At 60.9% G+C, this 112,866-nt stretch carries 107 protein-coding genes and 3 pseudogenes; 52 read left to right on the plus strand and 58 right to left on the minus strand.

Going from position 1 to position 112,866, the window contains the following annotated elements; genetic code table 11:
- On the minus strand, nt 1-162 hold a 162-nt coding region (locus IB248_RS22260; protein ID WP_192241685.1), incomplete at its 3' end, for a ubiquinol-cytochrome c reductase iron-sulfur subunit N-terminal domain-containing protein.
- Between the two features lie 323 nt (nt 163-485).
- Entirely contained in the window at nt 486-2,405 is a 1,920-nt protein-coding gene (locus tag IB248_RS22265; protein WP_113471832.1) for an ABC transporter ATP-binding protein, read from the minus strand.
- Nucleotides 2,406-2,587: 182 nt separating this feature from the next.
- Here IB248_RS22265 and IB248_RS22270 point away from each other — a divergent pair, with 182 nt between their 5' ends.
- Nucleotides 2,588-2,797 (plus strand): ribbon-helix-helix protein, CopG family, encoded by a 210-nt coding sequence (locus tag IB248_RS22270; RefSeq protein ID WP_018857615.1) that lies wholly within the window; start codon nt 2,588-2,590, stop codon nt 2,795-2,797.
- 60 nt (nt 2,798-2,857) lie between these two features.
- Here the strand turns inward: IB248_RS22270 and IB248_RS22275 are convergent, their stop codons facing one another.
- Complete coding sequence (locus IB248_RS22275; RefSeq protein WP_062370252.1) at nt 2,858-4,714, minus strand: ABC transporter ATP-binding protein; 1,857 nt, start codon at nt 4,712-4,714, stop codon at nt 2,858-2,860.
- 388 nt (nt 4,715-5,102) lie between these two features.
- Between IB248_RS22275 and IB248_RS22280 the strand changes: the two genes are divergently transcribed.
- Complete coding sequence (locus tag IB248_RS22280) at nt 5,103-5,564, plus strand: tRNA (cytidine(34)-2'-O)-methyltransferase (RefSeq protein WP_018857613.1); 462 nt, start codon at nt 5,103-5,105, stop codon at nt 5,562-5,564.
- A gap of 193 nt (nt 5,565-5,757) precedes the next feature.
- Entirely contained in the window at nt 5,758-7,404 is a 1,647-nt protein-coding gene (locus tag IB248_RS22285) for a Na/Pi cotransporter family protein (RefSeq protein ID WP_018857612.1), read from the plus strand.
- A gap of 5 nt (nt 7,405-7,409) precedes the next feature.
- On the opposite strand, the gene IB248_RS22290 is transcribed toward IB248_RS22285, so the two are convergent.
- Nucleotides 7,410-7,670 carry a hypothetical protein gene (locus IB248_RS22290; RefSeq protein ID WP_026371829.1) on the minus strand — a complete coding sequence of 87 codons (261 nt, stop codon included), beginning with the start codon at nt 7,668-7,670 and terminating at the stop codon, nt 7,410-7,412.
- Nucleotides 7,671-7,836: 166 nt separating this feature from the next.
- Between IB248_RS22290 and hemF the strand changes: the two genes are divergently transcribed.
- The 3 genes from hemF (at nt 7,837) to IB248_RS22305 (ending at nt 9,399) form a co-directional block, all read left to right on the plus strand.
- Nucleotides 7,837-8,751, plus strand: a complete 915-nt coding sequence (gene hemF / locus IB248_RS22295; protein WP_018857610.1) for an oxygen-dependent coproporphyrinogen oxidase — start codon at nt 7,837-7,839, stop codon at nt 8,749-8,751.
- A gap of 90 nt (nt 8,752-8,841) precedes the next feature.
- Nucleotides 8,842-9,102, plus strand: a complete 261-nt coding sequence (locus IB248_RS22300; RefSeq protein ID WP_025660392.1) for a hypothetical protein — start codon at nt 8,842-8,844, stop codon at nt 9,100-9,102.
- Between the two features lie 111 nt (nt 9,103-9,213).
- The gene (locus tag IB248_RS22305; protein WP_018857608.1) at nt 9,214-9,399 is read left to right on the plus strand and encodes a DUF1059 domain-containing protein; all 186 of its coding nucleotides are present in this window, start codon (nt 9,214-9,216) and stop codon (nt 9,397-9,399) included.
- A 1-nt stretch (nt 9,400) separates the two neighbouring features.
- Here IB248_RS22305 and IB248_RS22310 read toward each other — a convergent pair whose 3' ends face one another.
- The 3 genes from IB248_RS22310 to IB248_RS22320 are packed head-to-tail and all read right to left on the minus strand — an operon-like array spanning nt 9,401 to nt 11,918.
- Entirely contained in the window at nt 9,401-10,651 is a 1,251-nt protein-coding gene (locus IB248_RS22310; RefSeq protein WP_192241686.1) for a CCA tRNA nucleotidyltransferase, read from the minus strand.
- On the minus strand, nt 10,648-11,298 hold the full coding sequence (locus tag IB248_RS22315) for a CoA pyrophosphatase (protein ID WP_018857606.1): 651 nt from the start codon (nt 11,296-11,298) through the stop codon (nt 10,648-10,650). Before IB248_RS22315 ends, IB248_RS22310 begins: the two co-directional genes overlap by 4 nt.
- Nucleotides 11,295-11,918, minus strand: coding sequence for a DUF1285 domain-containing protein (locus IB248_RS22320; protein WP_018857605.1), 624 nt, complete (start codon nt 11,916-11,918; stop codon nt 11,295-11,297). The genes IB248_RS22315 and IB248_RS22320 overlap by 4 nt, the downstream gene beginning before the upstream one ends.
- A gap of 158 nt (nt 11,919-12,076) precedes the next feature.
- Here IB248_RS22320 and IB248_RS22325 point away from each other — a divergent pair, with 158 nt between their 5' ends.
- The 5 genes from IB248_RS22325 to IB248_RS22345 are packed head-to-tail and all read left to right on the plus strand — an operon-like array spanning nt 12,077 to nt 19,322.
- Complete coding sequence (locus IB248_RS22325) at nt 12,077-13,087, plus strand: MoxR family ATPase (protein ID WP_018857604.1); 1,011 nt, start codon at nt 12,077-12,079, stop codon at nt 13,085-13,087.
- A gap of 12 nt (nt 13,088-13,099) precedes the next feature.
- Complete coding sequence (locus tag IB248_RS22330; RefSeq protein WP_018857603.1) at nt 13,100-14,020, plus strand: DUF58 domain-containing protein; 921 nt, start codon at nt 13,100-13,102, stop codon at nt 14,018-14,020.
- On the plus strand, nt 14,017-16,830 hold the full coding sequence (locus IB248_RS22335; RefSeq protein WP_018857602.1) for a DUF4159 domain-containing protein: 2,814 nt from the start codon (nt 14,017-14,019) through the stop codon (nt 16,828-16,830). Before IB248_RS22330 ends, IB248_RS22335 begins: the two co-directional genes overlap by 4 nt.
- Before the next feature lies 1 nt (nt 16,831).
- Nucleotides 16,832-18,901, plus strand: coding sequence for a hypothetical protein (locus tag IB248_RS22340; RefSeq protein WP_169682751.1), 2,070 nt, complete (start codon nt 16,832-16,834; stop codon nt 18,899-18,901).
- Nucleotides 18,902-18,905: 4 nt separating this feature from the next.
- Nucleotides 18,906-19,322 (plus strand): GNAT family N-acetyltransferase, encoded by a 417-nt coding sequence (locus tag IB248_RS22345; protein WP_018857600.1) that lies wholly within the window; start codon nt 18,906-18,908, stop codon nt 19,320-19,322.
- Here the strand turns inward: IB248_RS22345 and IB248_RS22350 are convergent.
- Both IB248_RS22350 and IB248_RS22355 read right to left on the minus strand, forming a co-directional pair.
- Entirely contained in the window at nt 19,319-20,629 is a 1,311-nt protein-coding gene (locus tag IB248_RS22350) for an MFS transporter (protein WP_169682754.1), read from the minus strand. The genes IB248_RS22345 and IB248_RS22350 overlap by 4 nt on opposite strands.
- 72 nt (nt 20,630-20,701) lie before the next feature.
- Nucleotides 20,702-21,202: an N-acetyltransferase gene (locus IB248_RS22355; RefSeq protein ID WP_025660399.1), complete on the minus strand. Its 501-nt coding sequence runs from the start codon at nt 21,200-21,202 to the stop codon at nt 20,702-20,704.
- Between the two features lie 270 nt (nt 21,203-21,472).
- Here IB248_RS22355 and IB248_RS22360 point away from each other — a divergent pair, with 270 nt between their 5' ends.
- Entirely contained in the window at nt 21,473-22,459 is a 987-nt protein-coding gene (locus IB248_RS22360; protein ID WP_026371828.1) for a glutathione S-transferase family protein, read from the plus strand.
- A gap of 9 nt (nt 22,460-22,468) precedes the next feature.
- Here the strand turns inward: IB248_RS22360 and IB248_RS22365 are convergent, their stop codons facing one another.
- The gene (locus IB248_RS22365; RefSeq protein WP_051085592.1) at nt 22,469-22,906 is read right to left on the minus strand and encodes an NUDIX domain-containing protein; all 438 of its coding nucleotides are present in this window, start codon (nt 22,904-22,906) and stop codon (nt 22,469-22,471) included.
- A gap of 83 nt (nt 22,907-22,989) precedes the next feature.
- Between IB248_RS22365 and IB248_RS22370 the strand changes: the two genes are divergently transcribed.
- The 4 genes from IB248_RS22370 to IB248_RS22385 all read left to right on the plus strand — a co-directional run bounded on the left by IB248_RS22370 (nt 22,990) and on the right by IB248_RS22385 (nt 26,159).
- Nucleotides 22,990-23,928, plus strand: a complete 939-nt coding sequence (locus tag IB248_RS22370; protein WP_169682756.1) for a metallophosphoesterase — start codon at nt 22,990-22,992, stop codon at nt 23,926-23,928.
- A 150-nt stretch (nt 23,929-24,078) separates the two neighbouring features.
- Complete coding sequence (locus tag IB248_RS22375) at nt 24,079-24,639, plus strand: hypothetical protein (RefSeq protein ID WP_169682758.1); 561 nt, start codon at nt 24,079-24,081, stop codon at nt 24,637-24,639.
- Nucleotides 24,640-24,808: 169 nt separating this feature from the next.
- The gene (locus IB248_RS22380; protein ID WP_018857593.1) at nt 24,809-25,315 is read left to right on the plus strand and encodes an RNA polymerase sigma factor; all 507 of its coding nucleotides are present in this window, start codon (nt 24,809-24,811) and stop codon (nt 25,313-25,315) included.
- A gap of 1 nt (nt 25,316) precedes the next feature.
- Nucleotides 25,317-26,159 (plus strand): anti-sigma factor, encoded by an 843-nt coding sequence (locus tag IB248_RS22385; RefSeq protein WP_169682808.1) that lies wholly within the window; start codon nt 25,317-25,319, stop codon nt 26,157-26,159.
- A gap of 26 nt (nt 26,160-26,185) precedes the next feature.
- On the opposite strand, the pseudogene IB248_RS22390 reads toward IB248_RS22385, so the two are convergent.
- Nucleotides 26,186-27,148, minus strand: a pseudogene (locus IB248_RS22390) (zinc-binding dehydrogenase).
- Nucleotides 27,149-27,247: 99 nt separating this feature from the next.
- Here IB248_RS22390 and IB248_RS22395 point away from each other — a divergent pair.
- The gene (locus IB248_RS22395; RefSeq protein ID WP_169682760.1) at nt 27,248-27,622 is read left to right on the plus strand and encodes a helix-turn-helix domain-containing protein; all 375 of its coding nucleotides are present in this window, start codon (nt 27,248-27,250) and stop codon (nt 27,620-27,622) included.
- Nucleotides 27,623-27,666: 44 nt separating this feature from the next.
- Here IB248_RS22395 and leuA read toward each other — a convergent pair whose 3' ends face one another.
- From leuA to IB248_RS22410, 3 genes are all read right to left on the minus strand, one after another.
- Entirely contained in the window at nt 27,667-29,382 is a 1,716-nt protein-coding gene (gene leuA / locus IB248_RS22400; RefSeq protein ID WP_169682762.1) for a 2-isopropylmalate synthase, read from the minus strand.
- Between the two features lie 331 nt (nt 29,383-29,713).
- On the minus strand, nt 29,714-30,898 hold the full coding sequence (locus IB248_RS22405; protein WP_018857589.1) for a benzoate/H(+) symporter BenE family transporter: 1,185 nt from the start codon (nt 30,896-30,898) through the stop codon (nt 29,714-29,716).
- A gap of 229 nt (nt 30,899-31,127) precedes the next feature.
- Entirely contained in the window at nt 31,128-31,715 is a 588-nt protein-coding gene (locus tag IB248_RS22410) for an ATP-dependent Clp protease proteolytic subunit (RefSeq protein WP_018857588.1), read from the minus strand.
- Between the two features lie 214 nt (nt 31,716-31,929).
- On the opposite strand from IB248_RS22410, the gene IB248_RS22415 reads away from it, so the two are divergent.
- Nucleotides 31,930-32,733, plus strand: coding sequence for a DUF2076 domain-containing protein (locus IB248_RS22415; protein WP_025660408.1), 804 nt, complete (start codon nt 31,930-31,932; stop codon nt 32,731-32,733).
- A 126-nt stretch (nt 32,734-32,859) separates the two neighbouring features.
- Nucleotides 32,860-33,654 (plus strand): glycosyltransferase family 25 protein, encoded by a 795-nt coding sequence (locus IB248_RS22420; RefSeq protein WP_018857586.1) that lies wholly within the window; start codon nt 32,860-32,862, stop codon nt 33,652-33,654.
- Between the two features lie 45 nt (nt 33,655-33,699).
- Here IB248_RS22420 and queF read toward each other — a convergent pair whose 3' ends face one another.
- The 8 genes from queF to IB248_RS22460 all read right to left on the minus strand — a co-directional run bounded on the left by queF (nt 33,700) and on the right by IB248_RS22460 (nt 44,339).
- Nucleotides 33,700-34,164, minus strand: a complete 465-nt coding sequence (gene queF, locus IB248_RS22425) for a preQ(1) synthase (RefSeq protein WP_018857585.1) — start codon at nt 34,162-34,164, stop codon at nt 33,700-33,702.
- Nucleotides 34,165-35,079: a CDF family cation efflux transporter EmfA gene (emfA, locus tag IB248_RS22430; RefSeq protein WP_025660411.1), complete on the minus strand. Its 915-nt coding sequence runs from the start codon at nt 35,077-35,079 to the stop codon at nt 34,165-34,167.
- Nucleotides 35,080-35,331: 252 nt separating this feature from the next.
- Nucleotides 35,332-35,985, minus strand: a complete 654-nt coding sequence (locus tag IB248_RS22435; protein WP_025660412.1) for a hypothetical protein — start codon at nt 35,983-35,985, stop codon at nt 35,332-35,334.
- Nucleotides 35,986-35,996: 11 nt separating this feature from the next.
- Nucleotides 35,997-38,156: a xanthine dehydrogenase family protein molybdopterin-binding subunit gene (locus IB248_RS22440; protein WP_169682766.1), complete on the minus strand. Its 2,160-nt coding sequence runs from the start codon at nt 38,154-38,156 to the stop codon at nt 35,997-35,999.
- Between the two features lie 3 nt (nt 38,157-38,159).
- Entirely contained in the window at nt 38,160-38,618 is a 459-nt protein-coding gene (locus tag IB248_RS22445) for a (2Fe-2S)-binding protein (RefSeq protein WP_169682768.1), read from the minus strand.
- Between the two features lie 254 nt (nt 38,619-38,872).
- Nucleotides 38,873-39,580 carry a DUF2161 family putative PD-(D/E)XK-type phosphodiesterase gene (locus tag IB248_RS22450; protein ID WP_169682770.1) on the minus strand — a complete coding sequence of 236 codons (708 nt, stop codon included), beginning with the start codon at nt 39,578-39,580 and terminating at the stop codon, nt 38,873-38,875.
- Between the two features lie 17 nt (nt 39,581-39,597).
- A complete protein-coding gene (locus IB248_RS22455; RefSeq protein ID WP_018857579.1) occupies nt 39,598-41,787 on the minus strand; it encodes an anthranilate synthase in 2,190 nt (729 codons plus the stop codon).
- A 248-nt stretch (nt 41,788-42,035) separates the two neighbouring features.
- A complete protein-coding gene (locus tag IB248_RS22460; RefSeq protein WP_169682772.1) occupies nt 42,036-44,339 on the minus strand; it encodes a TonB-dependent hemoglobin/transferrin/lactoferrin family receptor in 2,304 nt (767 codons plus the stop codon).
- Nucleotides 44,340-44,603: 264 nt separating this feature from the next.
- On the opposite strand from IB248_RS22460, the gene IB248_RS22465 reads away from it, so the two are divergent.
- Nucleotides 44,604-45,455, plus strand: a complete 852-nt coding sequence (locus IB248_RS22465; protein WP_018857577.1) for an extensin family protein — start codon at nt 44,604-44,606, stop codon at nt 45,453-45,455.
- Between the two features lie 53 nt (nt 45,456-45,508).
- Here IB248_RS22465 and IB248_RS22470 read toward each other — a convergent pair whose 3' ends face one another.
- Both IB248_RS22470 and IB248_RS22475 read right to left on the minus strand, forming a co-directional pair.
- Nucleotides 45,509-45,763, minus strand: a complete 255-nt coding sequence (locus IB248_RS22470) for a hypothetical protein (protein WP_018857576.1) — start codon at nt 45,761-45,763, stop codon at nt 45,509-45,511.
- A 57-nt stretch (nt 45,764-45,820) separates the two neighbouring features.
- Nucleotides 45,821-47,500, minus strand: a complete 1,680-nt coding sequence (locus IB248_RS22475; protein WP_018857575.1) for a formate--tetrahydrofolate ligase — start codon at nt 47,498-47,500, stop codon at nt 45,821-45,823.
- Between the two features lie 155 nt (nt 47,501-47,655).
- Here IB248_RS22475 and IB248_RS22480 point away from each other — a divergent pair, with 155 nt between their 5' ends.
- Both IB248_RS22480 and IB248_RS22485 read left to right on the plus strand, forming a co-directional pair.
- Nucleotides 47,656-48,180 (plus strand): TIGR00645 family protein, encoded by a 525-nt coding sequence (locus IB248_RS22480; RefSeq protein ID WP_169682774.1) that lies wholly within the window; start codon nt 47,656-47,658, stop codon nt 48,178-48,180.
- Nucleotides 48,181-48,421: 241 nt separating this feature from the next.
- A complete protein-coding gene (locus tag IB248_RS22485) occupies nt 48,422-49,147 on the plus strand; it encodes a LuxR family transcriptional regulator (RefSeq protein WP_025660418.1) in 726 nt (241 codons plus the stop codon).
- Nucleotides 49,148-49,155: 8 nt separating this feature from the next.
- Here the strand turns inward: IB248_RS22485 and IB248_RS22490 are convergent, their stop codons facing one another.
- The 3 genes from IB248_RS22490 to IB248_RS22500 form a co-directional block, all read right to left on the minus strand.
- Entirely contained in the window at nt 49,156-50,277 is a 1,122-nt protein-coding gene (locus IB248_RS22490; protein WP_062370298.1) for a DUF2333 family protein, read from the minus strand.
- Nucleotides 50,278-50,352: 75 nt separating this feature from the next.
- Nucleotides 50,353-51,447 (minus strand): hypothetical protein, encoded by a 1,095-nt coding sequence (locus IB248_RS22495; protein ID WP_169682776.1) that lies wholly within the window; start codon nt 51,445-51,447, stop codon nt 50,353-50,355.
- A gap of 57 nt (nt 51,448-51,504) precedes the next feature.
- The gene (locus IB248_RS22500) at nt 51,505-52,122 is read right to left on the minus strand and encodes a thymidine kinase (protein WP_169682778.1); all 618 of its coding nucleotides are present in this window, start codon (nt 52,120-52,122) and stop codon (nt 51,505-51,507) included.
- A gap of 237 nt (nt 52,123-52,359) precedes the next feature.
- Here IB248_RS22500 and IB248_RS22505 point away from each other — a divergent pair, with 237 nt between their 5' ends.
- The 8 genes from IB248_RS22505 to ade all read left to right on the plus strand — a co-directional run bounded on the left by IB248_RS22505 (nt 52,360) and on the right by ade (nt 61,284).
- On the plus strand, nt 52,360-53,316 hold the full coding sequence (locus tag IB248_RS22505; protein ID WP_169682781.1) for a choline ABC transporter substrate-binding protein: 957 nt from the start codon (nt 52,360-52,362) through the stop codon (nt 53,314-53,316).
- An 81-nt stretch (nt 53,317-53,397) separates the two neighbouring features.
- Nucleotides 53,398-54,243 (plus strand): choline ABC transporter permease subunit, encoded by an 846-nt coding sequence (gene choW, locus IB248_RS22510; protein WP_018857568.1) that lies wholly within the window; start codon nt 53,398-53,400, stop codon nt 54,241-54,243.
- Complete coding sequence (gene choV / locus IB248_RS22515) at nt 54,240-55,292, plus strand: choline ABC transporter ATP-binding protein (RefSeq protein ID WP_169682783.1); 1,053 nt, start codon at nt 54,240-54,242, stop codon at nt 55,290-55,292. The genes choW and choV overlap by 4 nt, the downstream gene beginning before the upstream one ends.
- A gap of 32 nt (nt 55,293-55,324) precedes the next feature.
- A complete protein-coding gene (locus IB248_RS22520; protein WP_018857566.1) occupies nt 55,325-56,080 on the plus strand; it encodes a pyridoxamine 5'-phosphate oxidase family protein in 756 nt (251 codons plus the stop codon).
- A gap of 96 nt (nt 56,081-56,176) precedes the next feature.
- The gene (locus IB248_RS22525) at nt 56,177-56,494 is read left to right on the plus strand and encodes a metalloregulator ArsR/SmtB family transcription factor (RefSeq protein ID WP_018857565.1); all 318 of its coding nucleotides are present in this window, start codon (nt 56,177-56,179) and stop codon (nt 56,492-56,494) included.
- Nucleotides 56,495-56,759: 265 nt separating this feature from the next.
- Complete coding sequence (locus IB248_RS22530; RefSeq protein ID WP_018857564.1) at nt 56,760-58,088, plus strand: aspartate aminotransferase family protein; 1,329 nt, start codon at nt 56,760-56,762, stop codon at nt 58,086-58,088.
- 257 nt (nt 58,089-58,345) lie between these two features.
- Nucleotides 58,346-59,449 (plus strand): branched-chain amino acid ABC transporter substrate-binding protein, encoded by a 1,104-nt coding sequence (locus tag IB248_RS22535; protein ID WP_018857563.1) that lies wholly within the window; start codon nt 58,346-58,348, stop codon nt 59,447-59,449.
- Nucleotides 59,450-59,586: 137 nt separating this feature from the next.
- On the plus strand, nt 59,587-61,284 hold the full coding sequence (gene ade, locus IB248_RS22540; RefSeq protein WP_018857562.1) for an adenine deaminase: 1,698 nt from the start codon (nt 59,587-59,589) through the stop codon (nt 61,282-61,284).
- A 4-nt stretch (nt 61,285-61,288) separates the two neighbouring features.
- On the opposite strand, the gene IB248_RS22545 is transcribed toward ade, so the two are convergent.
- Both IB248_RS22545 and IB248_RS22550 read right to left on the minus strand, forming a co-directional pair.
- A complete protein-coding gene (locus IB248_RS22545) occupies nt 61,289-62,938 on the minus strand; it encodes an alpha-glucosidase (protein ID WP_018857561.1) in 1,650 nt (549 codons plus the stop codon).
- A gap of 66 nt (nt 62,939-63,004) precedes the next feature.
- A complete protein-coding gene (locus IB248_RS22550) occupies nt 63,005-63,238 on the minus strand; it encodes a hypothetical protein (RefSeq protein ID WP_018857560.1) in 234 nt (77 codons plus the stop codon).
- 151 nt (nt 63,239-63,389) lie between these two features.
- Between IB248_RS22550 and IB248_RS22555 the strand changes: the two genes are divergently transcribed.
- Both IB248_RS22555 and IB248_RS22560 read left to right on the plus strand, forming a co-directional pair.
- Nucleotides 63,390-64,310 (plus strand): sugar kinase, encoded by a 921-nt coding sequence (locus tag IB248_RS22555; RefSeq protein ID WP_018857559.1) that lies wholly within the window; start codon nt 63,390-63,392, stop codon nt 64,308-64,310.
- Nucleotides 64,311-64,520: 210 nt separating this feature from the next.
- A pseudogene (locus IB248_RS22560) lies at nt 64,521-65,633 on the plus strand (glycosyltransferase family 1 protein); the annotation flags it as partial.
- A gap of 5 nt (nt 65,634-65,638) precedes the next feature.
- On the opposite strand, the gene IB248_RS22565 reads toward IB248_RS22560, so the two are convergent.
- Nucleotides 65,639-66,652: an alpha/beta hydrolase gene (locus IB248_RS22565; protein WP_018857557.1), complete on the minus strand. Its 1,014-nt coding sequence runs from the start codon at nt 66,650-66,652 to the stop codon at nt 65,639-65,641.
- A gap of 159 nt (nt 66,653-66,811) precedes the next feature.
- Here IB248_RS22565 and IB248_RS22570 point away from each other — a divergent pair, with 159 nt between their 5' ends.
- On the plus strand, nt 66,812-67,249 hold the full coding sequence (locus tag IB248_RS22570) for a MarR family transcriptional regulator (protein WP_018857556.1): 438 nt from the start codon (nt 66,812-66,814) through the stop codon (nt 67,247-67,249).
- Between the two features lie 14 nt (nt 67,250-67,263).
- On the opposite strand, the gene der is transcribed toward IB248_RS22570, so the two are convergent.
- The 3 genes from der to IB248_RS22585 all read right to left on the minus strand — a co-directional run bounded on the left by der (nt 67,264) and on the right by IB248_RS22585 (nt 70,076).
- A complete protein-coding gene (gene der / locus IB248_RS22575; protein WP_018857555.1) occupies nt 67,264-68,688 on the minus strand; it encodes a ribosome biogenesis GTPase Der in 1,425 nt (474 codons plus the stop codon).
- A gap of 15 nt (nt 68,689-68,703) precedes the next feature.
- Nucleotides 68,704-69,387 (minus strand): tetratricopeptide repeat protein, encoded by a 684-nt coding sequence (locus tag IB248_RS22580; protein ID WP_018857554.1) that lies wholly within the window; start codon nt 69,385-69,387, stop codon nt 68,704-68,706.
- Nucleotides 69,388-69,491: 104 nt separating this feature from the next.
- On the minus strand, nt 69,492-70,076 hold the full coding sequence (locus IB248_RS22585; RefSeq protein ID WP_113471102.1) for an NnrU family protein: 585 nt from the start codon (nt 70,074-70,076) through the stop codon (nt 69,492-69,494).
- 117 nt (nt 70,077-70,193) lie between these two features.
- Between IB248_RS22585 and IB248_RS22590 the strand changes: the two genes are divergently transcribed.
- Both IB248_RS22590 and IB248_RS22595 read left to right on the plus strand, forming a co-directional pair.
- Nucleotides 70,194-71,192, plus strand: a complete 999-nt coding sequence (locus tag IB248_RS22590) for a polysaccharide deacetylase (protein ID WP_113471103.1) — start codon at nt 70,194-70,196, stop codon at nt 71,190-71,192.
- 134 nt (nt 71,193-71,326) lie between these two features.
- A complete protein-coding gene (locus tag IB248_RS22595) occupies nt 71,327-71,593 on the plus strand; it encodes a DUF2277 domain-containing protein (protein WP_018857551.1) in 267 nt (88 codons plus the stop codon).
- A gap of 22 nt (nt 71,594-71,615) precedes the next feature.
- On the opposite strand, the gene sbmA is transcribed toward IB248_RS22595, so the two are convergent.
- Together sbmA and IB248_RS22605 are read right to left on the minus strand one after the other, a co-directional pair.
- A complete protein-coding gene (gene sbmA, locus IB248_RS22600) occupies nt 71,616-72,881 on the minus strand; it encodes a peptide antibiotic transporter SbmA (protein ID WP_018857550.1) in 1,266 nt (421 codons plus the stop codon).
- 124 nt (nt 72,882-73,005) lie between these two features.
- Nucleotides 73,006-74,214: a YbfB/YjiJ family MFS transporter gene (locus IB248_RS22605; protein WP_025660435.1), complete on the minus strand. Its 1,209-nt coding sequence runs from the start codon at nt 74,212-74,214 to the stop codon at nt 73,006-73,008.
- Between the two features lie 128 nt (nt 74,215-74,342).
- Between IB248_RS22605 and IB248_RS22610 the strand changes: the two genes are divergently transcribed.
- Nucleotides 74,343-74,912, plus strand: a complete 570-nt coding sequence (locus IB248_RS22610; protein WP_026371824.1) for a PadR family transcriptional regulator — start codon at nt 74,343-74,345, stop codon at nt 74,910-74,912.
- A 4-nt stretch (nt 74,913-74,916) separates the two neighbouring features.
- On the opposite strand, the gene map is transcribed toward IB248_RS22610, so the two are convergent.
- From map to IB248_RS22650, 8 genes are all read right to left on the minus strand, one after another.
- Complete coding sequence (map, locus tag IB248_RS22615) at nt 74,917-75,675, minus strand: type I methionyl aminopeptidase (protein ID WP_018857547.1); 759 nt, start codon at nt 75,673-75,675, stop codon at nt 74,917-74,919.
- A gap of 106 nt (nt 75,676-75,781) precedes the next feature.
- A complete protein-coding gene (locus IB248_RS22620) occupies nt 75,782-76,843 on the minus strand; it encodes an LLM class flavin-dependent oxidoreductase (RefSeq protein ID WP_113471105.1) in 1,062 nt (353 codons plus the stop codon).
- Nucleotides 76,844-76,996: 153 nt separating this feature from the next.
- Nucleotides 76,997-77,413: a DoxX family protein gene (locus IB248_RS22625; RefSeq protein ID WP_018857545.1), complete on the minus strand. Its 417-nt coding sequence runs from the start codon at nt 77,411-77,413 to the stop codon at nt 76,997-76,999.
- 29 nt (nt 77,414-77,442) lie between these two features.
- Nucleotides 77,443-77,910 carry an SRPBCC family protein gene (locus tag IB248_RS22630; RefSeq protein WP_018857544.1) on the minus strand — a complete coding sequence of 156 codons (468 nt, stop codon included), beginning with the start codon at nt 77,908-77,910 and terminating at the stop codon, nt 77,443-77,445.
- A gap of 102 nt (nt 77,911-78,012) precedes the next feature.
- Nucleotides 78,013-79,272, minus strand: a complete 1,260-nt coding sequence (locus IB248_RS22635) for an RNA polymerase sigma factor (protein WP_025660438.1) — start codon at nt 79,270-79,272, stop codon at nt 78,013-78,015.
- A complete protein-coding gene (locus IB248_RS22640; protein ID WP_018857542.1) occupies nt 79,269-79,643 on the minus strand; it encodes a YciI family protein in 375 nt (124 codons plus the stop codon). Before IB248_RS22640 ends, IB248_RS22635 begins: the two co-directional genes overlap by 4 nt.
- A gap of 207 nt (nt 79,644-79,850) precedes the next feature.
- The gene (locus IB248_RS22645) at nt 79,851-80,777 is read right to left on the minus strand and encodes an MYG1 family protein (RefSeq protein ID WP_169682787.1); all 927 of its coding nucleotides are present in this window, start codon (nt 80,775-80,777) and stop codon (nt 79,851-79,853) included.
- 125 nt (nt 80,778-80,902) lie between these two features.
- The gene (locus tag IB248_RS22650; protein ID WP_169682790.1) at nt 80,903-81,310 is read right to left on the minus strand and encodes an OsmC family protein; all 408 of its coding nucleotides are present in this window, start codon (nt 81,308-81,310) and stop codon (nt 80,903-80,905) included.
- A gap of 72 nt (nt 81,311-81,382) precedes the next feature.
- Between IB248_RS22650 and IB248_RS22655 the strand changes: the two genes are divergently transcribed.
- The gene (locus IB248_RS22655; protein WP_348644145.1) at nt 81,383-82,465 is read left to right on the plus strand and encodes a hypothetical protein; all 1,083 of its coding nucleotides are present in this window, start codon (nt 81,383-81,385) and stop codon (nt 82,463-82,465) included.
- Between the two features lie 39 nt (nt 82,466-82,504).
- Here IB248_RS22655 and glpK read toward each other — a convergent pair whose 3' ends face one another.
- Nucleotides 82,505-83,998 (minus strand): glycerol kinase GlpK, encoded by a 1,494-nt coding sequence (glpK, locus tag IB248_RS22660; protein ID WP_169682792.1) that lies wholly within the window; start codon nt 83,996-83,998, stop codon nt 82,505-82,507.
- A 178-nt stretch (nt 83,999-84,176) separates the two neighbouring features.
- Between glpK and IB248_RS22665 the strand changes: the two genes are divergently transcribed.
- The 3 genes from IB248_RS22665 to xdhB are packed head-to-tail and all read left to right on the plus strand — an operon-like array spanning nt 84,177 to nt 88,793.
- The gene (locus IB248_RS22665) at nt 84,177-84,953 is read left to right on the plus strand and encodes a 3-hydroxybutyrate dehydrogenase (protein WP_018857537.1); all 777 of its coding nucleotides are present in this window, start codon (nt 84,177-84,179) and stop codon (nt 84,951-84,953) included.
- Between the two features lie 34 nt (nt 84,954-84,987).
- Nucleotides 84,988-86,454 (plus strand): xanthine dehydrogenase small subunit, encoded by a 1,467-nt coding sequence (xdhA, locus tag IB248_RS22670; RefSeq protein WP_169682795.1) that lies wholly within the window; start codon nt 84,988-84,990, stop codon nt 86,452-86,454.
- A complete protein-coding gene (gene xdhB, locus IB248_RS22675; RefSeq protein ID WP_169682797.1) occupies nt 86,454-88,793 on the plus strand; it encodes a xanthine dehydrogenase molybdopterin binding subunit in 2,340 nt (779 codons plus the stop codon). The genes xdhA and xdhB overlap by 1 nt, the downstream gene beginning before the upstream one ends.
- Before the next feature lie 48 nt (nt 88,794-88,841).
- Here xdhB and IB248_RS22680 read toward each other — a convergent pair whose 3' ends face one another.
- Nucleotides 88,842-89,045 (minus strand): hypothetical protein, encoded by a 204-nt coding sequence (locus IB248_RS22680; protein ID WP_018857534.1) that lies wholly within the window; start codon nt 89,043-89,045, stop codon nt 88,842-88,844.
- Nucleotides 89,046-89,146: 101 nt separating this feature from the next.
- On the opposite strand from IB248_RS22680, the gene IB248_RS22685 reads away from it, so the two are divergent.
- A complete protein-coding gene (locus IB248_RS22685; RefSeq protein ID WP_018857533.1) occupies nt 89,147-90,052 on the plus strand; it encodes a LysR substrate-binding domain-containing protein in 906 nt (301 codons plus the stop codon).
- On the opposite strand, the gene IB248_RS22690 is transcribed toward IB248_RS22685, so the two are convergent.
- On the minus strand, nt 90,049-90,381 hold the full coding sequence (locus IB248_RS22690; protein ID WP_018857532.1) for a hypothetical protein: 333 nt from the start codon (nt 90,379-90,381) through the stop codon (nt 90,049-90,051). The genes IB248_RS22685 and IB248_RS22690 overlap by 4 nt on opposite strands.
- 778 nt (nt 90,382-91,159) lie before the next feature.
- On the opposite strand from IB248_RS22690, the gene puuD reads away from it, so the two are divergent.
- The 3 genes from puuD to guaD are packed head-to-tail and all read left to right on the plus strand — an operon-like array spanning nt 91,160 to nt 94,178.
- On the plus strand, nt 91,160-92,398 hold the full coding sequence (gene puuD, locus IB248_RS22695) for a urate hydroxylase PuuD (protein WP_018857529.1): 1,239 nt from the start codon (nt 91,160-91,162) through the stop codon (nt 92,396-92,398).
- Nucleotides 92,395-92,826 carry a hypothetical protein gene (locus IB248_RS22700; protein WP_169682800.1) on the plus strand — a complete coding sequence of 144 codons (432 nt, stop codon included), beginning with the start codon at nt 92,395-92,397 and terminating at the stop codon, nt 92,824-92,826. Before puuD ends, IB248_RS22700 begins: the two co-directional genes overlap by 4 nt.
- A 44-nt stretch (nt 92,827-92,870) precedes the next feature.
- Nucleotides 92,871-94,178, plus strand: a complete 1,308-nt coding sequence (gene guaD, locus IB248_RS22705) for a guanine deaminase (protein WP_018857527.1) — start codon at nt 92,871-92,873, stop codon at nt 94,176-94,178.
- A 56-nt stretch (nt 94,179-94,234) separates the two neighbouring features.
- Here the strand turns inward: guaD and IB248_RS22710 are convergent, their stop codons facing one another.
- Nucleotides 94,235-95,128: a LysR family transcriptional regulator gene (locus IB248_RS22710; protein ID WP_025660448.1), complete on the minus strand. Its 894-nt coding sequence runs from the start codon at nt 95,126-95,128 to the stop codon at nt 94,235-94,237.
- A 123-nt stretch (nt 95,129-95,251) separates the two neighbouring features.
- On the opposite strand from IB248_RS22710, the gene IB248_RS22715 reads away from it, so the two are divergent.
- From IB248_RS22715 to IB248_RS22725, 3 genes and pseudogenes are all read left to right on the plus strand, one after another.
- Nucleotides 95,252-95,647, plus strand: coding sequence for a cupin domain-containing protein (locus IB248_RS22715; RefSeq protein WP_018857525.1), 396 nt, complete (start codon nt 95,252-95,254; stop codon nt 95,645-95,647).
- A 14-nt stretch (nt 95,648-95,661) separates the two neighbouring features.
- Nucleotides 95,662-96,651 (plus strand): aldo/keto reductase, encoded by a 990-nt coding sequence (locus IB248_RS22720; RefSeq protein ID WP_169682802.1) that lies wholly within the window; start codon nt 95,662-95,664, stop codon nt 96,649-96,651.
- A 24-nt stretch (nt 96,652-96,675) separates the two neighbouring features.
- Nucleotides 96,676-97,418: pseudogene (locus IB248_RS22725) on the plus strand (SDR family oxidoreductase).
- Nucleotides 97,419-97,492: 74 nt separating this feature from the next.
- Here the strand turns inward: IB248_RS22725 and IB248_RS22730 are convergent.
- Entirely contained in the window at nt 97,493-98,344 is an 852-nt protein-coding gene (locus tag IB248_RS22730) for a LysR family transcriptional regulator (RefSeq protein WP_018857523.1), read from the minus strand.
- Nucleotides 98,345-98,441: 97 nt separating this feature from the next.
- Here IB248_RS22730 and IB248_RS22735 point away from each other — a divergent pair, with 97 nt between their 5' ends.
- On the plus strand, nt 98,442-99,410 hold the full coding sequence (locus IB248_RS22735; RefSeq protein WP_113471113.1) for a quinone oxidoreductase: 969 nt from the start codon (nt 98,442-98,444) through the stop codon (nt 99,408-99,410).
- A 76-nt stretch (nt 99,411-99,486) separates the two neighbouring features.
- Entirely contained in the window at nt 99,487-100,629 is a 1,143-nt protein-coding gene (locus IB248_RS22740) for an alpha-hydroxy acid oxidase (RefSeq protein ID WP_018857521.1), read from the plus strand.
- 9 nt (nt 100,630-100,638) lie between these two features.
- On the opposite strand, the gene IB248_RS22745 is transcribed toward IB248_RS22740, so the two are convergent.
- The 9 genes from IB248_RS22745 to IB248_RS22785 form a co-directional block, all read right to left on the minus strand.
- Complete coding sequence (locus tag IB248_RS22745) at nt 100,639-101,379, minus strand: metallophosphoesterase family protein (RefSeq protein ID WP_026371823.1); 741 nt, start codon at nt 101,377-101,379, stop codon at nt 100,639-100,641.
- A 3-nt stretch (nt 101,380-101,382) separates the two neighbouring features.
- Nucleotides 101,383-101,739: a hydroxyisourate hydrolase gene (gene uraH, locus IB248_RS22750; RefSeq protein ID WP_018857519.1), complete on the minus strand. Its 357-nt coding sequence runs from the start codon at nt 101,737-101,739 to the stop codon at nt 101,383-101,385.
- On the minus strand, nt 101,736-102,236 hold the full coding sequence (locus IB248_RS22755; protein ID WP_018857518.1) for an ureidoglycolate lyase: 501 nt from the start codon (nt 102,234-102,236) through the stop codon (nt 101,736-101,738). The genes uraH and IB248_RS22755 overlap by 4 nt, the downstream gene beginning before the upstream one ends.
- A 4-nt stretch (nt 102,237-102,240) precedes the next feature.
- Nucleotides 102,241-102,603: a HepT-like ribonuclease domain-containing protein gene (locus tag IB248_RS22760; RefSeq protein WP_018857517.1), complete on the minus strand. Its 363-nt coding sequence runs from the start codon at nt 102,601-102,603 to the stop codon at nt 102,241-102,243.
- A complete protein-coding gene (locus IB248_RS22765; protein ID WP_026371822.1) occupies nt 102,600-102,893 on the minus strand; it encodes a nucleotidyltransferase family protein in 294 nt (97 codons plus the stop codon). Before IB248_RS22765 ends, IB248_RS22760 begins: the two co-directional genes overlap by 4 nt.
- 55 nt (nt 102,894-102,948) lie before the next feature.
- Nucleotides 102,949-103,446, minus strand: coding sequence for a 2-oxo-4-hydroxy-4-carboxy-5-ureidoimidazoline decarboxylase (uraD, locus tag IB248_RS22770; protein WP_192241687.1), 498 nt, complete (start codon nt 103,444-103,446; stop codon nt 102,949-102,951).
- Nucleotides 103,446-104,369: an allantoinase PuuE gene (gene puuE / locus IB248_RS22775; RefSeq protein WP_018857514.1), complete on the minus strand. Its 924-nt coding sequence runs from the start codon at nt 104,367-104,369 to the stop codon at nt 103,446-103,448. The genes uraD and puuE overlap by 1 nt, the downstream gene beginning before the upstream one ends.
- A 99-nt stretch (nt 104,370-104,468) precedes the next feature.
- On the minus strand, nt 104,469-105,191 hold the full coding sequence (locus IB248_RS22780; protein WP_018857513.1) for a DUF1045 domain-containing protein: 723 nt from the start codon (nt 105,189-105,191) through the stop codon (nt 104,469-104,471).
- Nucleotides 105,192-105,304: 113 nt separating this feature from the next.
- Entirely contained in the window at nt 105,305-106,483 is a 1,179-nt protein-coding gene (locus tag IB248_RS22785) for an FAD-binding oxidoreductase (RefSeq protein ID WP_018857512.1), read from the minus strand.
- Here IB248_RS22785 and mnmD point away from each other — a divergent pair.
- Nucleotides 106,482-107,198 carry a tRNA (5-methylaminomethyl-2-thiouridine)(34)-methyltransferase MnmD gene (mnmD, locus tag IB248_RS22790; protein WP_018857511.1) on the plus strand — a complete coding sequence of 239 codons (717 nt, stop codon included), beginning with the start codon at nt 106,482-106,484 and terminating at the stop codon, nt 107,196-107,198. The two genes, IB248_RS22785 and mnmD, sit on opposite strands and share 2 nt — an antisense overlap.
- Here mnmD and IB248_RS22795 read toward each other — a convergent pair.
- The gene (locus IB248_RS22795) at nt 107,188-110,034 is read right to left on the minus strand and encodes a response regulator (RefSeq protein ID WP_018857510.1); all 2,847 of its coding nucleotides are present in this window, start codon (nt 110,032-110,034) and stop codon (nt 107,188-107,190) included. The genes mnmD and IB248_RS22795 overlap by 11 nt on opposite strands.
- A 283-nt stretch (nt 110,035-110,317) precedes the next feature.
- On the opposite strand from IB248_RS22795, the gene IB248_RS22800 reads away from it, so the two are divergent.
- Together IB248_RS22800 and IB248_RS22805 are read left to right on the plus strand one after the other, a co-directional pair.
- Complete coding sequence (locus IB248_RS22800; protein ID WP_082728539.1) at nt 110,318-110,704, plus strand: hypothetical protein; 387 nt, start codon at nt 110,318-110,320, stop codon at nt 110,702-110,704.
- Nucleotides 110,705-111,025: 321 nt separating this feature from the next.
- Entirely contained in the window at nt 111,026-112,708 is a 1,683-nt protein-coding gene (locus IB248_RS22805) for a DEAD/DEAH box helicase (RefSeq protein ID WP_169682806.1), read from the plus strand.
- Nucleotides 112,709-112,866: the final 158 nt, after the last annotated feature.

Below are 112,866 nucleotides of genomic sequence, written 5' to 3' on the forward strand. Positions count from 1 at the left end.
CGAGGCCAGCGCCAACGTCGAAGCATCCGGACGCATCTGGTCGATAAACGGCCATGCAACCGCAACGGCCCCAACCGCCCCCGCCATGCCTGTGGTGAGATAAAGGAAATCACGGCGAGTCGGCTCGCCCGTGATCTCGCCTGTCGTTTCGTGTTCGCTCACGGCTTATAACCATCCTCTACGCAAATTTTGCGGAACTCCGCCCCTGCTCCTCGCGGCGGCGAATCTGTCGCGACACAATTCGACCATAGATTCCCCACCAATCCGGCGCGTTCTAAGCTTGATCGCAAATTATGTCCAGCCTTGGCAAGGCCATGTGGGCACAATGTCGCGGGAATTTTCAGATGATTTTCGAAGACAATCACATGCTTGCCACAGCTGCGCATTGCACCAACTCGAGCCTTCGGCACCAGCGTCGACGGCGTTCCCGCCGACCGGCCACTACGGCTGAAACCATTCCAGTGGACCGAAGGTAATACTGCATCTCAGACGACTTTGGCCTCGTCGCCGAGTTTACGGTGTGCCTTTGAACCGGGCGGTGGCGCCTCGACATCGGTTGCGATGAACCCACCGGATTGCCGTGCCCAGAGTTCGGCATAGAGACCACCCTGTTTCAGCAGAGCTTCGTGCGTCCCCTCTTCTATAATCCCCCCCTCGTCGACGACGATCAATCGGTCGAGGGCGGCGATGGTCGAGAGCCGATGCGCGATGGCAAGCACCGTCTTGCCTTGCATGAGGCCGATCAGATTGGATTGGATCGCCTCTTCCACCTCGGAATCCAGCGCCGATGTTGCTTCGTCGAGAACGAGGATCGGCGCATCCTTCAGCATGACGCGCGCAATCGCGATACGCTGGCGCTGACCGCCGGAAAGCTTCACGCCACGCTCCCCGACGTGCGCGTCGAAACCCCTGCGGCCATTCTGGTCCTGCAGGCGCTCGATGAAGCCAAGCGCTTCCGCGCGCCGAGCCGCTTCGACCAACCGCGCCTCGCCCGCATCAGGGCGCCCAAACAAGATATTGTCCCGGACGGAACGATGCAGGAGCGACGTATCCTGGCTGACAACGCCGATCTGCATGCGCAGGGTTTCCTGCGTGACGGACGCAATGTCCTGGCCGTCGATCAAGATCCGTCCACCTTCGAGGTCGTAGAGCCGCAGCAGGAGGTTGACCAGTGTCGACTTGCCGGCGCCCGAGCGCCCGACGATGCCGACCTTCTCCCCCGGCTCGATCGTGAGCGAGAAGTTGTCGATAACGCCATCTGGTCTGCCGTAGTGGAAAGAGACGTTCTCGAAGCGGATGCCGGGCTGTCGAATAGTAAGGTCGCGGGCACCGGGGCGATCGACCAGTCCAAGCGGCTGCGAGATCAGCTCGGCAGCATTCTGGATCGTGCCGAGGTTGCGCATGATGCCGTTGAACTGGGTCATCAGCCGGCCGAGAAGGAAGTTGAGGCGCAGCACAAGCGCCAGCGAGAAGGCGACCGCGCCGGAACTGATGAGCCCCGCCAGCCAAAGATGAACGCTCAGTCCGGCCATCGTAACGATCATGATGCCCGAAAGCAGTGCCATCGAGGCGCGTACCCCGGTGATGAAGCGCGTGAACCGCAGGACAGTGTGCTGATAGAAGTCGAAGCCTTGCCGCATGTAGCGGTCGCTCTCTTCGTCACGCGCAAACAGCTTCAGTGTCTGGATGTTGCTGTAGGCGTCCACCATGCGCCCGTTGATCATCGACGCCGCTTCCGCCGTTTCCCGGGAATGCAATCGGATGCGGGGCACGAAATAACGCGCGAGAACGCCGAACACGCCGAGCCAGCAGAGCACGACCACGGCAAGCGAGAGATCCAGCCGCGCGACGAGCACCAGCGTTGTCGCCGCATAGATGCCGACGAACCAGACGCTCTCCATCAGCGACGTCACCAGATCGCCCGTGGCCTGGCCCGCCGACCAGACCTTGGTGACGACGCGGCCGGAGAAATCGCTTTGAAAGAACGAGAGCGATTGCCTCGAAACATGCAGGTAGGATTGCCAGCGCGCGAGGTTATAGAAGCCGGGCGTGATCACCTGCTGATCGACGAGCGCAATCAACAGCGCGACGACAAAGCGGACGATGCCGATAAGGACGAGCATACCGAAGAGTTCGGCGCCGTGCGCGGCAAGAAGGCCGCTCCAGCCTGCGGCCGGCGTGATCGTCGCGAGGATATCGACAAGCCGGCCGACGAACCAGAAGAGCGCCGCCTCGATTGCCGCCGACATCCCGCCGAGCACGAGCATCGCGACGAAGGGCGTCTTCGCCTGCCCGATATAGAACCAGATGAATCCAAGCGTGGAACGCGGGGGCTGAATGTTTTCCCGCGGCGCAAAGGGATTAATCCAATTTTCAAAGACACGAAGGAGTCGTTTTATCAGCATAAATGCGATATAGGCTTATTAGCCAGGGCGGGAAAGCAACGGCCCCAGGGCGCAACCTTATATTTTCGTAACAATCGGTAACAACAACGGCATCGTTGTTGAATGAGACTGACCTCGTCACAATCTCGAGGTACAATGGATTCTTACGGGAGACGGCCGCGATGCAAGCAAGGAAGACAGTATTGTCGAGTATTCCGCTGCCCCTTGCGGAACGACTTGATGCAATCGTTGAACAGTTGGAAATGTCCTACGACGAGGCAATCGCCGAGGCGATCTCTACGTGGGTCGATCGCGAGGAAGAGCGACGTCTGTTCGCATTGCGTACGCTTGTGTCGACCAATAGCATGCTTGTCGAAGGAAACCGGGTGAAAGACTGGGCAGACAGCCTCTGACACCACATCCATGGACACGAAAAGAGAAGCCCTCCCCGCATCCGCAGGGAGGGCTTCTTTCTATTCGGCCGCCTCTTCCGCCTCTTCCGAGTGATCCGCCAAGAAGCCGCCGGACTGACGGTTCCACAGGTCAGCGTAAATACCGCCCTGCTGGACCAGCTCTGCGTGGGCGCCGGCCTCGATGATCCTGCCCTTGTCGAGCACGATCAGACGGTCCATCTCGGTCAGGGTCGACAGGCGATGCGCGATCGCAATCACCGTCTTGCCTTCCATCAGCGCAAATAGGTTTTCCTGAATCGCTGCCTCGACCTCGGAGTCGAGCGCCGATGTCGCCTCGTCGAGCACCAGGATCGGCGCGTCCTTCAGGAAGACGCGGGCGATCGCGACGCGCTGACGCTGGCCGCCGGAGAGCTTCACGCCGCGTTCGCCTACCTGCGCGTCGAGCCCTGTGCGGCCCTGCATGTCGACAAGCCCTTCGATGAAGTCCCAGGCATTCGCACGCCTGGCGGCTTCGATCACCTGGGCGTCGGTCGCGTCCGGGCGGCCATAGGCGATGTTGTCGCGGATCGACCGGTGCAGCAGGGACGTATCCTGCGTCACGACGCCGATCAGTTCACGCAGGCTTTCCTGGGACACGCCCGAGATGTCCTGCCCATCGATCGTGATGCGGCCGGCCTCCAGATCGTAGAAGCGCAGCAACAGGTTCATCAGCGTCGTCTTGCCGGCACCGGAGCGACCGACCAGGCCGACCTTCTCACCCGCCTTGATGTCTAGGGAGAGATTGTCGATGACACCTTTGCCCTTGCCATAGTGGAAGCGGATGCGCTCGTAGTGGATTGCACCCTTCCTCGCTGACAACTGCGGCGCGTTCGGCTTGTCGACGATGTCATGCTTCTTCGTCATCATCTCCATGCCGTCATAGACCGTGCCGATGTTCTCGAACAGCGCCGAGACTTCCCACATGATCCACTGCGACATGCCGTTGACACGCATGGCAAGACCGATCGCAATAGCAATGGCACCGACCGAGATCTGTCCGTTCAGCCAGAACCAGATGGACAGGCCGGACACCACGAACAACGCCACGCAGTTGTTCATATAGACGGATATATGAAACAACGTGACGCGACGCATCTGCGAGTGGACAGTTTCGAGGAACTCCTCCATGCCGCTACGCGCATAGGTCTCTTCGCGGCCGGCATGCGAGAACAGCTTCACCGTCGCGATGTTCGTGTAGCTGTCGACCACCCGCCCCGTCATCATAGAGCGCGCATCCGCCTGCTGTGCCGCGATCTTGCGAAGCCGCGGCACGAAGTAGGACACGATTCCGATATAGACAGCGAGCCAAACGAGGATCGGTATCATCAGCCGCCAGTCGGCAGCAGCGATCACAATGATCATCGACAGGAAGTAGGTGACGACATAGACGAAGACATCGAGGATCTTCATCGTCGTTTCGCGAACCGCAAGCGACGTCTGCATCACCTTCGTCGCAACGCGTCCGGCGAATTCGTTGGCGAAAAAGGTCATGCTGTGACGCAGCAGGAAACGGTGCATCTGCCAGCGTGCGATCATCGGATAGTTGCCGAGTAGCACCTGATGCATGATGAGTGAATCCAGCCCCGCCGCCAGCGGCAGGCCGATGAGGATCAACGATCCCATCCATGCCAACCTCGGCCATTCCGACTCCAGAAATGTCGCCTTGTCGGCTTTAGTCAGCCAGTCCACGATATCACCGAGGAACTGGAAGAGCGCCACCTCGCCGACGGCGATCAGCGCCGTCAGCACTGCCATGATGGCGAGCCACGGTGCTGCCGGCTTCGTGTAGTGCCAGCAAAATGCAAAAAGACCCTTCGGAGGAGCAACCGGCTCCTCGGTCGGGAAAGGATTAAGTCGCTGCTCGAACCAGCCAAACATGAAAATGCTCCGAAACCTGATCGGTCCAGCCTCCCCGGCTCGCGCAAAACGGCGCTTGAGAGCTCATATGGGAACCGGACGTTCACGGGACGAGGCCATAACGGCCGCGCAAAGGTTAGAAATGGGAACTCAGGAGAGAAATGGCACTACGCGTGCCAGGTCGCCACTCGCGGGGTCACGCATCGAGAGCGCATACGCGGCAATATTTCCATCTTGGCGCTCCCTTCTGGCGATTAAAAGATGTGCACCCTTAACGCGAATCAAGCAGAATTTCCAGCCCCGACCGGCCGGAAATTGAACAATTATCGGCCAAAATGCGCCCTATTGCGCTGAAATCACAGTTGCAATAGGCGTCCTTCGACGAAAACCGAAAAATACGGCCTAGACCATGGCGATCCTCAGACTAGCGCTCTATCAGCCTGACATACCCGGCAATACGGGAACCATCCTGCGTCTCGCCGCCTGTCTTGGCTTCGCTGTCGACATTATCGAGCCTGCTGGTTTCGACATATCCGACCGCAACCTCAAACGGGCAGGCATGGACTATATCGCCGCAGCCGCCCTCACCCGCCATGTCAATTGGGATCGCTTCGAGGACTGGCGAAAGGCTACCGGTCGGCGTTTGGTGCTGGCGTCCACCAAGTCGTCCGACCGCTATACCGACTTCGCATTCCGTGACGACGACATCCTTCTTTTCGGCCGCGAGAGCGCCGGCGTCCCTGATCATGTCCACGCGGCAGCCGACGCCCGGATCCTCGTTCCCATGGTGGAAGGCCAACGCTCGATAAACGTCGCCGTCTCGGCTGCGATGATCGTCGGAGAAGCCATGCGGCAGACCGTCTGGCGCTGATTTCCGACCTTCGCGACCTCGACGACGATACCGCTTCAAAATATGTCGCGAACGACGTTGTGAATTTCCCCAAGCAGCGTATAGTTTTTAGCCGAGCAATAAAAATTGCGCGCGTAACGCCATATTTTCAAACACTTGAGAACCTATATTCGAAGGAACACCCTTCCCGCATAAGAGGCAAAGAAACGGCAGCATGGAATCGACGATCGTCATGATCAACCTGTTCGGCGCGGTAGCGCTGCTGCTGTTCGGCCTGGCCCAGGTGAAGGACGGCGTGTCGCGTGCGTTTGGGGCGCGGTTGCGCACCGGCCTTGCCACCGGCACGCGCAGCGGCCTGCGCTCGTTCGTCTCGGGCTTCTTTGCGACGATTGCGCTGCAGAGTTCGACGGCAACCGCGCTGATGGTCGCCTCCTTCGTCGAGCGCGAGCTGGTGAAGCCGCGCATGGCGCAGATCGTCCTGCTCGGCGCCAATGTCGGAACCGCGGTGACCGCCTGGATCGTCGCCACCGGCATCGCGTGGCTGTCACCACTGGTGATCCTTGCCGGCATGGTGCTGCATCGCAGCGGCTCGTCGTCGCGCCAGGGCGGCGGCACCGCACTGATCGGCATCGGCCTGATGCTGTTGTCGCTGCATCTTTTGAGCAGCGCCACCGAACCGATGCGGCAGTCGCCGGCGCTCGGCGCCTTCATTGCCCTGCTCGACAATGCCTGGCCGGTCGCACTCGCCTTTTCCGCAGTCATCGCCTTCATCTCGTCGTCGAGCCTTGCCGCCGTCGTCCTCATTCTCTCGCTGGCCTCGACGGGCATCCTGTCAGCAGGGCTGATCATCGTTCTGGTGCTCGGCGCCAATCTCGGCGGCGCCATTCCGCCGGTGATCGCCTCGCTTGCCGGTCCGGCAGCCGCCAGGCGCGTCACGCTCGGCAATCTGATCGTACGCGCCATCGGCTGCCTGATCGCATTGCCGCTCGCAGGCTACGGCGCCGACCTGCTTGGAACGCTGCCGCTGACGCCGGCGAAACTGCCGGTCGACGCCCATCTAGGCTTCAACCTGATGCTGGCTGCGCTCGCCTGGCCGTTCTCCCGCCCCCTCTCGCGGTTGATGCTCAGGCTGGTGCCGGAGGAGGCCCAGGCGGAGGGCGGACCACGCTATCTCGACCAGCAGGAGCTGGCGACACCGGTCGTGGCGCTGGCCAGTGCGACAAGGGAGGTGCTCGGCGTCGGTGACCTGATCGAACGCATGCTGATGCGCGCCTCGGATGCCTTCGAGGCCAACAACCTGGCGAACCTGAAGGAAATCCCGTCGCTGGAAAAGCGGGTCGACAGCCTGCAGCAGGAGGTGAAGATCTATCTCTCCAAGCTCGGCCATGCCGGGCTCAGCGAAGAGGACGGGCGCCGCTCGATCGTGATCATCGACTACGCCATCAATCTCGAACACATCGGCGACATCATCGAGAAGGGGCTGATGCCGCAGGTGACGAAGAAGGTTTCGCTCGGCTTGAAATTCTCCGAGGAAGGCTATGAGGAGCTGCGCAAGCTCTTCCACCTTACGATCGACAATCTGCGCATTGCCCAGACGATCCTCGTCACCGGCGACTTCAATCTCGCCAGGCAGTTGATGGAGGTGAAGGTCGAGGTTCGCCGGATGGAAAAGCAATCGTCGGAGCGGCATCTGGAGCGCCTGCGCGACGGTCGCGCCGACAGCCTGCAGACAAGCTCGCTGCACCTCGACATGCTGCGCGACCTAAAGCGCATCAACGCCCACATCGTCTCCGTCGCCCACCCCATCCTCGACGAAAGCGGCCTGCTCATCGAAAGCAGGTTGAAGGGTGCGGCCGAGTAGACCGATCAATCGGCGGACGGCAGCCGGCGCATGGTGAATTCGATCTGGTCGCCTTCCAACTGACGCCAACTCTCGACCTCCGTCCAGTACGCGGCCTTGGGATACTCGTCGAACCATTCGCGCGCCTTGGCGCGCGCGTCGAGCAGATTGAGGCAATAGGTTTGTCGCACGAAACGATCGTTATTCCGGGGTGTGCCTTCCGCCCGGTGGGTAGCAATCCGTCGCTTGAGACCGTCGAACGACGGAGGTCCAGGGATTTTCGTCATGAGCCTACCTCTGTGACAAAAAGTTAGTATCGAAAGCCGCCTTTTGCGAGTCGAATCTGAGGAGCCCTCAGGCATCGCCTCTGCTGGCAGGACCCTGCCCTACCTGCTATCAGAGCAGCAAAGACGAAAGCGCGAGTCGATGGCGACCCGCTCGGAGAGAGATGAAATGGAACGACCCGAACTTCCGATCGGCCTGCCGGACGATATCGAAGAGAAGAAGTCAGTCGCCCGCGCCTGGTTTGAAAGTCTTCGCGATACTATCTGCGCCTCATTCGAAGCGCTCGAAGACGAACTCTCGGGCCCACTCTCCGATAGAGAACCCGGCCTCTTCGTGGCGAAGGAATGGACGCGCGAAAATGGCGCCGGTGGCGGCGGCCGCATGTCGATGATGCATGGCCGCGTCTTCGAGAAGGTTGGCGTGCATACATCCACCGTCTATGGCGAATTCGCGCCTGATCTGCGCGCCCAGATGCCCGGCGCCAAGGAAGATCCGCGTTTCTGGGCCTCTGGCATCTCGCTGATCGCCCATCCGGTCAACCCCAACGTACCGGCCGTTCACATGAACACGCGCATGGTCGTAACCTCGAGCCGCTGGTTCGGCGGCGGCGCCGACCTGACGCCAGTGCTCGACCGCCGCCGTACGCAGGAAGATGAGGACAGCCAGCTGTTTCACAAGGCGATGGAGATCGCCTGCCGCAGCCACTCGGGCGTCGCCGATTACGCCGCCTACAAGAAATGGTGCGACGAGTATTTCTTCCTCAAGCACCGCAACGAAGCGCGCGGCATCGGGGGCATCTTCTATGACTGGCTGCATTCCGGCGAGGAAGCCGGCGGATGGGACGCCGATTTCGCCTTCACCCGCGACGTCGGACGGGCTTTCGCCATGGTTTATCCACGCATTGTTCGCACCAACTTCAATAAGCCGTGGACAGACGCGGATCGTGACGAACAATTGATTCGCCGTGGGCGCTATGTTGAGTTCAATTTACTCTATGATCGAGGTACAATCTTTGGCCTCAAGACAGGAGGAAACGTCGAGTCCATTCTCTCATCCTTGCCCCCTCTTGTCCGTTGGCCGTGATCAGACAAAAAAGACGTCTGAAGGGCTTAAATTCGGAGACTGGACCACTAACTCTGTGCATGTACGCGTAACAATCGGAGGAGGATTGTCATGACGGTACAAAGTAGCTCTGCGGCATCGGCGGGTGCGCCAGAGCAACCCCCATCTATGGATGCACCCGAATTTTTGAGCCGGATTGCAGAACGGCTCCGGGCGAAAAGCGGCTCCGACCTTCCCCTTTCCTGCTTTGTGGAACAAGTGAAGCTCCAGCTGGCAGGCGGCAAGACACCGGAAGAACTGGACCGTCTGGCAAAGCGTCCGGACAACAAGGCGGCGACAGATTGCTTCAGATCCTGGGCGATGCCCGAATAACAAGAAAATGACCAACCGGCCGGTCCTTCGCGCCGGCCGGAACCTTCTTACCCCTCGAGCATTCAGCCATTGCATCATCGCGCAATCGCATGAAACCGAAGGAGGAAAAGAATGAGACTCTTCGAATGCGGAACGCTCGTTCCTGGATGCGACTGGCATACCCGCGCGAATGACGATGCCGAAATCGTCCGTCGCGTTGTCGAACATATGCGCAACGCCCACGGCGAGACCGTGATCCGCGAAAACATGGTAGAAAACATCAAGGCCCGCATCCGCAACGAGGCGACAGCGGCCTAAACTACCCCACCAGATCCTTCAGCCGGGCGAGCAACGCCGCCCGGTCCGGTATGAAGTTTTCCTCGATCCAGGCGTTTTCCAAGACCGACAGCGTCTCGCCGACCTGCTTCCCGGCCGGGACACCGGCAGCCATGACGTCGCCGCCATTGATCGGGAATTGCGGTTTCTTCCAGTTATCCGCCAGTTCGAGCAGCTTGCCGAGCCTTGCCGAGCGAGCCATCTCCTGTGTGTCACCTTCCGCCTTGCCGCGTGCTGTTGCCAGCGCAAGTTTCAAGCGGGTATTGATGCCGTCGGCGCCGTGCCGAAAAAGCAGTCGTGAAAGGGCGGCCGAGGACAATTCATCATTGATAACAGGCGCCTTGGCCCATGCCTTGAACCAGGCGGCCTCGGCATTGGCCAGCTTGAGGCGCGCCGCCATCTTCTCCAGCCGATCGCCATCGGGCGGAATGATGGCAGCAAGACGCAGAAGCGGATCTGGCTTCCAGGCAAGCGCTTGCTCCGTACCGATCAATGTCGGAATGGTGTCGATCCCCCATTTCTCAGTCTCTGGCAGGATTTCGCTGAGCACGCCGACCTGTCGCATCCACAGAAGTGCCCGTCCGGGATCTTCGGCGCTGAGTAGCTTGCGCAGTTCCGACCAGACCCTTTCGGCTGAAAGCGTCTTCAGCTTGGCGCGAGCCGATGCGCAGGCTCTCAACCCATCAGCATCCGGACGACCGGAGCCATAGTAGGCGAAGAACCGGAAAAATCGCAGGATACGCAGATAGTCCTCGGCAACACGCGTCGCCGCGTCCCCAATGAAGCGGATATTGCGCTTCTCGATATCGGCGAGACCACCGACCAGGTCGATCACATCGCCTTTGGCGTCGACATAGAGCGCGTTGATCGTGAGGTCGCGGCGTTCCGCGTCTGTCCGCCAATCGGAACTGAAGGCTACCTTTGCACGCCGCCCATCGGTTTCCACGTCTGCCCTCAGCGTCGTGACCTCGAACGGCTTGCCATCGATGACGAGGGTCACAGTGCCGTGCGCCACGCCGGTCGGCACAGCCTTGATCCCAGCGGCAACCGCCCGCTCGATGACCTGCTCCGGCGTAAGGGTCGTGGCGACATCAATGTCACTGACCGGAAGCCGCATGAGGCTGTTGCGGACCGCCCCACCGACGACGCGCCCTTCTCCATCAGAGTTGAGCAACGCAAAAACACGCGTCAGAGCCGGATCCTTGAACCATGCCTCGTTGCCAAGGTTGGTCATGCATAGAGCCTTTCATAGAGGGTGCGAACGATGCCGGCGGTAATGCCCCAGATCATCCGGCTTTCATAGGGCATCCGGTAGAATTGTCGTTCGAGACCGTCAAGCACGCGCCTGTCGCGGCTGTGGTTGGCCGGGTTCATGAGAAAGGACAGCGGTACTTCGAACACGTCATCCACCTCGGTGGGGTTGAGTTTCAATTCGAAGCCGCGCCGAACAACGGCGAGCACTGGCGTTATACGGAAGCCGGTCGACGCCAGATAGTTCGGAAGCCGCGCCACGGTCTCGACAAAGGAGCCGTCGATGCCGATCTCCTCTTCGGTTTCCCGGATTGCGGCCTTTTCGGCGGAGCCGTCGATGGCGTCAATCTTTCCACCCGGGAACGCGATCTGTCCGGAATGCTTGCGCAGCGTCGCCGTGCGCTGCGTGAAAATCACATGCGCATCGTCACCATCGTCGATAACAGGCACCAGCACCGCGGCATCGCGAAGTTTGAAGGTCTCCACCTGCGTGACGATATCGGGGTTGAGAATGTGATCGCCGTGATCACGCCAGGAGAGATCCACCGGACCACCGCTCTGGTGAAGAGCGCGACGGCGGAATTCAGCCGCTGAATAGAGCGAACGGTTTTCGGTCAAAACATTGTTCATCGGGAGAGTGCATCCAGTTCTTCCGCCGGCATGACAGGAAAGGTCACACCGCCGGAGCGCAGACAGAACATCGTCTTACCGTCGACTTCAAGGCGTTCGCCGAGCTCGACGAGTTCGTACATGATCGGTCGCGAAACCAGCGCCTCCAGCCGCCCGCGAACATGAAGATAGGGCTTCAACTCGCTGTTTTCGCCATGAACTACAAAACGCAGCGGATGCTCCGGCCCAGCCTCGACCACGTCACCGACATTGGTCCGGAAAGTTAACAGCGGCTCGCCATCCCTTTCTCCGGCATTCATTTCAACGGCGACGAACGGCGCATCGACAACCCGGATACCAACCCGTTCGACGGGGGTTACAAGGTAGGTCTTCTCATCTTCGTCCTTGCGCAGGACCGTGGAGAACAACCTGACGAGCGGCGCCCGGCCGATCGGCGTTCCCATGTAGAACCATGTTCCGTCCGCTCGGATTTCCATGTCGATATCGCCGCAGAACGGCGGATTCCACTTGTCGACGGGCGGAAGGCCTCGGGCTTTGGCCCCTGCATCACCGGCGGCGCGCGAAATCAGCGCAGCAAGACCGGCCGCGTCTGTTGTCGCCTTGATCTCTTCGGCTGCCATTCTTCTGTCCCGGTTTGTCTTTAACTCAAGAAGGTCACGAGATAGTCATTCGGAACGAACTTGTCAGCCCGCAACATCTCCATAACTCTATCTGGTATGACGCTTGCGTGTAAGTCTGCCGATTCGCGACGAATGATATCACCCGCTGGAGATGCCTTATGGGTATGATGAAGACCGAAGCCCCCCTCGATGAAAAGGCGATCATCGCCGCGGCCGAGAAGGCCCTTGCAGATATTGCCGCCGTGCGGGGTGAAGTCTCGAAGGTGATCTTCGGCCAGGAAAGCGTCGTCGAGAACACTCTTCTCGCGGTTCTTTCGGGCGGCCATGCCCTGCTGGTCGGTGTGCCGGGCCTTGCCAAGACCAAACTCGTTACTACCCTCGGCGAAGTGCTTGGCCTCGCCTCCAACCGCATCCAGTTCACACCGGATCTGATGCCTTCCGATATCTTGGGCTCCGAAGTGATGGACCAAGATGACAGCGGCCGCCGTTCCTTCCGTTTCGTCAAGGGACCGGTGTTCGCCCAACTCCTCATGGCCGACGAAATCAACCGCGCGTCGCCGCGCACGCAATCGGCCCTGCTGCAGTCCATGCAGGAATACCACATCACCGTTGCCGGCCACCGCTACGATCTGCCCGCGCCCTTCCACGTCCTGGCCACCCAGAACCCGCTGGAGCAGGAAGGCACCTATCCCTTGCCCGAGGCGCAGCTCGACCGCTTCCTTCTCCAGGTAGACGTCCACTATCCGGAGCTCGCCGCCGAGCGACAGATCCTGCTCGAGACGACCGGGACCAGCGAAACGACGCCGCAAGCGATCCTGAACGCGGAGCGCCTCGTCGAAATCCAAACGCTCATTCGCCAGATGCCGGTCAGCGACAAGGTTGTCGACGCCATCCTCGCGCTTGTTCGCTCGGCCCGTCCGGGTCAGGGAAATGCCGCGACCGACAAGAACGTCGCCTGGGGCCCTGGTCCGCGCGCCGGCCAAGCCATGATGCTTTGCGCCCGCGCCCGTGCCCTTTACGAAGGCCGCCTGGCGCCGTCTATTGACGACGTCCATGCCCTCGCGGAACCGGTGCTGCAGCACCGCATGGCGCTGACATTTGCGGCCCGCGCGGAAGGCATGTCGGTTCGCGATGTCATCGAAGGGCTGGTCAAGCAGGCCAAGGGATAAGGAAGCGTCTGCGTGGCACCCATCGGACAGATCGTCAATCCGACCTCGGGCAATGACGCCCTCGCTCGCGCAAGGCAGCGGGCGAGCCTTGTGCCGGATTGTCTGGTCGAGGCCAAGCGGATCGCCAACACGGTGATCGCCGGCTGGCACGGTCGCCGCAAGCGCGGCATCGGCGAGAATTTCTGGCAGTTCCGTCCCTATACCGAGGGCGAAAGTCTATCCCGCATCGATTGGCGCCGTTCGGCGCGCGACGACCATACCTACATCCGCGACCGCGAGTGGGAAGCAGCCCATACGATCTGGCTCTGGGCCGACATGTCTCCCTCGATGATGTACAAGTCGACCTTCGGAAACGCCTCCAAGGAAGGCCGCGCGCTCGTCATCATGCTGGCGCTTGCCGAAATCCTGGCGCGTTCCGGCGAACGCATCGGATGTCCCGGCGTCATGGAACCGATTGCCGCACGCAATGCCGCGGAACGGCTTGCGACGGCATTGATGCACGCGCCGCTGAGCGGAGGGCTGCCCGATACGGCGATGATCCGCGGCTGGAGCGAACTCGTCTTGATTGGCGATTTTCTCGATGACGCGCGAGCAGTGATGGCGCGCATCGCCCCCTTGGCGCGGCGCGGTCTGCGCGGCCACGTGATCGAGATCGCCGATCCGGCCGAGGAGCTCTTCCCGTATGATGGCCGCACCGAATTCACCGACCCCGAGACAGGGTCGAAGCTGACATCCGGCCGCGCCGAGCATGTTCGCGAAGCCTATACCCGCGCCTATCTCGACCGCCGGGACGATCTCGGCCAGGCGCTGCGCCACATGGGCTGGACCTTCGTCAGCCACCGCACAGACCACCTAGCCTCTGAAGCGCTGGTCGCCGTCCACATGTACCTTTCGGGCATGCCCGCAAGGATGACGCAGGGAGAACGCGCGTGAACGCTCTCCCCTTTGCTTTTGCCTATCCCGCAATCCTCGGCGCCCTTGTGGCCTTGCCGATCATCTGGTGGCTTCTCAGACTGACGCCGCCGCGCCCGAAGACAGAAGTCTTCCCACCTCTGAAGATTCTCGCCACGGTCCTGAAGCGGGAAGAAACCCCTGCCCAGAGTCCCTGGTGGCTGACGCTGCTGCGCATGCTGCTTGCGACCGCAGTCATCCTGGCCATCGCCGATCCGGTCTTCAATCCGCGCACCAATTCAATCGCTTCCGGCGGTCCGCTCGTGCTCTTTGTTGACAACGGCTGGGCCACCTCGCCGGATTGGGATCGCCGCGTGAAGACCGCTGACGCCCTGATCGACGACGCGGAATCCGCTGGTACTCCGGTGGCGATCGCCTTCACCGCCGACCCGACCAACGATGCCGTCCCCGGAACGGCAGCCGTCGCCCGCGACAAGCTGCGTGCCGCAGAACCGAAGCCGCTTGTGCCGGATCGCCAGCGTGCTTTCGAGGCTCTCCGCGCCGCGCTGAACGGCGTCCATCCCGGCACTCTCGCCTTCCTTACGGATGGCGCCGCCGCAAGAGAGAACGACACGACCGTCCGCCAGCTTTCCGACCTCTCGCCTGCCCAATTGCGATTGATCTCAGGAGACGCAAACGAAACGATTGCGATCACGTCCGCAAGCAATGCCGCCGACGCGATGACGGTCACCGCCACGCGCCTCGACAGTGGCGCTGCCGCCTCGCGCCCGATCACCGCGCAGGACACGCAGGGACGCGCGATCGCGACCGGCTCGATCGACTTCCAGCCGGGTCAGAGCGTCGCGACCGGATCAATCACCGCACCGTTTGAGATGCGCAACGATTTCGCGCGCGTCAGCATCGACAACCACGCGACGGCTGGCGCCGTGCATCTGCTCGACGACGGTTTCAAGCGTCGCCGCGTGGTTCTGCTATCAGGTGAGGTCGGTGACACTTTCCAACCGCTGCTTTCGCCGCTTTATTACATCCAGCGCGCTTTGCAGCCTTATGCCGATTTGATCGAGCCGAACACGCCTGATCTCGCGACCTCGATCCCGGATCTCCTGTCGCAGAATCCATCTGTCATCATCATGGCGGATATCGGTCGCCTACCCCAGGAAACCTACGAGCCGCTGCAGCGCTGGATCGCAAATGGCGGAACACTTGTCCGCTTCGCCGGGCCGCGCCTTGCCGCCGCACCCGCCGACGATCCGCTGGTGCCGGTGACGTTGCGCCAGGGCGAGCGTGCATTGGGTGGCGCGCTCTCATGGGCCGAACCGCAGCCCCTCGCCGAATTTCCAACCTTCGGCCCCTTCGCCGGCATGCCGAAGCCGACCGATGTTACCGTCAAGCGGCAGGTTCTCGCAGAGCCGACGCCGGATCTTGCCGAGCGCACCTGGGCGAGCCTCGCCGATGGCACGCCGCTGGTCACGACGAAGCCGATCAATGCAGGCAGGATCGTCCTGTTCCATGTCAGCGCAGAAGCGACGTGGTCTGACCTGCCGATCTCGGGCAATTTTGTCGAGATGCTGCGCCGCCTCGTCCAGTTGTCGCGTTCCGGTGGCGTTACCGCTGAAGCCGGCGGTGCATCGACCGCCGAAGCGCTGCCGCCTTTCCGATTGTTGACCGCCAAAGGCGCACTCACGACCGAAACTGGCACGGCGCGTCCGCTGATCCCGAACGCGAAGGTCACGCCGGTCGCAAGCTTCGACAACCCGCCCGGCCTTTACGGCTCCGAAGAAGGATTTACCGCGCTGAACATCCTGCCGAAGAATGCCGAACTGAAGCCGCTTGATACGTCGGGTCTCACAGTCGTGCGCGAAGGGCTGATCGGCGGCGAAACCTGGTCGGCAAAGCCCGCGCTGTTCCTGATCGCCTTCCTGTTGCTGCTGGCCGACAGCCTGATCGTAATGTTCATGAGCGGCGCTTTCTCGAGGCTGCGCCCGGCGGCGCGAACAGCGGCGCTTGTCGCTGTGGCGGTCAGTGCGGCCTTCTTCCTGCAGCCGGGGCAATCGCATGCCGACGACTCCAAGCCCGGCGACGATCAGATCTTCCAGCGGCTCGACAATACGCACCTCGCCTATGTCGTCACCGGCGAACAGGACGTCGACCACATATCCGAACGCGGGCTGGAGGGCTTGACGGAATTCCTGACATACCGCACCACGTTGGAGCCATCACCGCCTGTCGGCGTGGATCTCACCAAGGATGAGCTCACCTTCTATCCGATCATCTATTGGCCGATCTCGGCCACCGCGCCGATGCCCTCGGCAGCTGCAATCAACAAGATCGATGCCTATATGCGCGCCGGCGGAACCGTGCTCTTCGATACGCGCGATCAGTTCAGCGCGCTCGACAACAATGGCGGCTCGGTCAGCGCCAACGGCGAGCGCTTGCAGCAAATCCTTGCCAATCTCGATATTCCGCCGCTGGAACCGGTGCCGTCGGACCACGTGCTGACGAAATCGTTCTACCTGCTCTCAAGCTTCCCCGGCCGCTACACGGGTAGCCCGCTCTGGATTGAAGCACGCCAGGAAAGTCGTCCCGAAAACGCCAAGTCGGCGGCCACGGCCGACGGCGTTTCCCCGATCCTCATCACCGGCAACGATTTTGCCGGTGCCTGGGCCGTCGATGACAATGGGGTACCGTTGTTGCCGACGGTCCCCCCGGACGAGACACAGCGCGAATACGCCTACCGCAGCGGCGTCAACATCATGATGTACATGCTAACCGGCAACTACAAGACCGATCAGGTCCACGTCCCCGCCCTGCTGGAACGGTTGGGACAGTGATATGACGGTTGATTTTTCACCCTTCATTCCTTGGTCGCTCCTGGCGGGTCTGGCGGTTATTGTTCTCGCAACCGCTGCCTTTGGCATCTGGCGCGGCGTGCGCGGCGCATGGATTCGTTCGATCGCGGCCCTTGCCTTGCTGGCTGCCCTCGCCAACCCTCTCTTGCTGCAGGAAGATCGCGACCCACTGTCGACCGTCGTGCCCGTCATCGTTGACCGCAGCCAGAGCCAGCAAACGCCTGATCGCATCAAGATGACCGACGATGCCCTGGCGCAGTTGAAGGATCGCCTCTCGCGCTTCCCCAATGTCGAGCCGCGCTACGTCGACGCGACGGAGCCGCAAGATTCCGATGCTCCCTCGACCCGGCTGTTCAATGTGCTTTCGGCGGCTGTCGCGGACGTGCCGCCCGCGCGCATCGGCGGCGCGATCATGCTGACGGACGGCGAAATCCACGACGTTCCCGGCGTCAATCAGGCGCTCGGCTTCGACGCGCCGATCCACGGCCTGATCACGGGCAAGGCCAACGAGTTCGACCGCCGCATCGAGGTCGTGAAGGCACCGCGCTTCGGGATCGTCAATGAGGAGCAGCAATTGATGCTGCGCGTCTTCGACGACGGACCGAGCCCCGGCGGCACGGCAAGCGTCACGGTGAAACTCAACGGCAACGAGATCGCCACGCTCCAGGCAACGCCTGGCCGCGACACGCCCTTTTCGTTCAAGGTCGAGCGCGGCGGCAGCAACGTTCTCGAATTTTCGGTCGCCGATCTTCCGGGCGAAGTCACCGACGCCAACAACCGCGCGGTCCACCTGATCGACGGCATTCGCGAAAACCTGCGCGTTCTGCTCGTCTCCGGCGAGCCGCATGCCGGCGAGCGCGCCTGGCGCAATCTCTTGAAGTCGGATGCCTCGGTGGATCTCGTCCACTTTACCATTCTGCGCCCGCCCGAAAAGCAGGACGGCACACCGATCAACGAACTGTCGCTGATCGCCTTCCCAACCCGCGAGCTGTTCGTCGATAAGATCAAGGACTTCGACCTGATCATCTTCGACCGCTATCAGCATCGCGGCGTGCTGCCGATCCTCTACTACGACTATATCGCCCAGTACGTGGAAAATGGCGGCGCGCTGTTGATCGCTGCCGGCCCAGAACATGCCGGCCAGGATTCGATTGCCCTGACGCCGCTATCGTCGGTGCTGCCGGCCGCACCGACCGGGCAGATGATCGAAAAAGCCTTTTACCCCCGGCTTTCGGAGGAAGGCCGCAAACACCCCGTTACCCGCGGCCTCGATGGATCCGCTGACGAACCGCCGCATTGGGGCCGCTGGTTCCGCAGCGTCGATGTGGAGCCGCCGCAGGGCCAGACGGTGATGGTCGGCGCTGACAACCATCCGCTGCTCGTTCTCAATCGCGCCGGACAGGGGCGTGTCGCCATGCTGCTCTCCGACCAGGGCTGGCTCTGGGCCCGCGGCTTCGAGGGCGGAGGCCCGCATGTGTCGCTCTATCGCCGCGTCGCCCACTGGCTGATGAAGGAGCCCGCCCTTGAGGAAGAGGCCCTGACGGCACGCGCATCCGGCCGCACGCTGGAGATCACGCGTCAGACCATTGGCGGCGACCCGGGCAATGCAACGGTCCGATATCCCTCGGGAAGGACGGAAACTCTCCCCCTGACGCAAGCCGAGCCGGGCCTCTTCAAGGCCGAGAAGAAGATGGACGAGATCGGCCTTTTCGAGATCAGAAACGGCGACATGACGACGCTGGCGCATGTCGGCGCAGTCGATGCTCCTGAATTCAAGGCCATGATCTCGACGACCGAGGCGTTGAAGCCGATTTCCGACAAGTCGAAGGGGCTCGTCACCCGCGTTTCCGATAGCAGCGGCGCGATCAGCATCCCGCCGATCCTGCCGGTTCGCGGCCAGATCCGCGTTGCCGACGACGATCGCATGCAGATCCACCTTACCAACGAAACGGTGCTGAGGGGCATCAACACCCTGCCGCTGTTTGCCGGTTTCGCCGGTGTCGGCATTCTGCTGCTTGCCTTTGGCGCCATGTGGTGGCGCGAAGGGCGTTAGCGGCATGGCCGAGTTTGAAGTGACCGGCTCGCCCGCCGCCGATGATCTCAGCACGATCGGCGACGCGCTATCAGCCTTCAACGTCCATGACGTCGGCCCAGCCGAACGGCAACCGCTCGCGGTTCTCATTCGAGATACCGACGGGAACGTCACCGGTGGCCTGTCCGGCTATACCGCCTGGGGATGGCTCTTCACGCAGTTGCTGTACATTCCCGACAAGGAACGCGGCAAGGGCATGGCCGGCAAGATCCTTGCTTTGGCGGAAGAGGAAGCAGCGGCACGTGGCTGCCATGGGGCTTGGATCGACACCTTCAATCCGCTAGCCCTGCGAGCGTATCAACGGCAAGGCTACGAGATATTCGGCGAACTACCAGAGTTTCCGAAAGGCCGTACCCGCACGTTTCTGCGCAAGATGCTCTAGCTGAGCGCCGCCTGGCGTGTTTCAATATCGATCGCCGTTGCCGCAAAGGCCGCCACGACCAGCAGGCCCGCAAACAGGCCGATGGCCAGACCGAACCCACCCGTGACGATGAACGCCATCAGGGATGGAGCCAGCAGTCCGCCAAGGCGGGCCATCGCCCCCGCAGCGCCCATGCCTGTCGCCCGTGAGGCGGTGGGATAGAGTTCCGGGGTGTAGGCATAGAGCGCGCCCCACGTCCCGAGTAGCGCAAAACTCATGACCAGCAGCGACGCGCCGATCAGCATGTCGTCAGGAGAAACCACGAAGAGCAGGCAACCAAGCGCAGACAGCAGGCAGAAACCGATCAAGGTCGGCCTGCGACCCCAAGCCTCGACCCCGTAGGCGGCAAGTACATAGCCCGGGATCTGAGCCAGGGCGACGAAGACCAGAAAGCCGTATCCGCGGACGAAGCCGAACCCATCGCTGGCCAGCTTCGCCGGCATCCAGGTGAAGACCCCGTAGTAGGAAACGGAAACCAGGAACCAGATCGTCAGGATCAGTACACTTCGGCGACGAAGCTCGTCGGAGAAGATGCCCTCAGCCACCTGCGACGACGCGACGATTTGATCCTCGGGCAGCAGTGGTGCTTTCCGGTGCAGCGCCAGCATTCGGTTGACGATCACCTTGGCCTCGCCCGCCCGCCCGGTCCGCAGCAGGTAGAGTGGCGATTCAGGAACGAAGAAGCGCAGTGTCAGGCCCAGCAGCGCCGGAACTGCGGTGACGGCGAAAATGTAGCGCCAGGTATCGGCTACCCCGGCGACGCTCGCAGCCCAGGCAGCCAGTGCGACGATCAGCGTGCCGACCGCCCAGAAGCCTTCCAACGCCACCAGCCAGCGGCCACGGCTCTTGGCGGGCAGGAACTCCGCCATCATCGCATAGTCGACAGGCAACGTGCCACCGACCGCCACTCCTGTCAGGAAACGCAGCACGAGCAGGCTGGCAAAGCTGGGAGCGAAGATGGAAAGGGTGCCGAAAAGCGCATCGCAGGCAACAGTGGTGATCAGGACCCGACGCCGCCCGACCTTGTCGGCCAGGCGCCCAAAGGCGACAGCGCCGATGAGCATGCCGAGAAAGAACAGCGTACCTGTCTGCAGGGCTTGCGGAACAGTCAACCCGAAGGTGGCCGCGATCGAGGCTGCCGTAAAGCCGACGGCGAGGACCTGCATCGCGTCCGCTGTCCAGACAAGACCGAAGATGCCGATCAGGCGCCACTGGAAGGGCCCGGTGCCGGCGCGATCCAGCGCCTCGTCCATGGAAACGTTGCTCATGCTACCTCTCAAGCCGCTGAAAAATCACGCGAAGCGTGTCTCAGGCCTATGGCTCTCAATACCGCATGCAACCTATTTTCGCCAGCCGATAGTTCCCTTCAGCCTGCTATGCGCATCCTCGACAAGCGGCACGACCAGCACGCGAGACGGATCAACGGGACCGGGAAACGTGATCGCGTTGTGGGCCACCCGCTCGAAGCCGAGGGGGCAGTAGTAAGGCGGATCGCCGACGAGGATGACCGCTTCCGATCCCTTGCGACGCGCGGCGTCGATGGCAATCCGGACGAGTTCCCGGCCGATGCCGCGACCCTTGTGCGACGGCCGTACTGCAAGCGGCCCAAGCAGGTGCCCATTCACCGAGCCGGCCTGAACAGCCGTCATGCGCACAGATGCAATGGTCTCGCCATCATCGGCGCAAATGAAGGAGAGCGAGAGATCGTGCGGCCCCTGCTCGCGGATCCGGGCGGCCGCACGCGTATGCCGGCCAGGGCCGAATGCTTCTTCGTTGATGTGTTCGATAGCAGCGTCGTGCGACGCATCCTCAGTGAGGTAGACCAGATCGTGCTTGTGCATGATGAGACGGAAACCGGATAGACAGAGTTGATGGATCTCGAGCACGCCGTCAGGCGTTCGGGAGCATCAGCGTCGTCGCAGGTTTCTCGGTGCAAACATCAAATCGGTTTCCAGAAATGTGAAATCGCCGATAGCAGGAAAAATTTCAGTCGTCCAATGGAAATTTAGAAAGCGACGGCGCGGCGTGACGCAGTGTTCAATCTTTACCGCCCTGCAAATCGCCAGGACGTGGGATATGTTCGAGCCAAGGAAAATTTGAAGGATCACAATATGGGCATGCTGGTTGATGGCGTCTGGCATGACGTCTGGTACGACACGAAGGAAACCAAGGGGCACTTCAAGCGCACCGCCTCGCAGTTTCGGAACTGGATTACAGCGGACGGAGCGGCTGGCCCGTCCGGAACGGGTGGTTTCAAGGCAGAGGCAGACCGCTACCACCTTTATGTCTCGCTGGCGTGCCCGTGGGCGCATCGGACCCTGATCTTCCGCAAGCTGAAGAAGCTCGAAAACCTCATCAGCGTTTCGGTCGTCGATCCGCTGATGCTTTCGAAGGGCTGGGAATTCAAGATCGGCGACGGCGCCACCGGCGACCATCTCTTCGACGCCAAGACGCTATACGAAATCTACATGAAGGCCGACCCGCACTATTCCGGCCGGGTGACCGTTCCGGTCTTGTGGGACAAGAAGACCAACACGATCATCAACAACGAGTCCTCCGAAATCATCCGGATGTTCAACAGCGCCTTCGATCATCTGACGGGCTCGACCGCCGATTTCTACCCGAACGACCTGCACGCCGATATCGATGAGCTCAACGCTGTCGTCTACGACACCGTCAACAACGGCGTCTACAAGGCCGGCTTTGCCACGACACAGGAAGCCTATGGCGAAAATGTCGTCAGGCTCTTCGAAACGCTGGACATGCTGGAAGACCGTCTCGGCAAGGGTCGTTATCTCTTCGGCGATCGACTGACCGAGGCCGATTGGCGGCTGTTCACGACTTTGGTGCGCTTCGATGCTGTCTATGTCGGCCACTTCAAGTGCAACATTCGCCGCATCGACGACTACCCCAATCTGTCGGCCTATCTGCGCGATCTCTATCAGACGCCGGGCGTCAAGGAGACGGTCAACTTCCGCCACATCAAGGACCACTATTACCGCAGCCACAAGACGATCAATCCGACCGGCATCGTGCCTGTCGGCCCGGCACTGGATCTCGATCGCCCGCATGGCCGTGCCCTACTGGCAGCGGCCTAGCCCTGCGCTCTACCACACGTGGGCGGGCTCCCGCTCGCCCGCGAGTTCAGCCAGACGACGACGCGTTGCGTCCGTTGTGCCCACTGGCAGATCATCGATCGCGAAGAAGCCGCACTCGACGATTTCCCGGTCTGGCGGGCGCGGTGCCGTCTGCTCAACCTGCGTCTTATAGAAAAGGACATGATCGCGGCGGCTGGCCGCCGTATTGAAATAGATGTGGAAGAGCTCCGGCCGTCCGAGGATGCGCAAATTCCCTTCCTCGCGAAGCTCCTTGATCAAGGCTTCCTCGGCAGTCTCATTGCGCTCCAGCCCGCCGCCAGGCATGTGCCAGCCCGGCAGGTAGCTGTGCCGCACGAGAAAGATACGACCCGCCGAATCGAAGCAGGCGGCCCGCACGCCCATCGTCATTCCGCGCGCAACAGCGAAATACATATGCACGATGCGCATCAGCACTCGCGATTGCCAGGGGCGTATGGTTCTGGTCACGCTTTTTCCAATTCCGCTAATCCGTTCAAGCAGATGTGTTTGAATTGCAGACTGACTGGGCTATGTGTCGTCGCATGTTCAAGCTCGCACACATCTCCGATATCCATCTCGGCCCTCTTCCTCGCCTTTCGGTCCGCGAGCTCTTTTCCAAACGCATTACCGGCTTTGTGAACTGGCATCGCAACAGGAGCAAGCACCTTTTCGGTAGCACGCTCGATCTGCTGCTCGATGACATACACGCGAAGCAAGCCGATCATTTGGCGGTTACCGGCGATCTCGTGAACCTCGCAAGCGGACTGGAGATCCGAGCCGCAGCCGCTTGGCTGAAAGAACTCGGTGATCCCGAAGACAATTCAATCGTGCCGGGAAACCACGATGCCTACGTGCCCGGCGCCTACGAAAAGTCGGTGCGCGCATGGTACGACAATGTGCGCGGTGACCTCGCTCCAGCCGAATGGCAGGAAAATCGCCACGTCTTTCCCTATCTTCGCGTTCGCGGCAAGGTCGCGATCGTCGGCTGTTCGACGGCGGTCGCGACGCCCCCTTTCGCGGCCAGCGGCTTCTTCGGCGAGCGCCAGGCCCGCGATACGGTGAACATGCTGCGTGCCGCTGGCGAGGCCGGCTTGTTTCGTGTCGTGATGATCCACCATCCGCCGATCCGCGGCGCGACCTCCTTCCACAAGCGGATGATCGGCATCCGCCGCTTCGGCGCCGTGATCTCCACCGGCGGTGCAGAACTGGTGCTCCACGGCCATACCCATTTGAACACGCTGCACTGGCTGCGCGGCCAGACTGGTCCGGTTCCCGTCGTCGGTATCGCCTCTGCATCGCAGGGGCCCGGCGGGCTGAAACCCCGTGCCGGCTACAACCTCTTCTCGATCGATGGCGCACCGGGCGCTTGGGAGCTGACCGGGGAACGGTTCAGCATCAACTCCATGGGCGATGGCGTGTGCAGCGAAAGCGTCGATATTTTCAAGGCTTAGCGCCGTTTTTGGATTCATCTTCTTCGCCAAGCTGATTCAGGAATTCAAGATGACGATATCTTGAATTTGGCAAAGCATCCGAGGTCTTGGCAATTGGCGATTGCCACGTAAACTTGTCGCCTCGGCAGCACCAATTCACGGAGTTATTGCATGCCCATGGCGTCGATCAGTCTTCGCAGTCTGGCTTTGGCCGGCTCGCTTGCCCTCGCAGTCTCCTCATCCGCCTTTGCCATCGGCGACGAAAGCGACGAAACCAAGCCGCCGCCAAAGACCGAAACGACGACAAAATGTGCCGGCGGCAAGGTTTGGGATGCGAAGCGCAAGGAATGCGTGGTCCCGAAGAAGAATTCGTTCAACGACGATGAACTCTACAAGGCTGCCCGCGAATTTGCCTATGCCGGTCAATACGACAACGCCCTGACGGTGCTTCAGCTTGCCAGGAACCAGAACGATCCGCGCATCCTGAACTATCTCGGCTATGCCAACCGCAAGGCGGGCAGAATGGAGCTGGGGATGTCGTATTACCGCAAGGCGCTGCAGGCGGACGAGAATTATATTCTGGCACGGTCATATATGGGACAAGCTTTGGTGGAACAGGGTGACGTGCAGGGAGCGCGTGTCCAGCTCGTCGAGATCCGGGATCGGGGCGGCGAGCAGACCTGGGCCTATCGCTCGCTGCTGCAGGCACTGAATGGTTATCGTACATACTGACGTTGATCCGAGCCGAGCCTAATGAAGAAAAGCTTTGAGAACCCGTGGGATAGGCCGCCGGATGCTTGCGAAGCATCCGGTACTTGTTTCATAAAGGACACAGAAGCAATATAAATCGATATGCTGCTGGGCGCTCTCGCCGACCGCCCAAGCATTACCTGGAAAGACTATGCGTCAACCCGTGACGACCATCGATATCAGACGCGACCTGGTGGGCCTTCTGCCCCGGCTGCGGCGTTTCGCGATGACCCTTGCAGGTGACGCAGCGAGTGCGGACGAACTCGCACAAGTGGCGTGTGAGCGCGCCATCGCCAAGAGCGGACAATGGAATGGCGAAGGCCGCCTGGAAAGCTGGGTCTACGCCCTCGCCCGCCAACATTGGACGGACGAGCATCGGCGTCGGAAGCCGCACCCCACTCCCAGGGGCAATGTCACCGATATCCGGGAAGCGAACCGCGATCGCACCTCGCTTGTCAATCCCGATGTCATCCACCGCATGATCGCCGACATGCCGGAAGGCACATCCAGCGCCTTTTTGCTGGTTGTTGTCGAAGGGCACAGCTATCAGCAGGCCGCCGACATCATGGGTGTCACCATCAACATCGTCGTATCCCAGCTTGCCGCGGCGAGACTGCATTTCGCCAGTGTCGCGGACAACTATCCTCACAGGTACTGAATTGCTCGATTTCAAGAAACTGCCGCTCGATGCTCAGCTAGCCGCCCTGCTGGATGGCGAGACGACGCCCGAACAGAAGCATGAGCTTGAGCAGCGCCTGGCCACCGACGAGGGTGCCAAGCGGCTCTACGACAAGCTGCGACACGGCGCCGACTTCGGAAAGCACCGCCTCGACGACGTTCTCAGGGAGCCGGTTCCACTCGCCCTCGTGCGGTCGATCAAGAGCGCGCAGCCACCAAAGGCTCCGGTTGCACCGCGCGTTTCGCGGCCCTCCTTCAAACTTGCGCCGATCGGCCCACAGGCTCTTGCGGCTGCAATCGTCCTCCTCATTGCCGGCTGTGGCATCGGCTTCTTCGCCGCCGGCAGCATGAGCACCATGCAATCGCCTGCCGCGACAACGATGGAAGCCATTCCTGACTCCAACCAGTGGCTGACCGACGTCATCGCCAACCAGCGGCTTATCGCCCGCCAGCCCCGTCATATTTTCGAGGTTCCGTCGACCCAGGCAGAGGAAATTTCTACCTGGCTGACCTCAACGGTCGGCGTTGCATTCCGTGTCCCTGACCTGTCGGAACAGGGCTGGACCTTCCAGGGTGCCCGCGTCTTCATCGGCGACAGCAGGCCGGTCGGCCAACTCGTCTACACCAGCTCCGATGGCGACCTGGCTTCCATCTGCTTCCGCAAGGACAACCTGCCTTCCGAGGCAGACGATTTCAAGGAAACGATCAAGGACGAGATCGGCGTCGTTTCCTGGCACAATGCCGGCACATCCTATGTGCTCGTTGGCCCGTCGTCGGAAGCCTCGCTTGGCCAGCTCGCCATGCAGGTCGCTACATCGATCTGAACCTTTCAGGGTTGAATTGAAAAGCTTTAGGACATCAGGACCACCTTCCCCGTTGCCATGCGGCTTTCGATCGCCCGATACGCCTCCGCTGCGCCGTGAAGCGGAAACTGGCGCCCGGGTAAGAGCCTCAGCTCCCCGGAAGCGGCCAGTTCGAAGAGCGACTGGAGATCGGGAACAAGACTTGCTCCCAGCAACGGCAGAAGCGCAAGGCCTCTCAGCGACTGGTTCTTGTCGAGCATGCGGGTAATGTCCTCGGCTGTGGCTGCGAACCGGCCGAGCGCCGCAAAGACAAGTTCGCCGCCATCCGCGAGAACCGCGAGCGACGCACGCGTCATGTCGCCACCAATCGTGTCGTAAACAACGTCCGGGCGGAGGCCAGCTAAAGACGTTTCCCAGCCGGGGGCGCTATAGTCTATAGCCAGATTAGCCCCCATCTCCAGCGCCAGCGATCGCTTTGCTGCGCTCACTGCCGTCGCGATCACGCGCCGAGCACCACGACGCCTGGCAAGCTGGGTCAGCAAGGAACCCACGCCACCTGCCGCGGCATGAACAAGGACCGTTTTGCCCATCAGCGAGCTTTGCTGGACCATATGCAATGCTGTCAGTCAATGCACCACCAGGGCAGTTGCGCCGGAAAAGGGGAGCCTATCGGGTATAGGCACGGCATATCCTGCGTCGACCGCCACATATTCGGCGTATCCGCCTCCGTGACCGAGGGCAAAGAGCGGCACGGCAACTCGCGTCCCAAGCCGAGTGCCGTCGACGCCTTCACCCACTTTCTCGACCACTCCGGCAACTTCGACGCCCGGCAGCATCGGCAATAGAGGCGTCACCGCGTAGCGGTCAGCGCGCATCAAGACTTCAAAGAAATTGACGCCTACGGCGTGAACCCTAACGAGCACTTCGCCGGCCTGCAGTTCGGGCACCGGCAGCTCAACACAGGTCAAGACCTCGGGCGAACCGAAATGGTCGTAGCGGATGGCTTTCATAGCAAACCTCACGTTTGAATTGGCGTGAGATGCGCCTTAGCAATAAGCTGCGCTGCCAAAATACAGAGAATTTGGTGCTACACCCACCAGGAGGTGACCATGACCGCTCCGATCAAGAAGCTGCCCAGATTGCCTGTCGAGCGGGCGCTCAAGGTGATAGCCGGACGCTGGAAGCCTATCATCCTTTATTATGTCTTCGATGGCCCGAAGCGCCTGTCGGAGCTCAAGCGGATGTTGCCAAAGATCACCCAAAAGGTGCTGATCCAGCAGCTGCGCGAGATGGAGAAGCATGGTCTGGTGACCCGGCAGATCTTCGCAGAGGTACCTGCACGCGTCGAATATTCGGCAACTGAGGTGGGTTTGGAGTTGGAACCGGTTCTGCTGGCGCTCTGCAAATGGGGTCAGAAACATGCCGAAGCACAGGACGAGGCAAACGATATCGTGCCACGCAACCGGGCACGGCTGGCTGCCTGAGCCGGATAAAGTGCGCAGCAGAATACTCCGCTGCGCTGATTTCGTCAGGCCTTTCCGGCCCGCACCTCAAGCACGCGGTTCGCAGCCGAGACGATCGCCTCCAGCGACGCCCCGACAATGTTCGTGCTGATGCCGGCGCCAAAGAGCTTGCCGCCAGGATAGGACGTCTCGACGTAGGAGATCGCGGCAGCGTTCGAACCGTGCTGCAGCGAATGCTCCGAATAATCCTCGACCGACATCTCGATGCCGAGATAGTGCGAGAGCGCGTTGATAAAGCCGTCGACCGGGCCGTTGCCCCTGCCCTCGATATGCTTCGTCTCGCCGTTATCAGTGATTTCGGCGGCAACGATGCGTTGCCCCTTGCGCTCGGGATCGGCATAGGTGTGGTGCTCAACAAACTTGATGCGGCCTTGCGGCTGCGTCACGTAGCGCTCGACGAAACGGTCGTAGATCCGCTTCGACGGCAATTCCTTGCCTTCTTCATCGGTGATCCGCTGAATGTCTTCGCGGAATTCGACCTGCAGGTTACGCGGCAGATTGAGCCCGTAGTCCTGCTGCAAGATATAGGCGATGCCACCCTTGCCGGACTGCGAGTTGATGCGAATGATCGCCTCGTAGGAGCGACCGACGTCCCGCGGATCGATTGGCAGGTAAGGCACTTCCCACACTGGATGGTTGGCGACCTTGATCGCCTTCATGCCCTTGTTGATCGCATCCTGGTGCGAGCCGGAGAAGGCTGTATAGACCAGTTCGCCGACATAGGGGTGGCGCTCGCCGATCGGCATCTGGTTCGAATATTCGAAGACTTCCTTCATCCGCACGATATCAGAGCAGTCGATCTCGGGGTCGACGCCCTGCGTGAACATGTTCAGCGCCATGGTGACGACGTCGACGTTGCCGGTGCGCTCGCCATTACCGAAGAGCGTGCCTTCAACGCGGTCGGCGCCCGCCAGCAGGGCCAGTTCGGCGGCGGCGATGCCGGTGCCGCGGTCGTTGTGCGGATGCAGCGAAATGATCAGGTTTTCGCGGTTGTCGAGATTGCGGCACATCCACTCGATCTGGTCGGCATAGACGTTCGGCGTCGCCATTTCGACGGTCGACGGCAGGTTGATGATCAGCTTGTTATCGGGCGTCGGCTTCATCACCTCGATAACGGCGTTGCAGATGTCCAGCGCCACGTCGAGCTCGGTGCCGGTGAAGCTCTCCGGCGAATATTCGAAACGATAGCCGCCGCCGGCCTTCGCCGCCATGTCGGAGATCATCTTTGCCGCATCGACGGCGATTTGCTTGATGCCGTGGACGTCCTTGCCGAACACCACGCGACGCTGCAATTCGCTGGTGGAGTTGTAAAAGTGAACGATCGGGCGGTTCGCGCCTTCAAGCGCCTCGAAGGTGCGGGTGATCAGCTCCGGACGGCACTGCACCAGCACCTGCAGCGAGACGTCGTCGGGCACATTGCCCTGCTCGACGCACCAGCGCGCGAAATCGAAGTCGGTCTGCGACGCGGACGGGAAACCGATCTCGATTTCCTTGAAGCCCATGTCGAGCAGCAGCTGGAACATGCGGGCCTTGCGGTCGTGGCCCATCGGATCGACCAGCGCCTGATTGCCGTCGCGCAGATCGACCGAACACCAGATCGGCGCCTTGGTCAGCGTCTTCGACGGCCACGTACGGTCAGGGATATTTACCTGCGGATAGGCGCGATACTTGATCGCCGCCTCGGGCATGCCTTTGGTTTGGGAGCGGGTGTTCGTGTCCATGTCTTCTCTTCCTCTTCCCGTCATCTGGCCAGCCGCGTCGTAGCGTATTGGGTCTGGCTTGGCGATGACGAATCCGGTGCGAAAGCATCCGGCTGATCAGTTTTCGGGATTGGTCACGAGGAGCGATGGCCTGGGCGGGCTTTCGGCCGCCGGGCGCTCCTCAACGGACCCGGCAACCGCGCGTAAGGCCGAGGAGAAGAAGCGAGGTAAGGGCACGCGTGTTGTCACGGAGCGCGATGCGCCCGCGAGCAACCTGCTCAGAAATCGTGATGCCCGTGTTCTTCATGGTCGCGCTTATAGCCGGGGTACAAAAAACTGGCAATCCCTCCGTCTATTTTTTCGCCGCTTGCACGATACGTGACAGGGCCAGCATCAGCCCTCCGGCGAGCAATCCCCAGAATGCGCCCGAGATTCCTCCGAAGGAAACGCCCGATGCCGTCACCAGGAACGTGATGGCTGCCGCCTCCCGCGAGTCCTGTGCCTGGAAGGCCGACATGGCGGAACTGGAAAACGCCCCGACCAGTGCGAGACCGGCCACTGCCTGGATCAGGATCGGCGGCGCCAAGGCAACGAACGTCGTCACCGCGCCTGCCAGCAGGCCGAGAATAACGTAGGAGATGCCTGAGACGAGGACAGCCCAATAGCGTCGCGCGGGATCGGGGTGCGCGTCCTGGCCGGCGCACATCGCGGCGGTAATCGCCGCGAGATTCACCGCATGGCCGCCGAATGGCGCCGAGACTATCGAGAACAGTCCGGTCACGGAAAAAAGCGGCCCGGGCTTCGGCGCGTAGCCGCTCACCTTCAAGACGGCGATGCCGGGAATGTTCTGCGACGCCATGGTGACGATGAAAAGCGGCAGGGCGATGGAGATGAAAGCCGGCAGGTTGAAGACGGGCATAACGAACTCGACGGGCGGCCGCAGCGCTTGTTCGATCGAGCCGAGCGCTCCATCGGGAATGTCCACGCCAAAGGCAACCACCAGCACAAAGGCTGCGAGCGCCGCAGGCACTGCCCAGAGCCGCTTGAACGCGCCGACGACAATCCACGCCAGCGCTATCGGCAAGCCTAGCAACGCATTGAAACTGATCGCCCTAACCGGGGCAAAACACAAGCCGATCAGAACGCCAGCGAGCATTGCATTGGCCAGAGGCGCCGGAATGGCGGCCACCGCCCGGCCGAGCGGCTTGAACAGGCCGGCGATGACGATCAGCACCGCGCAAATCAGAAACGCACCGACCGCCGCATTGAACCCACCCTCAACCACACCGGTACTTGCAAGCAGCGCCCCACCCGGCGTCGACCAAGCAATGCTGATGGGCAGCCGCGTCACGCTGCTGAGCAAGATCGCACAGAGCCCCAGCGCGATCGACAGCGCCATAAGACCCGACGCCGCCTGCGCATCCGTCGCGCCGACACTCTGCAGGCCGTGCAGGACAACGGCAAACGAACTGGCAAATCCCACGAAGGTGGTGAGGATGCCCATGAACAGGGCCTGGATGGAAAAATCTTTGAGCATCGCGGGACTCGAGCAGCGGAAAGTCCGCATGGAGCACGAGGGAACGCGGCGAGGCAAGGGCAGAAAGAGCCGATATGGTTCTGCTTCCTGCTAGCGCGTTGTCTGGCGGGCCCGATGGCCAACAGAGCTCGCTCAGGCTAGCCACATCAAAGGGTCACGACGCATCAGACCACAAAAAAGCGCCCTCGCCCGCTGTCTGGCAGGCAAGGGCGCTTCTCATAGCTCAAAATCAGATCTCGGCCTGCGACGTGATGATGCGCGAGACGAGGCCGTAAGCCTTCGCTTCTTCAGCAGACAGCCAATAGTCGCGGTCGGTGTCGGCAGCGATCTTCTCGTAGGGTTGGCCGGTGGCTTCAGCCATGATCTTGTTCAGGCGCTCGTTCATCTTGATGATTTCACGAGCCTGGATCTCGATATCGGAAGCCATGCCGCGCGTGCCGCCGGACGGTTGGTGCAGCAGGAAGCGCGTGTTCGGCAAGCAAAGGCGCTGTTCCTTCGGAGCCGCGACATAGATCAGTGCGCCGGCGGATGCGACCCAGCCGGTTCCGATCATCCAGACTTTCGGCTTGATGAACTTGATCATGTCATGGATCGAATCGCCGGATTCGACATGGCCGCCGGGCGAGTTGACGTAGATGCGAATATCGTCGTCATTGGCCGCGGCAAGCGCCACGAGCTGCGTGCAGACCTTCTGCGCGAGTTCCTGCGTAATCGGCCCGTAGATGAAGATCGAACGCGACTTAAAAAGGTTCGCCTCCGTTTCCTTGCCGAGCGGCAGTTCCTTCGTCTTGTCGTCCTGTTCTTCTTCTTCGTACATTCGAACCTCTCTTACGTCCAATTCGGTTCACCGCACATAGTGCGACTCCATGCGTAAAACAATGCGGGAAAAAGACAAGCCACGGAACGGGTGAAGATATGGTTAGGCAGCCGGGCCGGGTTACGGCGATGTAACTTAGCGCGGCTTTGAAAAGTCGGAATCGGTTCCTACGTCATCCCTAGGCGCAAATCGCCAGCAACAAAGGAGACCGGCCATGTCACCTGAAGAACGCCAATTGCTGACCGCCCTTTTCGAGCGCGTCCGCACCGCATCGGCAACGCCGCGTGACCATGACGCCGAAGCGCTGATCGATCAGGGAACGCGCGAGCAGCCTTATGCCACCTATTATCTTGCGCAAGCCGTGATCGTGCAAGAGAAGGGCCTGGAAGCGGCAGCCAACCACATCAAGCAGTTGGAGGAGCGCATTCGTCTGCTCGAGGCCGACCAAAGCGAATATCACAAGGCCGAACAGGGTGGCGGCTTCCTTAGCTCGATCTTCGGCAGCAGCCAGGCACCGCAGCAGCCGGCGGCGCCTCCGCCCTCCTCCGGTCCGTGGGGAAGCGCCCCGCGTCAGCAGATCCAGCAGGAGCGCGGCTTCGACACGTCACCTCGAGCCGTGCCGCAGCAGCCGACCGGCCCCTGGAGCTCACAGGCGGCGGCACCTTCCGCGGGCGGCAGCTTCCTGCAGGGCGCGCTCGGCACGGCGGCTGGCGTTGCGGGCGGCATGTTGCTTGCCAATTCGCTGAGCGGGATCTTCGGGAGCCACATGTCGTCGCTTGGCTGGGGTAGCCCGCTTGCCGGCAACAATCCCTTCGGCAACGCGCCGACTGAAGAGACTGTCATCAACAACTATTTCAACAGCGACGGCGACAAGCAACAGGCATCGAATGATACCGGCAACGCACAACAGGTCGTCGACGATAATGACAACGATAACGACGATGCCAGTCTGCAGCAGGCCGCTTACGACGACAGCGACGACGATCAATCCGACAATGACGACAGCTTCGACGTCTGATCCGAGATCCGGCATCCGCCTAATCGGCCATTGGCCCCGAGTTTCCGTGGGCATGGCACCGCATCGATTGATAAGCCCCCGCCGGGCGGATAAGGTCCGCCGACATTGTCGAGCAGGCGGGCATCAGTGAAGATCCTTATCATCAGTCGGAAGGCCGAGGAGAAGAGACGACAGTTCCAGACGCAGCAGATGCGCAGACTTGGCCTCGATTTCAAGTTCCTGGATGCGTTCGAAGCCCGCGACCTTTCTGCAGAAGATTGCCAGAAGGCAGCAAACAGCTGGCCGAGCCCGACGCTGCGCGAAGACGTTGCCTGTTTCACCTCGCACAGGATCGCCTGGCAGATCATCATCGACCGCAACGAGCAGACGTTGATCCTCGAAGACGATGCGGTGCTTGCCGAAAGCTTTGCCGATGTACTCGCCAGCATTGAAGCGCGCGCCGAGGACGGCGACTGCGCCTACGATCTCGAATTCGCGCCGCGCCCGCATATCCTGGCAAGGACGCCCCTCTGGACCGACGGCATCTACAGGGCAACACGGGTGTTCCAGAACCGTGTCGGGACAGCAGGCTACGTCATCGGCCCGCGCACGGCAAAACGGATGCTCGAGGATACCAAGATTTACGGCCTCCTCGATGCCTATATGTGGCATCGCGCTTGGCTGAAGGCCTACCAGATCGAACCGGCGCCGGTCATCCAGATGCAGTTCCTGGACGGCAGCGCCGACAAGACGGCTTTCGTACGCAGGTCGATCGACCGCGCCTTCACCCCCCGGAGCAAGCTGCGCAAGAACCTCATGCGGCTCTGCCTCGAGGGCATCAAGACGAGAAACCTGATCCGGGGCTGGCTCGGCGGCGAGAAGCGCCCGCTGCGAATGGATCGCGCAAGCTTCCCGCTCGATCCCACCAAATCAGGCGACTGATACGACGGCGATACGAGACGATCGCCACCGACTCTTTTCAAATCATCAGCCGCGGCCGCGATAGGTTGCGACACCCTGGTCGGGCAGCCACACGCCCTCCGGCGGCTTGCCGGTCTGCCAGAAGACGTCGATCGGAATACCACCGCGCGGATACCAGTAGGCGCCAATTCGAAGCCACTTCGGGTCGAGCAATTCGACAAGCCGCTTGGCGATATAGACCGAGCAATCCTCGTGGAATGCACCATGGTTGCGGAAAGCATGCAGGAAGAGCTTTAGCGACTTCGATTCCACCAGCCATTCGTTCGGGATGTAATCGATCACGATGTGGGCGAAATCGGGCTGGCCCGTCATCGGGCAGAGCGACGTGAATTCCGGTGCTGTGAAGCGGACGACATAGTCGGTGCCGGCATGACTCGACGGCACCTTCTCAAGAACCGCCTCTTCGGGTGATTTCGGAGATTCCGTCTGGCTACCCAGCATGGACAGGTTGGATACGTCTGTTGTGGGCATTCAAGCCTCCTTGATGACTTTGACGCGGATGCCATGAGCCTTTTCGCCCTCCGGCTCCACGTGAATGGCGATGCTGGAGCCCCGATGCGCTGCACGGATGGCATCTTCAAGGCGATCGCAGATATCGTGCGCCTGCCTTACAGACATGGCTGCCGGCACGACAAGATGAAAATCGACAAAGGTGACCGCGCCCGCGCGGCGCGTCTTCAGATCGTGCACGCCGATCGAGCCGGCGGCATGGGTGGCAATCGCCTGCTTGATCGCCTCCTCCTCCTCGGATGTGACAGCCTGATCCATCAGGCCACCGATCGAATTCGAGATCACCTTCCAGCCCTGATAAAGAATGTTGACGGCAACCAGAATGGCAAGCACAGGGTCGAAGATTGCATAGCCGGTGGCCAGCGCCAGAAGCAGGCCGATAAGAACGCCGACCGAAGTGAAGACGTCAGACATGATGTGCTGGCCATCCGCCGTCAGCGCTGCCGAGCGATACTTGTGCCCGGTCCTGATCAGGATCTGCGCCCAGACGGCATTGATCACGCCGGCGACGAAGTTGATCGCAAGACCGAGCGCCGGCGCATCCAGCATCTGGGGATCGAAGAGATGCCCAATCGCCTCGTTGACGATCAAGAGCGCCGCCACGACGATCAACGCGCCCTCGGTTACGGCCGAAAGATATTCCGCTTTATGATGACCGAACGGATGATCGTGGTCGGCCGGTTTCTGCGCATAGCGGATGACGAAGAAGGCGATGAAGGCGGCAACGACGTTGACCGTCGATTCCAGCCCGTCCGACAGCAATGCCACCGAACCGGTTATCCACCATGCAAGCATCTTCAGGCCCATCACGCCGAACGACATCGGGATGCCCCAGAGCGCCAACCGCCGAACCGTAAGATTGCCCTTCTCGTCCATCTTCATCCCCTGCGCAGACATCGGTGCGGATGCGAATGAATTGCAGAAACCAACCTATCCAAACGCAAAACCGCCCGCGCGAAAATCGCACAGGCGGCCAATGGGGTTCATATGGGCGAAGCCGTACCGTTTGTCAAAGGTCAAGGTCACAAAACCAGGCCCCTTACCAGACGCTCGGCTTGGAAAAAGCGCCTGGAGCTGAACCTTAGGGTCGTCAAGCGTCGAGACTGACCGACGCTTGACGCCGTCTCATCATCCGGCCGGACAGGCGGCTCCCGTGTCGACCCAGGCCTTGATCAACTCACCGAACTCCGCCTGGGTGCCCGGCGCGGGCTCGCGGCCCTCCCCGGGGTTCCAGCCCCAGCCGACGAGGCTGTCATGGGACATGTGCTCGACGATCTTGCTCAGATCCCTGCCGCCGTTGCGTGCCGGGTCCTTGAGCTGCTGACAGATTTCGCCGAGCGACTTGCCCACCCACGCCATTTCGATCGGCGCCAGATGCCAGGCCGGATTGCCGGGAATGCTCTTCAACGTCGGCGATTGCCCCACGACAGTGGCATTGTCCGCGCCGTGACAGGTATTGCACATCATGCCGGGCACACCCATTCCGCCATCGCCGCGGGTCACCGGCGGCTGATGCGGATGCATCGCCATCGTCTGCAGCGGCCTGTCGCCCGCCGGATGGCAGTTCAGACATCGGGGATGCTCGATCACTTTGCTTGCCTCTTCGAAGAGAGCGACCGAGCGCGCCTTCTGATCGGCGATCGACGAAAAGGATGCCGCGGGCTTGAGTGTCGACATGTCGGACGCGGGCGCCGTCTGCGCCAGCGCCATGAACGAGGCGGGCAAAGCCGCAAGAAGGGAGAGGCCGCCTGCTGCGCAGGCGAGTGCTAGTCTGCTTTTCATCTCCGCCTCCCTCAGCTCGTCGCCACGGCAACGATCGGAAGGCTGCGAACCGGCGCACCGGTCAGTCGCCGCCAGGCATTCGCCGTCGCGGGTCCGACGGGCGGTACGCCTGGCTCCCCGACACCCGTAGGCGGCGCATCGGATTTGATAACGGCGACCTCGACATCCGGCATCTCATTAATCCGGATCGACCGATAGTCGTGGAAGTTCGACTGCATGATCGCGCCGCCCTCCCCAAGCGTCACGGCATCGAACAGCACCGCGCCGAGACCATAGCCGATGCCGCCTTCCATTTGTGCCTTGATGACGTTCGGGTTGATCGCCACGCCGCAATCGACCGCACACCAGACCTTGTGGACACGAGGCACGCCATCGGTCCCGGCCGAGACTTCGACCACCTGGCCGACATAGGTGTTGAAGCTCTTGACCACCGCCACGCCGCGCTCTCTGCCTTCGGGGACCTTCCCTCCCCAATCGGCAAGCTCGGCGGCCTTGTTCAACACGCCCGCGTAACGCGGGTCCTCCTTCAACTGCTGGAGCCGCCCCAGAACCGGATCCTTGCCAGCCATCTGGAACAGTTCGTCGAGGAAAGTCTCGACCGCAAATCCGGTATGCGTATGCCCGACCGACCGCCACCACAGCGGCGGGATCGACAGGTTCACATTATGCGACACCACTCGCAGGTTCGGCACGTCGTAGGGCAGGTCCGAGGCCCCTTCGACCGAAGTGCTGTCGAGATCCGCCTTGGCCAAGATCGATTGGCCGACGATCGCCTGATCCCAGGCGACGATGCGGCCATCCGCATCGATGGCGCCGCGCATCTTGTGAAGATACATCGGGCGGTAATAGCCGCCGCGAATATCGTCCTCGCGCGTCCACATGTGCTTGACCGGACGCGACTGGTCGGTCGCCGCAAAGACTGCCGCCGCCTCCTGCATATAGGGCGAACCAAACTGCGCCTTGCGCCCGAAGCTGCCGCCGGTGATCTGGGTATTCAGCCGGACCTTCGACGGGTCAAGCCCGACGATCTTCGCCGCCGTCGCCTTGTCCATTCCGGGAAACTGCGCACCATTATAGACGTCGAGACTTCCATCCGCCGCCTTGATGAAGACCGCGTCGAGAGGCTCCATCGGGGCATGGGCAAGGAACGGAAAGACGATCTGGGCCTCCAGTATCTTCAGATTTGCATCGCCGAAGGTTTTTTCGACGTCGCCTTTCTCAGATGCCACGATGCCCTTTTCGCTCAGCGCCTTGGCGTAGTCGGCAGAGAGTTGGTTGCTGGAGCGCGTTTCCGCCTTCGACAGATCCCACTCGACCTTCAGCACTGACCGGCCCTTCAGTGCGGCAAAGGTATTGTCGGCATAGACGGCAACTCCCTGCGGCAGCTGCTTGACATCGACCACGCCTTTTACCTTGCGGGCTTCACTGTCGTCGAAGGATTTGACCGCAGCTCCGAAATGATCCGGGTGAGCCACCACCGCGACAAGAAGATTGTCGGGCACGATGTCCAGCGTATAGATCGCCTGGCCATTGGTCTTGGAGAACGTGTCGAGTTTCGGCAATTCCTGACCGATAAGCGTGAAGTTCGCGGGGTCCTTGAGATTGACGTTAGACGGCGGCTTGATGCCCGCGGCTTGCGTTGCCAGCGCACCGAAGCCGCTCTCCTTGCCCGAACCGGCATGCTTGACGCGGCCCTTTTCGACCGTGATTTCGCTAGCCGGCACGTTCCATTCATCGGCGGCTGCCGCAACCAGCATGGCCCGTGCCGTTGCGCCCGCCTTGCGGAACTGCTCGTAGGAATTGGCGATGGATGACGAACCGCCGGTGCCCTGCAGGCCAAAGGCGAGGTTGGCATAGACCTTGTCGTCGGCGGGCGAATGCACGGCGCGCATCTGCCCCCAATCGGCATCCAACTCCTCGGCCACCAGCGTCGCGAGGCCAGTGAACGGCCCCTGCCCGAACTCGATATGCTTGGAAAGGATCGTCACCATATCGTCGGTGCCGATCCTGACGAAGGTGTTCAGCGTCACCAGCGAATCCGGGCCACCGGCCTGCACACCGCTTTCGGCGGCGAAGGCGGATACCTTCGGCATCAGCGCAAAGCCGATCACCAATCCACCCGTGCCCGCAAGAAAGGCGCGGCGCGTTGCTGAAATTTCCTGGATCGTCATGGCTCAACCCTCCATCGAAGCAGCGGCGTTGTGAATGGCCGCGCGTATCCGGTGGTAGGTGGCGCATCGACAGATATTCCCGGCCATGGCACCGTCGATATCCTCGTCGGTCGGCTTGGGAATGTTCTGCAGCAACGAGACGGCCGACATGATCTGGCCCGACTGACAGTAGCCGCATTGCGGCACGTCGATCGCGATCCAGGCGGTTTTCACAGCCTCCGCTTCTTTGCCTTCGACCGCTTCGATCGTAATGATCTCGGAGCCCTCAGCTGTCGAAATCGGGGTAATGCAGGAGCGACGCGTAAAGCCGTCCATGTGCACAGTGCAGGCGCCGCATTGGGCGACGCCGCAACCGTATTTCGTGCCTGTCAACCTTTCGAAATCGCGGATAACCCATAGCAGCGGCGTATCCGGATCGCCGCCAAAAGTTCTTTTCTGTCCATTGAGCGTGAACGTAACCATGGTCGAGCCTCGGGATTGGCTGGACCCATTGCGGCCCCAGCGAGCGTCGCAGCATTTTTCACAACGGGTAAGCTAGGGCGATTGGAACGCCGCGACCACGGCCCTCCGATAAAGGTTGCGTTACTGGAGGTCCGGCCTATCGACCGCCGCACGTAGCTAAGCCGGCGTTCAATTGCGCGGTCCTGTAGCCAACAATCTTGGGGCTGCGTGCGCACAAGTGCTATGCCGGCGACCACTGCTCATTCCGGATGGCGTCAGAAATTCTCCGCCGGGTCGACGATACCTGTACTACCGCCTTCAGCAGCGATGCTGACGGATTGCGGCCAGCGGAGGAGCGCCGCTTCGCCCACTGCCGTCAGGGCATAGACGCCCTTGTCTCGCCGTTCGAACCAACCGTAGACATTGCCGAGCAGGATCTTCCCCGCGTCCGGCGCCAGCGTCTTCATGTCGCGCGGTCGCACCAAACCCTGCTGGAGTGCTGCAGCGCAGATCAGCGCACGCTGGCGATAGGCCGTCATGACAGGCGCACGCGTACTGCCGCCGACGGCGGGATCGCCGCACCGGCGCTGATGTTCCCTGACCAGCCGCGACCGGCGTTTCGGATTTGTGCGCGGCATCGGCGAAACCGAGCTAACGATGACACTGACGTCGCCGCCGTCGGACACGCCGAGCATGCCGATCCCGAGGCGGCGGCAAAGATCGCGGTAGCGCTTGTCAGCCTCGCGCCCGCGTCCCTTGGCGGACACGCGGGCAGCGATCCACACCTCGTCGCTCATGGCGGCGCGATCGACCGCCTGCAGGACGAGCTCGAGGTTGAAGCTGAGCTTCAACTCGCACACCACCACGACAGGCGGCTCGCCCTCGGTCAAGCCGACGAGATCGCATCCGCCGATCTCGCCTTTGACGACATAGCCTGCCGCCTCCAGAAAGCCTTTGACTGGCAGATAGAGCGAGGTTTCCATCGAGAGCCGCGCCGCCGTCAGGCCGCCTTGGTCTTTGCCTTGCGTGAGAGATGGGCGACGACGTTCTCGATCATCCGCATGCCGGCATCGCCGCCAAGCGTCATGATCGATTCCGGGTGGAACTGCACCGCCGCGATCGGCTCCTTGGTGTGCTCGATACCCATGATCGTGCCGTCTTCGCTTTCCGCCGTGATCATGAATTCACGCGGCAGAGTCGATGGATCGGCGAAAATCGAGTGATAGCGGCCCACCGTCACTTCCTTGCCAAGGCCGGAGAAAACCAAGCCAGGTTCAAGAATGCGGATACGCGACGGCTTGCCATGCATCGGCACTGCCAGATGGCGAAGCTCGCCGCCATAGGCTTCCGCCAATGCCTGCAGGCCGAGGCAGACGCCGAAGATCGGCAGGTTGCGCGCCCGCGCCTTCTTGATCGTCGCCTTGCAATCGAAGTCCTTCGGATTGCCGGGCCCCGGCGACAGCACGACGAGATCAGGATCCAGCCGGTCGAAGATTTCCTCCGGCACCGGTGTGCGCACGGTGGAGACCGTCGCCCCTGTCTGGCGGAAATAATTCGCCAACGTGTGCACGAAACTGTCTTCGTGGTCGACGAGCAGGATCTTGACGCCCTTGCCGACGACGGCAACGTCGCGGCTGACCTTGCCGGAGTTGCCGGCCTTGGCATCGCGGATGGCGGAAAGCATGGCGGAGGCCTTCAGTTCGGTTTCGGCTTCTTCTTCGTGCGGATCGGAATCGTTGAGCAAGGTCGCCCCTGCCCGGACTTCGGCGATGCCGTCCTTGATGCGCACGGTGCGCAGCGTCAGGCCAGTGTTCATGTCGCCGTTGAAGCCAACCATGCCGATCGCGCCGCCATACCAGGCGCGCGGGCTCTTCTCATGGCTTTCGATGAAGCGCATGGCCCAGAGTTTCGGCGCGCCGGTCACCGTCACGGCCCAGGCGTGGCTGAGGAAGCCGTCGAAGGCATCCATGTCGTCGCGAAGTCGGCCCTCGATGTGGTCGACGGTGTGGATGAGACGCGAATACATCTCGATCTGGCGGCGACCGATGACCTTGACCGAACCTGGCTCGCAGACGCGTGACTTGTCGTTGCGGTCGACGTCCGAGCACATCGTCAACTCGGACTCGTCCTTCTTGGAATTCAAGAGCTTCAGGATCTGCTCGCTGTCGGCGATCGGATCATCCCCGCGTTTGATCGTGCCCGAGATCGGGCAGGTTTCGATGCGGCGGCCCGACACTCGCACGAACATCTCAGGCGAAGCACCGACGAGATATTCCTGGTTGCCGAGATTGATGAAGAAGGAATAGGGCGACGGGTTGATCGCCTTCAGCCGCTTGGAAATGTCGGACGGCTTGCTGTCGCAGCGTTCCATGAATTTCTGGCCGGGAACCACTTCGAAGAGGTCGCCCTTGCGGAAGCTTTCCTTCGCCTTGACGACAAGATCGGCGTATTCGCCGGGGCGATGATCGCTCTTCGGTGGGATGGCATCCGTGCGCTGGAAGGGTTCGGCAGGAATGTCGCCCGCCTTGCCCTCGGTGGAAAGCCCGCCCTTTTCGAAATCGTAGCGGTCGATCCAGGCTTTGGCCGAGTAGTTGTCGACGACGAGGATCTCATCCGGCAGGTAGAGCACCATGTCGCGCTGGTCGGCCGGGCGCGTCAGCTTCAGATTGATCGCATCGAACTGGAAGGCAAGATCGTAGCCGAAGGCGCCATAGAGGCCGAGGCTCGCATCCGCCTTCGAATAGAAGAGATCGGTGACGGCGCGCAGCACCGTAAAGACGGTGGGGATCTTCGAGCGTTCTTCCTCGGTAAAGGCGCGCTCCGGCGTCTTCACCGTTAGGTCGAGACGGCGTGCCGAGGACGCGCCGAGCACGAGGTCGGAAATTGTCTTCAAGCGCTCGGCGACAAAGGCGAGGATTACCGCACCACGCTCGTTGTAGGCTTCGATCCAAACCTGGCGGCCATTGCAGGAAATACCGAGCGGCGGATCGACGACGGCGGTGTCCCAACGTGTGTAACGGCCCGGATATTCGTAATTCGACGAGAAGACGGCACCGCGGCGCTCGTCGAGCTTGTCGATATAGGAGGAGACCGCATCGGCGTAAGGAATCGCGCGCCGCTGCCGGGTAACGGTGATACCGCCCCGGGTCTCGTAAATTTCCGCTCCGTCATCACGAAGGATCGTTACCATTGTTCCACTCCGTTATCAGGCCCGGATGACAGGCAGCCTTAAAAACAAAAAAGCCGCCTGGCGTTTTCCGGGCGGCTCATCGTCGTCTTTGGACACGATTGGTCGAGGCCGCCTCAGCGAGCCCACCACCAAACTGCAATGTTCAAGGACGTATTCATGGGCGAAATTGTTAGCGTGAGATCGGACCAAGCGCAAGAGCCGAAATCCGGGAATAAAAAGGGCGGCACAACGGCCGCCCTTCCCTCGCGTTAGAACCGCTGTACGAGCGAGATCTTGAACACCCGGCCAGGCTCCGAATAGAAGTCCAGCGGTTGCGCCGTATTGCTATTGCTTGGGACCGTCGTGTTGTTGAGGTCCTTAAGCGCAACGGCGTTGTAGTAGGTCTTATCGAACAGGTTGTAGATGCCGCCCTGGATCCGCAGCCCCTTGGTCTGTTCCGGCTCCCACCAGGCCGTCAGATCGACAACGCCATAGCCAGGTGCGTCGAAGGTCCTGGTGTTGCCGTCACTGCGCATGCCGGCGGAGGTGACAAGCGACAGGTCCGTGCCCCAGGTTTCGCGCTGATAGCCGGCGCCGACAATTGCCTTGAGCGGCGCGACCGAGCGCAGATACTCGTTCGTGTCGGTGTCCTTGCCGTAGGCATAAGCAAGCGAGCCGTGGAGGTTGATGCCGTTGTCGAAGAGCTTATGTGCCTCCAATTCGACGCCCGATATCTGGACGCGATTTCGATTGAAATAGCTGGTCAGGCCCGCCGGATAGAGCGGATTGGCGAAGCTGGTCTCACTGTCGATGAAGTTCCGGTAGAGATTGTGGAACGCCGTGACGCGACCGCCCGTATCGCTATCACCGAAGTTCGCGCCGATCTCGAAACCGTTCGCCGTTTCCGGCTTCAGGTCGGGATTGCCGACGGTAGCGTAACCGAAGGCAGGGTTGGAGAAATCAAGATAGAGTTCATTGATGGTCGGCGCGCGGAAGGCCATTGACCATTGCGCAAAGAGTTCGACTGCGGGCGCGACCTGATAAGTTGCAAGCAGCTTCGGCGAGAAGCGCGAACCGTCGCTTCCATCAGGCAGGCCGTTGGCCGCAAAGCCCGGATTGTCTTCAAAGGCGGCCGTCTGCTTCGGGTCGTAGTCGTACCAGTCAAAGCGCAAACCGGGCGTGAGGGCAAAGCCGCTATTGCCGAAGGAGATCTTGTCATCGACGAAGAGGCCAAGGCGTGCTCCATCGACATCAGGAATATCAGCCTGGTCGGCATGAAGATTCGGGCATGAAAACGCCTTCGCGGTAGCGCTGGCAGTTCCGAGAATGCAAGCGTCGAGGCCGTCGATGAAGGATGTCGCGTTGAAGAGCGAGACATCCCCGCCAATATTGACCTCGTGCTCAAATGTGCCCGTCGCAAAGCGGGACGTGAGGTTACCCGTCAAACCATAGTCGTTTTCCTGAATCTGGTTGTTGCGCAGCCAGGGGCCGGCGACGGTGCCGACGCGGGTACCCTCGGCACCTGCCTCACGGGTCAGACGCTGCCAGTAAAGGCTCATCCGTGCCGCATCAAAGGTCGAGTCAGCACTGGACGCCTCGAACTGGTAATCCAACGAAACGCGTTCACGCCGATTGTCTTCCGTACCGTCATAGTCGCCGATCTTGTAGACTCGGGAAGAGCCGGTTGTTGCGCCCTGAAGGGTTTTCAGATCGGTCGTCGTATCGCGGCTGAAGCGTTCGGCGGTGATCCCAACCATGTGGCCGCCTTCCAGCTGCTGCCGCAGCTTGAAGAGCAGGTTGTTCTGGTCGTAGTCGGCCGGATTGGCCTCCGTGCGGGTCGGTCCGATGGTATCGACCTTGCCGTTGTTCTCGATCTCATGCCCCTTTCGATACGAGCCCTGGAACAGGACAGAGGTGTTGTTGATCTTCTTTGCAACAGCCAGAGAACCGCCAGCGCTGCGGTCGGTACCGTCATAGTCGAACTTGGTAACGCCGCCCCAATCACGGCCGGGCTCGATCAGATCCTCCGGCTCCAATGTGCGGAGGACAAATGCACCGGCGAGCGCGCCCGAACCGGCGCGGCTGGAGTCCGCACCGCGTACGACATCCAGCGTCGAAAGCGATTGGAAGTCGAAGGTATTCATGCCGCCGTCGGCGTTGGTGGTGTCCGTGATCGGGTTGGCGGCACGCGCAGCGTTCGACAGGAACGGGATCGGAACGCCATCCACCATCGTCGTAATGCGGGGACCACCAAGGCCGCGCAGGAAGGCACCGCCCTGCTTCGGCACATAGGTTACGCCCGGATCCACCGTGCGGCCAAAATCCGCAAGGTTGTTGACGTTCTTCTTGAGGATCGTTTCCTGCGTCGTCTGCGAGGCGAGCGGCGTGTCGGCCACGCTGCCGGGCTTAGCTGCAACGCGCTTGCCCTTGACCACGATCGGCTGCAGCACCGTGCTGTCGCCGGCAGACGCGGCGGGCTTCTCCGTCGTCTGTGCTAGTGAAATGGATGTAAGGCCGAGCGTGACGAATGCCGTGCAAGCCAAAAGAACCGAGCGCGAGTGCCGGACGATCATGAAAACAACCCCTTGAGAGAAATGTCACCGGGCTGGCTGGTCGTGGCGCGGTTGCGCTTTCGATGGGCTGGCTAGGCTTTCAGGCGAAGATTTCTCGCCTTCTTTTCGCCGCATAAAAAACATGACTATAATTGTCAATATATCAGACCCGAGATATCTTGATTTAATAAGTCATATTTACGCCGCAGCAATCAACGTTGCGAAATTGCAACGAAAACCGCATCCGCACGTTCTCTCCCGGGGCGAACGTACAAGGGTGGATGTGTGAAGAAGATCATCGTGATACTGGCGGCGCTGAGCTGCATTGGCCTCCTGACCAACGCAGGCCTGCCGGAGAAAGGCCCTCGACCTGAAATCCGTCCGGGTAAATCAATTACAGCAGAACCCACGCCAGGACTTCCCCCAAAGCCCGAACCAAAACCGGAAAGGCCCGATACCGAAACGCCGCCGGTCACTCAGCCGCCTTCCGGCTCTTCTCCTCCGTTGGAAAAGCAGGGGCCGAAGCTCCCCTCCCAGCAGACGCTCGAGGAGCAACACCTGACAATCGCCCCCGAGAGCGATGCGGAACATTCTGAATGTGTGAAGGAGCTTCAGGCCCTTGGCGTCGTCTTCAAGGACATCTCGCGCATCGATGATGGCAACGGTTGCGGCATCGACAAGCCCATCAAGGTCACCGAGGTCCTTCCGGGCATCAAGATAAAACCGGATGCCGTCTTCCGATGCCCCGTGGCTCTCGGCCTCGCCCGCTGGATGAAGGAGAGTGTCATCCCGGCCGCCCGCGTTGCCGCGCCGGATCAGGGGAGCATAGTCGGCATCAACCAGGCATCATCCTACATCTGTCGCCTGCGCAATGGTGCCGAGACCGGCAAGGTGTCCGAGCATGCCCGCGGCAACGCGATCGACATCGCAAGTTTCAGCTTCGAAAAAGGGAAGGATATCGCCGTGCAGCCTCGCCGCGAGGATTCGACTCTGATCGGTGCCTTCCAGCGCACAGTCAGTTCCGCAGGCTGCCTCTTCTTCACGACAGTGCTGGATCCGGAAAGCGATGCAGCACACGAAACCCACTTCCACCTCGATGTCTTGGAACGCAAGGGCGGATATCGCTACTGTCATTAGCAAGCTTCGCCAATGTCCCTTATCGCGGCTCTCGGCCATCCGTCGACGTCAACTCACTTGTCCGAACGCCGCGTACAGACATAAGGCTTCTTGATGCAGGCTATCTTAGGCGTGGAGCAATTGGCCTTGGCGTCGACCACGGTACAGATCGAACATTGATCGTTGAACTCCACGCAGTCGGGATTGCCCTTCATGAAGTCGGCCATGCTTTGTTCGGTAGCAACCGACTCACCGGTCGCAGCGCTGCTTGCCATCACAGAAACAACTGCAGCCACGCCAAAAACGCAGCTTCGCCAATAGGCCGACATTATCGGTTCCAAATTGATAGGCTGGGACAATAAGCTCTCCCCGTCCTTAATCGAAGATTAGAACAACCCTTCGATATACCCTTGATCGTTCAAGTAAATCCGCTCCGCCGACGGCGATCTCGGCAGGCCGGGCATGGTCATGATCTCGCCTGTGATGGCGACAACGAAGCCCGCGCCCGCCGATAGGCGAACTTCACGGACCGGCACGATATGCCCTTCCGGCGCACCCCGCAGGTTCGGATCGGTTGAGAAGGAGTACTGCGTCTTGGCCATGCAGACCGGCAGGTGTCCATAACCCTGCTCTTCCCAGGCAAGCAATTGGTCCCTCACCGCCTTATCAGCGGTCACCTCTCCTGCGTGATAAATCTTCGAAGCGACGATCTCGATCTTCTCGAACAGGGAGACATCGTCGGGATAAAGCGGCTCGAATCTCGACTGTCCCGATTCCGCGAGCTCGACCACCTTGTAGGCAAGCTCCTCGATACCGGCAGAGCCCTCGGCCCAGTGCCGGCAGAGGATCGCTTCAGCCCCGAGGCGCGAGACATACTCCTTCACCGCAGCGATTTCCGCATCGGTGTCCGAGATAAAATGATTGATGGCAACGACAACCGGAACGCCGAACTTGCGAACGTTGGCGACATGGCGCCCGAGATTGGAGCAGCCCTTTCTCAGCGCAGCGACATTCTCCGTTCCGAGATCTTCCTTCTTTACACCGCCGTTCATCTTGAGCGCACGCACCGTCGCAACGATGACGGCGGCATCAGGCTCCAGTCCCGCCTTGCGGCACTTGATATCGAAGAATTTCTCGGCTCCGAGATCCGCGCCGAAGCCCGCCTCGGTCACGACATAGTCGCCAAGCTTCAACGCCGTTTTCGTCGCAATCACCGAGTTGCAGCCGTGGGCAATGTTGGCGAAGGGGCCGCCATGGACGAAGGCCGGATTGTTTTCCAGCGTCTGGACGAGGTTCGGCTGCATGGCGTCCTTCAGAAGAACCGCCATAGCCCCATCGGCCTTCAGGTCGCGGGCGTAGACGGCCGACTTGTCGCGACGGTAGCCGATGATGATGTTGCCGAGGCGCTCTTCCAGATCCTCGAGGTCCTTGGCGAGGCAAAGAATGGCCATCACCTCGGAAGCGACCGTGATGTCGAAGCCGTTCTGCCGGGGAAAGCCGTTGGCCACACCACCCAGCGAAGAGACCATCTCGCGCAGCGCCCGATCGTTCATATCCATGACGCGCCGCCACGTGACGCGCCTGAGGTCGATATCCTGTTCGTTGCCCCAATAGATGTGATTGTCGACCATCGCTGCGAGCAAATTGTGGGCCGACGTGATCGCATGGAAATCACCGGTGAAATGCAGGTTGATGTCTTCCATCGGAATGACCTGGGCATAGCCGCCGCCCGCCGCCCCGCCCTTCACTCCGAAGCATGGCCCAAGCGAGGCCTCGCGGATGCAGACGATCGCCTTCTTGCCGATCCGGTTCAGCCCGTCGCCGAGACCGACGGTCGTTGTCGTCTTGCCCTCGCCTGCCGGGGTCGGATTGATTGCCGTGACGAGGATCAGCTTGCCGTCGGGCCTGTCTGCCTGCGCGGCAATGAATTGCGCGCTGAGCTTAGCCTTGTCATGCCCATAAGGCGCCAATTGCTCGGCCGGAATACCGAGCTTTGCACCGATCTCGAAGATCGGTCTCTTGTTCGCCGCGCGCGCGATCTCGATGTCGGACTTGTGTGCTGCCATCCCCGTTCCCCGGTTTTCTGCGCTCGATAGGCGCGCCCATATTGTTTCAACGGGATAGCGAAATATGCCGAGACTGTGAATAGCGCGCTGGTTGCCCAACGCTCATCCAAGCCGCTATCTGTCAGGTATTGATTCTAACATTGCGAGGACCGGACATGAAATCACTCGAACTGATTGTCGAGCGCATCATCCTTTCGAGCCGTTGGATACTCGTCGCCTTCTATCTCGGTCTCGCTCTTGCGCTCGCCGTGTACGCCGTGTCCTTCGGTTACAAATTCCTTAAGGTGGCGGGCGGCGTGTTTGTCCTCAACGAGGGGGAAATGATTCTGGCCATGCTCGGCCTGATTGACGCAGCCCTGGTCGCGAGCCTCATCGTCATGGTGATGATCTCCGGGTACGAGAACTTCGTCAGCCGCTTTGACGAGAGCGAAGAGGACGTCTCGTTCATTGGCAAGCTCGACGCCGGCAGCCTCAAGGTCAAGGTGGCCTCGTCGATCGTGGCAATTTCATCGATTCACCTCCTCCAGGTCTTCTTGAATGCCGAACAATACACCGACAGCAAGATCATGTGGCTGACGGCAATGCATCTTGCGTTCGTCGTCTCCGCGGTGATGCTCGGTTTCCTCGAGCAGCTGACAAAAAAGGCCAAGGGTGAAGGACAAGATCTGGTCGCCAAGTGATTCGAAGACGCTTTGCGCTATTCTCCGGCGAACCCGTGTGCTTTCCTGCGGCGTAGAAGAGGAACTCGATTGTGCCTGAAGTTGCGTTTTTGGAAAACAATAACGCAACCATGGGACGATCCGCTGTGGTTAAAGTAATACATTTGAAATTAATCGCTGCGCGCCTCCCCGTTTCGCACTAGCAAATATATCAGTTTGCATATTCTATGGCGCTGATATGAAGGTAAGCAGGGACGCATCGATGTCTTACATGACTACCTTGGAAAGACAGTTGTCCCTGGCCACAGAGATTTCAGCTGTCAATACCAGGGCCGAATTCGCGCAAGTTCTTGTAAAGGTAGCCCGCGCCTACGGCTTCCGGCATATCACGCTGTTGCTCGCGCCCGCTCCTGAAAGCGTCCTCCTCAAGGCCCTGGTCATCGAAACAACACTTCCGTCCGCATACTTCAATCAATTCGACCGCGCCCGCATCATGCGTTTTCCCATGCTGGCAATGGGCATGAGCGAGTCGGCCCTGCCGCGCTCATGGAGCCTTCTGGACAGTTCCTCCGCAGAAATTTTCCCCAATGAGTTGAGCAAACTTCTGCATCACTTCGGCATACCGACAGGCGTTGCGGTGCCCGCCTACACTCGCGACGGCGAGCGCATCCTGTTTTGGCTGGCCGGCGACCGCCCACTGCTCGCGCAGACCGAGCTCAACGAACTCACCATTGCGATCCTCCATCTGCTCGACGCGTATCATCGCACGCAGCATTCGAAGCTTCCGGAACACACGCCCCTTTCCGCTCGCGAACGCGAGGTCGTCCGGTGGACGGCGCAGGGAAAAACGTCGATCGAGATCGGCCAGATCCTCTCGCTATCCGACCACACAGTGAATGCCTACATGACGAGCGCCATCAAGAAGCTCGACTGTGTGAACCGGACGCAGCTTGTCGCCAAGGCGATCCGTATGAAGCTGATCAACTAAGCAAGCGCTCAGCGATCGAGCACGGAGCGGACCTCGACGAGGTTCGACCGGACGCGGAGAATATAGAAGCCCATCGTTGCCAGATGGCTCGGCATAAGCCAGCCGTCTTCCCGGCCGTTAGAAATGATTGCCGGCTGGATCTTCAGTGCCGCCTGGAACTGTCTCATTGTTGCGCCAAAGATGGCGCCCAGATTGCGCTCCGCGATAACTTGAGAAAAGTCTGACTGTGCAGCCGCCAGGATGGCGTAATAAGCGTAAAGCTGACCATAGGCGAACCAGAAGCGATCGTCTGCACGTGTATCGAACCAGCCCCGATGATGGTTCTGCGAGCGGTCCGCGAGCACGTCGGAGGTACTGCCGAGATCGTTGGCGATGCGGTCGATGAACTGGATCAGGTTATCCGCCCGCCCATCGAAGATGGCGTTGCAGGCGGCGAGGTCGGTATTGAACTTGCGCAGGCTGTCGAGCGCCGAGCGATAATAGCTCGGCGTCGGTGTCTTCGGTCCGAACGGATCAAGGCCGAAGTACCAGCTGTACTCGTCGAATTGCAGGTTGCCGCGCGCCTTCTGCAGATCGTTATTGATCCCTGACGTCCCGCGGACGCGCCCGAGCGTATCGACGAGTTCGACCGAGGTGCGGCGAACCGCCTGGTTTACGCCCCGCTGGAACGACGCCTTGTTGTCGAGAAACGGCGTGTGATCCCAGTCGATGCCGAAGAAGCCGAGACGGTAGAGAAGCATGGAGGAGATCCACGCATTCTGGTTGACGTTGAAATCGGTCAGGTCGGCTGCGACATCGACGATCGCCGACCGCTGGCAAGTCTTGGCTGCCGCTCCGTCTGTTGACGGCAGCTCCTGGCCGGCAGGAACCTTGCGCTCGGAAAGTCTGTACTCATTCACGAAGGAGGGATTGAAGTTAGACCAGACCTGCGTCTGCCAAATGAAATAGCAATAGAGGACAGCAAGAAGCGCGATCAGACCAAGGATCGGCAAGCGGATCATCCAAGTCCGCTGAACGTACCAGCCGCGGGCAGCGATGAATGGCCAGAAAGCCCAGGCAAAGAAAACCCGCGCCCAGCGTCCGATTGTTCGGCCGATCAGCCTGAAAAAACCGGCGATCCGGTCGAGCATCGTCTTCTCCTTGATAAGCTTGGTCTGCGCACTGACATATGCGCTCGCTCCAGGAAGAACAATATCGTGCTGATATTATTGTTTCTTCGGCCAGAAGCCAGGACGCAGAAAACGGAAGCGCAGTCGCCTGGAGATTTCCGTCGTATCGATGATCGGCACTGCGAAGCCCTCCTCCGGCTCCTGCCGGAAAGCTTCGAACTTGCTCGCGAAGACGGCGTCGGCGGCCCGCTTGCGCTGCTCCAATTCCTGTGGCGCCAGCATGTTGCGCTCAAACAATTCAATCGGACCGGCGATGGCGGGAAAGAGCTCCGCTGAAATCTGAACCTTCGATCCCGGGATGTCGGTGTCGACTTGCGCCTGATAGATCAGCAGCCGCTCTTCGGTGTCTATCAACATCTTGCGCCTGAGGGCGTTGCACTGGCCCACCTGGCTATTCAGCGCATCGACGAAAACCTGGAAGAGATTGATGAAGCGTTCGCGGCGCTGGCTCTCCTCGCGCATTCCGTGTTCCTCATCGGCAACACGGTCGGCCTCCGCTTTCAGCGAGCGCCGCTCTTGTTCCATAAGCTCCCATTCGGCTCTGCTTCCGTATAGGCCGATCCTGCCCTGCGTCGTCAGTGCCTTGGCGTTCAATTCCCGGATGCGAAGGCGGGCGATGTCGATCTTGTCGACAAGCCGACGGCGCTGCTCGACGATGCCGATCAGCCCATGCTCACCCAGCTTGTGAAAGTCGATCGCAATCGTGCGGTAGATCGCGATGACACCTGCCGTGGCTTCGGACTTCACCAGCAGGTCGCGAAGCCGCTCCACGACAGGGGCTGCGCGCACGCGCGCGCTGTGGCGACGCCACATCCGCTGGCGCGAAAAACGACCGATGAATCTTTCGCCGGCGGTCAGGCCACGGAAACCATCGAGATCCGCCGAAATCTTGACCGTCAGCGTGTCGAGGACGAAAACGAGCTCAGCAAGAATATTGGTCAAGCTCGCGCCGTTTGCAACAAACGCCTGGAAGCGGCCATTCTCGACCAGAAACCGTTCGTCATCGACGGCAGCCGCCTGGCGTGCGAACTCGTTGATGAATTCGACGCAGACCTTGGCTTCAAGACGCAATTGCTCCACGAGCGCTCGCGCGGCTTCGAGCTGGGTATCGAAGGAGAAGGGCTTGCGCACCGGGCGGCTCCATGAATCGGTTATCGCGAACCTAGCGCATAAGCTGCCAAACCGGAATCACTTTGAGGACCGGTCACACCGCCGTGGCGAGCCATCCCCGTACACTGCATCATCCCAGTGACGCCGGCAGAGCGAGACGTATTTTTCGTTGCCGCCGACATCGATCTGTGCGCCTTCGCGCAGCACCTTTCCATTTGCGTCGAGACGCACCACCATCGTCGCCTTGCGTCCGCAATGGCAGATGGTCCGCACCTCGCGCATCTCGTCGGCAATCGCCAGAAGCTCCTGCGACGCCGGGAAGAGGCGCCCCTGGAAATCAGTTCTCAGTCCATAGACCATGACAGGTATATTCATGCGATCGACGACCCGGGCGAGCTGCCAGACCTGCTCGCGCGTCATGAAGTGAGCCTCATCGACAAAGACGCAGGCGATCGGCTCTCCCTCCTTGCCGAGTTCGCCGATCAAGGCCTGGAGGTCAGCTTCCGGTTCGAAGGCGACGGCGCTTGCCTGCAGGCCGATCCGGGAACCGATAATCCCCTTTCCAGCACGCTCGTCGAAGGCCGCAATCAGCAGAACGACACGCATGCCGCGCTCCTCGTAGTTGTAGGCGGCTTGCAGCAGCATCGTCGACTTGCCGGCGTTCATGGTCGAGTAGTTGAAATAGAGCTTTGCCATCGTTTTCTCCGTCTTTCGCTTCTTGGAAGCTCGAAACCGCGAAGAAAAGTCCCTCATTCTAATAGTCACAGGAAATTCAGGACCAAAAATCGCGAAAAACCTTTGAAATCTCAGCGCTGGCGGAAAAATGACCCACGTCGCAATCGAGTACTGCAATGCGGCGCAAACGCGCTGAGGTCGCTTGTAAAACTCGGCTATTGGTGCTTGGCTTGGGAACGTAAGACTGGGAGTCTATAAATGAAAACGACAAGCGCATTCATACTGATCACCGCCACCGCAGTTGCCGCTCTCTCTGTCGCAACCGCTGCACTCGCCGCAGATCCAGACAGTTGTTCCACCGTTCATTTTTCGGACGTCGGCTGGACTGACATCACGTCCACAACGGCGACTGCAGCAGTCGTGCTGAAGGGACTAGGCTATACCCCTGACGTCAAAGTTCTTTCCGTGCCGGTAACCTACCAATCGCTAAAGAACAAGGACATCGACATCTTCCTCGGCAACTGGATGCCGACACAGGAAAAAGACGTTCGCCCCTTCCTTGATGATAAATCGGTCGAATCCTTCGGACCGAATCTCGTCGGCGCAAAATACACATTGGCGACCAACGCCAAGGGCGCTGAGCTCGGCATCAAGGATTTCAAGGATATTGCAGCTCACAAGGATGACCTTGACGGCAAGATCTACGGCATCGAGCCCGGAAACGACGGTAACCGCCTCGTCATGGATCTGATCGAAAAGAACACCTTCGGCCTCAAGGGCATGGAAGTGGTCGAGTCTTCCGAACAGGGCATGCTGGCGCAGGTGGCTCGCTCCGAGAAGGAAGGCAAGCCCGTTGTCTTCCTCGGCTGGGAGCCGCATCCGATGAACGACAACTTCAAGCTGACCTATCTGACCGGTGGTGACGATGTCTTCGGGCCGGACTTCGGCGGCGCGAAGGTTTTCACCAACGTGCGCGCGGGCTATCTCAATGAGTGCCCGAACGTCGGTGCATTGCTCAAGAACATGGTTTTCTCGCTCGAGATGGAAAACCAGATCATGGGCAAGATCCTGAACGACGGCGATGAGCCGGAAAAGGCAGCGACAGAGTGGCTGAAGGCCAATCCTTCCGCGCTTGACCCGTGGCTTGCCGGCGTCAAGGCGCGCGATGACAGCGGCGATGGCCTCGCGGTCGTTAAGAAGAGCCTCGGCCTCTGATAACGACGAGCGGGGCGGCTCGCGCCGCCCCATCTCGCTATCGTCGCGAAATGTTGTTGTTCCTAATGGATAGGCGCTCCCTTGACCTGGCTCACCGACACTAAAATTCCCATCGGCTCCTGGGCGAAAGCCTTCGTGGACTGGCTGACCTCCAACGCCGATTGGTTTTTCAATCAGCTCGCCTTCATTCTGTCCCACGTCATCGACGGGCTGCTTTTCATTCTGCAGAAACCTCACCCACTAATCGTCATCCTCGGGATCGGGGCGATTGCCTACTGGCTCCGTCGCTCGATCGTCGTGGCCGTCTTCACCTGTCTTGGCCTCCTCTTCATCGTGAACCAGGGGTACTGGAAGGAGACGACGGAGACGCTGGCGCTGGTACTCGCCTCAACCTTTGTCAGCATGATCGTCGGCATTCCTCTTGGCATCGCCGCCGCGCGCCGCGCCTGGGTCTATTCCGCCCTGCGCCCGATCCTCGACTTGATGCAGACCATTCCGACATTCGTCTACCTCATTCCTGCACTTATCCTTTTCGGACTCGGCATGGTGCCGGGCTTGATCGCAACCGTGATCTTCGCAATCCCCGCCCCCATCCGCCTCACGCGCCTCGGTATCATCTCGACCCCTTCCTCCCTGGTGGAAGCGGCAGAATCTTTCGGCGCTACGCCGATGCAGGTGCTGCGCAAGGTCGAGCTGCCCTTTGCCATGCCACAGATCATGGCAGGCCTGACGCAGACGATCATGCTATCGTTGTCGATGGTGGTCATCGCCGCGCTTGTCGGCGCCGACGGCCTCGGCGTGCCGGTGGTTCGTGCACTCAATACGGTCAACGTCGCCAAGGGCTTCGAAGCGGGTCTCTGCATCGTCATCCTGGCCATCATTCTCGACCGAATGTTCCGCACTGCGGGTGAAGGAGAAGGCGTATGACTGCGGTCCGTTTCGACAACGTCAGCATCGTCTTCGGCGACAAGCCGGAAAACGCCCTGGTTTTGGCCGATCAGGGCAAGAACCGCGACGAGATCGGTGCTGCGACTGGTCTTGTTCTCGGCGTGGCTGATGCCTCGCTCTCCGTGCAGGAAGGCGAGATCCTCGTCCTCATGGGACTTTCTGGGTCCGGCAAGTCCACCCTCCTGCGGGCCGTAAACGGGCTGGCGCCCGTCGTGCGCGGCGAGGTTTCGGTCGCAACGCCAAACGGCCCCTGCAATCCCTACAAGACCACCGCCAAGGGCCTGCGCGACCTGCGCATGCACACCGTTTCCATGGTGTTTCAGCAGTTTGCCTTGCTGCCGTGGCGAACGGTCGCGGAAAATGTCGGCTTCGGCCTTGAGCTTGCGGGCATGCCCGAGGCCGAGCGCAAGAAGCGCGTGGGCGAACAGCTCGAACTGGTCAACCTGACCAAATGGGCGGACCGCAAGGTCAATGAATTGTCCGGCGGCATGCAGCAACGCGTTGGCCTCGCTCGTGCCTTCGCGACCGGTGCGCCGATCCTGCTGATGGACGAGCCGTTCTCGGCGCTCGATCCGCTTATCCGCACGCGCCTGCAGGACGAGCTTCTCGAGTTCCAGCGGCGGCTGAAGAAGACGATCCTCTTCGTCAGCCACGACCTGGATGAGGCCTTCCGCATCGGCAACCGCATCGCCATCATGGAGGGCGGGCGCATCATCCAATGCGGCACGCCGCAGGAGATCGTCAAAAAACCCGCCGACCAGTACGTCGCCGATTTCGTCCAGCACATGAATCCGATCAGCATGCTGACGGCGCAGGACGTAATGCAGCCAGGCCTCGGCCACGCCGCCGCTGGCGCAAGCGTCAGCGGCACTGCGCGCGCCGAGACACCATTGATCGACATTCTCGATGCACTGTCGCGCCAGCCCGGCAGTATCGGGGTGGTGGAAAACGGCGCGATCATCGGTACCATTTCGGCCCAGGATATCGTTGAGGGTCTGACGCAGCATCGCCGCAAAGAAGAAGCTTGATCCGACCGTCCGCTTCGGTCAGAAAAGTGGACATGAAAGATCAAGCTTCCGTTCTCAGGGAAACGGACGGAGAAGCCCGCAAGCTCGCGCGCACGCTTCTCCGCTCCGCCCGTTATGCTGCAATCGCCGTCCTCGATCCCGAGACCGGCTTCCCATTTGCCAGCCGGGTACTTCTCGGCACCGACATCGATGGCGTTCCCGTCATTCTCGTGTCGGGCCTGTCGACGCATACCCGCGCGCTCGACGCCGATCGCCGTGCGTCGCTTCTGACGGGCGAGCCCGGCAAGGGCGATCCACTGGCCTATCCGCGCTTGACGACCCAATGCCTTGCCGAACTGGTCGAGCGCGACAGCGTCATCCATGCCCGGATTCGCAGCCGCTTCCTCAACCGCCATGCCAAGGCAAAGCTCTATATCGATTTCCCGGATTTCCGCTTCCTCCGGCTGGTGCCGCAATCCGCGAGCCTGAATGGTGGGTTTGGTCGCGCCTATCTTCTTGATGGAGACGACCTGACGATTCGATCCCCCGGGAACGAGAACGTGGCGGCGCAGGCCGATGCGATAGTGCAAGAATTACTAGGTACAAGCCCCGATCTCGCCCCCATGACCGCAGCGAGTTTGAAGGCCGGCAACGGCGGCGATTGGCGCATTTGTGGAGTGGACTGCGCCGGTTTCGATCTGATTTCGGGTGATTTGCTTCTGCGTTGCGAATTCGCTGCCGTCGCAGAGGACATCGAGGACGTTTATTTCCATATATCTAACATAAAATCCGCAATACCTGAAATTTAGCTATATACAATCTTGACGCCGTATTGATAGTTTTCGCCGTCCGGCATTGAGCGGGAACATGCGTTTTTGAAATTAGTTTCACATCGGGAAGAAGATATGGACACAATCGATTTAACCGCCAATGCGAATATTGCCGCTGCGCTCTTGTCCGCAATGGCAAACCCGAAAAGGCTTCTCATTCTCTGCAACCTCGTGAAGGGCGAAATCCCGGTCGGTGCGCTGGCGCAGGAGGTTGGCTTGAGCCAGTCCGCGCTGTCGCAGCACTTGTCAAAGCTGCGCGCCCAGAAACTGGTGAAGACGCGCCGCGACGCCCAGACGATCTACTACTCCAGCAGCTCCGAGCCGGTCCTCAGGATCCTCGAAGCCCTCACCGACATCTACTCTGTTCAAAGCCAGGCAAAGTCCGCGGCGTAAGGACAAGCTGACATAATGTCAGCTGATAAGCCCCACTGCCGTGAAATGCATCCGGAATAGTGTGGCAACCTCATTTCAGCACGTTTACATACTTTTAGACCGGCAGCGATGCCGGTCTATTTTTTGCGCGTACCTCCGATGCAACGGCCTGACGGCAATGTCAGCGGCTTGACGCCCGAAGAACCGCTGATAATTTGACCGGGCAGTAAAAAAACCGCATCAGCCAATACTGGGAAGGGCCTCCGAAACGGCCATGGAGAACAGCATGTCCAATCGCCTCAATACCACGCCAAACGACCTTCGGGCCTTTTGGATGCCCTTCACTGCGAACCGCCAGTTCAAGAAGGAGCCGCGTCTTTTCGTCAGCGCCAAGGACATGTACTACCAGACCCATGACGGCCGTCAGGTGCTCGACGGCACCGCCGGCCTCTGGTGCGTGAATGCTGGCCACTGCCGGCCGAAGATCACCGAAGCGATCCGCGAACAGGCTGGTGAGCTCGACTACGCGCCGGCCTTCCAGCTCGGCCACCCCAAGGCGTTCGAACTCGCGAACCGCCTCGTCGACATCGCGCCCGAAGGCATGGACCACGTTCTCTACACCAATTCGGGGTCTGAATCGGTCGAGACGGCGCTGAAGGTCGCCCTCGCCTACCATCGTGTGAAGGGGAACGGCTCGCGCTTCCGTCTGATCGGCCGCGAACGCGGCTATCATGGGGTCAACTTCGGTGGCATCTCCGTCGGCGGCATCGTTTCCAACCGCAAGATGTTCGGCACGCTGCTGACGGGCGTCGACCACATGCCCCACACGCATCAGCCGGGCAAGAACGCCTTCACCCGCGGCCAGCCCGAGCATGGCGGCGACTTGGCGACCGAGCTCGAGCGCATCGTCACGCTACACGACGCTTCGACGATTGCCGCCGTCATCGTCGAGCCGATTGCCGGTTCGACCGGCGTGCTGATCCCGCCGAAGGGCTACCTGCAGAAGCTCCGCGAAATCTGCACCAAGCACGGCATCCTGTTGATCTTTGACGAAGTCATCACCGGCTTTGGCCGCCTCGGCGCGCCGTTCGCTGCCCAGTACTACGACGTCAAGCCGGACATGATCACCACCGCAAAGGGCCTGACCAACGGTGTGATTCCTATGGGCGCGGTCTTCGTGACCGCAGAGATCCATGACGCGTTCATGAGCGGCCCCGAGCACATGATCGAGTTCATGCACGGTTACACCTACTCCGGCAACCCGATCGCCTGCGCCGCAGCACTCGGCACGCTCGACACATACAAGGAAGAAGGCCTCCTGACCCGCGCCGCCGAGCTCTCGGATTACTGGGCCGACGGGCTGCACTCCCTGAAGGACTGCCCGAATGTCATCGACATCAGAAACACCGGCCTGATCGGCGCGATCGAGCTCGATCCGATCGCCGGCGAGCCGACCAAGCGCGCCTTTACCGCCTTCCTGAAGGCCTATGAGAAGGGCCTGTTGATCCGCACTACCGGCGACATCATCGCGCTCTCGCCGCCGCTCATCATCGAAAAGCACCACATCGACGAGCTCTTCGGAAAACTGCGCGAAATTTTGCAAAATAACATCTAAACGACGCGTTTTCGGGGCCCGCTTTTGTCAAATCAGGCAAAAGCGGGCCCTATTTCTTTATCTTCTTGCGAAATCGACGGTAAATTCCTAAGAAACTTGCAAAGCGTCCGTCGAAGCCAAATATGGAGGGCGGGTGTTTCGGCGCGCGGCTGCTCATCGTCTCTTGGCGCATCCCCCTGCAAGGGTTGTTGACGATCTGGGCTCGCCGCCGCGGCACTTAAATCGCGGGTTTTGATACCCACCCAAGGAGAAAGAAAATGAGTCTGAAGACTTTGTCGGCGGCCCTCGTCGCCTCGCTTGCCTTTGCGCCGCTCGCCCATGCTGACGTCACCATCGGCCTCATCGCGCCGCTGACTGGCCCCGTTGCCGCCTATGGCGATCAGGTGAAGAATGGCGCGCAGGCTGCTGTTGACGAGATCAACAAGAAGGGCGGCATCCTCGGCGAGAAAGTCATCCTCAAATATGCCGACGATGCCGGCGAACCCAAGCAGGGCGTTTCCGCTGCAAACCAGCTCGTCGGCGACGGTATCCGCTTCGTCGTCGGCCCGGTCACCTCGGGCGTCGCGATCCCGGCTTCCGACGTTCTTGCTGAGAACGGCGTGCTGATGGTCACCCCGACGGCAACCGCACCAGACCTCACCAAGCGTGGCCTCGCCAACGTCCTGCGCACCTGCGGTCGCGACGACCAGCAGGCCGAAGTCGCCGCCAACTATGTCCTGAAGAACTTCAAGGACAAGCGCGTTGCGATCATCAACGACAAGGGCGCCTACGGTAAGGGCCTGGCCGATTCATTCAAGGCCACACTGAATGCTGGCGGCATCAAGGAAGTGCTCGACGACTCCCTGACCCCTGGCGACAAGGATTTCAGCGCGCTGACCACCCGTCTGAAGGCCGAGAACGTCGATGTCGTCTATTTCGGCGGCTATCACCCGGAAGGCGGCCTGCTGGCCCGCCAGCTGCATGACCTGTCCGTCAAGGCCGTCATCATCGGCGGCGACGGCCTCTCGAACAGCGAGTTCTGGAACATCGGTACCGACGCAGCCGGCGGCACGATCTTCACCAATGCCATGGATGCGACCAAGAGCCCGGATTCGCAGGCAGCTGCAGATGCGCTGAAGGCCAAGGGCATCCCGGCCGAAGCCTTCACGCTCAACGCCTACGCCGCAGTCGAAGTCCTGAAGGCAGGTATCGAGAAGGCTGGCAGCGCTGAGGATTCCGAAGCAGTCGCCAAGGCGCTGAAGGGCGGCGAAGCGATCCCGACGGCAATCGGCAAGTTGACCTACGGCGAAACCGGCGACCTGACTTCGCAGAGCTTCGCGCTCTACAAGTGGGAAGCTGGCAAGATCGTTCCGGCCGAATAAGCCTTCGATCTTCCGATTTCGATCGCCGGGCGTCCCTCTGGGGCGCCCGGTTTTCGTTTGTGGACCGGCCGACAAAGCCGATCTCGCTTTGTCAGACACATGGGCTATAACTGGTGAAACGCCAGCACGAGGATGCCATGACCGCCAAGCTCGAACGCCTTATCGACCAAGGGACGGGCCGCCTGCCCGCCGACATCGTTCTGAAAGGCGGACGCTTCTTCGACCTCGTGACCGGCGAACTGGTGGCATCCGATGTCGCAATCGCACAGGATCGTATCGTCGGCACGTGCGGCAGCTACGACGGCGAAACCGAGATCGATATCTCGGGCAAGATCGTGGTGCCGGGCTTCATCGATACGCATCTCCACATCGAGTCGTCGCTGGTGACGCCGCACGAATTCGACCGCTGCGTCCTGCCCTATGGCGTAACGACAGTCATCTGCGACCCGCACGAGATTGCAAATGTTCTCGGCACCGAAGGCATTCAGTATTTCCTCGATTCGTCCCTCGAAACGATCATGGACATCCGTGTCCAACTCTCCTCCTGCGTGCCCGCCACGCATCTGGAAACATCGGGCGCAGATCTGCCGATCGAACGTCTCCTTCCATTTCGCCATCATCCGAAGGTCATCGGCCTCGCCGAGTTCATGAACTTCCCCGGTGTGATCCACAAGGATCCCATCTGCATGGCCAAGCTCGATGCCTTCCAGGGGCAGCATATCGACGGCCACGCCCCCCTGCTCTCGGGCAATGACCTGAATGGCTACCTCTCCGCCGGCATCCGCACCGAGCATGAATGCACCAGTGCTGCCGAAGCGCTAGAAAAGATGCGCAAGGGCATGCATATCCTCGTGCGCGAGGGTTCCGTGTCGAAGGATCTGGCGGCCCTGATGCCCATCATCACCGAGCGCCTGTCGCCGTACCTCGCCCTTTGCACTGATGACCGCAATCCCCTCGACATCGCCGAGCAAGGCCATCTCGACTACATGATCCGGACCGCGATCAAGAACGGCGTCGAGCCGCTGGCCATTTATCGCGCCGCGTCGATCTCGGCTGCCCGTGCCTTCGGCCTGAGGGACCGCGGTCTCGTAGCCCCCGGCTGGCGTGCAGACCTCGTGGTCATCGACAGCCTCGAAAACTGCCGCGCAGATCTCGTCTTTGCCGCTGGGCGCCAAGTGACCCCAGAGCTTTTCGCCACGCGCAAGCCCGTCGAACCGGTCGGCCTTGATAGCGTCAAGGCCCGGCCCGTCAACGCCGCGCACTTCGGCGTTCCCGTCGCCGACGGCGAAACCCCTGTGATCGGCGTCACGCCCGGCAAGATCATCACCGAACATCGCCGCTATCGGCTACCGGTGAAGGGCAACCAGACTGACGTCGATCTCGGCAATGACATCATCAAGGTCGCCGTCATCGAGCGGCACGGCAAGAACGGCAACCATGCCAATGGTTTCGTCCAGGGCTTCGGCCTGAAGAAAGGTGCGATCGCCTCGACCGTCGGGCATGACAGTCACAACATCTGCGTCGTCGGCGTCAGCGAGGATGACATGGCCCTCGCCGCCAATCGCCTCGGCGAAATCAACGGCGGCTTCGTTGTCGTCGAGGATGGCAAGGTCACCGGCGAGATCGCCCTGCCCATTGCCGGCCTGATGAGCCTCGAGACCTACGAGACGGTGCGCGACACGCTCCACCATCTACGCAAGGCCGCCTACGCGCTCGGCACGACGCTTGAGGAACCCTTCCTGCAGGTGGCCTTCCTGCCGCTCCCGGTCATTCCGCACCTGAAGATCTCGGATCGCGGAATGGTGGACGTCGACAAGTTCGCCCTCGTCGGGTGAGCGTCTAGCCAGCCACCCGTGCGCAGAATGCATCGAGTGCGGCCAGCTTGATTGGACCGGTTCCGGCTGCCGCCGCGAAGCCCGGCATCGCCAGCCGTTCTCCGATCACCATTCCGGCCGGCGGCATGAACTGCGCGGGCTTGCGCGTCAGGTTGAAGACGAAGAGCAGCTTCTCGCTTCCCTTGCTGCGCGTGAAGGCGAGAAGGTCCTGATTGGTACCGATGAATTCCATAGTGCCATTGAGCAAAGCCGGGTGGCTTTTCCGGAAATTGAGCGTCTGCCGGTAGTGGTGCAACACGGAATTCGGATCGCTCTCCTGCGTATCGACGGAAAGCGCCGCCTGCTCATAAGGCACCGGCAACCATGACTTCTCGGCGCTCGTAAAGCCAGCATGCGCCTTGGCAGCCTCCCAGGGCATCGGAGTGCGGCATCCGTCACGTCCCTTGAACGCCGGCCAGAAGCGGATGCCATAGGGATCACGCAGATCCTCGAAGGCGAGCTCGGCCTCGGGAAGCCCAAGTTCTTCTCCTTGGTAGAGGCAGATCGAGCCGCGCAGCGTCGCCAGCACAGACATGGCGAGCTTGGCGATCACGGGCCGCTCTGCTGCCGTCTTGGCAAAGCGGCTCAGATGACGGTTGACGTCGTGGTTCGAGAACGCCCAGCATACCCACCCATCGGCAACCGATTTCTGGAAGGCATCGACGCAGTTTCGAATATGCGTCGCGGTAAAGTCCGGTCCGAGCAGGTCGAAGGTGTAGCACATGTTCAGCTTGTCGCCGCCGCCCGTATAGGCGGCGACGGTCTTCAGCGAGCGGGCACCGTCGCCGACCTCGCCGACCGTCGCGCGCGCCTCGTAGCGATCAAGCAGCGCCCGGAACCGCCGGAGGAAGCCGACATTCTCCGGCTGCGTCTTGTCGTAGAGGTGGTTCTGCATGCCGTACGGGTTGGTATCCGGCGCATCGAGACCGGTATCGCTCTCATCGGGCGCATGCGGAGGGTTGTCGCGAAGCAGCCTGTCGCAGAAGTAATAATTGACAGTGTCGAGGCGGAAGCCGTCGACGCCGCGGTCGAGCCAGAACTTCACGGTGGCAAGCACGGCATCCTGAACCTCCGGACTGTGGAAGTTGAGATCCGGCTGCGAGGTCAGGAAGTTATGCTGGTAATATTGCCGGCGCACGCCGTCCCATTCCCATCCTGGTCCACCGAAGATCGAGAGCCAGTTGTTGGGGGCCGTCCCATCCCGTTTCGGGTCCGCCCACACATACCAGTCCGCCTTGGGATTGGTCCGGCTCGAGCGGCTTTCGACAAACCAGGGATGAACATCGGAGGTATGGGAAATGACCTGATCGATGATGATCTTGAGGCCGAGCCCATGGGCGGCCGCCATCATTTCATCGAAATCATCAAGCGTGCCAAAGATCAGATCGACATCGCAATAATCCGAAACATCGTAACCCATGTCGGCCATGGGTGACTTGAAGAACGGCGACAGCCAGATCGCATCTACGCCAAGGTTGGCGATATAGGGCAATCTCCGGGTAATGCCCTTCAGGTCTCCGAGACCATCTCCGTTGGTATCCTGAAAGGATCGCGGATAGACCTGATAAATGACAGCACCCCGCCACCAGTCCGCCGTCTTGCCTGCAACCGACATCAGCCAATCATCTCCCGCATCACGCAATCATGCCAAGACTAAAGCGGGCGCGCCAAAAAACAACCTTCAGCCGGGATCCGTCGCACATCCAAGTTTCTGCATTCTGCGCTTTATCTTGTCGCGGCGCTTGATGTCCTTGCTCGGTAGCTTGCCGCCCACGGAGTTGCGCTCCTGCATGGCGAGTGTCTGGCAATCCATCTTTCGGCCCTTGCCTCCGCCGCGTGCGAAAGCGGGAATAGCTGAGAGGGATAGTCCCGCGATAAGTGAAATGGCGATCAGAGAAACTGGGATCTTCTGCATGAACATATCCCCATAGCTAGGCGCGTCATTATGCGCCCCGTCCACACGGTCAACAAATCCGGCCTAATGCCGCAGGCACATGCCGCTCGCGGCTTGTCAGGAAGGTGCTCTGCGCGTATCAGCGAAACGGGAAAATTCAGGGAGGCTTTCTGTGAGCGGGCGTTTTTTATCGATCGGTGAATGCATGGTGGAGCTTTCGCAGGCAGGCGCCGGATTGCTACGCAAGGGCTTTGCCGGCGATACGCTGAACACCGCCTGGTATGCTCGCGCCTGCCTGCCGGCAGATTGGTCGGTGGAGTATTTTACCGCGCTCGGCGACGAAGCCATGTCCGATGAGATGATCGCCTTCTACAAGCAGGCTGGCATCGGCACGGAATTTATCAGGCGCATCAAGGGTAAGGCGCCCGGTCTCTACATGATCAGCCTCAAGGACGGCGAGCGCTCCTTCAGCTACTGGCGCGACAACTCGGCCGCCCGCCAGCTGGCAGCCGATGCGGAGCTCCTGCGCGAGGCGATCGAGGCATGCGACGTCATCTATTTCTCCGGCATCACACTTGCGATCCTGTCTCGCAATGACGCCGATACGTTGCTCGCCGAAGTCCGTCGCGCCAAGGCCGCCGGCAAGATCGTGGCCTTCGACCCCAATATCCGCCCGCGGCTTTGGTCCGGCTATGACGTGATGCATGCGACGATCAGCGAAGGTGCGCGCGCCTCGTCCCTGGTGCTGCCGAGTTTTGACGACGAAGCAACGCACTTCGGCGACGTCTCGATCGCTGCGACGATCCAGCGGTATCGCACGCTTGGCGCGACCGATGTGGTCGTTAAGAACGGCGCAGAGGGAGCGACCCTGAGCTTCGACGGCGTGGAGAGCTTCGTCCCAGCCGAAAAGGTCGAACAGGTCGTCGACACGACCAGCGCCGGCGACAGTTTCAACGGCGCATTTCTCGCCCGCTATCTCGAAACGAAGGACGCCCCTGCTGCAGCGGCGTTTGCCGCGAAGGTCGCCGCACGCGTGGTTAGCGAACACGGCGCCCTCGTCGCATGGGAAAAGCTCGGCATCGACAAGACCTGAGCAACATCGAACGATCGGCGCAGTGCGACTGTAATATTTCCATCATCGACGACCGCCAGAATGTGAGGCGCGGGAATCGAGTCTCCGGGTCAGCCGGGAATTAGGCCGGCGCCCCCGCGGGCGCGGCATGGATGGGATTGGGGCGTGCTGCAACATATGTCGGATGTTGGAGGCAACGAAGGCCGGTATGCATCTCGGCTGGGCATGGCGGAACGGCTGGTGATTGTCAGCGATGCCTGGCATCCGCAGGTCAACGGCGTCGTCCGTTCGATCGAGAACACCAATCGCGAACTGGCGAAGATGGGCATCGACGTGGCGATGGTGACGCCGCAGGGCTTTCACAGCGTGCCCTGCCCCACGTATCCCGAAATTCGTCTCTCGATAGCGAGCTACCGCCGCGTCGCGCGCGAGATCAAGAAACACATGCCCTCCTACGTTCATATCGCGACGGAGGGCCCGTTGGGACTGACGGCGCGGCGCTGGTGTCTGAAGAATCGCATGCCTTTCTCCACCAGCTACCACACTCGCTTTCCGGAATACGTTTCGGCTCGCCTGCCCATACCGAAGAGCTGGCTTTACGCCTTCGTTCGCTGGTTTCACAACTCGGGCGCCGGTTGCATGGTCGCGACCCCAAGCCTCGCGCGCGAACTCTCCGAAAAGGGCATTCGAAACCTCATGCCGTGGAGCCGCGGCATTGATGCCGATCATTTCCGCCCCATGCCCCCGGAAGATGCGCCGTTCAGCCTTACCCGCCCGATCTTCATGACAGTCGGCCGCGTTGCCCTGGAAAAGAACCTGCCGGCCTTCCTGGATCTCGACCTGCCCGGATCGAAGGTCGTCGTCGGTGACGGGCCGGCCCGCACGGAACTCGAGAAACGCTATCCCGATGTGCATTTCACCGGCCTAAAAGTCGGCGAGGAGCTGGCAAAGGCCTATGCCCAGGCCGATGTCTTCGTCTTCCCGTCGCTGACGGATACGTTCGGCAATACGATCCTCGAGGCCCTCGCGTCAGGCGTTCCCGTGGCCGCCTACCCTGTCACCGGCCCGTTCGACATCATCGGAGACGACAACGAAGTCGGAGCACTCGACGACGACCTGAAAACGGCCTGCCTGACGGCATTGTCTGCTTCCCGCGAGAAAGCACGCGAACTCGCGCTTCAATATTCCTGGGAAGCGGCAACCACGCAGTTCATCAACAACATCCGCGCTGCCAACGGTGTCATTACGCCGAAATGGAAAAAGGCCTGGCAATTTGCCGCCAAGTCGCTGCCAAGAACGAAAAAGCCCGGCGAAGCCGCCGGGCCAGTCTCTTCGGGAACCTGAAGGCGTTACTTGCTGAGCGCCTCGCGCAGCGTCTGGCTGGCGACCGAGACCGCGCTGCGCACTGCCGGTGTCTCGGCAATGGCGTTCAGAAGCACGAAGTCATGGATCGTACCGTTGTAGCGGATGGAGGTTACCTTGACGCCGGCTTGCGTCAGCTTGCGGCCATAGGCCTCGCCTTCGTCGCGCAGCACGTCGTTCTCATCGGTAATAATCAATGCCGGCGGCAAGCCCTTCAGTTGGTCGAGCGATGCCTGGAGCGGCGAAGCGGTCGGCTCCTTGCGCTTGGCTTCGTCAGGCAGATAGGCGTTCCAAAACCACTTCATGGCCTCCTTGGTCAGCCAGGGACCATTGGCGAACTGGTTGTAGGAGCCGGTCTCGAAGTTGGCGTCGGTCACGGGATAGAACATGACCTGCTGATCGATTGCGGGACCGCCCCGCTCCTTGGCTAGAAGGGTCACTGCTGCCGTCATGTTGCCACCGACGCTATCGCCGGCCACTGCCAGGCGGCTCGCATCGACGTTGAATTCCTTCTGATGCTCAGCGACGTATTTCGTAGCGGCATAGGCCTGCTCGATCGCGATCGGATAGCGTGCCTCAGGCGAGCGCTCATAATCAACGAAGACGACGGCGGCCTTGGCGCCGTTGGCGATCTCGCGAACGAGCCGGTCATGCGTCTCGGCATCGCCGAGAACCCAGCCGCCACCGTGGAAATACATCACGACGGGCAACTTGCCCTTCGCGCCTTCCGGACGGACGACGCGCAGCTTGATGCTGCCGGTCGGACCAGCCTTGATCGTGAGGTTCTCTTCCTTGGCGGCGAGTTTCTTGACATCGCCCTTCTGCGCTCCGGCAAGTACGTCGCGGGCGTCGGACGGAGACAGCGTGTAGATCGGCTTGGCGCCGGCCAGCGCGTCGATGAACTTCTGCGTCGTCGGTTCCAATACCGGATCGGCAGCGGCGCCGAATGTGGTGGCTGCCAGGATCGTGGCTGCGGAGAGTGCGGTCTTGATGGTCGACATTGTCCAGTCCTCTTGGTTGCGGTTCGTCGTGAACACGCCATTTGTTTATCGCACGATTGTTTATCGCACGATAAATATTCTGGCATAGCTCCTATGCAACAAACTTGATTGCGATTATTTATTGCGCGATATAATTAGATCATTTCCGGAGAACACGACATGAGCGACGATCTCAACCTCGACGATTTTATGTGCTTCGCCCTCTACACCGCGAACCACGCGATGAACCGCGTCTACAAGCCGATGCTTGACGCACTGGATCTCACATACCCGCAATATCTGGTAATGGTCACTCTCTGGAAGGAAGACAGACAGACTGTCGGCGGCATCGGCGAGAAGCTGCATCTCGAGTCGAGCACCCTTACCCCCCTCCTCAAACGCATGGAAGCGACCGGCTACATCAAGCGGCAGCGCGGCAAGGAGGACGAGCGTGTCGTCATTATTGGCCTGACTGAGGAAGGCCGCGAACTCAGGAAGCGTGCGGCATCCATTCCAGGCTGCATTCTGGATGCATCGGGCCGGGAATTTGCAGAACTGAAGCGGCTGGCGGCAGATATCATCACACTACGCGATACGCTGTCGCGTTATGAGACGTAAGATTGCTCGCTTGATCAGCTCCGTCTTTTCTTCGATTCGTACGGATTTTCGGGCGAGCGGTAGTGAATGCGGATCGGCACGCTCGGCATGTCGAAATCGTTGCGCAAGCCATTGATCAGATAACGCGTATAGGATTCCGGCAACGCGTCCGAGCGCGTGCAGGAGATCATGAAGGCCGGCGGGCGAGCCTTCACCTGCGTCATATACTTGAGCTTGATACGGCGACCGGAGACTGCCGGTGGCGGATGCTGAACCTGCTGCTGCTCCAGCCAACGGTTGAGGCGAGCGGTCGAGATGCGCTTGTTCCAGACCTTGTCCGTATCGATGATCGACTGCATCAGCTTGTCGAGCCCGCGACCCGTCTGGCCGGAGATCGGTACGGCGCGGATTCCTCGCGCCTGCGGCAGCAGCCGGTCGGTCTTTTCGCGCAGGTCCGCGAGAACCGCCTGCGGCTCCTCGATCATGTCCCACTTGTTGAAGGCGAGCACGGCAGCCCGGCCCTCGCGCAGCACGAGATCGACGATGTGCAGATCCTGTTTCTCGAAGGGGATCGTCGCGTCAAAGACGATGACGACAAGTTCGGCGAAGCGGATGGCGCGGAGCGTATCTGCAACCGAAAGCTTTTCCAGCTTCTCGATCACCTTGGCCTTGCGGCGCATGCCTGCCGTGTCGAACATCTTGATGGTGCGGCCGCGCCAGTCCCATTCAACCGAGATGGAGTCGCGTGTGATTCCGGCTTCCGGTCCGGTCAGCAACCGGTCCTCACCCAGGAAGCGGTTGATCAGGGTCGACTTGCCGGCATTCGGGCGGCCGACGATCGCCACACGCAGCGGCTTGGTGTCGTCGTATACGGGTTCTTCCTCTTCCTCGCCTTCCTCGCCGGACGACTGAGGGATATCGACGTCGGTGACGGCGACATCTTCCTTCGGCGGAAACGCCCGGTCTTCGCCAAGCGCGGCAACGATCGCATCCCTGAGATCGAGCATCCCCTGCCCGTGCTCCGCCGAGATCGGAGTCGGCTCGCCAAGGCCGAGCGAATAAGCGTCGTAAAACCCAGCGTCCGAGCCGCGAGCTTCCGACTTGTTGGCCACGAGCACGACCGGCTTGCCGCGACGACGCAGCATTTCCGCGAGCGCCGTGTCGACAGGCGTCAGGCCCGTCTTGGCATCGACGACGAACAGAGAAAGGTCGGCTTCATCGATCGCCGCTTCGGTCTGGGCGCGCATGCGGCCCTGCAGGCTCTCTTCATGGGCCTCTTCAAGACCGGCGGTATCAACGATGGTGAAACGCAGGTCGACGAGCCGCGCCTCGCCGGGGCGACGGTCGCGGGTGACACCCGGCGTGTCGTCGACAAGCGCCAGCTTCTTCCCAACCAGGCGGTTGAAAAGCGTCGACTTGCCAACATTCGGGCGACCGACGATGGCGACCGTGAAGCTCATTGATATTCCTTACTTTCAGCCCTGTGCGGCGGGCGCCTTGCCGGATGCGGTGATGTTATCAAGCATCATCTGGGCGCGATTGGCAACATTGCGCGGGCTCTGCGCGTCGTCGGCGATCGCCTGGAACCACTGGCGTGCCTGCGGCATGTTGCCAGCCTTGTAGGCAGCAAGGCCGAGTGCTTCGCGGGCGGAGTGACGGAAGGCGTTGCCGGGAACAGCCATTTCCTCAACCTGGGCCGAGACCTGTTCGTAGGTGCCACCTTCGATCAGCAGCCAGCCGGCGCGCATTCTGGCGGCATCGCGCACAGCTGCCGGCGCGGCGTTATCCTTGCCGATCACCTCAAAGGCCGCCACAGCACCCGCCGTATCGCCCTTCTGGGCGAGGACGCTTGCGGCACGCATCCGCGCGAGGATCGGATAGGCTCCGTGGCCTTCCTTTTCGAGCGTCTCAAGCGCTGCCAGCGCCTCATCGTGCTTGTTCTCGTCGGCGAGTTTCATGGCAGCGATAAACTTGTCACCCGCGCCGGAGGACTGGTTGTCGTCCCAATATTCATAGACCTTGTAGCCGACGGTGCCGAGAACGATCAGGACGGCGAGCGCGATCAGGTAGCGGCCGAACCGGCGCCATGCGCCTTTCACCTGGTCGGAACGCAGTTCCTCATTAACTTCACGAATGAAGCTGTCGTCGTTGAATGCCATTCTCGTCTCCGGCCGCGGATATGCTTCGGCATGCGGGTTGCACGCACATTGTGGCGCCTTCTACCCCATTTTTCAGCAGTTGTAAGGGGGATTGGAAAGATTCGTCACATAACGATCGGAGCCACGCCAATCAATAGCTCGTGCAGCTTGAACGTGATGAGCGCCCAGGCGATCGCGCCGATGATGACGGCATAGAGATCATACTTGCCCGAGACGAACGGACGAAGGGTGAGCTCGCCGGCGCGCTCACGACGCTTCAGCGCAATCCGCAGGATCACACCCCATGCCAGGAAAGCACCAAATAGCAGTACCGAAGAGGTCTCGCCATTGGCCAGCAGGTGCGAGAAGGCCCAGATCTTCACCGAAAGCACCATCGGATGCTTCGCCTTGACGGCGATATACCCCGCCGGCAGCAGCGAGGCGACCAGACAGATCATTGCGAGCAGCATCAGGGTCAGGGTGATGTGCGCCATCCAGACCGGCGGCGTGTAGAGCAAGCCGGTCACCTGACGGGCCTGACCAAAGCCGTAAATCAGCAGGATCAGCGCGAGAATGCTGACGATGGAATACGCCAGCTTCCAGCCGTTCTCGCCGAGACTATCGATCATGGACTGTCGAAAGCCGGGCGCGATGACGCGTATGAGATGAAGTCCGAGGAAAATGATGATGCCGACGATAAGCAATGTCATGGCGATCTCCTGTGCGTTTTCCGAGACTTAGCCGGAGCCGCGCAAAAACGCCAGCGTCACCGCAGCTTCGCCGCATTTCTGTAACAGGAAAGCCGCAAACAAATTCTCGCGGTGTCCATGTTTCGTTCTTTTTTCCAGGCCTCCCTCGCCCTCTCTTTGTTTATTCCAGGCACAGCTGGCGCTGTCGACCAGCCGAAACAGCTGGTGATGATCTCGTTCGACGGTGCGCACGACAATGCGCTCTGGCAGAAAAGCCGTGAGATGGCCGCCAAGAACGGGGCCCATTTCACCTACTTCCTCTCCTGCACCTTCCTGATGAACCAGGCGACCAAGAAGGCCTATCAGGCGCCGCACCAGAAGCTTGGCAAATCCAATGTCGGCTTTGCCCAGGGCGACGACGAGATTCGCGAGCGGCTCGGCAACATCTGGCACGCCCACCTCGAGGGGCACGACATCTCGAGCCACGCCTGCGGCCACTTCGATGGACGGCAGTGGAGCGAGGCAGATTGGGGCAAGGAGTTCGCCACCTTCCACGCCACCTTGAAGAATGCCTGGAAGAGCGTCGACCTCGAAGAACCCAAGGGCTGGCAGGATCTGGTCGACCATGGCATCCACGGCTTCCGCGCGCCCTATCTCTCGGCAACGCCGGGCGCCGATATGATCGCCGCGGAAAGGAAGGCCGGTTTCACCTATGACGCCAGCCTGGTGACCAAGGGGCCGACCCTGCCGGTCGAGGAAAACGGCATCATCCGCTTCGGCCTGCCACTGATCCCCGAGGGCCCGCGCGAAAAACCGATCATCGGCATGGACTACAACCTCTTCGTTCGCCACTCCAACGGCGAGGAAGACAAGGCCGATTCGAAGGCATTCGAAGACCGCTCCTATGCCGCCTTCAAGGAAGCCTTCGACAAGCAGTATTCAGGCAGCCGCATCCCGCTGCAGCTGGGCTTTCACTTCGTCGAGATGAACGGCGGCGCCTATTGGCGCGCGCTCGACCGGCTGGTCAGCGATGTCTGCCGTCGCGCGGACGTAGCCTGCGTCAGCTATTCGGAGGCGATCCCGATGATCGAAGCGCGGGGTAAGCTGCAGGACCAGACGCAAACATCGGGTCTTTAAGCAGGCATTGCCATCCCTTCCGCCTTTTGCCGGCGCGGCCATCTGGTCCGTTTGCAATTAGCGCTTACGCGACTACCTTCTGTCCTACGCCACCCTCCTCGTAGTGGCGGAGAGAAGACGACCGGGAGCTAGTCATGTGCCGGAATATCAAACCCCTCTTCAATTTCGATCCGCCAGCAACGGACGAGGAGATCCATGATGCGGCGCTTCAGTTCGTGCGGAAGCTGAGCGGAACGACCAAACCATCGAAACGCAATGAGGCGGCGTTCGAACGTGCGGTCAATTCGATCGCGAAATGCGCCCACGAGTTGCTTGATTCACTGGAGACTTCCCAGCCTCCTCGTGACCGTGAAGAAGTGGCCGCAAAGGCTCGCGCGAGAACAGCGATGCGGTTCGCCTAAGAGGGCCTCACAGCCGACGACTCTAGCCGTCGGCGTGAACGATGCCAGCCTCGCGCTCCAGATAGCGTTGGTCGATATCCGGCAGCGGCTCGCCTTCGATCGCGGATTCGAAGGTGCGAAGGCGCTTGTAGATCGACAACAGCTCGACGATGGTCGTCCAGGAATTGACGAGATACTGGAACGAGCCGCGCACCTGGTCGAAGACGTTGTTGATCTGCGTCATCAAGCCGAGCGTCAGCTTGCCGGCGACGATCGACGGCACGAGCACGATCAGGCTGAAGAGGTTATCCGCCTGCAGATAGAAGATGCGGGCGACGTTGAAATACATGTAGTGGAAATAGAGCCGGAAATAGTTGCGGCGCACATTGGCGAAAAGCTCGGCGACAGTCGGCGGCGTCGCGCGGTCGGCATGGTCTTCGCCGTAGACGAGTTCCTTGCGGTAGGAGGCTTCGACGCGCTGGTTGCGGAACTCGAGGCCCGGCAGCTTGATGCCGACCAATCCGAGGAAGACTGTTCCGAAGATCGACCAGAAGATTGCGGCCCAGACGAGCGCGTGCGGCACCTCGCCGATCAGCGGCAACTCGGTGATATTAGCGCCGATCTTGAATAGCACCGGCAGAAAGGCGATCAGCGTCATGACCGAGCTGACGAGGCTGACGCCAAGGCTTTCGACCGTGGAGGAAAAGCGCATCGTGTCTTCCTGGACACGCTGCGAGGCGCCCTCGATGTGCCTGAGCTTCGGCCAGTGTGCCATGTAGTATTCGTTCATCGCCGTGCGCCAGCGGAAGATCCAATGGCTGACGAAGAAGAGGTTGAGCACGCCGACGGTGATCGCCACGAAGGCGATGCCGGCAAAGCCCAACATGCCGAGGTAGAGTTGCATTGCGGTCACCGGCGCCGTCTTTGCGAGCGCCTGCTGGATCAGGTCATAGAACGGTCCATACCACGCATTGATGGCGACGCTCACCTGAACCGAAAAGTAGGTGTTGAAGATGATCAGTGCCGAGCCGAGCACCGACCACATCTGCCAGCGATGCGGGCTGTAGGTAAACCAGAAGGCGGCGAAGAGCGCCACGGCCAAAGCATAATAGATGTAGAACCAAAGGAACGGAGCCGACCAGAAGACCGAAACACCGATTGGAGCCTCCGCCCCTGGAGCCAGCGGCGGGAGGCCGATCACCGAGCCTAGGCCGGAACCCACGAAATACCAAAAGAGAACGGCCAGAAGTGCCCAAGCAACAGCTGAGATGAAGAAAAGCCTGGGCCTGGGGAAATACGATACGAACACGGGAGAGCTTGCTTTCCTGAACTGGAGTCTTCGGTGTCTCTAAACAGACAGATTGCGGCGAAAACTACGGCAGTTCGCAAAGAGCGGCAATGGCCTCACCCCATTGTTACGCACTTGTAACGCGCTATGACAGCTTTTTGGCGACCGGCATCACCAGCATTGCGCACACCAGCAGCGCCGCCGCGGCAGCGTAAGTCGGCGTCGTAAAGCTGCCGGTTCGCTCTGCCATCCAGCCAGCAACAATGGGGCCCACAATCTGCCCGACTCCGAATGCTGCCGTCATCGTCGCCAATATCCGGCGCGGGCTGGCCGGCGAAAGTTTACGGCCGATCTGCAGGCCATAGGCGGTGATCGCGAGGAAGGTCGCTCCAAACAACGCTCCCCCAATCAGCGGCGCAACAGAGTGCGGCAGTAGAACAGTCGCCAACACACCGACCGCCTCGATAAGCAGCGCCGCCACGTAGACCCAGCCCAATCCTAGCGGACGGACGAACGGCTTCCATGCAAAAAGCGCGACCGAAGCTGTCAGGCCGGCGATGAACCAGCAGAGAAACTCAACCATCGGCCCGGCGGCATCCATGCGCGCGATCGTCACCAGAAATGTGCCTGTAATCACATAGCCGAACCCGAACAGGCCATAGGACGCCGTGACAAGCAGCATCGGCAGGCTCCAAGCGATCCGCGGTTCCTTGCCGGTCTGTGCCGCGGCAGCCGGGCCCGACGGCAGCAGCCACCAGACTGCCAGCAGGCTGAGAGCCGAATAGATCGCGCCTCCAACCCAGGACGCCCGCCAGGCGTCGCTGCTTCCATCAAAGAACAACCCGACCAGCAGAACCATCACCGATGAAAGCGCGATGCCGGCACCCGGGCCGCCGAAATGGGCTGCCTGCACATGGTCGTTACCGGCCATGGCTCCGTGGCTAAGTACAATCTGCGAACTGAATACGAGAGCAAAGGCACTCGCAACACCCGCCAGGAAGCGGATGACTGCAAAGACCATGACGGATGTCGTCGTGGCCATGGCAGCAAGAAGCAATGCTGTCGCCGCAAGCGCAAGGAGTGCGACCTTGCGCTCACATCCTGTTGCCCACCCGTAGGCGGCGAGAACAGCGCCCACCAGATAGCCGACGAAGTTCGCAGAGGCGATGAAGCCGGCATCGGCGGCCGAGAGCGGCACGCCGCTGATCATGCTCGGCAGGATCGGCGTGTAGGAAAAGCGTCCAAAGCCCATCGCGGCGGCCATGGCGATGGCGCCTGCAAGGCCAGTTCGAAACAAGTTTTCGGGGAAAGTTTCATTGCGTGCCAACATGGCGTGTTTATCGCGCTGCAACACGGCGCCGACAATCAAGAATTTCTGATCGATTGATCAATCTCACGAAATCATAAAGCCAGCCCTTGAAAGCGACTATCTTACGATATATGTTTTACGACATAGTGAAAGATACATCTTAGGAGTGACCTATGAGAGGTTTTAGAGGCGGAATGATGGGTGGTGGCGGTTTTCGCATGGGGCGGAAATTCGCATCAGGCGACCTGCAACTGGTGATCCTGGCCTTGCTGGTGGAGCAGCCCCGCCACGGCTACGAATTGATCAAGCTCTTGGAAGAGCGTTCGGGCGGCTTCTATGTTCCAAGCCCCGGCGTAATCTATCCGGCGCTAACCTACCTGGAAGAAACCGGCCTTGCCGACGTGGAGAGCGAAGGCACCAAGAAGCTCTACCGCATCACGGAGAGCGGCCGCAGGCTCGTCGAGGAGAACCAGTCGATGATCGACATGACGCTCGGAAAGCTGGAGAAAATCGGCGCGAAGATGGCGCATGTCCGCAAGATTTTCGACCCAGAAAGCCGCAATGGCGATCGGGACGAGGACGCATTTCCGGAAGACAAAAGCGAAGTCGCAGCTGCACGAATGCTACTGAAATCGGCCCTCCGGCTCCGCTTTCCCTGGTCGAAGGACGAGGCCAAGCGCATCGCCGGCATTCTGGAGCGCGCGGCCGGCGAAATTCTTGCCGGCGGACGTTCGGGCGAGTGAGGCCTCAGGCGCCGCCTTCCGGCAGCGTCAGGATCAGCGGGCCATTTCGCGTGGCGACGACCGTGTGCTCGTATTGCACGGTCGGGGCCTCCGGGTCCGCGTAGAGCGTCCAGGCGTCGTCGCCGCCTTCCGCCCATGTTGCGCCGAGCGAGAGGAACGGCTCGACCGTGAAGACGAGGCCTTCCGTGATCATTCGCTTCTCGGACGGATCCGGCCAGGTCGAGAGCTCGGCCGGCTCCTCGTGCAGCGAACGGCCGATCCCGTGGCTCGCCAGATTGGCAACGAGCGTATAGCGATTCTTCAGGGCGAAGGCGCCGACAGCCTGCCCGATCTTGGCCAGCGGCTCGCCCGGTTTCACCTGGTTAAGCCCAACCCACAGCGCCCTTTTGCCGTCGCGGCAGAGCTTTTCGATCTTGGACCTGTGCGGCGGAACACTGAACGACGCGCCGGTGTCGGAAAAGAATCCGTCCTTCTCCGCTGAGACATCGATATTGACCAGATCCCCCGGGCGAATGACGCGCGGGCCTGGAATGCCGTGGGCGATTTCCTCATTGACGCTGATGCAGGTCGCACCGGGAAACTGGTAGCAAAGTTCGGGCGCAGAACGCGCACCGGCATCTTCCAACACTTTGCGGCCGATCTGATCGAGCTCCAGGGTCGTGATACCCGGTTCAAGCGATGCGCTCATCACTTGCAGGGCATTGGCGCAGATTCGCCCGATTTCCTTTAGCTTGAGGAGTTCGTCTTCGCTTTCAATGATCATGAATGTCCACCCGGCCTTCTTCGGCCGGTCGGCCGGCTCTCGATCACGATGAGAGCACGACGGCGTTCAGAATCCAATTCATCCTTTACGGCATCATGCTCCAGCTTCAGGCGGTGGCTTTCGCCTCTTCGTCGCTTTCAGTCAATGCCTTTCTGACGAGCGGCGCGACTTTCGTGCCGTAGAGTTCGATCCCGCGCATGATCTGGTCGTGGGGCATCAAGCCGATCGCCATCTGCAGCAGGAAACGGTCGTTCTTGAACAACCGATGGTGCGCGATGATCTTCTCCGCGACCAATTCCGGATCGCCCACGAAGAGCGCGCCGCTAGGTCCGCGGGACATGTCGAAATGCGCCCTGTTCGTCGGCCCCCAGCCGCGCTCGCGGCCAATTCGGTTCATGACCTCGGCCTGCGGGCCGTAGAACTGATCGGCAGCAGCGTCCGTCGTATCGGCGATGAAGCCGTGCACGTTGATGCTGGTCTTGAGCTTCGATGCCTCCTGCCCGGCTCGGCGAGCCGCCTCGCGATAGAGGTCGAACAGCGGCGCGAAACGGCGCAGCTCGCCGCCGATGATCGCCAGTGCCACTGGCAAGCCCATCGCGCCCGCGCGCGCAACCGATTGCGGCGTGCCACCAACGGCGATCCACAAGGGCAAGGGGTCCTGCAGCGGCCGCGGGTAAACGCCACGCCCATTGATCGGCGCACGCAATTCACCCGACCAGGTGACCACTTCCTCGTCGCGGAGGGCCATCAGCAGGTCGAGCCTTTCCTCGAACAGTTGGTCGTAGTCCTCGAGATTGTAGCCGAACAGCGGGAAGGACTCGATGAACGAGCCTCGTCCGGCCATGATCTCGGCACGCCCGTTCGAAAGCAGGTCGAGTGTTGCGAACTGCTGGAAGACCCGAACCGGATCGTCTGAACTCAGCACGGTCACTGCGCTGGTCAGCCTGATGTTCTTCGTTTTCATCGCAGCGGCCGCGAGAGCGACTGCCGGAGCCGAGGCCGCATAATCGGGCCGGTGGTGCTCGCCCAATCCGAATACGTCGAGCCCCACCTGGTCCGCGAGTTCGATTTCATCGATCAGATGCTTCAGCCGCTCGGCCCCTTCCTCACCCTTGCTTCGGCTCGGGTTCGGGTTCACGTCGGCAAAGGTGTAGAGGCCCAGTTCCATCGCTCGCATCCCGTTGTATCTACTGATGGAGATAAGGACTGAGCGGCCTCAGGGCAAACATAAATTCTGGAACCGATCGTTCGAAAAATATCGATAAGCAGTACCGCCGCGACCTGGGATCGCGGCGGAACTTTGATTCTGAAATCAACGGTTTCAGCGCCTGAATGGAATCATTTTCCGAACGGCTTCGTATCTGAGATAAAGGCCACCCCATGCAATGAGCCCGAGATAGCCGCCGAACAGCAGATGGGAAAAGACCGGGCTCCCGACACGCAGATGCGTCGCTATCGCGCCTCCGAGCAGACCGGTGAGTAGGATTGCGCCGAGCACCGACGTCCGCGGAATTGCATAGAGCAGCGCGCACAACAGCGTCAGGGAACCGAGGCCGCGAGCAAGCATCGGGTCGCCCGAATAACCGAGCGCCGTCATAGTCTCCGTGACCGGCACGATCGGCACCAGCTTGATCGCGCCGTCGAACACCAGGAAGGCCACGATCAGCCCGCTCATGACAGTGCCGGTGACGGTCTGCCAGCGCGGAAGCCCGGCAGTTGAATCAACAATTGCAGACATGCCTCTATCCCCCTGTTTCGATTCTAGTCTCAGATCCTGGGCAGCAGCTCGGCGAGCTGGTCGGCGCATTTGCCCCAGCCTTCGTGGAAGCCCATCTGCTCGTGCTGTTCCTTGTCGGCCGCAGTCCAGTGCCGCGCCTTCGCGGTATATTTCGTCCGGCCGTTGCCGAGGTCTTCGAGCAGGATGATGCCGACGAAGAACGGCTTTTCGGATGGCACCCAGGCGCTGGTGAACGCATCGGTGAAGACGATCTTCTCGTTTTCGACGATCTCCAGATAGACACCGCGGTTCGGAAATTCCTGGCCCTCGGGGCTGCGCATGACGATGAGGTTCGAGCCGCCCGGCCGTGCATCGACTTTCACATCAGCAAGGGTCCAGGGACGTGGTACGAACCATTCCTTCATCAGGACAGGATCGGTCCAGGCCTTGAAGATCTTCTCGCGCGGAGCGTCGAATTCCCGGACGAGAACCAGTTCGTGTTGGGCTTCTGCGGTCATCTCGGCATTCCTCCTATTGAGTGAAACCTGTTTTCGATCAAGTTGTTACAAGGACGTGGGAGGTTTTCCGGTTCCGACAACCCGGCGCAATTATTTCTGGAATTATTTGGCGATCGGCTGCGCGGCCCCATGGGCGAGGCTGTCGATCTGCTGGCGGATATGCGCGGCTTCCGCTGCCGAATGAGCAAGTGCTATGGCGCGATCGAAGGCCTCGTGCGCCTCGCGGGCACGACCGATCTGCTTCAGCAGACCGCCACGCAGGCCGTGATAGTAGAAGTAGCCATCGAGCTTCTCGCCAAGCGTTTCGACGAGTGCCAGCGCCACGTCCGGCCCTTTGAGTTTGGAGACGGCGACGGCGCGGTTGAGCGTAATGACCGGCGACGGTTGAACACGCTCCAGCGCCCGATAAAGCAGCTCGATCTCTTCCCAGTCCGTATCCTCGGCGCGCCTGGCCCGCGAATGCAGGGCAGCGATCGCCGCCTGCAGCTGGTAAGGCCCCGGTTGGCGATGGCGGATCGCCTTGTCGAGCAGCGCCAGCGCCTCGTTGATCAGCTCGCGGTTCCACAGCGAACGATCCTGATCCTCGAGCAGCACGATATCGTCCTCACCGTTGAAACGGGCCTGGCGCCGCGAGATCTGCAGGAGCATCAATGCGAGCAGACCCATCAGTTCAGGCTCGCCGGGGAAGATGCGCAGCAGGAGCCGCGCGAGCCGGATCGCCTCGTCGCTGAACGCACAGGCGTCGTGCTTCGGATCCGCCTGGCTGTAGCCCTCGTTAAAGATCAGGTAGATCATTGTGCTGACGATCGAGAGCCGCTCGGCCCGCTCCTGCGCGTCCGGCGTCTCGAAGGGTACACCGGCCTTGGCAACGCGAGCCTTGGCCCGCGTGATCCGCTGCTCCATCGCGCTTTCGCCAACAAGAAAGGCACGCGCGATCTGCTGTACTGACAGGCCCGAGACGATGCGCAGCGCCAATGCGATCTGTTGCGTCGCCGGCAGATCCGGGTGGCAGCAGATGAAGAGCAGCCGCAGGATATCGTCGCGATAGTTGGAATCATCAAGCCGTTCGGCAATATCGCTCTCAGCATCGCTGGTATCGGAGATCAGTTCTTCATCAGGAAGTGCCTGCGTCTTCGAACGCTTGCGCACGGCGTCGATGCCACTGTTGCGGCCGACGAAGATCAGCCATGCCGTCGGATCGCGCGGCGGCCCCTTGTCCGGCCAGGTACGGATGGCGCGCAAACAGGCCTCCTGGAAGGCCTCCTCCGCGATATCGAGATCGCGGAAATATCTGAGCAGCGCACCAAGCGCTTTCGGTCGGGCCGAAGCAAGCGTCACGTCGATCCAGGCAATGTCTGTCATGCCGAAGAAACTCCCGGTCGGAACACGTAGAACGGCCGAATTTCGTAAGAGGTAGAACCCGGGTTGACCGTGGAGAGCTCCTTGGAAAACGCAACGGCTTCCTCCAGAGTGTCGAAATCAACCACGTAAAAACCGAGGAGTGCTTCCTTCGTTTCCGCGAAGGGGCCATCGAGAACGAGCGGTTCCTCCTTGCCCTTGCGCACGGTGGTCGCCGCTGTCGTCGGCATCAGCCGGCCGACAGGACCAAGCTTGCCGCGCTCGGCCAAAGGTGCCTGAACCGCATAAAGCTTCGCCATCACGGCGTCTTCCTCCTCCTTGGTCCAGGAGAACACCGTTTCTTCATTGGCGTAACAAAGGATTGCATAAAGCATGTCTTACTCCTCTTCCTGAATGACGAAGGAGTAGCGTGACATCCGACAGAACGCAGCAAAAAATTGCAGCGCGCAAAAGGAGATGCCGCCGCCCTGACGGCAGGGGCCGGCGTGCCGAATGCGGCAAACGGACGACGTCTGCGGTCGCAGCCTTTCTTGCTAAAACGGTCGGGCCTGACGAGCGCCAGCTATCTCCTCTCCATCTAGTCAGCCTGATCCGACGTTGATGGCCTCCTGCACGGCCAGCTCGGCCATCGCTAACGCGGCCTCGCGTGTCTTGGCTGCAGCGACGAATCGGCCGTTGTGGCAGAAGGTTGCGCCATCGACGCCGCAAACGGCCTCCAGATCGTGATTGGTCAGGCCGGCCCAGGCAGCAGGCAGATCCGCACGAAGTTCGAACCCCTCGTCCCCGCGGCGAATGCCGGTGACGCACCAATCCCTTTCTCGCGGATGAACGACAAAGAGCAGGTGATCGGCGCCCGCCTTGACGATCGCGGGACGGAAAGGCATTCCCATCGGAAGTTCGAGCACGCGCCCCTGCCCCGTACGCTCTATCGCCTGAAGCACGAGCGTCTCTGCCCGCAGTTTGGCGGCGCTTTGAGCGATCTTCGCCTCGACGAAACTGCGGGCGATGGCGACGGCATCCTGAAATCTGCGATCATCGGCATTCGCGTCCGTTTCGTCGAACACCGGCTTCAAGGTTTCCAGCAAGGTCGGTAGCGTCAGCCCGGCCAGCGGTCCGGACGGGCTGAGCGCACCATTGTCAGTCAGATCGACCGGCAGCACGAAGGTGAGGTCGAACGAGGCATGCAAGGCCGCGACGTGAGCCTCTGGAATGCCGGTGACAACAAGATAGTCGTGGCCGTAGTGCTTCCAGACCAGGCCGAACGAACTGTAGGGCTGCCCATCGTCACGCAGCGGTGCGCCACGCTGATGGTGGTCGAAGATACGCTGAGAGGCATCATACGCGCCGCCGACGTCATAGATGATGCGGTCGGCGCCCGGCTTGATCCACTCCGGCGCCCTGCTGCGGATCACTCGAGCCTGCGGGAAGAGCCGGGTGAGGATGACGCTCGACAGCACCTCATCCGCATGGAAGCCACCGGAATGAGTGACGAGGAACTCTGGAGTCATGCAGGATGCGCCCTTGTTGGTTTGCGGAAGCCGCTTGCGGTCGGCAGCTCATAGCCTTTGCTGGCGGTCATCTCAACCCGTCACTGCCCGTCGTGCCCGCTTCAGTTCCGGCTATAGGGCCTAGACTAGGCGGCATGCTCAATCGAAACTGCAACCCCACGCCCCAGCGAATTGGCGACCATGCAGACCTCCTTCGCCCGTTCGATCACACGTTCGGCGCCGTCGCCATCCTGCTTTTCGCAGAGAACGGTCATCTTGGCCGATTTGGCGAGCAGCGGGCTCCCCTCGAGCTCCAGGACTACCGAGACCGCAATCCTGCCAAGCAAGACGCCCATCTCTTCGGCGACATAGCGCAGGTCGTTGCAGAAGCACCCGCCGAGCGCCAGCGCCAAAAGCTGTGCGCCGTTGAAGCCGAGCCCCTGCCCACCGGCCTTCCCCTCCGGACGATCGACAATGATGGTGTGCGGACCGGCCCACTCCATCGCCGCTTGCGTACCCTCGACATTCCGCAGCTCCACCGTGACCGCAACCATGCCAACTCCTCCGTGACTGAAACAGGCAAGTCCGAACACGCCGCAGTTTCGCGCGACCTGACGGGAAACTCGGTGCATATTATCCTCATCGATCCGACGGGAGACAAGGACATGACGCCTTCACCGTATTTGAATGACCCCAAGGTCTACATCGATACCGACACCTTCATTGACCTCGTCAGCAAAAAGACACGGTGCCTGATCTGCTGCGAACCCCTCGACAGTAGAGTGGTCAACCGGGAACACGTCCTGCCCAAGTGGATCCTGCGGAAGTACGACCTCTACGACAAGGAGGTCAGCCTGCCGCACGAATACCATGGTCGGCGATACGGTCGCCACACGATCCCCTGCTGCAAGGACTGCAATTCGATGCTCGGAAGAAAGCTTGAACAACCGGTGCGGCGATTAATGGAAGGCGGACACTCGAAACTTCTGCGCCATCTCGACGGTGACACACAACGCCTGCTGTTTGCCTGGCTTTCCTGGATCTTCCTGAAGTTCCTGATCAAGGACGGCGCCATCCCGATCAACCCCGATCACCGCGTGGAAGCGGTGATGCAAGACAAGAACACCGACTGGGCGACGCTGCATCACATTCATTGCCTCGCCAGGTCCCCCTACACCGGCGCGCATATCGCGCCAGAGGTGTTGGGCTCGATCGTCATCCTGGCGATTGACGACGATCGCTATCGTGAGGACTTCGACTTCGTCACCGTGCACGAAACGCAAACCATCATGATCCGTCTCGGCGATCTCGCCATCATCGCCAACCTGAGCGACAGTGGCCGCTCGATGGACATCATGCACCGGTTTGTTCTGCCCACAAGACAGGAGAGGTTTACGATCCTGCAGGCGCTTGAAATCTGCGCCGACATGTCGGCAACGACAACGCGGATCAAAGGCAAGCCAGTCTATTCCACGCGCGTCGAACAGGCGACGGGCCGCCCCTCGATCCACGCGGACCTACCCGTCTACGAGGCCAACCCTGTCGATCCGGGCACGCGCGCCGCAATATTCGAACTCGTTTACCGAGAGCATCTGCCACACCTGAAGATAGCGGGCAGCGACATGTCCGCCCTGCAAGCCATCAAGGAGAACCGTTTGACTTTTCTCGAGCATCGCATGAGCCGAGCCGCTGGCGAGATCGAGGAATAGCCGACCTACCTGCACCCTCAGCGAACGGGACCACGCTCGTCAGACGTCGGCAAGCGTGCGTTTGATGGCACTCCGCCATCCCTTCAGCTTCGCCGCACGCGTCTTCTCGTCCAAGCTTGGTTCGAAACGGCGGTCGCGTTTCCAACTCTTGGCAAACCCAACGCGGTCCGGCCAGACACCGGCCTTGCTGCCGGCAAGCCAGGCAGCGCCAAGCGCCGTGGTTTCGAGGATGACCGGCCGATCGACAGGCGCGTCGAGAATGTCCGCAAGCCGCTGCATCGTCCAGTCGGAGGCGACCATGCCGCCATCGACACGAAGGACGGTGCTCTCCACGCCGCCCTTCCAATCCTTGTGCATGGCATCGAGCAGATCGCGGGACTGGTAGCAGACCGCCTCGAGCGCGGCCCGAGCGAATTCCTTCGGCCCACTGTTGCGCGTCAGGCCAAAGATCGCCCCACGGGCGTTGGCATCCCAATGCGGCGCGCCGAGGCCGGTGAAGGCGGGAACCAGGTAGACCTCTTGCGTCGGATCCGCGGCATCGGCCAGCTCGCCGGTGCGCGAGGCGGTATCGATGATGCCAAGCCCGTCGCGAAGCCACTGCACCGCGGCTCCCGCGATGAAGATCGAGCCTTCGAGCGCGTAGGTGGTCTCGCCATTCAGCCGATAGGCGATCGTCGTCAACAGCCGGTTCTTCGAGCGAACCATGTCGCTGCCGGTGTTGAGCAGAGCGAAGCAGCCGGTGCCGTAGGTCGACTTCATCATGCCCGGCTCGAAGCAGGCCTGCCCGATGGTCGCCGCATGCTGATCCCCGGCGACGCCGAGGATCGGGATCTCCGCTCCGATGATTGCTTTCTCGGTCGTGCCGAAATCGTCGGCGCAGTCCTTTACCTCGGGCAGCATGGCTACCGGAACGCGCAGGATGTCGAGGAGATCCCTGTCCCACGTGTTGTCGGCAATGTTGTACATCAGCGTGCGAGAGGCGTTCGTCGCATCGGTCGCGAACACCTTGCCGCCGGTCAACCGCCAGATCAGGAACGTATCGACCGTGCCGAAGCACAATTCGCCCTTGGCGGCGCGTGCCCGTGCGCCCTTGACGTTCGCGAGCAGCCACGAAAGCTTGGTGCCGGAGAAATACGGATCGAGGAGAAGGCCGGTTTTCTTCGTAAAAGTCTTTTCGAGATCCTGTCTCTTCAGCTTGTCGCAATAGCTTGCGGTGCGGCGATCCTGCCAGACGATCGCGTTGTGGATCGGCTTGCCGCTCTCGCGTTCCCAGACCACAACCGTCTCGCGCTGGTTGGTAATGCCAAGCGCCGCAATGTCCTTTGCCGTGATCCTGGCCTCACGGATCGCCATCTTGATCGTCGAGATGACGGAATCCCAGATTTCCTCTGGATCGTGCTCGACCCAACCGGATCGCGGATAGATCTGGCGGAACTCCTTCTGGCCCGCACCGGCGATCTTCGTCTCGCCGTCGAAGACGATCGCCCGTGTCGACGTCGTCCCCTGATCGATTGCCAGAACATACCCGCTCATGCCAGCCCTCCCGCTGATCGTGATTGTCGGGAGAAATCAATAGGACAGGAGGGCGATTGAGGAAAGAACCCGCCATCGCTTCGACACAGGAGTTTTGCCTTGACCGCAATTGCCAGCAGAGATGCTTTGCGCATAACCTCAGCTCTATTGCGTCGCAAAACACCCTGAGGAGAAGCGCATGGCCAGAACAGTCGTCGTCACCGGATCCACCAGCGGCATCGGGCTTGCGATCGCAACAGCCTTTGCCGGCAAGGGCGACAACGTCGTCATCAACGGCTTCGGAAAGCCCGAGGAAATCAAGGCGATAGTCGAGAAGCTTGAATCAGTCTCGGAGGCAAAGGCGATCTACCATCCGGCAGACATGACAAAGCCGACCGAAATCGCGGATCTGATCGAAACGGCCGCCAAGACCTTCGGCAGTGTGGATGTGCTGGTCAACAACGCCGGCATTCAGCATGTCGAGAAGATCGAAGACTTCCCGATCGAAAAGTGGGACCAGATCATAGCCATCAATTTGTCCAGCTCGTTTCACACGATGCGGGCGGCGATTCCGTTGATGAAGGCAAAGAAGCTAGGCCGCGTAATCAACATCGCCTCCGCGCACGGGTTGGTCGCCTCACCCTTCAAATCCGCCTATGTCGCGGCAAAGCATGGTATATTGGGCCTGACGAAGACCGCCGCGCTCGAACTTGCCGAATTCGGCATAACCGTGAACGCGATTTGCCCAGGCTACGTGCTGACGCCCCTCGTCGAGAAGCAGATCCCGGATACGGCCAAGGCGCGCGGCATCACCGAGGAACAGGTCAAGACCGAGGTGATCCTAAAGGCGCAACCAACGCATGAATTCGTCAAGGCCGAAGAGATTGGCGCGCTCGCTCTCTACCTCGCAAGCGACGAGGCTCGGCAAGTGACCGGGACCCACATCTCGATTGACGGAGGCTGGACCGCGGCATAACCATTCAAAACAAAGATAAAAACCAGGGAACAATATGAACGACAGCATCCGCTTCATCCTGAATGGCGAGGACATCACGCTTGGCGATGTCCGGCCGACCGAGACGCTTCTCGATTATCTCCGGTTGAAGCGCCGGCTGACCGGCACGAAGGAAGGATGCGCGGAGGGCGATTGCGGCGCCTGCACCGTCCTTGTCGGACGGCTGATAGACGGCAAGCTACACTATGAGTCCGTCAACGCCTGCATTCGCTTCATGGGGTCGCTGAACGCCACCCATGTCGTCACTGTCGAGCATGTGGCCGCCAAGGACGGCACGCTTCATCCGGTACAGCAGGCGATGGTCGATTGCCATGGGTCGCAATGCGGCTTTTGCACGCCGGGCTTCATCATGTCGATGTATGGCCTCTGGCTTTCCAACGACAAGCCGAGCCGCGCAGACATCGAAAAGGCACTGCAAGGCAATCTCTGTCGTTGCACCGGCTATGAGCCGATCGTGAAGGCGGCCGAGCAGGTGAGCCACACCCGCCCGAGCGCGCTCTTTGATCCGCTGGAGAAAACCCGCTCCGAGATCATCTCGCGCCTCTGGGCGATGCGGAACAGTGAGACCGTCACGATCACCACGGCGGAGGGCCGACTGATTCTGCCAGGATCACTGGACGCGCTGGCCCGTGTGCTGTCCGAAGAGCCGAACGCCACGATCGTCGCCGGATCGACCGACGTGGGCCTCTGGGTAACCAAGCAGATGCGTGTCCTGGACCCCGTCGTCTTCATCAACCATCTGACCGATCTGCAGTCGATCACCGCTGGCGACGGCGGCTTCACGATCGGCGCGGGTGTCACCTACAGCCGCGCCTTCGAGACTATCGCCGGTAAGGTTCCGACGCTTGGCCGCCTCATCAACCGCATCGGCGGCGATCAGGTGCGCAACATGGGTACTATCGGTGGCAATATCGCGAATGGTTCGCCGATCGGCGATATGCCACCACCGTTGATTGCCCTTGGAGCGACGGTGAAGCTGCGCTCCCTGGCCGGAACGCGCATGCTGCGGCTGGAAGATTTCTTCATCGACTACGGCAAGCAGGATCGGCGCCCCGGCGAATTCGTCGAGAGCATTTTCGTGCCCTACCCGGCAGAAGAAACCCAGTTTGCGGTCTACAAGATCACCAAGCGCCGCGATGAAGACATCACGGCGGTTCTCGGCGCCTTCTATCTGACGCTGGACGGCGAAGGCGACGTTAACGACATCCGCATCGCCTTCGGCGGCATGGCCGCAACGCCGAAGCGTGCGCGCAACGTCGAGAATGCGCTTATGGGCCGGCCATGGAACGAACAAACGATCGAAGAAGTGCGTGCAGAGTTCGACGCCGACTTCCAACCGCTGAGCGATTGGCGCGCAACGGCCGAGTATCGTCAGTTGACGACGAAGAACCTGTTGACGCGCTTCTTCCTGGAAACATCCGGCGCACCAGCTGAGCTCCACCGCTTCGAGGAGGTGGCATAATGGACAAGTCGACTTTCGCCGATCCCAAATTCATCATCAACGGCGCGATGCACGATGCCTTGCGCCACGATTCCGCGCACAAGCATGTGACCGGATCGGCCGACTACATCGACGACCTTCCGGAGCCCGCCGGCCTGTTGCACGGCGCACTCGGCCTGTCCGACCGGGCGCACGCCGAAATCGTCAGCATGGATCTCTCGGAGGTCGAAGCGACGCCCGGCGTTGTCTGGGTTCTCACCGGCAAGGACGTTCCCGGCGCCAATGATGTCAGTTCCAACGGTAGCCACGACGAGCCGCTGCTCGCCGAGAAGAAGGTCGAATTCCACAACCAGCCGATCTTCGCCGTCATCGCCGAGACGCGCGAGATTGCCCGGCGGGCCGCCCGCAAGGCGAAGATCGAGTATCGCGACCTGCCGCATTGGAGCGATATTGACGGTGCGCTCGAGAACGGCAGCCCACTCGTCATCACGCCAATGACCCTGCAGCGCGGCGATGCGAAGGCGAAAATGGAAAATGCCCCGCGCCGGCTGAATGGCCAGATGCGGATCGGCGGCCAGGAGCACTTTTATCTGGAAAGCCATATCGCCGTGGCCATCCCCGGCGAGGACGACGACGTTGTCATCTGGTCGTCCACCCAGCATCCGAGCGAAATCCAGCATATCGTCGGTCACGTGCTGAATATTCCGTCGAATGCCATCACCGTCAATGTCCGCCGGATGGGCGGCGGTTTCGGCGGCAAGGAAACCCAGGGCAACCAGTTCGCGGCCCTGGCAGCGATCGCCGCCAAGAAACTGAAGCGTGCCATCAAGTTCCGACCTGATCGCGATGAGGACATGACGGCCACCGGCAAGCGCCATGACTTCCTTGTCGACTACGAACTCGGCTTCGATGATGACGGCCGCATTTACGCGGTCGACGCGACCTATGCGGCGCGCTGCGGCTTTTCTTCCGACCTTTCAGGCCCGGTCACGGACCGCGCTCTTTTTCATGCGGATTCCAGCTACTTCTATCCGCATGTTCATCTAAGCTCGAAACCGCTGAAGACCCATACAGTCTCCAACACTGCCTTTCGCGGCTTCGGCGGACCGCAGGGCATGCTCGGGGCCGAGCGCTTCATCGAAGAGATCGCCTATGCGATCGGAAAGGACCCGCTGGAGATCCGCAAGCTGAATTTCTACGGCCAGCCCGGCTCTGGCCGCACACTGACGCCTTACCACCAGGAAGTCGAAGACAACATCCTCGAACGCATCGTTGGCGAACTGGAAGAAGGCGCTGAGTACCAGGCGCGCCGCAACGCCATCATCGAGTTCAACCGCAATAGCCGCTACATCCGCAAGGGCATTGCCCTGACGCCGGTGAAGTTCGGCATCTCCTTCACCATGACCGCCTTCAACCAGGCGGGCGCGCTCGTGCATGTCTATCAGGATGGCTCGATCCATCTGAACCACGGCGGCACGGAGATGGGCCAGGGTCTTTACACCAAGGTCGCGCAGGTGCTGGCCGACAGTTTCCAGGTCGATATCGAGCATGTGAAGATCACGGCGACGACAACAGGCAAGGTGCCGAACACCTCGGCGACGGCAGCCTCCTCGGGTTCCGACCTGAACGGCATGGCCGCCTACGATGCCGCGCGCCAGATCAAGGAACGGCTAGTCGCCTTTGCCGCCGACAAGTGGGGCGTCCCTCCAACGGACGTCGTCTTCCTGCCAAACCGCGTGCGCGTTGGCGACAAGGAGTTCGCATTTGCGGATTTCGTCAAGCAGGCATACCTCGCCCGCGTCCAGCTTTCGGCTGCCGGTTTCTACAAGACCCCGAAGATCCACTGGGATCGGGCCGCCGGCCGCGGCACGCCCTTCTACTACTATTCCTATGGCGCAGCCTGCTCGGAGGTATCGATTGATACACTGACGGGCGAATACCTCATCGACCGCACCGATATCCTGCACGACGTCGGGCGTTCTCTGAACCCGGCGATCGACATCGGACAAGTCGAGGGCGCCTTCGTGCAGGGCATGGGTTGGTTGACGACGGAAGAATTGTGGTGGGATGAAAAGGGCCGGCTGCGCACGCACGCACCATCAACCTACAAGATTCCGCTCGCCTCTGACCGACCGAAGGTCTTCAACGTACGGCTTGCCGAATGGTCGGAGAATGCCGAGCACACGATCGGCCGCTCCAAGGCAGTCGGCGAACCGCCTTTCATGCTGGCGATTTCGGTGCTCGAGGCCATTTCGATGGCTGTCGCCAGCGTCGCAAATTACAAAGTCTGCCCGAAGCTCGATGCACCGGCAACGCCCGAGCGGGTGCTGATGGCCGTCGAGCGGATGAAGAGGGCCTGACATGACGGGCAGCACGTCGCGGTGCTGCCATCGTTCCCATCCCGGGCCCTACCGCCAGAACTCCCTGTCGTAGCGCGGCTCGCGTCCATCCATGAAACCAAGGTCGCGCTTCACGCGATCCGGCATACCCTCAAGCTCCAACCTGTCCCATTCCGAAAGCCGGCGCAGCAGCCTTCGGCCAAAGCCGGAGAGCCAACTGGAAGTCCCGGCAGCCCTTGCATGGCTCTCTTGTTCGATAACGGCGCAATCCATAACTTCACCTCAATAATCTGATCCGTTGAGTTGCAGATTGCGCCAATAAATGCTGCAATTCCAATCGAACAATCGTCGGACCACATAAAGAGAACTTATCCATGAAGCTGTCGAAGCAGTTTCCGTTGAACGCCCTGCGGGTCTTCGAGGCGGTCGCGCGGCTCGGCAGTTTTACGCGCGCGGGCGAAGAACTCGGCATGACTCAGACTGCCGTGAGCTACCAGATAAAGCTGCTGGAGGAGAATGTCGGCGAGCCGCTGTTCCTGCGTCGTCCACGTCACATCAGTCTGACCGAGACTGGAGAACGGCTGGCTCCACAGGTCACAGAAGCCTTCGAAATGCTGCAACTCGCGATGGCCGAGGCACGCGGCGAAACGGAGGTAACGCTACAGATCACCTGCCTGGCGACATTCGCGTCCCAATGGCTTGCGCGTAAGCTCGGCAATTTTCAGCTCGCCAATCCGAATATCGCCGTACGGCTCAGCACTTCGGATTCGCTGGTCGATTTCGGCCGCGAAGCGGTCGATGTCGGCATACGCTCAGGCAGGGGCGAGTGGCCCGGCCTGCGGGCGGACAAACTGATGGACGTCTACTTCACGCCTATGCTGAGCCCGGCACTCGCGGAAAGCATTGGCGGCATTCATGAGCCCGCCGACCTATTGAAGCTTCGGATTTTCGATCCCACTGATCCTTGGTGGCACCAATGGCTGGACGCAGCTGGTGTACCGATTCCCAGCCTCGAGAAGCGAAGCACAAGCTTCTACGGCGCTCAGGCCTATGAGGCCGCGGCTGCCGTCGCCGGCCAGGGTGTCGCGATCCTGACGCCCGACTTCTATCCGGAAGAGCTTGCAAGCGGGAAGCTGATCCGCCCATTCGAACTGCAATGCACCGATGGCCGAGGCTATTGGCTCGCCTATCCGGAGAACCGTCGCAACGTCCCCAAGATCAAGGCATTCCGAAATTGGATTCTTGCGGAAATGAACGCCGCCGGGATCGACGGCAGCTAATAGCCCATCTGTGGCGCGTAGAAACAGCGCGGCGTATCCTCGTTCGGGAACAGGCAGAGATGGTAGTCGCCATCGCCCGAACGCATCGCCTTGCCCATGGGAAGAAGGAACACATGCGCATGCGTGACAAGCCGGTGATCCCCCGGCAGCAGCGTCACTCGATAGCCGTGCGGCGTGATCGCTACGCTCTTTGGTGGGATCATCTGGCAGTCGCCGGTCTCGCTGTCACCATTGCAACAGAACGGCTCATAGCTCCAGCCCGACGGCGCATCATGCGCGTAAGCACAGGATGCGAATGCAATCATCACACACACAAGAATGCTGCGCATGGGCATCATCTCCGTTGATGAAAGCGCCGCCGGGACGAAGCGGTTTCCACCTCAGCCCGACGGCCTCAAAATGAAATTGTAATCGAAACGTGACATTTCAAGCCACTTTCCATGCTGCACAGCGGCGCTGACAGCCCCCTTTGTTCGGGGCGCCGTACCATTTCGCGCGCCCACCTCTCGACAGCCGGCAAGCGGTCTCTAGAGTGCCGAGCGTCGCCGGCACAGAGAGCATCCAATGAAAAAACGTCGACATGTTGGCCTAGTATGCTTTGTCTCGATGCCGCTCGCGCTGCATGCCCAGGAGCGCAGGCTTCAGGTAGAGGATCTGATGGCGATCGACGTCGGCGAGGTCCGCAAGGTGAGCAGCCCGGAAAACGGCGTTGATATGGTTTATGTATTGCAGCCTTATCAGGATCGGATTTTCTTCGCGTTCGAGGGCCGGGACAGGTCAACGAGACACTCGACACGATCGGTTACAAGGGCGACGAAGGCAGTTGGGCGGTGCTGTCCATCACCGGCTCCCACGTCGACATGCTCCGGGTAGGTCGCTCCCGCAACCTTGATCTCCTCAACGAACATGAAGGGAACCACCTGGCTCTACCGGCAGGTTTCGAGCCTCGAGCGTGCGCGGACGGATCGCACGCCGCCTTTTCAAAAGTTCGTTACCGTGATCGGCTCTACGTTATTCTCGGCAATAGCTCCGAGTAACCGCAATCCTCTTTCCTCCGGGCGCGTCTTTCTGCAAAGTGACGAGTCGAGGGAAGAACAGGGGAACTCTATGTATGAATATGCCATAGCGTGGGAATGGTTGGCTTTTGCGGCCCGCTGGTTTCACGTCATTACCGCGATTGCGTGGATCGGCTCGTCCTTTTATTTCATTGCGCTCGACCTCGGCCTAGTGAAGCGGCCGCACCTTCCGCCCGGCGCCTATGGCGAGGAATGGCAGGTTCACGGCGGCGGCTTCTATCACATCCAGAAGTATCTGGTGGCGCCCGCGCAGATGCCCGAGCACCTGACCTGGTTCAAATACGAAAGCTATTTTACCTGGCTCTCCGGCTTCCTGATGCTCTGCATCGTCTACTATGGCGGCGCCGATCTCTTCCTCATCGACCGCCATGTGCTCGACATTACCGCTCCGGTCGCGATCCTGATCTCGCTCGCCTCGCTTGCGGTTGGCTGGGTCATCTACGACCTCTTGTGCAAGTCGCCGCTCGGCAAGAACACCTGGGGCTTGATGGCGGTTCTCTACGCCGTGATCGTCTTCATGGGCTGGGGCTACACGCAGCTCTTTACCGGCCGCGCCGCCTTCCTGCATCTCGGCGCCTTTACGGCAACGATCATGTCGGCCAACGTTTTCATGATCATCATCCCGAACCAGAAGATCGTCGTCGCCGACCTGATCGCCGGGCGCACGCCCGATGCCAAGTACGGCGCGATCGCCAAGCAGCGCTCACTCCACAACAACTACCTGACGCTGCCCGTGATCTTCTTCATGCTGTCGAACCACTATCCGCTGGCCTTCGGCACCGCCTATAACTGGGTAATCGCCGCCCTCGTCTTCCTGATGGGCGTCACCATCCGCCACTGGTTCAACACGACGCATGCGAGGAAGGGCCGCCCGACCTGGACCTGGATCGTCACCGTGATCCTTTTCATCCTGATCATGTGGCTGTCCACGGTGCCGCAGGTGCTAACCGGCGAGAAGGATGCGCAAGCGGTTGCCCCCGCCTTTCAGCAATTCGCCGGCGACCCGCATTTCCCCGCGGTCAAGCAGCTTGTCGGCACGCGCTGTTCCATGTGCCATGCCGCCGAACCGGTTTATGAAGGGCTAGCGCGGCCGCCAAAGGACGTCGTCCTCGAAACCGATGCGGAAATTGCCGCTCATGCGCGCGAGATCTATATACAGGCGGGCCGCAGCCACGCCATGCCGCCCGGCAACGTTACCGATATCACCCCGGATGAGCGCAAGCTGCTCGTCGCCTGGTTCGAAAGCGCAGTCGAAGGCAAACAGGAATGATCTCAGCCGCCCTTCGCGCCCTGCTCCTCGCCGCCACCCTGACCGCCTGCGGGCAGAGCGGAGCGAATGCTTCGGGATCGGAGGGCGGCGCGGCACCAGCCGCTGGCAATTTTTCCGGCGATCTGAACGCCCTTGGCACCGAGCCCTTCTGGGCGATCAAGATCCGCACCGACGGGCTCACGTTCAGCCGTCCAGGTATCGAGGACGTCAAAAGCGCCAACTCCGGTCCGGTCATCGAGAACGATCGCGCCACGTGGACGATCGCCGACGGGCCGGCACCCTTCAAGCTGACGCTGACCAAAGGGGATTGCTCAGACGGCATGTCCGATCGTCACTACACGCTGAACGCGGTTCTGGCATTCGGAGACAAGACCATGTACGGCTGCGCCGACACTCCGGCGGCCATTGCCGCCCAGCCGGCGCCCTGACGCCAACGGCGCAACAAGAAGACAATCGACAGAGACAGAAAGCCATGACACATACCCTCCTCCGCGGCCGCCTGCTTTCCTTCCTGCGCGCACCCCAAGATCTTGGCGATAGTGGAAGCTATCTCTACGAAAGCGACGGCGCCCTCCTGATCAAGGATGGCCTGATCGTTGCCTGCGGCGCATATGACAAGGTGAGCCCGCACGCCCCCGCCGATGCCGTAACCGTCGACCATCGTCCTCATCTGATCATGCCTGGCTTCATCGACATGCACCTGCATTTCCCGCAGATGCAGGTCATTGCCTCCTATGCGGCAAACCTGCTGGAATGGCTGAACACTTATACTTTCCCCGAGGAATGCCGCTTCGTCGAAAGCGATCACGCCCAGCGCATCGCCACGCATTTCTACGATGAGCTCGTGCGCCACGGCACGACGACGGCCGTCGCCTACTGCTCCGTCCACAAGACCTCCGCCGACGCCTTTTTCGCAGAAGCGCTGAGGCGCAGCATGCGCATGATCGGCGGCAAGGTGATGATGGACCGCAACGCCCCGCAGGGGCTGCTCGACACACCTCAGATGGGCTATGACGAGACCCGCCAGATCATCGCGGACTGGCACGGCAAGGCGCGCTGCCACGTCGCCATCACCCCGCGCTTCGCGATTACCTCGACGCCCGCACAGATGGAGGCCACCCAGGCGCTTGCCCGCGAGTTTCCCGACCTCCACATCCAGACCCACCTCTCCGAGAACCACGACGAGATCAAGTTCACCTGCGAGCTTTATCCCGAGGCGATCGACTACACCGACATCTACGCGCGCTACGGCCTGCTCGGCGACAAGACGCTCTTCGGCCACTGCATCCATCTTTCGGATCGCGAGGCCGATGCGATGAGCGAAGCAGGCTCGGTCGCGGTGCATTGCCCGACGTCGAACCTCTTCCTCGGCTCGGGTCTTTTCCCGCTGAAGGCGCTTGCGCGCCGCGAAAAGCCGGTGCGCATCGGGGTCGCGACCGACATTGGCGGCGGCTCCAGCTATTCGATGCTGCGCACGATGGACGAGGCCTACAAGATCCAGCAGCTGCTCGGCGAACGCCTGAACCCGTTGGAGAGCTACTATCACATAACATTGGGCAACGCCCGGTCACTGTCCCTTGCCGACAGGATCGGTACGCTCGATGTCGGCTCCGACGCCGATATCGTCGTCCTCAACGCCGCCGCAACGCCCGCCATGGCGCTCAAGATGGAGGTCGTGAAGACGCTGCCGGAAGAACTCTTCCTGCTGCAAACCATGGGCGACGACCGCGCGATCGTGGAGACCTATGTGGCAGGCGTCGCCGCCAAGAGTGCGATCTGAGATCTGCCCGTTGAGGTCGGCATCCGTCCGCAGCGAGCAGGCGAATTTCGTATGCCTCACCCCCGGTAGCGAAGCGCATTGACCAGCAGGGCGAAGGCCGGCGACGTCTGCCGGCTGCTCGGATAATAGAGATGATATCCGGGGAACGGCGCACACCAATCCTCAAGGACGCGAACGAGCCGTCCATCGGACAGTGGCTGCCACACCAGCGCCTCCGGCATAAACGCCAGACCGAGGCCAGAAAGCGCTGCGTTCAGCCGTAACTGCGCGTTGTTGAACACCAACTGCCCCTCCACCCGCACCTTTACCTCTCGCCCTTCTTTCTCGAACTCCCAGGCATAGACCCCGCCATAGGTCGGCAGGCGCAGGTTGATGCAGTTGTGGTCGGTGAGTTCGGCAGGCGCCTGCGGCTTGAGCTGCCGGTCGAAATAGGCAGGCGCTCCGACGACAGCCATCCGCATGTCCGGCCCGATGCGCACAGCGATCATGTCCTTCGCCACCTGCTCGCCAAGGCGGACGCCGGCGTCATAGCGCTCGGCGACGATGTCGGTCAGCCCGTAGTCGACGATGATCTCGACATTGATATCGGGATAATCAGGCAACAGCCTCTCCAGCGCGGGCCAGAGTATGGCGTCAGCGGCGTGCTCTCCCGCCGTGATGCGGATCGTACCCGCCGGCTTCTCGCGAAATTCGCTGAGCGCAGCCAACTCGCTCTCGATCTCATCGAAACGCGGCCCGATCGAGCTCAGCAGACGCTCGCCTGCCTCCGTCGGCGACACGCTGCGTGTCGTGCGCGTCAGCAGCCGCAGGCCGAGGCGTGTTTCAAGGCCGCGGACGGTATGGCTGAGCGCCGATTGCGACACGCCGAGCTTGGCCGCGGCCTTCGTGAAGCTTCTCTCCCGCGCCACGGCCAGAAAGGCGATGAGGTCGTTGATCGATTGCCGCGTCATTCATGAATCTCACTCATAAGCTTATGCCGTTTATACCATCTAATCGCAGGAAAGCATCCGCACTAGATCTTCTTCCGAACGTCGGCCGAGCAGCACGCTCCTGAGCTCACGAAAGGACGAAAGATGAAAATCAAGCGAAACGGCTCCGATCCATCCGCCAAGGGACCGGCGGATTATTTCACTGGGACGGTCCGCATCGATGCGCCGTTCAACGGGGCGGCGCCAGCACGCGTCGGCGGTGCAACGGTGACCTTCGAGCCCGGCGCCCGCACCGCCTGGCACACCCATCCGCTCGGTCAGACGCTGATCGTCCTCTCCGGTACCGGCCGCGCACAGCGTGACGGCGGACCTGTGGAAGAAATTCGCGCCGGCGACATCATCTGGTTCGAACCGGGCGAAAAGCACTGGCACGGCGCATCCGCGACAACAGCCATGACCCACATCGCGATCGCCGAAGCCCTCGACGGCAAGGTGGTCGACTGGATGGAAACGGTCACCGACGAACAATACCAGGGCTAGGAAAGGGAAATTCCATGCAGAAGCGCACACTCGGAAAAAGCGGCCTCGAAGTCTCCGCGCTCGGCCTCGGATGCATGGGCATAAGCTATGGCTACGGCCCGGCAATGGACACCGCGGACGCGATCAAGTTAATCCGCGCCGCCTTCGAACGCGGCGTCACCTTCTTCGACACCGCGGAAGCCTACGGTCCCTACAAGAACGAGACCCTGCTTGGCGAGGCGCTGGCGCCATTCCGCGACAAGGTCGTCATCGCCACCAAGTTCGGCTTCAACTTCGGCCCGGATGGCGGCCAGAGCGGCATGAACAGCCGCCCTGCTCATATCAGAGAGGTTGCCGATGCGGCGCTGAAGCGCCTCAACACCGACGTGATCGACCTCTTCTACCAGCACCGCGTCGATCCTGACGTGCCGATCGAGGATGTCGCCGGCACGGTCAGGGACCTGATCAGCGAAGGCAAGGTCAAGCACTTCGGCCTTTCGGAAGCCGGCGCCAGGACGATCCGCCGCGCGCATGCAGTGCAGCCGGTCGCCGCGCTGCAGAGCGAATATTCGCTGTGGTGGCGCGAGCCAGAACAGGACATCCTGCCGACGCTCGAGGAGCTTGGCATCGGCTTCGTTCCGTTCAGCCCGCTCGGCAAGGGCTTCCTGACCGGCGCGATCAATGAGACGACCACCTTCGACAGCAAGGATTTCCGCAACGTCGTTCCGCGCTTTTCCGCCGAAGCCCGCAAGGCCAATCAAGCGCTCGTCGATCGCCTCGGCGAGATCGCCCGCGACAAGGGCGCGACCCCGGCACAGATCGCGCTTGCCTGGCTGCTGGCCCGCAAGCCCTGGATCGTTCCGATCCCCGGAACGACAAAGATGCACCGTCTGGAAGAGAACATCAGCGCCGCTGCCGCGCAGCTGACGGCGGAAAACCTTGCCGCCATCGAAACCGCGCTCGCCGGCATAAAGGTCGAGGGTGACCGCTATCCGGCACACCTACAGGCAAGGGTCGACCGCTGAGCGGTGACCAAGCGAAGGGAAAGGATCTGTCATGACTACAGTATCAAGGACAAGGTCGTCGTGATCACCGGCGCGAGCAGCGGCCTTGGTGAAGCGGCGGCCAGACACCTGGCGCGAGACGGCGCCAAACTCGTTCTCGGCGCCCGGCGTCTCGACCGGCTGAATGCGATCGCCGACGAACTCGGCCTCGGCAGCGACGCCGTCGTCGAGACCGACGTAACTAAGGTCGGTCAGGTCAAACGCCTGGTCGACCACGCCGTTCGGCTGCATGGCCGCGTCGACGTCATCATCAACAATGCCGGCCTGATGCCGCACTCTCCGCTGGAGCGCGGCAAGGTCGAGGATTGGGACCGCATGATCGACGTCAACCTCAAGGGCGTGCTCTACGGCATTGCCGCAGCGCTGCCCTATATGAAGCAGCAGAAGAGTGGCCATGTCATCAACGTCTCGTCGGTCGCCGGCCACAAGGTCAATCCGGGCGGCGCCGTTTATGCCGCGACCAAGCATGGCGTGCGCATCATTTCCGAAGGGCTGCGGCAGGAGGTAAAGCCCTTCAACATCCGCACGACGATCATCTCGCCGGGCGCCGTTGCGACCGAGCTGCCCGACAGCATCACTGAACCTGACGTCGCCGAGCGCGTCCGCAAGGTCTACGCAATGGCGATCCCGGCCGACTCTTTCGCGAGTATGGTTGCCTTCGCCATGAGCCAGCCGGAGGATGTCGACGTCAACGAGATCCTGTCAGGCCGACCAAGCAAGAATATTGACTAGGGGCGGCCGGCTCAGGCCGCCTCTTAGCCCCAACCACCTGCGCTATTGCCCACGGAAATGCCCGCAGCTGCTAGCCGGACCACGGAATCGACTTCAGCGCCTCCATCACAACCCGGATGATCGGCACGTTGCGGATGTCGGCATGGACGACGAGCCAGAACTCCCGAGTCAGCGGCTGCCGCTGAGGAATAGCCTCGACGAGATCATCACGACCCGCCAGCATGAAATTTGGCAGCATGGCGATGCCGCCGCCAGCGCGCGCCGCCGCCAGCTGGAATTCCAGCGTCGTTGCCCTTAGTGCCACCTTCCTTCCCTCAGTCGCGTCGGCGAGCCGGATCGACTGCGGTGCGCTCGCCATCGTTTCATCGTAGGCGATGAAAGTCCGCTGTTCCTCCAACGTCGCGGCCAGATAGGCAGCCGTGGCATAGAAGCCGAAGCCGACATTCCCAAGCTTGCTGATGACGAAATTGCCCTGTTCCGGCTTCGTCATGCGGACCGCAATATCCGCCTCCCGCCTGTCGAGTGACGCATAGCGGGTCTCGCCGACGATGGTGATACCAATATCTGGGTGGCGGGCTCGCAAGGCGACCAGCGCTGCCGGCAACATTGCAGCCGCGAGCGTCGGTGGCGCGCTGATCCTGACCTCGCCGGCAAGCGTCGCGCCGGCCGCAAGCCCCAAGCGTTCGATGGCCTGCGCCTCCTGCCCCATCCGCTCCGCCATGCCCGCCACCCGCTCGCCCTCCGGCGTCAGCACGATGCGCCGACCGCGCCGGTCGACCAGCTTCACACCCATCTGCTCCTCGAGCCCGGCCACTCGACGGGCAACTGTCGCGTGCTCCACTCCGAGGGCGCGCGCAGCTCCGAGCAACGTTCCGGCACGAGCGAGCGCCGCGAAGTAGCGAAGGTTTTCCCAATCGATCATTGTTCATTTTTTCCCATGCAATGAGAAACGATAGGGAATTTTCGACCATAACGCCATGGGCGATGATGGCTGCAGCAGCAATCGGAGAGCACGTTTCATGGATAAGGCCGTTACGCTTCTCGCACCAGGAGGCATCGAGCAACTACAGGTATCAGAACAGCAGCCGCAGGAGCCTGGCGCAAACGAGATCCGCATCCGTCACGACGCGATCGGTATGAATTTCCTCGATATCTACCACCGTCGCGGGCTCTACGCCCTGCCGGCCTATCCCGCCGTACTCGGGGTCGAGGGAGCAGGCACTGTCGAAGCCGTTGGAAGCGCCGTCACGAGACTGAAACCCGGCGATCGCGTAGCCTATGCCGGCGCGCCTGTCGGCGCCTATGCCGCGACAAGGCTCTTGCCGGCGGCCCGCGCCGTTCTCCTGCCCGATGGCGTACCTTCAAAGGTTGCGGCCGCGTCCATGCTCAAGGGGCTGACAGCGTACATGCTCTTGACGAAGACCTATCGCGTCGAGCCCGGAACGACCGTTCTCATTCATGCCGCCGCCGGCGGGCTTGGAAGTATTCTCGTGCGGTGGGCAAAGTATCTCGGCGCTACAGTCATCGGAACCGTGAGTTCGGAGGAGAAGGCCGATCTCGCCCGCAGCTACGGTGCGGACCATCTGATCATCGGCCGAGACGCAGATGTCGTCGCCGCAGTGAAGCGGTTGACGGACAGCCGCGGCGTCGATGTCGCGTATGACGGCATCGGGGGCGGCATGCTGGCAAAATCCATAGCGGCCGTTCGTCCCTTCGGTGTCGTCGCCACAATCGGACAGGCCGGCGGGCCGATCCCGCCTGTCTCAGTTGATGAGCTTCGCCCCGGAAAATCGCTGACACATCCCAGCGTCATGGCTTACATCACGGACACTGCAGCCTACCTGACGGCAGCTGAAGCCGTGGTCGGAATGCTGGCTTCAGGCATAACGTCGACAATTGCCCGCGAATACCCTCTAGAGGCGGCTGCGGAAGCCCAGCAATTCCTTGAGGAAGGACGGGCGGCAGGCAGCCTGATTCTTGTCCCATAGGCGACGAAAGAGATACACAAAGCCTCGGAAATCATGTTAAGGGCCATGGCGTTATTCAGATGTGAAAGTCTTATCCATGGCCACTCCTCTCACAATCGCCGACCTCAAGAGCCTCGCCCAGCGCCGCGTCCCGAAGATGTTTTTCGACTATGCGGATTCGGGTGCCTGGACGGAGTCGACCTACCAGGCGAACGAGAGCGATTTTGCCAAGATCAAGCTGCGCCAGCGCGTCCTCGTCGACATGACGAACCGGACACTTGAAACGACCATGATCGGCCAGAAAGTGTCGATGCCAGTGGCGCTCGCCCCGACTGGCATGACTGGCATGCAGCACGCAGACGGCGAAATGCTGGCAGCCCGTGCTGCGGAAGAAGCCGGCGTTCCCTTCACGCTGTCGACGATGAGCATCTGCTCGATCGAGGATGTCGCCTCGGTTACCACCAGGCCATTCTGGTTCCAGCTCTACGTGATGCGCGACAAGGATTTCGTGCTCAACCTGATCAACCGCGCCAAGGCGGCGAAGTGCTCGGCTCTCGTATTGACCGCTGACCTGCAGATCCTCGGCCAGCGCCACAAGGACCTGCGCAACGGTCTCTCCGCCCCGCCGAAGTTCACGCCGAAGCACATCTGGCAGATGGCGACACGCCCCTTCTGGTGCCTCGACATGCTGCAGACCAAGCGCCGCAGCTTCGGCAACATCGTCGGCCACGCCAAGAATGTTTCCGATCTCTCGTCGCTCTCCTCCTGGACCGCCGAACAGTTCGACCCGCAGCTCTCCTGGGCCGACGTCGCCTGGATCAAGGAGCAGTGGGGCGGCCCGCTGATCATCAAGGGCATCTGCGACGTCGAGGACGCCAAGGCAGCAGCAGAAACAGGCGCCGACGCCATCATCGTTTCCAACCATGGTGGTCGCCAGCTCGACGGCGCCCCCTCTTCGATCAGCATGCTGGAGCCAATCGTCGATGCGGTCGGCCACAAGATCGAAGTGCATCTCGACGGCGGCATCCGCTCCGGCCAGGACGTGTTGAAGGCAGTCGCCCTCGGCGCCAAGGGCACCTATATCGGCCGCCCCTTCCTTTACGGCCTCGGCGCCATGGGTAAGGACGGCGTTACACTCGCGCTCAGCATCCTCCGCAAGGAGATGGACATCACCATGGCGCTCTGCGGCAAGCGCGACATCAACGACGTCAATTCTTCCATACTGCTCGGTCGGCAGTAAGAAAAGAAGCTACGGCATCCAACCGGTCGCGAGCGCGCCTGCCCAATCCGGGCGGGCGTTTTCATTTGCGAGGCGCGACATGGCCATGTAGTCGTAGGCGACCGTGCGGAAGGCAGGGAGCCAGCCGGTCTCGCCCTTTTCCAGGATACAATAGGACGCCAGCGGGTGGCCGGTCTCGACCTTGTGGTAATGCGGTCGATCGTCGTCATAGGCCGGGCAGCCGACGCTGCCGGGATTGACGATCAGCCTGTCATCGCTGAGGCGAACCAGTCGCGGGATATGGCTATGGCCACAGAGGATCAGCGGGAAATCCGCGCCCGTGGCCAACGCCTCGATCTCTGCAAGCGGCTTCAGGAAGACATGGCCTTCCGTAGACACGGATTCCAGCCAATAGGTGCTGTCGTTCGCAGGCGTCGCGTGGCAAAGGTAGACCTCGCTCCGATAAACGGCGCTCGTCGGCAGGCCGCGCAACCATTGCAGGTCGTCCGCCGTCAGCTGATCAAACGCTGCCGTGTCCGAAAGATGCATGGCCTCGCGCCGCTGTTCGATCAGATAGCGATCGTGATTGCCGCGGACGGTTAGCATGTCTCGCTCCCGCAGAAGCTCCGCAGTTCGCCCTGCCGTCAGCGGGCCGCTGAAACAATCGCCGAGATTGACGATCTCGGTAACGCCCTGCGCCGCGATATCGGCCAGCACCGCCTCGAGCGCCAGATGGTTGCCGTGTACATCCGCGATCGCCGCAAACCGCATCACCTAGCTACCGCGATAGGTCGAATAGCCGTAAGGCGAGATCAACAAGGGCACGTGGTAATGCGCGGTGACGTCGGCAATACCGAAGCGGATGGGCACGAGATCCAGAAAGGCCGGGTGTGGCAGAGCAATACCCTCGGCGCGCAGATAGTCTCCGGCATGAAAGACGAGTTCATAAGTCCCCGCCTTGAAGCTATCGCCGATCAGGATCGGCCCGCCGTCGACGCGGCCGTCGGAATTGGTCTTGACCGTCTTCATATGGCGACGGACCTCTCCTTCAAGGTGAAAGAGATCGATCCGCAATCCCTCGGCCGGCTTGCCGGACGCGGTATCTAGTACGTGGGTGGTCAGTCCGGTCATAGGCTCGGCTCGCTGATGATGAAGGGCCTTTCGAAGAAGTATTCTTCCAGATTGTTGCCGGGTCCCTCGCGGTCGACAACAAGGAAATCGCTTACGGCGCCAAGCGACATCAACGGGTGGTGCCAGGTATTGCGGCGATAGTTCACGCCCTGATCGCCCCGCGCCAGAAACACCCGCGGACGACCGGGCTTGCCGCCCTCGTCCTCGGAGACGACGACGAGATAGGGGCGGCCGGAGATAGGCGAAAAACTCTGGCTGCCGAACGGATGCCGCTCCATCATGTCAACTTCATAGGGAAAGTGGCGCGGCTGGCCGCGAAACAGGTTGATGATGACACGCGCGCCCTCGCCTGCCGCTTCGGCAGCGGCAAGCGCATGGAAGCGCTCGGTCGTTCCGTTGTTGATATAGCGCATCGTTACCGGATCGGCTTCGATGATATCACCGAAGGGCGCAAAGGCGGATTTGGTCAGCGGAACAATATCGAGGATTTGAGACATGTCTTTATTCGCCTTCGGCACGCCAATTGCGCACGAGGTCAAGTCTGTAGAGCAGGTCGGGAACATCGTCTTTCGCGGTCGCCCAAATCTTGTCGAGATCGATGTCGAAATAGCCATGAGCAATACGATTGCGCATGCCTCGCATCGCGCCCCAAGGGAACTCGGGGTGCTCTACCATAAACTCGGGATGGATCTTTATGAGTTGTGCAGCGATCTCCGAAGCCATCAGGAGGCTCATTCCGACCGCCCGCTGAAGGATGATATCAGCCAGAAAGTGCTCCTTACTGACATCGGTGACCATTTGATGGGCATCGGTAGCGGCTTGCCGCATGCGCTCCAGCAGGTAGGAAATTCGCTCGAGGCTCATATGGGCTTCGCTTCCGAAAGGACACGGATACGCACGGGTTCGGGAAAGTCGCCGGGCGTCAGCAGATGGATGGACGTACCCAGCATCATCTGTTCCAGTGCGTCCTGCAAGCCGCCCAGCGTCAACAATGTGCTGCCCGGCAGCGCATCCACCAGAATATCCAGATCGCTGCCCGGCCGGTCCTCGCCGCGCGCCACGGAGCCGAAGACACGTGGGTTCGCCGCGTTGAAGCGCTTCGTCACTTCGCGGATCGCCTGCCTGTTCTTCTCCAGCACTTCGGATGGCCTCATGGCGCAACTATAAGTCACGGGCGCAAAAGAGAAAAGCACCAAGGAGCTGCCTGTCTCAACGCCCCGGCAGTATCATCTCAAGGCGCAGAAACGCGATACGCTCGACCTGTGCGGTGGCTGTTTCGAACTCTTCATCGCGCGTGTTGTCGATGCGCTTTTCGAAGGCAGCCAGAATGTCATCCTTGTTCAGGCCCTTAACCGCGATGATGAAGGGAAAGCCGAACTTTTCGACATAGGCCGTGTTGAGCTCGGTGAAGCGGCCATGTTCCGCGGCGCTCAGCCGATCGAGCCCGGCGCCTGCCTGCTCTTTCTTGCTGTCTTCGGTAAGCTCACCCGCTATCGCGAGACGTCCGGCAAGATCGGGATGGGCACTCAGCACGCCGAGCCGCTCCTCCAGACTCGCCGCCCGGAAGATGGCGACGAGCGCCGTGTGGACACGATCCACCGTCAGTTCGTCGCCGACGAAACCGTCGTCATAGGCACGCTCGGCAATGAACGGCGAATGTTCAAAGACACCGCCGTAGCGTGACACGAACTCGTCCCGCGAAAGCATCAGATTGTCTCCGGCTTGTGGTGGGCATGCCAATGCTGCGCGATCTCGATTCGCCTGGGTATCCACACCTTGTCGTGCTTCAGCACATATTCGATGAAGCGTTTCAACGCTGCGGCGCGACCGGGACGACCGACGAGACGGCAATGCAGGCCAACCGACATCATCTTCGGGCTGCCGGCCTTCCCCTCTTCATACAGCGTATCGAAGGCATCCTTGAGGTAAGTGAAGAACTGATCGCCGGAATTGAAGCCTTGCGGCGTTGCAAAGCGCATGTCGTTCGTCTCGAGCGTATAGGGTATGATCAGGAACGGGTTGTCATCGACACCCTTCACCCAAAACGGCAGATCGTCGGCATAAGAGTCAGAGGAATAAAGGAAACCGCCCTCTTCCATGACGAGGCGCAGCGTGTTGTCCGAAGGCTTGCCTTGGTACATTCCGTAGGGACGTTCGCCGGTCAGTTCCGTGTGGAGGCGCACGGCTTCCTGGATATGCTTGCGCTCGACGTCTTCCTGGAAGTCCTTGTACTCAAGCCAGCGGTACCCGTGGCTGGCGATCTCCCAACCGGCTTCCTTCATGGCCGCGACCGCCTCCGGGTTGCGCGCCATAGCAAGCGTCACCCCATAAACGGTGGCCTGAACCTTGAGCTCCGTGAACATGCGCCACAAGCGCCAGAACCCGGCGCGCGAGCCATATTCGTAAATCGATTCCATATTGAGGTTTCGCTGACCCGGCCAGGACGCGGCACCTACAATTTCCGACAGAAGGTTTTCGGAGGCAGGATCGCCATCGAGAATGCAGCTTTCGCCGCCTTCTTCGTAATTGATAACGAACTGAACGGCCACGCAGGCATCGCCCGGCCACTTCGGGTCGGGCGTGTTGCGACCGTAACCGATCAGATTGCGCGGATAAGTTTCGGATACCATGAAATCACCTTCCTGAAAGTCGGCGAAACGGTAGCATCCAGAGAAGGAATGTCGAGACGGAAAGTACGCAACAGAGTTTTGCCTTTGCGGCGCAAACTCTTAGGCCAGTGTAGGAACACGATCTCGACGTGCGCTGACCTTGCCCATCGGATGCAGCGAATGCACGCTAAACGGCCCGCCATTCCCCTCTTCGACCATCAGCGCGACATTGGCGACCTTGACGGGATCGGCGAGGACTGGCTCGAAGGCGTTCCGAAGCGCCTGCTCGACCCGTGGCATGTCGCAGTGGCTGACAGGACCGGTCAGCGGCATATGAAAGCGAAACTCGTCCATCACAAAAGGGCTGCCCCAGCGATACAGATTGGCGAACTGCGCCGCCGACAGGCCACCCGGGTCCGTCCGCTCGATTTCTGCCTCGCTCAACGGCGCCCGGAATCGGTCGAACTCTTGAACGACGGCACTGGAAAGATAGTGGACATGTTCGCAAGGCCGCGACGGAACGAGACTGTAGAATACACCGAGCCTCGCCACCTCAAGCTGATGGATGTGAAACGGCGTCAGCGTTCCACAGAAGCGCATCAGATCCCGCAGAAGTTGCGCCTCCGTTACGTCAGCGGCGAGGCGGAAGGGCGCCTTCAGAACACCTTGGAAGCCATAGCGGCGCGGTAGCGCCGTATGGAAGGCAATCTCGTGAATGCTCAGGCCGCGGATCGCTGTCGGCTCGACCATCTCGCCAGAGAACACGTTTCGACCCAACCAGTTTGCAGCCACGTGCGAAAGCGGGTCGCTCGCAGCGGGTGTAAAGCAAATGGCATAGCGCATCCAATTTCCTCCGTCGAACAAACGGCACAGCCCTCCGTCGGCGCCGCGGTTGCGCTAGCAGATAGGTGATTTGCATGACAGAATAACGAAAGGCAGGAGGTGCTAATTCACGTTTAGCGTGAAGCGACGCAGATGTGATTGGCGAGCAAGAAGCTTTCCGGCAGCGCGAAGGGCGGCTGGCGGCCGGCCGCGAGGTGGATCGCTGCCGCAGCCAGACGGTGCGCCAGGCCGAAGCTGACCTTGAAGCCGCCGGTCAATGCGATCAGGCCGGCATGGTCGGGATGGACGCCGATCATCGGATCACGATCGATCGCTTTCGGCCGCAGACCGGCCCACCGCTCAACAACGGGCGCGCCTCGCAACGCCGGCACCAATTGGGCAGATGCCTCAAGCAGCGCGTCGAGCTGCTCGTCCGTCGAGAATGGTTCGTCGAAGCGATTCTCGCTGGTGCTGCCGACGGCGACATGGCCGCCCTCATGCGCAACGATATACAGCCCGTCGCGAAAGATCGTCGGCAAGGACGGGGCTATGTCGACTTTCAGCAGGGCTGCCTGGCCTTTGACGGGCTGGCCCAGCGGCTTCACAAGGCCACCGGTATACCGCTGCAGCAATGGAAAGGATTGGTGGCCGGCAGCGACAATGCACTGTCTGAAAGCAATGTCACCTGCACTGGTAATCGCAACCTTGCGCTCAAGAGCGAGATCATCGACCGAAACGTTTTCGGTAACGCGGACGCTCCGTGCGTCGCGCAGTGATGCCGCTAGGAGCGCGATGAGCGACCGCGGCGCGACTCTGGCGGCAAGCGTGTCGTGCACGAAGCCGCTTTCACCTGCCGCTGCGTCCAGCCAGTTGTCCTGGGGAGGCTTGTCGAGCACGCGCCAGTGGTAGCGCTGCTCGCCGGCGATCCAGCGATGCTTGGCATCCCGGGAATGACCGAGCGCGATCTCGCGCAAATGCGGCTTCGGCAGCGGAATGAGGCGGCCCGAGCGCCGATAGCCGGCGGAAAGACCGGTCTGCCGTTCCAACGCTGCAATCTCCGCCTCCAGAGAAACGAGCGCATCGAACTGAAATTGCTTCTTGGCATTCCACTTGTCCGGCATGTGCGGCATCAGCGCCCCGAGCAGGCCGCCGCTCGCGCCGTGACCAAGCCGGCCGGCTTCGATGAGCCATGCATTGATGCCCAGGCGTTCCGCCTGAACCGCTGCCCATAGCCCCATGATACCGCCACCGATGATCAGCAGGGCAGTCGATGATTGACCGGAACGCGCGGTCGGACTATCGGCTTTTGGCATGACAGATACTGATCCCGAAAAGAGTGCTGGCCTCCACCAGCCGCTGGAGTGGCGCGACGGCGATATGCCCTATTCACCGGCCTTTGGCGACCATTTTTATTGCCAGACCGATGGCCGGCTGGAATGCGGACACGTTTTCCTCGCCGGCAACGGTCTGCCGCAGCGCTGGCAGGATAACGGCGACTTCCTGATCGGTGAGCTCGGCTTCGGCACAGGTTTGAATTTCGCCGAAACGTGGCGGCAATGGAAACTCTTTCGGCGCAACGGGCAGCAACTACACTTCATGTCGTTTGAACTTTATCTGATGCGGCGTGGGGAAATCGACCGTGCGCTTTCTCATTGGGCCGAGATCGACATCGAGCGGCAAGCCCTGGCGGCCGCCTGGCCGGAAACGCCGGAAGCAAGCGTCTTCCTGCGGCTCGATGACCAGACGTCGCTCAGCGTTATCCGCGGCCATGCTCTCGAAGGCGTCGCGGCCGCGCAAGCCGGCTTCGATGCCTGGTATCTCGACGGCTTCGCCCCATCGCGCAATGCCGACATGTGGTCTGAGGAATTGATGCGCCTCGTCTGCGAGAAGACGAAGCCAGGCGGAACCTTCGCGACCTATGCGGCGGCCGGCTTTGTCCGACGAAACCTGATCGCCGCCGGCTTTGCGGTGGAGCGTCGTGCCGGCTTTGCCGGAAAACGCGAGATGCTCTGCGGCATCAAATCCTAGACCCCGCGTGCTGCTCGCTCGCGCGCAGCCACAGCGCAAGCTTCTCTTCGAGCAGTTCCGGGCTGATCGGTTTTGACATGTAATCGTCCATTCCGGCGTCCAGGCAGAGATCGCGGTCGACCTCCAGCGTATGCGCCGTCACTCCGATGATCGGCACGCGATGACCTTGTACGCGTTCGCGATCGCGTATTGCGCGCGTCGCGTCGTGGCCGTTCATGACAGGCATCGAGACATCCATCATGATGATGCGTGGTGCGCAGCGATCCCATGCCTCGACCGCCTCCTCGCCGTTGCCGACGACGAGAAAACTGAGGCCGGTTTCCTGCAATATCTGCGTAAAGACGATCTGGTTGACTTCGTTATCTTCCGCAACCAGCACGTCGATGAACTCCGCCGGCGGCCATTCGGAAGGCTCAGCTTTGGCGAGCGGAGGCGGCGCTGCCTCCGGAACCGTCTTCCCCGCCGCAGCGATCTGTTTCGTGCGACTTGCCCGCACGACGTCAACGATGGTGTTTCGCAGCACGTTGGCCCGCGCCGGCTTCATCAAATAGGCTTGACCGTTAAGCGCGGCGAACTCTTTCTCCGTCCCGGAAATGTCCATTGAGGTCAGGAAGATGATCGGCAGCCGTTCAAAGCGGCTGTCGGCGCGCAGCTTCCGTGCGATGTCGGCGCCGTTCATGCCCGGCATCTGGTAATCCAGCACGACCGCATCGATCTCGATGCCCAACTCGTTCGCTGCGGCGATTATTGCCATGGCCGCCGGTCCGTCCTCGGCGGCGGCCCCATCGAAGCCCCAGAGGTCCAGCTGCTCGGCCAAAATCTGTCGGTTGACCGCGTTGTCGTCGACGATGAGAACGCGCGCACCCGTCACGTTGACCGGCAAGGGCTTTGGAGCAAGGCGCGCCGCTGCCACGGTGAGAGGCAGGTTTACCGTAAAGACCGAGCCCTCCCCCGGTTCGCTGTCCACCTCGAGGTAGCCGCCGAACAAGTCGACCAGCCCTGCCGTGATGGCAAGGCCAAGCCCGGTTCCCTCATGGCGACGCGTGGAGGATGAGTCGATCTGCGAGAACTTGTCGAAAATGGAGTCGAGCTTGTCGCCCGGGATGCCGATGCCGGTATCCTCGACCCGGATGCGCGCCATGATTTCGTCTTCCGCGCCCGGCGTAAAGCCGACGTCCACAAGGACGTGACCGCGCTCGGTGAACTTTATGGCATTGCCGACGAGATTGGCGATGATCTGGCGGAAGCGGCCGGCGTCACCGATCACGGCCGACGGCAAATCGGGTGCCGCGCGCACCAGCAGCTCTATGTTCTTCTCAGCCGCCGGCGAAGACAGGAGCGTTGTAACGTCCTCGATAGCCTCGACCAAATCGAACGTCGTGCGCCTGAGGGTCATCTGGCCGGCGTCGATCTTGGAGAAGTCGAGAATGTCGTTGATAATCGTCACCAAGGCGTTGCCCGACTTGGCGATGATATCGATGAACGTCTTCTGGCGCGTGTCGAGATTGGTCTTCGCCAGCAATTCGGCCATTCCGAGAACGCCGTTCATCGGCGTTCGGATCTCATGGCTCATATTCGCCAGGAACTCCGACTTGACGCGATCGGCGGCTTCCGCCCGGGATAGCAACCGCTCAAGCTCGGCCTCACGCTGCTTCGCTTCGGTGACATCGGTGAACAGCGCAACCCAGTGCTGCCGCTCGCTGATCGTCGCATCCAGGTTAACCCAGCGCTCTCCGGCGACATGGAACGGCGTCGAAATCGGCTTCTTGGCCGCGATCTTATCGCGCCAGCTCTGCAGGATTTCATCTTCCTGCCCGTTAAAGTCGCCACGTTCGGCGCAAAACCGGAACAGATCGATCCACCCCCGTCCAACTGCGAGATATTCAGGTGGTATGGCGAGGATCTCGCTGAGTGGCTCGCTGGCAAGCAGGATGTTGCCGTCCTGAACGATCAAGAGGCCCTGCGACATCGCCCGTGTCGCGTCCTCCATCAAGTCGCCGAGATGCGCGAGAGCCGCCCGCGTTTCGTGAATTTCCTTCTCCCGCTGGCGGACCGCAGTGACATCAGTATAGGAAAGCAGGACGCGACCGTTGGAAAGGCGGCCGCCCTCGAACAGGACCCGCTTGCCGTTAACCCAGCCCAGTTCTATTGGCGGCTGCTGTTCCGCAGCAAAATGCTTCTCGCGCCGGGCAAGGATCTGCTCCGGCGTGAGCCTGTCCCCATAGCGACCGAGTTGGTGATTGCGACGGATGACGTCGATGAAGGCCAAGCCGTCGAAGCGGTCGTCACGTGGTAGATCCCAGACATCGTAGAACTCGTCATTGGCGTAGAGGACGTTGCGCTCTTCGTCGAGGATCATGACACCGACTGGGAGAGCACGAAGAATGCCTTCAAGATCGTCCGTCAGCGCCCGGCTGCGAGCCAAGTCGGATGCCGAAAGGGTCGGCTTGGCCCCTGTCAGCTGATCGCCGCCGTCTTGATGTGGAGCTGTCCTTTCAAAAATACCGAGCACATAGACGCGGTCTTCGGACGGCGAGAAACTCTCGATCCGCACCCGCTCGCGCCCGAAGCCCCTGCTGTCCAAACAAACGGCACTTTCCTCACTCGCGAAGACGAGCGCGCGCCGCTCCTTGTCTTCGCGGGCCTCCTCTTCCGGCGTATCGATAAGTTCTCGGCTCCGGCAGCCGATGAAATCAGGGATCTCCCTTCCGAAGAAGGATGCATAGGCCTCGTTGACGGCCACATAGCGAAGCTCGCTGTTCTTGACATAGGCGGGGCGCTCCAGATCCGCGATCCGCCGGCAGGCCAGCTCGAGAAGGTCCCCGCTCGATGTCAAAGTTGGTCCTCAGTCAGGAAAAGCTTACTCATCGAGCAAGTATAACGGGCGCTCTTTAACAACCCTTTAACCATAATGCAGCGGCACCCTGCAGGACGCAGGTAACCTGTGCTCTAGCGCCGGCGCGGCCGCTGCGATGCAGCAGTTCAAACCGAATAAACCCTGCGGAACTGTGGTATAGTTTCACTCGTTTCTAAAATGAACTCGTTCAGTTGGCCCGTATACCCGAACGGTTTCGCCTGACGGCTTCAGGAACAAGCATCGTCTACGAAAGGAGACGACCATGTCCGTACTTCATAAAAGCATGGCGGCGGGCTTAATGGCATTGACCCTGACGGGTACAACCCTCATCCCGGCAACGCCCGCGAACGCCAATCATGACTTCTGGGGAGGCGTTGCCGTTGGAGCAGTCGGCGGCCTGCTGCTGTCGCAGGTTGGGCGCCCCTACGCCTATTACGGCTATCCGGGCCCATACTATCGACCGTACTATCGGCCGTATTACAGGTCCTACTATAGGCCGTACTACCAACCCTATTATGGGGGCTACTACAGGCCGGCATATCGGAGCTATTACAGGCCTTATTCGCGGTACTACTACGCGCCTCGGTGCCATATCGTATGGCGGCACAACGGTTGGGGCGACGCTTACCGGACACGGGTCTGCTACTGAGAACGGCGCTGGCATAGGGTGTCGCTGCGGTGGGCGTTGAGCCTGTGCTCTTGACTTTTGGCCCCAACTAGACCAAATGCAGGCCAGCTTTCACCTTCCGGCCGCCGCGTGAGCGTGCCCCTGCCAGCAAATAGGAGCAGGAAGAAGGGCAAAAGCGCATTTCGTACAGGCCGCATCCCAAGACGCGGGCAAGAAGCGCTGGAAAGCTTTTTCCAACAAGACAAGTTCCCACTTCACGCGGGGTTCTTGACGCCAGAATGACACCGGGCCGCATTTTGCGATCCGGCCGATTTTTTTGGCGCGCCCTAAAAAGGTTATGACTTGACCAATTTTGAATCGCTTGGCATCTCCAAGCCGATCGTCGCCACACTTTTCCAGCTCGGCATCGAAAAGCCGACCCCCATTCAGGAAAAGGCGATCCCGCTTCTTCTCGAAGGCCGCGACCTTATCGGCCTTGCTCAGACAGGCACCGGCAAGACGGCCGCCTTCGGCCTGCCGATCATCGAAAAGATCATCCCTGAAGAGCGGCGTCCGGACAACCGTACCACCCGTACGCTGATCCTCGCCCCAACCCGCGAACTGGTGAACCAGATCGCCCAGAACCTTAAGAACTTCCTGCGCAAGTCGCACCTGCGCATCAACGTCGTCGTGGGCGGCGTCTCGATCAACAAGCAGCAGCTGCAGCTCGAAAAGGGCACCGACATCCTCGTTGCCACGCCCGGCCGCCTGCTCGACCTCGTCGCCCGCCGCGCCATCGGCCTCACCGCCGTACGCTACCTCGTTCTCGACGAGGCCGACCAGATGCTCGACCTCGGCTTCGTCCACGACCTGCGCAAGATCGCCAAGATGGTGCCGAAGAAGCGCCAGACGATGCTGTTTTCGGCAACCATGCCGAAATCGATCGCCGAACTCGCCGGCGAATACCTGACGGACCCGGTCACCGTCGAAGTGACACCTCCGGGCAAGGCTGCCGACAAGGTCGAGCAGTATGTCCACTTCGTCAACGGCAAGAACGACAAGACGGACCTCCTAAAGAAGTCACTCACCGAGAACCCTGACGGACGCGCGATCGTCTTCCTGCGCACCAAGCACGGCGCCGAGAAGCTGATGAAGCACCTCGACCACGTTGGCTATTCGGTCACTTCCATCCATGGCAACAAGAGCCAGGGCCAGCGCGAGCGCGCCCTCAAGGCCTTCCGTGACGGCGACGTCAAGACGCTGATTGCGACCGACGTTGCCGCCCGCGGCATCGACATCCCGGCCGTCAGCCACGTCTACAACTACGACCTGCCGGAAGTTCCGGATGCCTACGTCCACCGCATCGGCCGTACGGCCCGCGCTGGTCGTGACGGCATCGCGATCGCCTTCTGTGCACCTGACGAAACCCGTCTCCTGCGCGACATCGAACGCCTGATGAACATCAACATCGCTGTAGCCAGTGGTGAAGCGCCTGCCAACATGAACGCCACTCCGCGCCGCGGCAATGGCAGTGGCAACAGCAATGGCAATGGCGGCAACCGCGGCCAGGGTCGTGGTGGTGAAAACCGTGGCGGTGAGCGCCGTGGCGAAGGCCATCGTGCAGGTGGCCGCCCGGAGCGTCGTCCGCGCCCTGAAGCTGGCGACGAAGTCCGCGCCAACAATGAGGAGCGCCGCGAGCGTCGTCCGCGTCCTGAGCGCCAAACCCAGCGCAACGAAGACTTCCGCGGCCAGCGCCGTGGCGAGGCTACGCCGATGACGTCCGGCCCCGACAACGATCTGGCGGCAACGTCGGACTTCCGTCCGGCCCGCAAGCCGCAGCGCCCCCAGCATGGCAACCATGCCAATGGCGAGAACCGTCATCATCCCGGCGGCGGCGCCCGCAATGCGCACGGCCGCCCGGCCCGCAAACACGGTGAAGATCGTGGCGCGCAGGCCCACGGCGGCGAACGTCGCGAAGGCAACGGCGGAAACCGTCGCGGCGGTCCGTCGCGCGGTGGCAACGGTCAGCGCCGTGAACGCGCCTAATTGAAAAAAGAAAGGGCGGGAGAAATCCCGCCCTCAGATTGCTGACAAACCCCTGGCACCGTCTGGGGGTTTGTGATTCATTGGGACATGTTGAAGAAACCTGCCCCCACCCAGACGGCTCTTGAGATGGTGACGCTCGACAGTCTGGTGCCGAAGGA

It is taken from the genome of Rhizobium sp. RHZ01 (genome assembly GCF_014851595.1).
GTDB classification, from domain to species: domain Bacteria; phylum Pseudomonadota; class Alphaproteobacteria; order Rhizobiales; family Rhizobiaceae; genus Rhizobium; species Rhizobium altiplani.

Excerpts from the sequence above, each read along its gene's own strand:
- IB248_RS22265 (WP_113471832.1), bottom strand. The coding sequence starts at position 2,405 with ATGCTGATAAAACGACTCCTTCGTGTCTTTGAAAATTGGATTAATCCC.
- IB248_RS22275 (WP_062370252.1), bottom strand. The coding sequence starts at position 4,714 with ATGTTTGGCTGGTTCGAGCAGCGACTTAATCCTTTCCCGACCGAGGAG.
- IB248_RS22280 (WP_018857613.1), top strand. The coding sequence starts at position 5,103 with ATGGCGATCCTCAGACTAGCGCTCTATCAGCCTGACATACCCGGCAAT.
- IB248_RS22285 (WP_018857612.1), top strand. The coding sequence starts at position 5,758 with ATGGAATCGACGATCGTCATGATCAACCTGTTCGGCGCGGTAGCGCTG.
- IB248_RS22290 (WP_026371829.1), bottom strand. The coding sequence starts at position 7,670 with ATGACGAAAATCCCTGGACCTCCGTCGTTCGACGGTCTCAAGCGACGG.
- hemF (WP_018857610.1), top strand. The coding sequence starts at position 7,837 with ATGGAACGACCCGAACTTCCGATCGGCCTGCCGGACGATATCGAAGAG.
- IB248_RS22300 (WP_025660392.1), top strand. The coding sequence starts at position 8,842 with ATGACGGTACAAAGTAGCTCTGCGGCATCGGCGGGTGCGCCAGAGCAA.
- IB248_RS22305 (WP_018857608.1), top strand. The coding sequence starts at position 9,214 with ATGAGACTCTTCGAATGCGGAACGCTCGTTCCTGGATGCGACTGGCAT.
- IB248_RS22310 (WP_192241686.1), bottom strand. The coding sequence starts at position 10,651 with ATGACCAACCTTGGCAACGAGGCATGGTTCAAGGATCCGGCTCTGACG.
- IB248_RS22315 (WP_018857606.1), bottom strand. The coding sequence starts at position 11,298 with ATGAACAATGTTTTGACCGAAAACCGTTCGCTCTATTCAGCGGCTGAA.
- IB248_RS22320 (WP_018857605.1), bottom strand. The coding sequence starts at position 11,918 with ATGGCAGCCGAAGAGATCAAGGCGACAACAGACGCGGCCGGTCTTGCT.
- IB248_RS22325 (WP_018857604.1), top strand. The coding sequence starts at position 12,077 with ATGGGTATGATGAAGACCGAAGCCCCCCTCGATGAAAAGGCGATCATC.
- IB248_RS22340 (WP_169682751.1), top strand. The coding sequence starts at position 16,832 with ATGACGGTTGATTTTTCACCCTTCATTCCTTGGTCGCTCCTGGCGGGT.
- IB248_RS22345 (WP_018857600.1), top strand. The coding sequence starts at position 18,906 with ATGGCCGAGTTTGAAGTGACCGGCTCGCCCGCCGCCGATGATCTCAGC.
- IB248_RS22350 (WP_169682754.1), bottom strand. The coding sequence starts at position 20,629 with ATGAGCAACGTTTCCATGGACGAGGCGCTGGATCGCGCCGGCACCGGG.
- IB248_RS22355 (WP_025660399.1), bottom strand. The coding sequence starts at position 21,202 with ATGCACAAGCACGATCTGGTCTACCTCACTGAGGATGCGTCGCACGAC.
- IB248_RS22360 (WP_026371828.1), top strand. The coding sequence starts at position 21,473 with ATGGGCATGCTGGTTGATGGCGTCTGGCATGACGTCTGGTACGACACG.
- IB248_RS22365 (WP_051085592.1), bottom strand. The coding sequence starts at position 22,906 with ATGCGCATCGTGCATATGTATTTCGCTGTTGCGCGCGGAATGACGATG.
- IB248_RS22375 (WP_169682758.1), top strand. The coding sequence starts at position 24,079 with ATGCCCATGGCGTCGATCAGTCTTCGCAGTCTGGCTTTGGCCGGCTCG.
- IB248_RS22380 (WP_018857593.1), top strand. The coding sequence starts at position 24,809 with ATGCGTCAACCCGTGACGACCATCGATATCAGACGCGACCTGGTGGGC.
- IB248_RS22395 (WP_169682760.1), top strand. The coding sequence starts at position 27,248 with ATGACCGCTCCGATCAAGAAGCTGCCCAGATTGCCTGTCGAGCGGGCG.
- leuA (WP_169682762.1), bottom strand. The coding sequence starts at position 29,382 with ATGGACACGAACACCCGCTCCCAAACCAAAGGCATGCCCGAGGCGGCG.
- IB248_RS22405 (WP_018857589.1), bottom strand. The coding sequence starts at position 30,898 with ATGCTCAAAGATTTTTCCATCCAGGCCCTGTTCATGGGCATCCTCACC.
- IB248_RS22410 (WP_018857588.1), bottom strand. The coding sequence starts at position 31,715 with ATGTACGAAGAAGAAGAACAGGACGACAAGACGAAGGAACTGCCGCTC.
- IB248_RS22415 (WP_025660408.1), top strand. The coding sequence starts at position 31,930 with ATGTCACCTGAAGAACGCCAATTGCTGACCGCCCTTTTCGAGCGCGTC.
- queF (WP_018857585.1), bottom strand. The coding sequence starts at position 34,164 with ATGCCCACAACAGACGTATCCAACCTGTCCATGCTGGGTAGCCAGACG.
- emfA (WP_025660411.1), bottom strand. The coding sequence starts at position 35,079 with ATGGACGAGAAGGGCAATCTTACGGTTCGGCGGTTGGCGCTCTGGGGC.
- IB248_RS22435 (WP_025660412.1), bottom strand. The coding sequence starts at position 35,985 with ATGAAAAGCAGACTAGCACTCGCCTGCGCAGCAGGCGGCCTCTCCCTT.
- IB248_RS22440 (WP_169682766.1), bottom strand. The coding sequence starts at position 38,156 with ATGACGATCCAGGAAATTTCAGCAACGCGCCGCGCCTTTCTTGCGGGC.
- IB248_RS22445 (WP_169682768.1), bottom strand. The coding sequence starts at position 38,618 with ATGGTTACGTTCACGCTCAATGGACAGAAAAGAACTTTTGGCGGCGAT.
- IB248_RS22450 (WP_169682770.1), bottom strand. The coding sequence starts at position 39,580 with ATGGAAACCTCGCTCTATCTGCCAGTCAAAGGCTTTCTGGAGGCGGCA.
- IB248_RS22455 (WP_018857579.1), bottom strand. The coding sequence starts at position 41,787 with ATGGTAACGATCCTTCGTGATGACGGAGCGGAAATTTACGAGACCCGG.
- IB248_RS22460 (WP_169682772.1), bottom strand. The coding sequence starts at position 44,339 with ATGATCGTCCGGCACTCGCGCTCGGTTCTTTTGGCTTGCACGGCATTC.
- IB248_RS22470 (WP_018857576.1), bottom strand. The coding sequence starts at position 45,763 with ATGTCGGCCTATTGGCGAAGCTGCGTTTTTGGCGTGGCTGCAGTTGTT.
- IB248_RS22475 (WP_018857575.1), bottom strand. The coding sequence starts at position 47,500 with ATGGCAGCACACAAGTCCGACATCGAGATCGCGCGCGCGGCGAACAAG.
- IB248_RS22480 (WP_169682774.1), top strand. The coding sequence starts at position 47,656 with ATGAAATCACTCGAACTGATTGTCGAGCGCATCATCCTTTCGAGCCGT.
- IB248_RS22485 (WP_025660418.1), top strand. The coding sequence starts at position 48,422 with ATGTCTTACATGACTACCTTGGAAAGACAGTTGTCCCTGGCCACAGAG.
- IB248_RS22490 (WP_062370298.1), bottom strand. The coding sequence starts at position 50,277 with ATGCTCGACCGGATCGCCGGTTTTTTCAGGCTGATCGGCCGAACAATC.
- IB248_RS22500 (WP_169682778.1), bottom strand. The coding sequence starts at position 52,122 with ATGGCAAAGCTCTATTTCAACTACTCGACCATGAACGCCGGCAAGTCG.
- IB248_RS22505 (WP_169682781.1), top strand. The coding sequence starts at position 52,360 with ATGAAAACGACAAGCGCATTCATACTGATCACCGCCACCGCAGTTGCC.
- choV (WP_169682783.1), top strand. The coding sequence starts at position 54,240 with ATGACTGCGGTCCGTTTCGACAACGTCAGCATCGTCTTCGGCGACAAG.
- IB248_RS22520 (WP_018857566.1), top strand. The coding sequence starts at position 55,325 with ATGAAAGATCAAGCTTCCGTTCTCAGGGAAACGGACGGAGAAGCCCGC.
- IB248_RS22525 (WP_018857565.1), top strand. The coding sequence starts at position 56,177 with ATGGACACAATCGATTTAACCGCCAATGCGAATATTGCCGCTGCGCTC.
- IB248_RS22530 (WP_018857564.1), top strand. The coding sequence starts at position 56,760 with ATGTCCAATCGCCTCAATACCACGCCAAACGACCTTCGGGCCTTTTGG.
- IB248_RS22535 (WP_018857563.1), top strand. The coding sequence starts at position 58,346 with ATGAGTCTGAAGACTTTGTCGGCGGCCCTCGTCGCCTCGCTTGCCTTT.
- ade (WP_018857562.1), top strand. The coding sequence starts at position 59,587 with ATGACCGCCAAGCTCGAACGCCTTATCGACCAAGGGACGGGCCGCCTG.
- IB248_RS22545 (WP_018857561.1), bottom strand. The coding sequence starts at position 62,938 with ATGTCGGTTGCAGGCAAGACGGCGGACTGGTGGCGGGGTGCTGTCATT.
- IB248_RS22550 (WP_018857560.1), bottom strand. The coding sequence starts at position 63,238 with ATGCAGAAGATCCCAGTTTCTCTGATCGCCATTTCACTTATCGCGGGA.
- IB248_RS22565 (WP_018857557.1), bottom strand. The coding sequence starts at position 66,652 with ATGTCGACCATCAAGACCGCACTCTCCGCAGCCACGATCCTGGCAGCC.
- IB248_RS22570 (WP_018857556.1), top strand. The coding sequence starts at position 66,812 with ATGAGCGACGATCTCAACCTCGACGATTTTATGTGCTTCGCCCTCTAC.
- der (WP_018857555.1), bottom strand. The coding sequence starts at position 68,688 with ATGAGCTTCACGGTCGCCATCGTCGGTCGCCCGAATGTTGGCAAGTCG.
- IB248_RS22580 (WP_018857554.1), bottom strand. The coding sequence starts at position 69,387 with ATGGCATTCAACGACGACAGCTTCATTCGTGAAGTTAATGAGGAACTG.
- IB248_RS22585 (WP_113471102.1), bottom strand. The coding sequence starts at position 70,076 with ATGACATTGCTTATCGTCGGCATCATCATTTTCCTCGGACTTCATCTC.
- IB248_RS22590 (WP_113471103.1), top strand. The coding sequence starts at position 70,194 with ATGTTTCGTTCTTTTTTCCAGGCCTCCCTCGCCCTCTCTTTGTTTATT.
- IB248_RS22595 (WP_018857551.1), top strand. The coding sequence starts at position 71,327 with ATGTGCCGGAATATCAAACCCCTCTTCAATTTCGATCCGCCAGCAACG.
- IB248_RS22610 (WP_026371824.1), top strand. The coding sequence starts at position 74,343 with ATGAGAGGTTTTAGAGGCGGAATGATGGGTGGTGGCGGTTTTCGCATG.
- map (WP_018857547.1), bottom strand. The coding sequence starts at position 75,675 with ATGATCATTGAAAGCGAAGACGAACTCCTCAAGCTAAAGGAAATCGGG.
- IB248_RS22620 (WP_113471105.1), bottom strand. The coding sequence starts at position 76,843 with ATGGAACTGGGCCTCTACACCTTTGCCGACGTGAACCCGAACCCGAGC.
- IB248_RS22625 (WP_018857545.1), bottom strand. The coding sequence starts at position 77,413 with ATGTCTGCAATTGTTGATTCAACTGCCGGGCTTCCGCGCTGGCAGACC.
- IB248_RS22630 (WP_018857544.1), bottom strand. The coding sequence starts at position 77,910 with ATGACCGCAGAAGCCCAACACGAACTGGTTCTCGTCCGGGAATTCGAC.
- IB248_RS22635 (WP_025660438.1), bottom strand. The coding sequence starts at position 79,272 with ATGACAGACATTGCCTGGATCGACGTGACGCTTGCTTCGGCCCGACCG.
- IB248_RS22640 (WP_018857542.1), bottom strand. The coding sequence starts at position 79,643 with ATGCTTTATGCAATCCTTTGTTACGCCAATGAAGAAACGGTGTTCTCC.
- IB248_RS22645 (WP_169682787.1), bottom strand. The coding sequence starts at position 80,777 with ATGACTCCAGAGTTCCTCGTCACTCATTCCGGTGGCTTCCATGCGGAT.
- IB248_RS22650 (WP_169682790.1), bottom strand. The coding sequence starts at position 81,310 with ATGGTTGCGGTCACGGTGGAGCTGCGGAATGTCGAGGGTACGCAAGCG.
- glpK (WP_169682792.1), bottom strand. The coding sequence starts at position 83,998 with ATGAGCGGGTATGTTCTGGCAATCGATCAGGGGACGACGTCGACACGG.
- IB248_RS22665 (WP_018857537.1), top strand. The coding sequence starts at position 84,177 with ATGGCCAGAACAGTCGTCGTCACCGGATCCACCAGCGGCATCGGGCTT.
- xdhA (WP_169682795.1), top strand. The coding sequence starts at position 84,988 with ATGAACGACAGCATCCGCTTCATCCTGAATGGCGAGGACATCACGCTT.
- xdhB (WP_169682797.1), top strand. The coding sequence starts at position 86,454 with ATGGACAAGTCGACTTTCGCCGATCCCAAATTCATCATCAACGGCGCG.
- IB248_RS22680 (WP_018857534.1), bottom strand. The coding sequence starts at position 89,045 with ATGGATTGCGCCGTTATCGAACAAGAGAGCCATGCAAGGGCTGCCGGG.
- IB248_RS22685 (WP_018857533.1), top strand. The coding sequence starts at position 89,147 with ATGAAGCTGTCGAAGCAGTTTCCGTTGAACGCCCTGCGGGTCTTCGAG.
- IB248_RS22690 (WP_018857532.1), bottom strand. The coding sequence starts at position 90,381 with ATGCGCAGCATTCTTGTGTGTGTGATGATTGCATTCGCATCCTGTGCT.
- puuD (WP_018857529.1), top strand. The coding sequence starts at position 91,160 with ATGTATGAATATGCCATAGCGTGGGAATGGTTGGCTTTTGCGGCCCGC.
- IB248_RS22700 (WP_169682800.1), top strand. The coding sequence starts at position 92,395 with ATGATCTCAGCCGCCCTTCGCGCCCTGCTCCTCGCCGCCACCCTGACC.
- guaD (WP_018857527.1), top strand. The coding sequence starts at position 92,871 with ATGACACATACCCTCCTCCGCGGCCGCCTGCTTTCCTTCCTGCGCGCA.
- IB248_RS22710 (WP_025660448.1), bottom strand. The coding sequence starts at position 95,128 with ATGACGCGGCAATCGATCAACGACCTCATCGCCTTTCTGGCCGTGGCG.
- IB248_RS22715 (WP_018857525.1), top strand. The coding sequence starts at position 95,252 with ATGAAAATCAAGCGAAACGGCTCCGATCCATCCGCCAAGGGACCGGCG.
- IB248_RS22720 (WP_169682802.1), top strand. The coding sequence starts at position 95,662 with ATGCAGAAGCGCACACTCGGAAAAAGCGGCCTCGAAGTCTCCGCGCTC.
- IB248_RS22730 (WP_018857523.1), bottom strand. The coding sequence starts at position 98,344 with ATGATCGATTGGGAAAACCTTCGCTACTTCGCGGCGCTCGCTCGTGCC.
- IB248_RS22735 (WP_113471113.1), top strand. The coding sequence starts at position 98,442 with ATGGATAAGGCCGTTACGCTTCTCGCACCAGGAGGCATCGAGCAACTA.
- IB248_RS22740 (WP_018857521.1), top strand. The coding sequence starts at position 99,487 with ATGGCCACTCCTCTCACAATCGCCGACCTCAAGAGCCTCGCCCAGCGC.
- IB248_RS22745 (WP_026371823.1), bottom strand. The coding sequence starts at position 101,379 with ATGCGGTTTGCGGCGATCGCGGATGTACACGGCAACCATCTGGCGCTC.
- uraH (WP_018857519.1), bottom strand. The coding sequence starts at position 101,739 with ATGACCGGACTGACCACCCACGTACTAGATACCGCGTCCGGCAAGCCG.
- IB248_RS22755 (WP_018857518.1), bottom strand. The coding sequence starts at position 102,236 with ATGTCTCAAATCCTCGATATTGTTCCGCTGACCAAATCCGCCTTTGCG.
- IB248_RS22760 (WP_018857517.1), bottom strand. The coding sequence starts at position 102,603 with ATGAGCCTCGAGCGAATTTCCTACCTGCTGGAGCGCATGCGGCAAGCC.
- IB248_RS22765 (WP_026371822.1), bottom strand. The coding sequence starts at position 102,893 with ATGAGGCCATCCGAAGTGCTGGAGAAGAACAGGCAGGCGATCCGCGAA.
- uraD (WP_192241687.1), bottom strand. The coding sequence starts at position 103,446 with ATGCTTTCGCGGGACGAGTTCGTGTCACGCTACGGCGGTGTCTTTGAA.
- puuE (WP_018857514.1), bottom strand. The coding sequence starts at position 104,369 with ATGGTATCCGAAACTTATCCGCGCAATCTGATCGGTTACGGTCGCAAC.
- IB248_RS22780 (WP_018857513.1), bottom strand. The coding sequence starts at position 105,191 with ATGCGCTATGCCATTTGCTTTACACCCGCTGCGAGCGACCCGCTTTCG.
- mnmD (WP_018857511.1), top strand. The coding sequence starts at position 106,482 with ATGACAGATACTGATCCCGAAAAGAGTGCTGGCCTCCACCAGCCGCTG.
- IB248_RS22785 (WP_018857512.1), bottom strand. The coding sequence starts at position 106,483 with ATGCCAAAAGCCGATAGTCCGACCGCGCGTTCCGGTCAATCATCGACT.
- IB248_RS22800 (WP_082728539.1), top strand. The coding sequence starts at position 110,318 with ATGTCCGTACTTCATAAAAGCATGGCGGCGGGCTTAATGGCATTGACC.